95 protein-coding genes, 9 tRNA genes, 6 rRNA genes, 5 pseudogenes and 2 riboswitches (2 of these 117 running past the window's edge) are annotated in these 115,343 nt (G+C 51.1%); of the genes and pseudogenes, 40 read left to right on the forward strand and 75 right to left on the reverse strand.

Annotation, left to right across the window (positions count from 1 at the left end):
• Nucleotides 1-338, reverse strand: the 5' portion of a protein-coding gene (gene ilvC, locus A7983_RS06210; protein ID WP_005969112.1) for a ketol-acid reductoisomerase. The gene continues 1,141 nt to the left of window position 1, outside the view; only the first 338 of its 1,479 coding nucleotides appear in the window; its start codon is at nt 336-338; the stop codon falls past the left edge of the window.
• A gap of 185 nt (nt 339-523) precedes the next feature.
• Between ilvC and ilvY the strand changes: the two genes are divergently transcribed.
• Both ilvY and A7983_RS06220 read left to right on the forward strand, forming a co-directional pair.
• Nucleotides 524-1,414 (forward strand): HTH-type transcriptional activator IlvY, encoded by an 891-nt coding sequence (ilvY, locus tag A7983_RS06215; RefSeq protein WP_005969111.1) that lies wholly within the window; start codon nt 524-526, stop codon nt 1,412-1,414.
• The gene (locus A7983_RS06220) at nt 1,411-2,211 is read left to right on the forward strand and encodes a lysozyme inhibitor LprI family protein (RefSeq protein ID WP_005969110.1); all 801 of its coding nucleotides are present in this window, start codon (nt 1,411-1,413) and stop codon (nt 2,209-2,211) included. The genes ilvY and A7983_RS06220 overlap by 4 nt, the downstream gene beginning before the upstream one ends.
• A gap of 24 nt (nt 2,212-2,235) precedes the next feature.
• Here A7983_RS06220 and A7983_RS06225 read toward each other — a convergent pair whose 3' ends face one another.
• The 7 genes from A7983_RS06225 to ilvL form a co-directional block, all read right to left on the reverse strand.
• Nucleotides 2,236-2,979, reverse strand: coding sequence for a DUF2461 domain-containing protein (locus A7983_RS06225; RefSeq protein ID WP_005969109.1), 744 nt, complete (start codon nt 2,977-2,979; stop codon nt 2,236-2,238).
• 91 nt (nt 2,980-3,070) lie between these two features.
• On the reverse strand, nt 3,071-4,615 hold the full coding sequence (gene ilvA / locus A7983_RS06230) for a threonine ammonia-lyase, biosynthetic (protein WP_005969108.1): 1,545 nt from the start codon (nt 4,613-4,615) through the stop codon (nt 3,071-3,073).
• 5 nt (nt 4,616-4,620) lie between these two features.
• Nucleotides 4,621-6,471: a dihydroxy-acid dehydratase gene (ilvD, locus tag A7983_RS06235; RefSeq protein ID WP_005969107.1), complete on the reverse strand. Its 1,851-nt coding sequence runs from the start codon at nt 6,469-6,471 to the stop codon at nt 4,621-4,623.
• Between the two features lie 74 nt (nt 6,472-6,545).
• Complete coding sequence (locus tag A7983_RS06240) at nt 6,546-7,472, reverse strand: branched-chain amino acid transaminase (protein WP_005969105.1); 927 nt, start codon at nt 7,470-7,472, stop codon at nt 6,546-6,548.
• A 25-nt stretch (nt 7,473-7,497) separates the two neighbouring features.
• Nucleotides 7,498-7,758, reverse strand: coding sequence for an acetolactate synthase 2 small subunit (gene ilvM / locus A7983_RS06245; protein ID WP_005969103.1), 261 nt, complete (start codon nt 7,756-7,758; stop codon nt 7,498-7,500).
• Between the two features lie 57 nt (nt 7,759-7,815).
• Nucleotides 7,816-9,462 (reverse strand): acetolactate synthase 2 catalytic subunit, encoded by a 1,647-nt coding sequence (gene ilvG, locus A7983_RS06250; RefSeq protein WP_005969100.1) that lies wholly within the window; start codon nt 9,460-9,462, stop codon nt 7,816-7,818.
• A 140-nt stretch (nt 9,463-9,602) separates the two neighbouring features.
• Nucleotides 9,603-9,701 (reverse strand): ilv operon leader peptide, encoded by a 99-nt coding sequence (gene ilvL / locus A7983_RS23130; protein ID WP_071531109.1) that lies wholly within the window; start codon nt 9,699-9,701, stop codon nt 9,603-9,605.
• A gap of 407 nt (nt 9,702-10,108) precedes the next feature.
• Between ilvL and A7983_RS06255 the strand changes: the two genes are divergently transcribed.
• Nucleotides 10,109-11,635 carry a YifB family Mg chelatase-like AAA ATPase gene (locus A7983_RS06255; protein ID WP_005969098.1) on the forward strand — a complete coding sequence of 509 codons (1,527 nt, stop codon included), beginning with the start codon at nt 10,109-10,111 and terminating at the stop codon, nt 11,633-11,635.
• 57 nt (nt 11,636-11,692) lie between these two features.
• Here the strand turns inward: A7983_RS06255 and A7983_RS06260 are convergent, their stop codons facing one another.
• Nucleotides 11,693-12,031, reverse strand: a complete 339-nt coding sequence (locus A7983_RS06260) for a DUF413 domain-containing protein (protein WP_005969096.1) — start codon at nt 12,029-12,031, stop codon at nt 11,693-11,695.
• A 120-nt stretch (nt 12,032-12,151) separates the two neighbouring features.
• On the opposite strand from A7983_RS06260, the gene hdfR reads away from it, so the two are divergent.
• The gene (hdfR, locus tag A7983_RS06265; RefSeq protein ID WP_005969094.1) at nt 12,152-12,979 is read left to right on the forward strand and encodes an HTH-type transcriptional regulator HdfR; all 828 of its coding nucleotides are present in this window, start codon (nt 12,152-12,154) and stop codon (nt 12,977-12,979) included.
• A gap of 21 nt (nt 12,980-13,000) precedes the next feature.
• Here hdfR and yjfF read toward each other — a convergent pair whose 3' ends face one another.
• From yjfF to A7983_RS06320, 11 genes are all read right to left on the reverse strand, one after another.
• Nucleotides 13,001-13,963, reverse strand: coding sequence for a galactofuranose ABC transporter, permease protein YjfF (gene yjfF, locus A7983_RS06270; protein WP_005969092.1), 963 nt, complete (start codon nt 13,961-13,963; stop codon nt 13,001-13,003).
• On the reverse strand, nt 13,963-14,973 hold the full coding sequence (gene ytfT / locus A7983_RS06275; protein WP_005969090.1) for a galactofuranose ABC transporter, ATP-binding protein YtfT: 1,011 nt from the start codon (nt 14,971-14,973) through the stop codon (nt 13,963-13,965). Before ytfT ends, yjfF begins: the two co-directional genes overlap by 1 nt.
• A complete protein-coding gene (ytfR, locus tag A7983_RS06280) occupies nt 14,960-16,480 on the reverse strand; it encodes a galactofuranose ABC transporter, ATP-binding protein YtfR (RefSeq protein WP_005969088.1) in 1,521 nt (506 codons plus the stop codon). The genes ytfT and ytfR overlap by 14 nt, the downstream gene beginning before the upstream one ends.
• Nucleotides 16,481-16,670: 190 nt before the next feature.
• Nucleotides 16,671-17,627 (reverse strand): galactofuranose ABC transporter, galactofuranose-binding protein YtfQ, encoded by a 957-nt coding sequence (gene ytfQ / locus A7983_RS06285; RefSeq protein ID WP_005969086.1) that lies wholly within the window; start codon nt 17,625-17,627, stop codon nt 16,671-16,673.
• A gap of 440 nt (nt 17,628-18,067) precedes the next feature.
• Nucleotides 18,068-18,143: transfer RNA gene (locus tag A7983_RS06290), tRNA-Trp, on the reverse strand.
• 54 nt (nt 18,144-18,197) lie between these two features.
• Nucleotides 18,198-18,274: transfer RNA gene (locus tag A7983_RS06295), tRNA-Asp, on the reverse strand.
• Between the two features lie 52 nt (nt 18,275-18,326).
• Nucleotides 18,327-18,442 (reverse strand): 5S ribosomal RNA (rrf, locus tag A7983_RS06300).
• A 131-nt stretch (nt 18,443-18,573) separates the two neighbouring features.
• Nucleotides 18,574-21,481: ribosomal RNA gene (locus tag A7983_RS06305) — 23S ribosomal RNA — on the reverse strand.
• 216 nt (nt 21,482-21,697) lie between these two features.
• A tRNA-Ala gene (locus A7983_RS06310) sits at nt 21,698-21,773 on the reverse strand.
• Between the two features lie 42 nt (nt 21,774-21,815).
• A tRNA-Ile gene (locus A7983_RS06315) sits at nt 21,816-21,892 on the reverse strand.
• Between the two features lie 73 nt (nt 21,893-21,965).
• Nucleotides 21,966-23,508: ribosomal RNA gene (locus A7983_RS06320) — 16S ribosomal RNA — on the reverse strand.
• The 16S, 23S and 5S rRNA genes sit together here with 4 tRNA genes alongside, the layout of an rRNA operon.
• Before the next feature lie 604 nt (nt 23,509-24,112).
• Between A7983_RS06320 and purH the strand changes: the two genes are divergently transcribed.
• Together purH and purD are read left to right on the forward strand one after the other, a co-directional pair.
• Nucleotides 24,113-25,702: a bifunctional phosphoribosylaminoimidazolecarboxamide formyltransferase/IMP cyclohydrolase gene (purH, locus tag A7983_RS06325; RefSeq protein ID WP_005970299.1), complete on the forward strand. Its 1,590-nt coding sequence runs from the start codon at nt 24,113-24,115 to the stop codon at nt 25,700-25,702.
• 17 nt (nt 25,703-25,719) lie between these two features.
• Nucleotides 25,720-27,006, forward strand: coding sequence for a phosphoribosylamine--glycine ligase (gene purD, locus A7983_RS06330; RefSeq protein WP_005970300.1), 1,287 nt, complete (start codon nt 25,720-25,722; stop codon nt 27,004-27,006).
• A 206-nt stretch (nt 27,007-27,212) separates the two neighbouring features.
• Here the strand turns inward: purD and A7983_RS06335 are convergent, their stop codons facing one another.
• From A7983_RS06335 to nudC, 6 genes are all read right to left on the reverse strand, one after another.
• Nucleotides 27,213-27,896: a DUF1481 domain-containing protein gene (locus A7983_RS06335; protein WP_005970301.1), complete on the reverse strand. Its 684-nt coding sequence runs from the start codon at nt 27,894-27,896 to the stop codon at nt 27,213-27,215.
• A gap of 4 nt (nt 27,897-27,900) precedes the next feature.
• Nucleotides 27,901-28,173, reverse strand: a complete 273-nt coding sequence (hupA, locus tag A7983_RS06340) for a nucleoid-associated protein HU-alpha (RefSeq protein ID WP_005970302.1) — start codon at nt 28,171-28,173, stop codon at nt 27,901-27,903.
• A gap of 204 nt (nt 28,174-28,377) precedes the next feature.
• The gene (locus A7983_RS06345) at nt 28,378-28,968 is read right to left on the reverse strand and encodes a YjaG family protein (RefSeq protein ID WP_005970303.1); all 591 of its coding nucleotides are present in this window, start codon (nt 28,966-28,968) and stop codon (nt 28,378-28,380) included.
• Between the two features lie 77 nt (nt 28,969-29,045).
• Nucleotides 29,046-29,735, reverse strand: coding sequence for a deoxyribonuclease V (nfi, locus tag A7983_RS06350; protein WP_005970304.1), 690 nt, complete (start codon nt 29,733-29,735; stop codon nt 29,046-29,048).
• 15 nt (nt 29,736-29,750) lie between these two features.
• Nucleotides 29,751-30,815 (reverse strand): uroporphyrinogen decarboxylase, encoded by a 1,065-nt coding sequence (hemE, locus tag A7983_RS06355; RefSeq protein WP_005970305.1) that lies wholly within the window; start codon nt 30,813-30,815, stop codon nt 29,751-29,753.
• A 116-nt stretch (nt 30,816-30,931) separates the two neighbouring features.
• Nucleotides 30,932-31,714 (reverse strand): NAD(+) diphosphatase, encoded by a 783-nt coding sequence (gene nudC / locus A7983_RS06360; RefSeq protein ID WP_005970306.1) that lies wholly within the window; start codon nt 31,712-31,714, stop codon nt 30,932-30,934.
• Between the two features lie 108 nt (nt 31,715-31,822).
• Between nudC and A7983_RS06365 the strand changes: the two genes are divergently transcribed.
• The 7 genes from A7983_RS06365 (at nt 31,823) to thiH (ending at nt 38,149) form a co-directional block, all read left to right on the forward strand.
• Entirely contained in the window at nt 31,823-32,284 is a 462-nt protein-coding gene (locus tag A7983_RS06365) for an Rsd/AlgQ family anti-sigma factor (protein ID WP_005970308.1), read from the forward strand.
• A 122-nt stretch (nt 32,285-32,406) separates the two neighbouring features.
• Nucleotides 32,407-32,544: riboswitch (TPP riboswitch) on the forward strand.
• A gap of 113 nt (nt 32,545-32,657) precedes the next feature.
• Nucleotides 32,658-34,613 carry a phosphomethylpyrimidine synthase ThiC gene (thiC, locus tag A7983_RS06370; protein ID WP_005970310.1) on the forward strand — a complete coding sequence of 652 codons (1,956 nt, stop codon included), beginning with the start codon at nt 32,658-32,660 and terminating at the stop codon, nt 34,611-34,613.
• Nucleotides 34,610-35,251 carry a thiamine phosphate synthase gene (thiE, locus tag A7983_RS06375; RefSeq protein WP_005970311.1) on the forward strand — a complete coding sequence of 214 codons (642 nt, stop codon included), beginning with the start codon at nt 34,610-34,612 and terminating at the stop codon, nt 35,249-35,251. Before thiC ends, thiE begins: the two co-directional genes overlap by 4 nt.
• A gap of 1 nt (nt 35,252) precedes the next feature.
• A complete protein-coding gene (locus A7983_RS06380) occupies nt 35,253-36,032 on the forward strand; it encodes a HesA/MoeB/ThiF family protein (RefSeq protein ID WP_005970313.1) in 780 nt (259 codons plus the stop codon).
• Nucleotides 36,029-36,229, forward strand: coding sequence for a sulfur carrier protein ThiS (gene thiS, locus A7983_RS06385; protein ID WP_005970316.1), 201 nt, complete (start codon nt 36,029-36,031; stop codon nt 36,227-36,229). Before A7983_RS06380 ends, thiS begins: the two co-directional genes overlap by 4 nt.
• Before the next feature lies 1 nt (nt 36,230).
• Nucleotides 36,231-37,028 carry a thiazole synthase gene (locus tag A7983_RS06390; protein ID WP_005970317.1) on the forward strand — a complete coding sequence of 266 codons (798 nt, stop codon included), beginning with the start codon at nt 36,231-36,233 and terminating at the stop codon, nt 37,026-37,028.
• Entirely contained in the window at nt 37,028-38,149 is a 1,122-nt protein-coding gene (gene thiH / locus A7983_RS06395; protein WP_005970318.1) for a 2-iminoacetate synthase ThiH, read from the forward strand. The genes A7983_RS06390 and thiH overlap by 1 nt, the downstream gene beginning before the upstream one ends.
• Nucleotides 38,150-38,532: 383 nt before the next feature.
• Here the strand turns inward: thiH and A7983_RS06400 are convergent, their stop codons facing one another.
• Nucleotides 38,533-39,957 (reverse strand): aminotransferase-like domain-containing protein, encoded by a 1,425-nt coding sequence (locus tag A7983_RS06400; protein ID WP_005970319.1) that lies wholly within the window; start codon nt 39,955-39,957, stop codon nt 38,533-38,535.
• A gap of 230 nt (nt 39,958-40,187) precedes the next feature.
• Between A7983_RS06400 and A7983_RS23140 the strand changes: the two genes are divergently transcribed.
• Nucleotides 40,188-40,322, forward strand: coding sequence for a DUF1127 domain-containing protein (locus A7983_RS23140; RefSeq protein WP_235778066.1), 135 nt, complete (start codon nt 40,188-40,190; stop codon nt 40,320-40,322).
• 95 nt (nt 40,323-40,417) lie between these two features.
• On the opposite strand, the gene shiA is transcribed toward A7983_RS23140, so the two are convergent.
• From shiA to A7983_RS06470, 14 genes are all read right to left on the reverse strand, one after another.
• Nucleotides 40,418-41,815 (reverse strand): shikimate transporter, encoded by a 1,398-nt coding sequence (gene shiA / locus A7983_RS06405; protein ID WP_005970323.1) that lies wholly within the window; start codon nt 41,813-41,815, stop codon nt 40,418-40,420.
• Between the two features lie 105 nt (nt 41,816-41,920).
• Entirely contained in the window at nt 41,921-46,144 is a 4,224-nt protein-coding gene (gene rpoC, locus A7983_RS06410) for a DNA-directed RNA polymerase subunit beta' (RefSeq protein ID WP_005970326.1), read from the reverse strand.
• A 141-nt stretch (nt 46,145-46,285) separates the two neighbouring features.
• Nucleotides 46,286-50,314 (reverse strand): DNA-directed RNA polymerase subunit beta, encoded by a 4,029-nt coding sequence (gene rpoB / locus A7983_RS06415; RefSeq protein WP_005970328.1) that lies wholly within the window; start codon nt 50,312-50,314, stop codon nt 46,286-46,288.
• Nucleotides 50,315-50,641: 327 nt separating this feature from the next.
• The gene (rplL, locus tag A7983_RS06420; protein WP_005970331.1) at nt 50,642-51,007 is read right to left on the reverse strand and encodes a 50S ribosomal protein L7/L12; all 366 of its coding nucleotides are present in this window, start codon (nt 51,005-51,007) and stop codon (nt 50,642-50,644) included.
• Nucleotides 51,008-51,073: 66 nt separating this feature from the next.
• Nucleotides 51,074-51,571 carry a 50S ribosomal protein L10 gene (gene rplJ / locus A7983_RS06425; RefSeq protein WP_005970333.1) on the reverse strand — a complete coding sequence of 166 codons (498 nt, stop codon included), beginning with the start codon at nt 51,569-51,571 and terminating at the stop codon, nt 51,074-51,076.
• 317 nt (nt 51,572-51,888) lie between these two features.
• Nucleotides 51,889-52,593, reverse strand: a complete 705-nt coding sequence (gene rplA, locus A7983_RS06430) for a 50S ribosomal protein L1 (protein ID WP_005970335.1) — start codon at nt 52,591-52,593, stop codon at nt 51,889-51,891.
• A gap of 3 nt (nt 52,594-52,596) precedes the next feature.
• The gene (gene rplK, locus A7983_RS06435; RefSeq protein ID WP_005970337.1) at nt 52,597-53,025 is read right to left on the reverse strand and encodes a 50S ribosomal protein L11; all 429 of its coding nucleotides are present in this window, start codon (nt 53,023-53,025) and stop codon (nt 52,597-52,599) included.
• A gap of 162 nt (nt 53,026-53,187) precedes the next feature.
• Nucleotides 53,188-53,733, reverse strand: coding sequence for a transcription termination/antitermination protein NusG (gene nusG, locus A7983_RS06440; protein WP_005970339.1), 546 nt, complete (start codon nt 53,731-53,733; stop codon nt 53,188-53,190).
• A gap of 1 nt (nt 53,734) precedes the next feature.
• Nucleotides 53,735-54,118, reverse strand: a complete 384-nt coding sequence (gene secE / locus A7983_RS06445) for a preprotein translocase subunit SecE (protein WP_005970341.1) — start codon at nt 54,116-54,118, stop codon at nt 53,735-53,737.
• A gap of 237 nt (nt 54,119-54,355) precedes the next feature.
• Nucleotides 54,356-55,540 carry an elongation factor Tu gene (gene tuf / locus A7983_RS06450; protein WP_005969581.1) on the reverse strand — a complete coding sequence of 395 codons (1,185 nt, stop codon included), beginning with the start codon at nt 55,538-55,540 and terminating at the stop codon, nt 54,356-54,358.
• A 107-nt stretch (nt 55,541-55,647) separates the two neighbouring features.
• Nucleotides 55,648-55,723: transfer RNA gene (locus A7983_RS06455), tRNA-Thr, on the reverse strand.
• A 6-nt stretch (nt 55,724-55,729) separates the two neighbouring features.
• Nucleotides 55,730-55,804, reverse strand: a tRNA-Gly gene (locus A7983_RS06460).
• Between the two features lie 129 nt (nt 55,805-55,933).
• Nucleotides 55,934-56,018 (reverse strand) — tRNA-Tyr (locus tag A7983_RS06465).
• 15 nt (nt 56,019-56,033) lie between these two features.
• Nucleotides 56,034-56,109, reverse strand: a tRNA-Thr gene (locus A7983_RS06470).
• 644 nt (nt 56,110-56,753) lie between these two features.
• Here A7983_RS06470 and coaA point away from each other — a divergent pair.
• Nucleotides 56,754-57,704: a type I pantothenate kinase gene (gene coaA, locus A7983_RS06475; RefSeq protein ID WP_005974517.1), complete on the forward strand. Its 951-nt coding sequence runs from the start codon at nt 56,754-56,756 to the stop codon at nt 57,702-57,704.
• Between the two features lie 28 nt (nt 57,705-57,732).
• Here coaA and birA read toward each other — a convergent pair whose 3' ends face one another.
• The 8 genes from birA to btuB all read right to left on the reverse strand — a co-directional run bounded on the left by birA (nt 57,733) and on the right by btuB (nt 68,069).
• Complete coding sequence (gene birA, locus A7983_RS06480; protein ID WP_005974519.1) at nt 57,733-58,692, reverse strand: bifunctional biotin--[acetyl-CoA-carboxylase] ligase/biotin operon repressor BirA; 960 nt, start codon at nt 58,690-58,692, stop codon at nt 57,733-57,735.
• The gene (murB, locus tag A7983_RS06485) at nt 58,689-59,726 is read right to left on the reverse strand and encodes a UDP-N-acetylmuramate dehydrogenase (RefSeq protein WP_005974522.1); all 1,038 of its coding nucleotides are present in this window, start codon (nt 59,724-59,726) and stop codon (nt 58,689-58,691) included. Before murB ends, birA begins: the two co-directional genes overlap by 4 nt.
• A gap of 149 nt (nt 59,727-59,875) precedes the next feature.
• A 5S ribosomal RNA gene (gene rrf, locus A7983_RS06490) occupies nt 59,876-59,991 on the reverse strand.
• A 124-nt stretch (nt 59,992-60,115) separates the two neighbouring features.
• Nucleotides 60,116-63,023 (reverse strand): 23S ribosomal RNA (locus A7983_RS06495).
• A 228-nt stretch (nt 63,024-63,251) separates the two neighbouring features.
• Nucleotides 63,252-63,327, reverse strand: a tRNA-Glu gene (locus A7983_RS06500).
• A 140-nt stretch (nt 63,328-63,467) separates the two neighbouring features.
• Nucleotides 63,468-65,010 (reverse strand): 16S ribosomal RNA (locus A7983_RS06505).
• A 376-nt stretch (nt 65,011-65,386) separates the two neighbouring features.
• Nucleotides 65,387-66,247 carry a glutamate racemase gene (gene murI, locus A7983_RS06510; protein WP_005973379.1) on the reverse strand — a complete coding sequence of 287 codons (861 nt, stop codon included), beginning with the start codon at nt 66,245-66,247 and terminating at the stop codon, nt 65,387-65,389.
• Entirely contained in the window at nt 66,192-68,069 is a 1,878-nt protein-coding gene (gene btuB, locus A7983_RS06515; RefSeq protein ID WP_005973377.1) for a TonB-dependent vitamin B12 receptor BtuB, read from the reverse strand. The genes murI and btuB overlap by 56 nt, the downstream gene beginning before the upstream one ends.
• Before the next feature lie 66 nt (nt 68,070-68,135).
• Nucleotides 68,136-68,481, reverse strand: a riboswitch (cobalamin riboswitch).
• Between the two features lie 133 nt (nt 68,482-68,614).
• Between btuB and trmA the strand changes: the two genes are divergently transcribed.
• Complete coding sequence (trmA, locus tag A7983_RS06520; RefSeq protein ID WP_005973374.1) at nt 68,615-69,718, forward strand: tRNA (uridine(54)-C5)-methyltransferase TrmA; 1,104 nt, start codon at nt 68,615-68,617, stop codon at nt 69,716-69,718.
• Nucleotides 69,719-69,758: 40 nt separating this feature from the next.
• On the opposite strand, the gene A7983_RS06525 is transcribed toward trmA, so the two are convergent.
• Nucleotides 69,759-70,145 (reverse strand): YijD family membrane protein, encoded by a 387-nt coding sequence (locus tag A7983_RS06525; RefSeq protein WP_005973373.1) that lies wholly within the window; start codon nt 70,143-70,145, stop codon nt 69,759-69,761.
• 23 nt (nt 70,146-70,168) lie between these two features.
• Nucleotides 70,169-70,798, reverse strand: coding sequence for an HTH-type transcriptional repressor FabR (gene fabR / locus A7983_RS06530; protein ID WP_033072332.1), 630 nt, complete (start codon nt 70,796-70,798; stop codon nt 70,169-70,171).
• A 211-nt stretch (nt 70,799-71,009) separates the two neighbouring features.
• Between fabR and sthA the strand changes: the two genes are divergently transcribed.
• Nucleotides 71,010-72,416 carry a Si-specific NAD(P)(+) transhydrogenase gene (gene sthA, locus A7983_RS06535; protein ID WP_005973369.1) on the forward strand — a complete coding sequence of 469 codons (1,407 nt, stop codon included), beginning with the start codon at nt 71,010-71,012 and terminating at the stop codon, nt 72,414-72,416.
• Here sthA and oxyR read toward each other — a convergent pair.
• From oxyR to metB, 10 genes are all read right to left on the reverse strand, one after another.
• Nucleotides 72,408-73,316 carry a DNA-binding transcriptional regulator OxyR gene (gene oxyR / locus A7983_RS06540; protein WP_005973368.1) on the reverse strand — a complete coding sequence of 303 codons (909 nt, stop codon included), beginning with the start codon at nt 73,314-73,316 and terminating at the stop codon, nt 72,408-72,410. The genes sthA and oxyR overlap by 9 nt on opposite strands.
• 483 nt (nt 73,317-73,799) lie before the next feature.
• Entirely contained in the window at nt 73,800-74,696 is an 897-nt protein-coding gene (gene metF / locus A7983_RS06545; protein WP_039479289.1) for a methylenetetrahydrofolate reductase, read from the reverse strand.
• A 528-nt stretch (nt 74,697-75,224) separates the two neighbouring features.
• Nucleotides 75,225-75,986 carry a metallophosphoesterase gene (locus tag A7983_RS06550; protein ID WP_005973366.1) on the reverse strand — a complete coding sequence of 254 codons (762 nt, stop codon included), beginning with the start codon at nt 75,984-75,986 and terminating at the stop codon, nt 75,225-75,227.
• A gap of 48 nt (nt 75,987-76,034) precedes the next feature.
• Nucleotides 76,035-77,039, reverse strand: coding sequence for a LacI family DNA-binding transcriptional regulator (locus tag A7983_RS06555; protein WP_005973365.1), 1,005 nt, complete (start codon nt 77,037-77,039; stop codon nt 76,035-76,037).
• A complete protein-coding gene (locus tag A7983_RS06560; RefSeq protein ID WP_005973364.1) occupies nt 77,036-77,842 on the reverse strand; it encodes an ABC transporter permease in 807 nt (268 codons plus the stop codon). Before A7983_RS06560 ends, A7983_RS06555 begins: the two co-directional genes overlap by 4 nt.
• Nucleotides 77,839-78,678, reverse strand: a complete 840-nt coding sequence (locus A7983_RS06565; protein ID WP_005973363.1) for an ABC transporter permease — start codon at nt 78,676-78,678, stop codon at nt 77,839-77,841. The genes A7983_RS06560 and A7983_RS06565 overlap by 4 nt, the downstream gene beginning before the upstream one ends.
• Before the next feature lie 71 nt (nt 78,679-78,749).
• Nucleotides 78,750-79,883 (reverse strand): extracellular solute-binding protein, encoded by a 1,134-nt coding sequence (locus A7983_RS06570; RefSeq protein ID WP_005973362.1) that lies wholly within the window; start codon nt 79,881-79,883, stop codon nt 78,750-78,752.
• Nucleotides 79,884-79,905: 22 nt separating this feature from the next.
• Nucleotides 79,906-81,072 carry an ABC transporter ATP-binding protein gene (locus A7983_RS06575; RefSeq protein WP_005973361.1) on the reverse strand — a complete coding sequence of 389 codons (1,167 nt, stop codon included), beginning with the start codon at nt 81,070-81,072 and terminating at the stop codon, nt 79,906-79,908.
• A gap of 215 nt (nt 81,073-81,287) precedes the next feature.
• Nucleotides 81,288-83,723, reverse strand: coding sequence for a bifunctional aspartate kinase/homoserine dehydrogenase II (locus A7983_RS06580; RefSeq protein ID WP_005973359.1), 2,436 nt, complete (start codon nt 83,721-83,723; stop codon nt 81,288-81,290).
• A 3-nt stretch (nt 83,724-83,726) separates the two neighbouring features.
• Nucleotides 83,727-84,887 carry a cystathionine gamma-synthase gene (metB, locus tag A7983_RS06585; RefSeq protein WP_005973357.1) on the reverse strand — a complete coding sequence of 387 codons (1,161 nt, stop codon included), beginning with the start codon at nt 84,885-84,887 and terminating at the stop codon, nt 83,727-83,729.
• Between the two features lie 186 nt (nt 84,888-85,073).
• Here metB and metJ point away from each other — a divergent pair, with 186 nt between their 5' ends.
• The 6 genes from metJ (at nt 85,074) to A7983_RS06615 (ending at nt 89,098) form a co-directional block, all read left to right on the forward strand.
• Nucleotides 85,074-85,391, forward strand: a complete 318-nt coding sequence (gene metJ, locus A7983_RS06590) for a met regulon transcriptional regulator MetJ (RefSeq protein WP_005973355.1) — start codon at nt 85,074-85,076, stop codon at nt 85,389-85,391.
• 218 nt (nt 85,392-85,609) lie between these two features.
• On the forward strand, nt 85,610-86,407 hold the full coding sequence (locus tag A7983_RS06595) for an ABC transporter ATP-binding protein (protein WP_005973352.1): 798 nt from the start codon (nt 85,610-85,612) through the stop codon (nt 86,405-86,407).
• A 9-nt stretch (nt 86,408-86,416) separates the two neighbouring features.
• Entirely contained in the window at nt 86,417-87,379 is a 963-nt protein-coding gene (locus A7983_RS06600; protein ID WP_005973350.1) for an ABC transporter substrate-binding protein, read from the forward strand.
• A complete protein-coding gene (locus tag A7983_RS06605) occupies nt 87,376-88,377 on the forward strand; it encodes a FecCD family ABC transporter permease (RefSeq protein ID WP_005973348.1) in 1,002 nt (333 codons plus the stop codon). Before A7983_RS06600 ends, A7983_RS06605 begins: the two co-directional genes overlap by 4 nt.
• Nucleotides 88,378-88,483: 106 nt before the next feature.
• On the forward strand, nt 88,484-88,663 hold the full coding sequence (locus tag A7983_RS06610) for a type II toxin-antitoxin system HicA family toxin (RefSeq protein WP_005973346.1): 180 nt from the start codon (nt 88,484-88,486) through the stop codon (nt 88,661-88,663).
• 27 nt (nt 88,664-88,690) lie between these two features.
• Nucleotides 88,691-89,098 carry a type II toxin-antitoxin system HicB family antitoxin gene (locus tag A7983_RS06615; RefSeq protein WP_005973344.1) on the forward strand — a complete coding sequence of 136 codons (408 nt, stop codon included), beginning with the start codon at nt 88,691-88,693 and terminating at the stop codon, nt 89,096-89,098.
• Between the two features lie 192 nt (nt 89,099-89,290).
• On the opposite strand, the gene rpmE is transcribed toward A7983_RS06615, so the two are convergent.
• Complete coding sequence (gene rpmE / locus A7983_RS06620; protein ID WP_005973342.1) at nt 89,291-89,506, reverse strand: 50S ribosomal protein L31; 216 nt, start codon at nt 89,504-89,506, stop codon at nt 89,291-89,293.
• A 312-nt stretch (nt 89,507-89,818) separates the two neighbouring features.
• Between rpmE and priA the strand changes: the two genes are divergently transcribed.
• The 7 genes from priA to rraA all read left to right on the forward strand — a co-directional run bounded on the left by priA (nt 89,819) and on the right by rraA (nt 98,043).
• Nucleotides 89,819-92,017 (forward strand): primosomal protein N', encoded by a 2,199-nt coding sequence (gene priA / locus A7983_RS06625; RefSeq protein ID WP_005973340.1) that lies wholly within the window; start codon nt 89,819-89,821, stop codon nt 92,015-92,017.
• A gap of 270 nt (nt 92,018-92,287) precedes the next feature.
• Nucleotides 92,288-93,331 carry a DNA-binding transcriptional regulator CytR gene (gene cytR / locus A7983_RS06630; RefSeq protein WP_005973338.1) on the forward strand — a complete coding sequence of 348 codons (1,044 nt, stop codon included), beginning with the start codon at nt 92,288-92,290 and terminating at the stop codon, nt 93,329-93,331.
• Nucleotides 93,332-93,544: 213 nt separating this feature from the next.
• Nucleotides 93,545-94,420 (forward strand): cell division protein FtsN, encoded by an 876-nt coding sequence (gene ftsN, locus A7983_RS06635; protein WP_071531144.1) that lies wholly within the window; start codon nt 93,545-93,547, stop codon nt 94,418-94,420.
• Between the two features lie 83 nt (nt 94,421-94,503).
• A complete protein-coding gene (gene hslV / locus A7983_RS06640; protein ID WP_005973334.1) occupies nt 94,504-95,034 on the forward strand; it encodes an ATP-dependent protease subunit HslV in 531 nt (176 codons plus the stop codon).
• A 9-nt stretch (nt 95,035-95,043) separates the two neighbouring features.
• Entirely contained in the window at nt 95,044-96,375 is a 1,332-nt protein-coding gene (hslU, locus tag A7983_RS06645) for an HslU--HslV peptidase ATPase subunit (protein ID WP_005973332.1), read from the forward strand.
• Between the two features lie 145 nt (nt 96,376-96,520).
• Nucleotides 96,521-97,438 carry a 1,4-dihydroxy-2-naphthoate polyprenyltransferase gene (locus A7983_RS06650; protein WP_005973330.1) on the forward strand — a complete coding sequence of 306 codons (918 nt, stop codon included), beginning with the start codon at nt 96,521-96,523 and terminating at the stop codon, nt 97,436-97,438.
• A 119-nt stretch (nt 97,439-97,557) separates the two neighbouring features.
• The gene (gene rraA, locus A7983_RS06655; RefSeq protein WP_005973328.1) at nt 97,558-98,043 is read left to right on the forward strand and encodes a ribonuclease E activity regulator RraA; all 486 of its coding nucleotides are present in this window, start codon (nt 97,558-97,560) and stop codon (nt 98,041-98,043) included.
• A 183-nt stretch (nt 98,044-98,226) separates the two neighbouring features.
• Here the strand turns inward: rraA and zapB are convergent, their stop codons facing one another.
• Nucleotides 98,227-98,466: a septal ring assembly protein ZapB gene (gene zapB, locus A7983_RS06660; RefSeq protein WP_005973326.1), complete on the reverse strand. Its 240-nt coding sequence runs from the start codon at nt 98,464-98,466 to the stop codon at nt 98,227-98,229.
• 549 nt (nt 98,467-99,015) lie between these two features.
• Between zapB and A7983_RS06665 the strand changes: the two genes are divergently transcribed.
• The 4 genes from A7983_RS06665 (at nt 99,016) to fpr (ending at nt 103,601) form a co-directional block, all read left to right on the forward strand.
• Nucleotides 99,016-99,855: an MIP/aquaporin family protein gene (locus A7983_RS06665; RefSeq protein ID WP_005973324.1), complete on the forward strand. Its 840-nt coding sequence runs from the start codon at nt 99,016-99,018 to the stop codon at nt 99,853-99,855.
• 53 nt (nt 99,856-99,908) lie between these two features.
• Nucleotides 99,909-101,420 carry a glycerol kinase GlpK gene (glpK, locus tag A7983_RS06670; protein ID WP_005973322.1) on the forward strand — a complete coding sequence of 504 codons (1,512 nt, stop codon included), beginning with the start codon at nt 99,909-99,911 and terminating at the stop codon, nt 101,418-101,420.
• Nucleotides 101,421-101,546: 126 nt separating this feature from the next.
• On the forward strand, nt 101,547-102,557 hold the full coding sequence (gene glpX, locus A7983_RS06675; protein WP_005973320.1) for a class II fructose-bisphosphatase: 1,011 nt from the start codon (nt 101,547-101,549) through the stop codon (nt 102,555-102,557).
• A gap of 297 nt (nt 102,558-102,854) precedes the next feature.
• The gene (gene fpr / locus A7983_RS06680; RefSeq protein ID WP_005973318.1) at nt 102,855-103,601 is read left to right on the forward strand and encodes a ferredoxin--NADP(+) reductase; all 747 of its coding nucleotides are present in this window, start codon (nt 102,855-102,857) and stop codon (nt 103,599-103,601) included.
• 18 nt (nt 103,602-103,619) lie between these two features.
• Here the strand turns inward: fpr and A7983_RS06685 are convergent, their stop codons facing one another.
• Nucleotides 103,620-104,042: a DUF805 domain-containing protein gene (locus tag A7983_RS06685; RefSeq protein ID WP_005973316.1), complete on the reverse strand. Its 423-nt coding sequence runs from the start codon at nt 104,040-104,042 to the stop codon at nt 103,620-103,622.
• 196 nt (nt 104,043-104,238) lie between these two features.
• On the opposite strand from A7983_RS06685, the gene A7983_RS06690 reads away from it, so the two are divergent.
• Together A7983_RS06690 and tpiA are read left to right on the forward strand one after the other, a co-directional pair.
• Nucleotides 104,239-104,838 carry a YiiQ family protein gene (locus A7983_RS06690; protein WP_005973314.1) on the forward strand — a complete coding sequence of 200 codons (600 nt, stop codon included), beginning with the start codon at nt 104,239-104,241 and terminating at the stop codon, nt 104,836-104,838.
• A 160-nt stretch (nt 104,839-104,998) separates the two neighbouring features.
• Nucleotides 104,999-105,765 (forward strand): annotated as a pseudogene (tpiA, locus tag A7983_RS06695) (triose-phosphate isomerase).
• 205 nt (nt 105,766-105,970) lie between these two features.
• On the opposite strand, the gene aguA reads toward tpiA, so the two are convergent.
• Together aguA and aguB are read right to left on the reverse strand one after the other, a co-directional pair.
• Nucleotides 105,971-107,074: an agmatine deiminase gene (gene aguA, locus A7983_RS06700; RefSeq protein WP_005973311.1), complete on the reverse strand. Its 1,104-nt coding sequence runs from the start codon at nt 107,072-107,074 to the stop codon at nt 105,971-105,973.
• 3 nt (nt 107,075-107,077) lie between these two features.
• Entirely contained in the window at nt 107,078-107,962 is an 885-nt protein-coding gene (gene aguB, locus A7983_RS06705; RefSeq protein ID WP_005973309.1) for an N-carbamoylputrescine amidase, read from the reverse strand.
• Between the two features lie 625 nt (nt 107,963-108,587).
• On the opposite strand from aguB, the gene A7983_RS23145 reads away from it, so the two are divergent.
• The 3 genes from A7983_RS23145 to A7983_RS06715 all read left to right on the forward strand — a co-directional run bounded on the left by A7983_RS23145 (nt 108,588) and on the right by A7983_RS06715 (nt 110,115).
• Nucleotides 108,588-108,845, forward strand: a complete 258-nt coding sequence (locus tag A7983_RS23145; protein WP_071531143.1) for a hypothetical protein — start codon at nt 108,588-108,590, stop codon at nt 108,843-108,845.
• Between the two features lie 122 nt (nt 108,846-108,967).
• Nucleotides 108,968-109,537, forward strand: a complete 570-nt coding sequence (locus A7983_RS06710) for a hypothetical protein (protein ID WP_005973307.1) — start codon at nt 108,968-108,970, stop codon at nt 109,535-109,537.
• A 224-nt stretch (nt 109,538-109,761) separates the two neighbouring features.
• Nucleotides 109,762-110,115: a DUF7716 domain-containing protein gene (locus A7983_RS06715; RefSeq protein WP_005973305.1), complete on the forward strand. Its 354-nt coding sequence runs from the start codon at nt 109,762-109,764 to the stop codon at nt 110,113-110,115.
• A 56-nt stretch (nt 110,116-110,171) separates the two neighbouring features.
• Here the strand turns inward: A7983_RS06715 and A7983_RS06720 are convergent, their stop codons facing one another.
• The 3 genes and pseudogenes from A7983_RS06720 to A7983_RS06725 form a co-directional block, all read right to left on the reverse strand.
• Nucleotides 110,172-110,534: a hypothetical protein gene (locus tag A7983_RS06720; RefSeq protein WP_005973303.1), complete on the reverse strand. Its 363-nt coding sequence runs from the start codon at nt 110,532-110,534 to the stop codon at nt 110,172-110,174.
• A 96-nt stretch (nt 110,535-110,630) separates the two neighbouring features.
• Nucleotides 110,631-110,874: pseudogene (locus A7983_RS23150) on the reverse strand (RHS repeat domain-containing protein); the annotation flags it as partial.
• 40 nt (nt 110,875-110,914) lie between these two features.
• Complete coding sequence (locus A7983_RS06725; RefSeq protein ID WP_005973302.1) at nt 110,915-111,352, reverse strand: hypothetical protein; 438 nt, start codon at nt 111,350-111,352, stop codon at nt 110,915-110,917.
• Nucleotides 111,353-111,926: 574 nt separating this feature from the next.
• Here A7983_RS06725 and A7983_RS23155 point away from each other — a divergent pair.
• Nucleotides 111,927-112,128 (forward strand): annotated as a pseudogene (locus A7983_RS23155) (SymE family type I addiction module toxin).
• Nucleotides 112,129-112,194: 66 nt separating this feature from the next.
• Here A7983_RS23155 and A7983_RS06730 read toward each other — a convergent pair.
• From A7983_RS06730 to A7983_RS23850, 6 genes and pseudogenes are all read right to left on the reverse strand, one after another.
• Nucleotides 112,195-112,497 carry a hypothetical protein gene (locus A7983_RS06730; protein ID WP_005973298.1) on the reverse strand — a complete coding sequence of 101 codons (303 nt, stop codon included), beginning with the start codon at nt 112,495-112,497 and terminating at the stop codon, nt 112,195-112,197.
• A 42-nt stretch (nt 112,498-112,539) separates the two neighbouring features.
• Nucleotides 112,540-112,767 carry a hypothetical protein gene (locus tag A7983_RS23845; RefSeq protein ID WP_156781735.1) on the reverse strand — a complete coding sequence of 76 codons (228 nt, stop codon included), beginning with the start codon at nt 112,765-112,767 and terminating at the stop codon, nt 112,540-112,542.
• Nucleotides 112,768-112,919: 152 nt separating this feature from the next.
• Entirely contained in the window at nt 112,920-113,351 is a 432-nt protein-coding gene (locus tag A7983_RS06735; RefSeq protein ID WP_005973296.1) for a hypothetical protein, read from the reverse strand.
• A gap of 168 nt (nt 113,352-113,519) precedes the next feature.
• A pseudogene (locus A7983_RS24705) lies at nt 113,520-113,839 on the reverse strand (RHS repeat-associated core domain-containing protein); the annotation flags it as partial.
• Between the two features lie 186 nt (nt 113,840-114,025).
• Complete coding sequence (locus tag A7983_RS06745; RefSeq protein ID WP_005973292.1) at nt 114,026-114,559, reverse strand: hypothetical protein; 534 nt, start codon at nt 114,557-114,559, stop codon at nt 114,026-114,028.
• A gap of 299 nt (nt 114,560-114,858) precedes the next feature.
• Nucleotides 114,859-115,343, reverse strand: a pseudogene (locus A7983_RS23850) (RHS repeat-associated core domain-containing protein); its annotated part runs 200 nt beyond the window's last position; the annotation flags it as partial.

Genomic DNA, 115,343 nt, shown 5'->3' on the forward strand with positions numbered 1-115,343 from the left:
GCGGAGTGCTGTTTGTCCGGCGTCAAGTTAACGATCAGGTCAGCCTGCGGGATCAGATCTTCGTATGTGCCAACAGTGAAACCGTTTTCGGTCGCTTTGCGCCATGATGCACGTTTTTCCGCAATGGCTTCAGCACGCAGGGCATAAGCGATATCCAGACCAGAATCGCGCATGTTCAGACCTTGGTTCAGACCCTGAGCACCACAACCGACGATCACCACTTTTTTCCCTTTCAGGTAGCTCGCCTCATCGGCAAATTCATCACGCCCCATAAAGCGGCACTTGCCCAATTGATCCAGCTGCTGACGCAGGTTTAATGTGTTGAAATAGTTAGCCATGTCGTGCTCCGTATACGGTTCTGTTTATCAGTTATTCGAGAAAGGATTCCCGTCAGACGGGAATTCACTATGACCCCATCATATGACAGGAAATGCGTTGCTTAAATTGATATATTAGCAACGTCATATTGCACTATTTGCAAGATAAAAAACGGCAGCAAGATAAAAAATGGGGCCTGCATCGCATGGATTTACGTGATCTCAAATTATTCCTGCATCTGGCAGAAAACCGACACTTTGGCCGTACCGCCAAGGCGATGCACATCAGTCCGTCTACGCTGTCACGGCAAATTCAGCGACTGGAAGAGGATTTAGGACAGACGCTGTTTCTGCGCGATAACCGTACCGTGCAGCTCACTGATGCCGGAGAACACTTGAAGCTCTTCGCTCAACAAACGCTGCTGCAATACCAACAACTGCGTCACACGATAGACCAGCGAGGACCGTCATTAAGCGGTGAACTAAAGATCTTCTGCTCCGTCACTGCCGCCTACAGCCACCTGCCGCCGATTCTGGATCGTTTTCGGGCGCTGCACCCGCTGGTTGAAATTAAACTGACAACCGGCGATGCCGCCGATGCTGTTGAGAAAATTCAGTCGATTGATGGAGATTTGGGGATTGCCGGACGCCCAGAAGCGCTGCCTGCAAGCGTTGACTTCATGCCGCTCGATAAACTGCCTCTGGCGCTGATTATTCCAGCACTTCCCTGCCCGGTACAGGCACTGGTGCGCCAACCCGATCCAGACTGGTCGCGGATTCCCTTCATCCTGCCGGAGCACGGCCCGGTGCGTAAACGCATCGATCTGTGGTTCAGACGCAACCATATCGCCAACCCACAGATTTACGCCACGATATCCGGCCATGAAGCGATGGTATCGATGGTGGCGCTAGGCTGCGGTATCGCTCTGCTCCCTAATATCGTGCTGGAAAACAGCCCAGAACCGGTACGCAACCGCGTCTCTGTCTTGGTCGAACAGGTAATGGAGCCGCTTGAACTCGGCGTCTGCGTACAGAAAAAACGGCTCAGCGAACCGCTGATTGCCGCCTTTTGGGACATATTACAGGACACACCATGAAGATAGCCTTCACTGCCATCGCCGCCGCAGGGGTGACGCTCGCGTCCTTCAGCCACCCTGCGCAAGCCGCCAGTTTTCCCTGCGAAAAAGCCGCCTCGACGCAGGAAAAGCTGATTTGTGCCAGCCCGTTGCTCGGGCAGCTAGATGAAGAACTGGCACAGGCATGGAAAACATCCCGCGCGTTTCTGACAGCGTACGGCAGCAGCGCACCGTGGGAGAAAACGCTCAACCAGTTTCAGCGCAATTGGCTTGCCACACGCGATCAGTGCAAAGACGAGGACTGCCTGCGCCAGCGTTATCAGCAGCAGTTAAACCGGCTGCGCTACCTAAATGACATCGCGCAGCACGCCCTACCTTCACCGATTACCTCCGTAAAAAACACGTCCTGCTTCCACGGTTCCTTCAGCTATGAATACGTGATGTCAGGGCTTTCTGCCGAGGAGTACCGCAATCTGGGTGATTATTTTCGGGAAATGTATGACCAGAAAGCGCCCTACCACGCCGTCAGCCTGACCATGACCAATCAACGTGGCAAGATTGAAGGCGGTGCTTCTATTGCCTTCCGTTACGGTAACAAGCTGGATGATTCCGGCTTCACCGCCCGTCAGATGAGCGATATGCAAGCCATTGGCAAAAGTGAAAGCAGCTTCGGTCAGCAGGTGAAAATACTGCTCACCTGCATTGACGATGATCATCTGCAAATCGCCACCTTCGGTAGTAATCAGGAAGAAGGTTACCTGTTTAACTATTTGCTGGAGCGCGATAAAACCCCATTAGAGCAACAGAAAACGCCGTAGCGCTAGCTAGCTCTAGCTCTAGCTCTAGCGCTCAAACCACTTATCCGCCGAAAATGCCCGCGTATCGGACTCTGCTTCCTGCGCGGCTTTCTTCATGGTTTCGATATTCATCAGATAATGATAAAGCGGCTCAAGCTGGATAAATCCCTGAGACAGAACCGTCACTAGGTCACCGGAAAACAGCGCTTCCATATCCTGCCGGGTACATATCGCGGCAAACGATTTGCGGTTATACCAGTTAGCCAGTTCCGGTTCCTGATCTTTAATCAGCGGGCGTTTGTAGCTGTCCCCTTCCAGCGCAAAGGTATTCCCCAGACAGCTCGCCACCTCAAGAAACTGCGGTGAATTACCGCGCAACGTCTGGCGGAACAAATCCATCGTATTACGCGTCGCACTGTAATAGCCCAGCCCGTAGCGCCAGGTATCGGGCGTGATTTCAAAGAAATACACCGGCGCATCCGTCCAGTCTTTGCGGGTACGCTTGAAGGTCAGCCACATATGGCTGCGGTAGCGTGATTTATCGTGGGAAAAGCGCGTATCACGATGAATGCGGGAGAGGGTCTTGCCGATTGCAGGGCGAGTTTCAAAGTGGTCGTCAATCTGCAACATAGTCAAACTGAGCTCATCCACCAGCGTGCGGAATGGTGCCACCAATTGCTCATCGTAAATTGATCGATGCTCGTCAAACCACGCTTTATCGTTGTTCTGCCGCACCTGCTGAAGAAACGTCAAACCCGCTTGAGAAAAACCCGTGAATTGCGTTGTCATGGAGAAATGCCATCCCTGTTGCTGTCAGATGACATAAAGATAACGCCGTCGACGGTGAAACACCATCGGCGGCGTTAGGGGCGCTCAGCAATTAACCCGCGAGAAAGAAGCGGAATGCCGGATTATTGGTTTCGTCATGGCATTCATATCCCAATGCCTGCAAGTGCTGCTCAAATTCACGATCGCCTGCCTCTAGCTCGAACCCGGCCAGTACGCGGCCAAAATCCGTGCCGTGGCTGCGGTAATGGAACAGCGAGATATTCCAGTGCGTCCCTAGCGTATGCAGGAACTTCAGTAACGCGCCCGGTGACTCAGGGAATTCAAAGCTGTACAGCCGTTCCTGTAGTGGTTTGGAAGGCCGTCCACCGACCATATAGCGAACGTGCAGCTTCGCCATTTCATCATCGGACAAATCCACTACTTCATAACCATCTGCGGAAAGCTCAGCGATGATCTCCTGCCGTTCTGCATAGCCGCGCGTCAGACGCACACCGACAAAAATGCAGGCGTCTTTGGCATCCGCGTAGCGATAGTTGAACTCCGTGACGGAGCGACCCCCCAGTAGTTGGCAAAACTTCAGGAAGCTTCCCTGTTTTTCGGGGATCGTCACCGCCAGCAAGGCTTCGCGTTGCTCACCCAGTTCGCAGCGTTCGGAAACGTAGCGTAATCCGTGGAAGTTGACGTTCGCACCGGACAGAATATGCGCCAGACGCTCCCCCTGAATCTGATGCTGCTGGATGTATTTCTTCATCCCTGCTAACGCCAGCGCGCCAGACGGCTCCGCAATCGCACGGACATCTTCGAACAGATCTTTCACTGCCGCACAGATGGCATCGCTATCGACGGTAATTACATCATCCAGATATTCCCGACACAGGCGGAACGTTTCATCGCCGATGCGCTTCACCGCCACGCCTTCGGCAAACAGCCCAACACGCGGCAGATCGACCGGTTGCCCAGCGTCCAGCGCCGCGCGCAGACAGGCGGAATCTTCCGCTTCCACGCCGATCACCTGAATCTGTGGCATCAGTTGCTTAATCAGCACGGCAACGCCTGCTGCCAAGCCGCCACCACCAACAGGTACAAATACGCGATCCAGATGCGCATCCTGCTGTAGCAACTCCAGCGCCAGTGTACCTTGTCCGGCAATCACCGCTGGGTGATCAAACGGCGGCAGAAAAGTCATATGCTGCTGCTCTGACAGCTCAATCGCCTTGGCCTTGGCTTCATCAAAGTTAGCGCCGTGTAACAGCACTTCCCCGCCAAAACCACGCACCGCATCCACCTTGATGTCGGCCGTCGCCACCGGCATCACAATCAGCGATTTAATTCCCAGCTTGCTGGAGGAGAGCGCGACCCCTTGCGCATGGTTACCGGCTGACGCCGTCACCACACCGTGGGATTTTTGTTCATCGCTCAGACCCGCCATCATCGCGTAAGCGCCACGCAGCTTAAAACTGTGCACCGCGTGTCTGTCTTCACGTTTTACCAGTATGACATTACCCAGCCGCGAAGAGATCTTATCCATCTTCTCCAGCGGTGTGACCTGCGTGATTTCATACACTGGCGACCGCAAGATCGCCCGCAGGTACTCCGCGCCCCCCGGCGCGGCAGGAAGAGGTTGTGATACAGCCATCAGCATTAGCCTCCCAGCTTGCTTTTATCCCGCACAGCGCCTTTATCTGCGCTGGTTGCCAGGCTGGCATACGCACGCAGCGCAAAAGAAACCTGACGTTGACGATTATGTGGCGTCCAGGCCTGTTCCCCTCTCGCCTCTTCCGCTTCGCGACGGCTTGCCAATTCATTTTCCGCCACGTCCAGCACAATGCTGCGGCTGGGGATATCAATGGCAATCATATCGCCGTCCTGTACCAAGCCAATCGTGCCACCATTCGCGGCTTCAGGAGACGCGTGGCCGATGGACAGACCAGATGTCCCACCGGAGAAACGGCCGTCAGTGATCAGCGCACAGCTTTTACCCAGCCCCATTGATTTCAAGTAGGTGGTCGGATACAGCATTTCCTGCATGCCCGGCCCGCCTTTCGGCCCTTCATAACGGATGACAACCACATCACCCGCCACCACTTTACCGCCCAGAATCGCGTCTACCGCGTCATCCTGGCTTTCATAGACTTTTGCTGGGCCGCGGAAAATCAGGCTATCTTTATCAACACCTGCTGTTTTGACGATACAACCATCTAGCGCGATGTTGCCGTATAGCACGGCCAGCCCGCCGTCCTGACTGTAAGCATATTCACGCGAACGGATGCAGCCTTCCTGACGATCGGTATCCAGTGAATCCCAGCGACAATCCTGAGAAAACGCTTTGGTCGTGCGAATACCTGCCGGACCAGCGGAATACATACGCTTCACGCTTTCATCTTTCGTCAGCATAACGTCGTAGGCTTCTAGCGTTTCCGGCAGCGTTTTACCCAAAATATTGCTGACTTCACGGTTCAACAGACCGGCTCTGTCCAGCTCGCCCAGAATACCGATGACCCCACCAGCACGGTGTACGTCTTCCATGTGGTATTTCTGACCGCTTGGCGCGACCTTGCACAGGTGTGGCACCTTACGTGAGAGGCGGTCGATATCCGACATGGTGAAATCAATTTCACCTTCCTGCGCTGCGGCCAGCAGGTGCAATACCGTATTGGTGGAACCGCCCATCGCGATATCCAGTATCATGGCGTTTTCAAATGCAGCTTTATTGGCGATATTGCGCGGCAATACGCTTGCATCATCCTGCTCGTAATAACGTTTCGCCAGACCCACGATACGCGTGCCTGCATTCAGGAACAGATCTTTACGATCGGCATGCGTCGCGAGTAATGAACCATTAGCCGGCTGAGAAAGCCCCAAGGCTTCGGTCAGGCAGTTCATAGAGTTTGCGGTGAACATCCCCGAACAGGAGCCACAGGTCGGACAGGCGGAACGCTCAATTTGCTCACTATCGGCATCGCTGACGTTAGGGTTCGCCCCCTGGATCATGGCATCGATGAGATCGAGCTTGATAATTTGGTTAGAGAGCTTGGTTTTCCCTGCTTCCATCGGGCCGCCGGACACGAAAATCACCGGAATATTCAGACGCAGCGACGCCATTAACATTCCTGGGGTGATTTTGTCGCAGTTGGAAATACACACCATCGCATCCGCACAGTGGGCATTGACCATGTATTCCACGGAGTCGGCAATCAGTTCACGGGAAGGCAGAGAATAGAGCATACCGCCGTGTCCCATGGCGATACCGTCGTCAACCGCAATGGTGTTAAATTCTTTCGCAACGCCGCCGGAGGCTTCGATCTGCTCGGCAACCAGTTTCCCCAGATCGCGCAAGTGCACATGGCCGGGCACGAATTGGGTGAAGGAGTTGACCACCGCGATAATCGGTTTACCAAAATCGTCGTCGGTCATCCCGGTGGCGCGCCACAAGGCTCGGGCACCGGCCATATTACGGCCGTGTGTGGTTGTGGCTGAACGGTACTTAGGCATGCTCTGTTACTCCAAAAATTACGAATTTGGCGATGACGGAACGTGTCACCGCCTGACTGTCTGTCTTAACTAATTTAATGATTTATCGGATCCAACCAGCCCCATTTATCTTCGGTTTCACCCGTGAAGAGGCCAAAAAACGCATCCTGTAAGGCTTTGGTGACCGGGCCGCGTTTGCCAATGCCAACCTGAATGCCGTCTACGCTGCGTACCGGCGTAATTTCCGCCGCCGTGCCGGACATAAACACTTCATCCGCCAGATACAGCGACTCACGGGACAGCACCTGCTCACGCACTTCATACCCGGCGTCCTTCGCCAACTTGATGATGGCGTCGCGCGTGATGCCCGGCAGCGCTGAAGAGGTAAACGGCGGCGTGAAGATAATGCCGTCTTTCACTTCAAACAGGTTCTCGCCAGCCCCTTCAGAAACATAGCCGTGAACATCCAGCGCGATCCCTTCCTGATAGCCATGACGACGAGCTTCGCTGCCCACCAGCAGGGAGGACAGATAGTTACCGCCCGCTTTAGCAGCGGTCGGAATGGTATTCGCCGCGACACGGTTCCAGGACGACACCATCGCATCAATACCGGCTTCCAGCGCTTCCTCACCCAGATACGCGCCCCATGGGAAAGCCGCGATGATCACATCAGTTTGATAACCGTCTGGCGGGTTAACGCCCATACCCACATCACCAATAAACACCAGTGGACGAATATAGGCGCTGGTCAGGTTATTTTTGCGCAGCGTTTCACGACAGGCTTCCATCAACTCATCCACACTTTGCGCAACCGGCATACGGTAAATTTTTGCCGAATCACGCAGGCGCTGCATGTGCTCACGGTGACGGAAAACCACTGGGCCCTTATGTGAATTGTAGCAACGAACGCCTTCAAAGACGGAGGTGCCATAGTGCAGGGCATGCGACATCACGTGTACTTTTGCTTCAGCCCAAGGAACCATCTCGCCATTGAACCAAATGTAGTCCGCTTTTTTTGTCATTCTTCTTTTTCCTTACTCTTTTGCGTTAGGCGCTAATCTGCTGTGATGTCGTCATCGGTTGAATGTCAACGCAGGCAATATCCAACAGCTTGCTCAATTGTGTTGACAATAAATCCACCGAACGATGGCTGGCAACGGTCAGTTCAATATTAATGTGATCGGTATTAGTAGTTTGCACCATATTCATAGCGCAAACTTTGAAGCCGCGATGACGGGTAACACGTAATACACGCTCCAGAACCTCGGGACGAAAGCGCGCCTGAATCGAAAGTTGATGGTGTGTCATTCTGTTGTCTCCAGCACTTATTCTGTGTAAGTCAGCCATTAGTGGGTTTCGTCGAGCTTATTTGGTTTTATCGAGCATCGTTTCATTACCCGCACCCGGCGGAACCAGAGGCCAGACGTTTTCGTATTCATCGATCGATACATGCAGTAAATAGGGCCCTTCGCTGTTAAATAGGGCATCCAGCGCGGCATCAATTTGATCTTTACGGGTGATGCGCTGGCCGGGGATATCAAATGCGCTTGCCAGCGTCAGGAAATCAGGGTTATCGGAGAGGTCGGTTTCACTATAGCGTTCATCAAAGAATAACTGCTGCCACTGGCGTACCATGCCTAACCGCTGGTTATCCAACAGCACGATCTTCAACGGCAGCCGTTTTCGTTTGATGGTACCCAGTTCCTGAACGTTCATCATGAAAGAACCGTCACCGGAAATGCAGATAACCATGTCGTCTGGGCGTGCTACCTGTGCGCCTACCGCAGCCGGTACGCCAAAGCCCATCGTACCGAGCCCGCTGGAGGTAATGAAATTCTCAGGACGACTGAACGTCATATGCTGCGCAGCCCACATTTGGTGCTGGCCCACATCGGTCGTCACCACGGTATCCGCATCCATCCGTTCGGAGATCGTCTTCAGCAGCGCGGGGGCATAAATCGCCTGACCGGGATGATCGTAACGCCACGGGTATTCCGCCTTCATCAGTGTAGCCTGCTGACGCCACGCGCTGATGTTCAGCGGTTGTTGCAGGGCCGGTAATATCGCCTTCAGATCGCCTTGCAGCGCCACATTGGCATGGCGCAATTTGCTCAGTTCCGCCGGGTCGATGTCCATGTGAATGACGCTAGCATGAGGGGCGAAGGCGTTCAGCTTGCCAGTCACGCGGTCATCAAAACGCGCTCCGACCGCAATTAACAGATCGCATTCCTGCACAATCAGGTTCGCCGCCTTCGTGCCATGCATACCAATCATACCGAGATAATAGGGATGATTGGCATCCACAGCACCTAGCCCTTTCAGCGTAGAAACCGAAGGGATATCCGCCACACTCAGGAATTCACGCAGTGCAGGAACCGCATTCGCCATACCGACCCCGCCGCCAACGTACAGCACCGGTTTCTGCGCTTTCGCCAGCAGAGCGTGCGCCTGCGCGATATCTTGTTCAGGGAAATCAACATCATTAGCAACGGGCGCAAAGTTCGGCGTGAAATCGCCGACAGCTAACTGAATATCTTTAGGAATATCGACCAGTACAGGGCCAGGGCGACCGCTGCTAGCAATCTCGAACGCTTCTGCCATCACTTCCGGCAATGATTCGAGAGACTCAACCAGAAAACTATGTTTCGTACAGGCCAGTGACAGACCCAACACGTCTATCTCCTGAAAAGCATCGGTACCAATCAGCGCCGACCCAACCTGTCCGGTGATCGCTACCACAGGCACAGAATCCAGCAGCGCATCAGCCAAACCGGTGATCAGGTTGGTAGCACCCGGGCCAGATGTCGCTATACAGACACCCACCTTGCCCGTCGCGCGGGCATAGCCAAGCGCTGCCATTGCCGCGCCTTGCTCATGGCGACACAGCAGGTGTTTAACGCCGCCGTCATAAAGTGCATCATAGACTGGCATTATCGCCCCACCCGGATAACCAAAAACGGTATCCACTCCCTGTGCTCGCAACGCTTGCACCACCCACTGTGCTCCATTCATAGTTATTTCCCCGACATCGTATGGGAATAACAGAATTTTATGCTGATGTTCATTTTCTGTTCCTTTCTGTTATAGATTACGCCCAACAAAAAACCCCCGACCTTTCGGTGCGGGGGTTTTCTTGAATCAGGCCTTGATTTCTAAGCCATTCTTCGTCCAAGTGCAGCCCCGCACGGTGGGATAATAATCACCACCACGCTAATCACGACTAGGCTAATCACTAGGGATAGGGCTTTCATAATAGGTTGTTCATTAATCTTCTGTCGAACGAATGCCTACAGAGTTATCACAGTCAGACATGCCATGACAACAATTTTTTTTCATTGTCACCGGTAAGGATTACCTATAATGCGGGAAAAAATACAACGTAATCATAAGGTAGAAGTGTGCGAAATTATTTTCGTCCATTGACGTAAAAATGAGCATCACATGGGGATACGGGGCAATGAAAACATGTGTTACCGCTCGTCAGATAATGTTAAGAGAACCGTTCGCCCTAAATAATTGCGGTGCCACACGCACAAATTTTATCCATTACTGAAACAGCAGATTATTTTATGACACCGCCGCGCAGGTTAGCGACGACAGTCTCTACTTTTTCCCCTTTGCAGCACATGATGCATGCCATCATCAAAGGGGAAATAGCATGTCATTGGCAGTTACCTATACTCGGGCAATGATTGGTGTACAAGCGCCGGACGTTTACATCGAAGTTCACATCAGCAGTGGATTACCCGCATTAACGCTGGTGGGGTTACCAGAAACCACCGTGAAGGAAGCGCGCGATCGCGTGCGCAGCGCACTCATCAATTGCGGATTTACGTTTCCAGCAAAGCGTATCACGGTCAATCTTGCTCCCGCAGACCTGCCAAAAGAGGGAGGACGCTACGATTTGCCGATTGCTCTGGCGATTCTAGCGGCATCAGAACAAATCGATGGAGAAAAGCTAAGCCGCTATGAGTTTCTCGGCGAGCTCGGCCTGTCTGGCACGTTACGTGGCGTCAATGGCGCGATACCGGCCGCATTGGAAGCCATAAGATCAGGCCGCCAGCTTATCCTGCCGGATGACAATAAACGGGAGATGACGCTGATACCACAAGGCGAGGCGTTGATGGCCGGGCATCTGTTACAGGTATGTGCCTTTCTCAGTGGAGAAGAGGAGTTGCTCAGTTGTTCCAATACCACGCCCGTTCCACACATAGGAGAAGATACGCTCGACCTGAAGGATATTATCGGTCAGGAGCAAGCTAAACGTGCGTTGGAAATCGCGGCAGCAGGCGGTCACAATCTGCTACTGCTAGGGCCACCGGGAACAGGGAAGACCATGCTGGCGAGTCGGCTAGGCAATCTAATGCCTCCATTGAGCGATGAAGAAGCGTTAGAAAGCGCCGCTATCAATAGCCTCGTCAACATTGATGCCACCATGACGCGCTGGCGGGCCAGGCCCTTCAGAGCGCCTCATCATAGCTCTTCAATGGCTGCACTCGTGGGCGGAGGCTCGCTGCCCAAACCCGGAGAAATCTCACTCGCCCACAACGGCGTGCTGTTTCTGGATGAATTACCGGAGTTTGAGCGGCGCGTCTTGGACTCACTGCGAGAACCGCTGGAATCTGGTGAAATTATCATTTCCCGCACCCGCGCCAAAGTGTGCTATCCGGCACGCGTTCAGCTCGTCGCCGCGATGAACCCCAGCCCGTCAGGGCATTATCAAGGTATTCATAACCGATTACCGGCCCAACAGATACTGCGCTATCTCAGTAAGCTCTCCGGTCCCTTCTTGGATCGCTTTGACCTTTCGATCGAAGTTCCTTTGCTGCCACCTGGGGTGTTATCTCAACAACATTATCAAGGGGAAAGTAGCGCGACAATTCGCGAGCGTGTGCTGATCGCCCGGCAGATACAGTTGAAGCGAGCAAATAAGATCAACGCACGGCTAACTTCACGTGAAATAGAAAAACACTGCGCGCTAGAGATACCTGACGCGGCTTACCTTGAAGAGGTGATGAACAAACTTGGTTTATCTGTACGAGCCTGGCACAGAATATTGAAAGTCGCACGCACGATCGCTGACCTCGGCGATCGGGACAACATTGAGAGAAAGCATCTTGCCGAAGCACTGAGCTACCGTTGTATGGATCGATTACTCATTCAGCTCCACAAAAGCCTTGAATAGCGGGAATTCGGTAATTACTTACCTCAAAAGGAAATGGGGCTAACGCCCCATTCTTAATTAATCATCGCTTTCAGTGTATTCTTCCACCGCGTCCATTTGCGGTTTACCACCGGACAACGTATGGAAGCGTTTAGGACGACGGACACGTTCCAGATATTTGGACCAGATTTTTTCCAGTTCCGTTTCCGCTTTACGTTCGCCGCGACACATTGCAACAAACGCGGTCTCTTCCTCTGTCACTGGTTCACGTTTGCCCAAATCCAGCTCGTTAAACGCGTAACCGTGGCGTTCCAACAGTTGTGCTTCTTTAATAGTAAAGTCGCCATGTCGGGAAAAACCACGCGGGTAGAACTTGTTATCAAAAAAACGATGAGTGGTAGAGAAGCTTTCTGCCATCTTACACGCTCCTAATTCTTCTATGGTCGTGTTGTTTATGGCGCGGAGTATTAGATAGGCTTGACATTGTGTAAAACAAAACATTTAAATCATCACGACAAATTTTTTTTGGAGATGGGCGTGGATACCGAATTACTAAAAACCTTTCTGGAAGTCAGCAGGACAAGACACTTTGGCCGTGCCGCCGAATCCCTGTATCTGACGCAATCAGCGGTGAGTTTTCGGATTCGCCAACTAGAGACGCAACTTGGTGCCAACCTGTTCACACGTCATCGGAACAATATACGTCTGACCCCCGCCGGCGAACGGCTTCTACCCTATGCGGAAAGCCTTATCGGCACCTGGCAGATCGCCAAAAAAGAGGTCGCACGCTCGCAACAGCACAGCCTGCTTTCGGTAGGGGCTACCGCCTCATTATGGGAGGCGTATCTGACACCCTGGTTACAATCGCTGTACCAACAGCGCCCGTTGCTCCAGCTAGAAGCGAGGATCGCCTTACGCCACTCGCTGGTAAAACAACTCCATGAGCGTCAGTTAGATCTGTTGATTACGACCGAACCACCCAAAATGGAAGAATTGGCGAGCCAGCTATTGGGTAATTTTTCCCTTTCGCTGTTCGCAGCAGAAGCGCATCCACCCGGGCAGGAACTACCCTACATAAAACTTGAGTGGGGAGCAGATTTTCATCAGCAGGAACATCGCCTGTTAGCCAGCGAGCAACTTCCTGTCTTGACAACAACATCGGCCCATTTAACACGTCAGTTGCTTGAAACAACCGGCGGTTGCGCGTTTTTACCTAGCCATTGGTTACAAACATACACCAATCTGCGGATAGTCGGCGACAGCCAACCCGTCGTGCGCCCGTTTTATGCCGTTTGGTTGCAAAATAGCGATCAGCAGACAATGATTCGCCAGTTGCTGAAAACGCCTATTTTGATTAATCCATGACCTATCACGGTTCATGGCCCGCTAAGCACGTCTGGCTAACCAGAATGTGCTTAGCGCTTTCTGTAAACCAATGAAAGCAAACAGCAGGAAACCAATGACGATTTTTGTCCACCATGAACTCAAGGTTCCATCAAACGTGATATACGTTTGAATTAGGCCCTGAATCAGTACACCAAACAGGGTTCCCAGTACGGTTCCAACACCACCGGTCAGTAGCGTACCGCCGATCACGACAGCAGCGATGGCATCCAACTCCACGCCGCCTGCCGCCAGAGCATAGCCCGCCGAGGTATAGAGAGAAAAAACAATACCTGACAGCACCGCTAACGTACTGGAAAGCATGTATATATGAATCGTCGTCCGCCTAACGGGCACCCCCATCAGCTCCGCAGAATAGCTATTACCACCAATCGCATAAACACGGTTACCGAAACGGGTTCGATGCGCCATCACAATCCCTACCAGCACCACAATCAACATAACTAATGCCAGGAAGGTAAAACGTCCCCCATCAGGCATTCGCCATGCTAAACCCGCCAGTTGGCTATAAACCGGATGATCGATGGGAATCGACTCCTGTGAGACAATAAAACTCATCCCTCGAACAAAGAACATACCGGCCAGCGTGATAATAAATGCAGGCAATTTCAGCGTATCGATAATCCATCCCATCAATCCGCCAAACATGGCTCCCATCACCAGCGCAATTGCGAACGCAAAGAAAGGATCAATGCCATACGTGCCGATCAATTTGGCCAATAACACACCGGTAAATGCAATAACGGATCCCACAGAGAGATCGATCCCGCCAGACAGAATAACAAACGTCATCCCAACCGCCACGATCCCTAAAAAAGCGTTATCGGTCAGTAAATCAAAGAAAACTCGCGTCGAAGCAAAACCGGGAAACTGGCTGAGACAGAATAAATAACCCGCAATAAATACCAGAATCGTCATCAACAGGGGGAAGTGGCGCTTCAACATTATACTTTCCTCCTAAACAGGTGATGTAGCGAAATGCGTGGAGATTGCATAACCAAAACCAGCAGAACGACGAGTGCCTTCAGAACCAGGTTAAATTCCGGTCGATAGCCAGATAGCAGGATTCCGGTATTCATACTTTGAATAATCAAGGCACCGACGACAGAGAGCAGTAGATTAAAACGTCCTCCGAGTAGAGAACCGCCACCGATCACCACGGCCAGAATCGCATCTAATTCCAGCCAGAGGCCTGCATTGTTCGCATCCGCACCGCGGATATCCGCCGTTACGATAACGCCTGCCACGGCGGCGCATACGCCGCATATGACATAAGCCGCGACTAATACCAGCTTCGTACTCACGCCAGCGTTGCGAGCTGAGCGCAGATTAATACCAACTGATTCGATAAATAGCCCAAGCGCCGTTTTACGCGTCAGCGCCCACAGGGACAGCAACATCACGCAGGCAATAATCACTGGCATCGGCAGATAGAACAGCGTTCCGCTGCCTAGCGTAGCCAGCCCAGCATTATCAAACGTGATAATTTGGCCTTCAGTAATCAGTTGAGCGATTCCCCGCCCTGCAACCATCAGCATTAACGTCGCAACAATCGGCTGAATCTGCAACACGGCAACCAGAAAGCCATTCCATAGCCCACACAGTGCGCCAACCAATAATGCGGTCAGTAATACGGAAGGAAGTGGATGACCCGCAGCCGTAAGCGTTGCGGCTGTTGCACCAGCAATCGCCATAACCGCACCAACTGATAAGTCGATGCCGCCCGTTGCAATAACCAACGTCATACCTAATGCCAGTAGCGCAACGGGCGCACCGCGATTAAGGATGTCGATAAGGCTACCGAACAAGCGCCCATCCTGAATGTGAAGGGAGAAGAAGTTTGGTGCGACCATGCTGTCAATCAACAAGATAGCGACCAGCGCCAGAAGCTGTGGCACGCCCTTGGTGAATGTTAGACGCACTTTTTTGGCAGGTTTGATGTTATTGTCTGGCATCAGTCGCTCCCGTTTGTACTGCGATTGCCTGCATCACTGCGGCTACCGAGATCTCGCTATGTTCGAGATGCGCAACGTGTTGCCTGTCACGCAACACAATGATGCGATCGGCATAGCCAGTCAGCTCTTCCAGTTCAGAAGAGATCACGAGTAACGCCATCCCCTGCTCACACAGTTTTTCGATAAAGCGAATGATTTCAGCATGCGCGCCAACATCAATCCCCCTCGTTGGCTCATCCAGAATCAAGAAACGCGGCTCTGTGGCCAGCCAGCGCGATAGCAATACTTTTTGCTGATTCCCTCCCGATAGATACTGAATTTCCTGTTCAGCACTGGGCGTGCGAATCCCTAACAGGCTGATAAACTTTTCAGCGATACGGGTTTGCTCGCGTAAAGAAATCGGCTTCAGCCAGCCGCGCTGAGCTTGGAGTGCCAGAATAATGTTCTCTCGTACCGTTGCTGCGCCAACGATGCCGTCAGTTTTGCGATCCTCTGGGCAATAGCCAAAACCCAGCTTTCCTGCTGCACGCGGCGTGCGAATGTTGATTCGTTTACCATCAACCCACGCTTCACCGGCATCAGGCACGTTGATGCCAAATATCAGTTGCGCGGTTTCTGTCCTGCCGGACCCTAATAGACCAGCCAGACCAACAATTTCTCCCGGACGCACGGAAAGCTCGAAGTCGTTAATCGAGCCACGTCGACCATAGTGTTTAAATTGCACAATAGGTTCACCCGAGGCGTCACTGTGTTTACCACGTTTAAGTAACGTTTCATCAAAACTGTGTCCCAACATCATCTGAACTAATTCAATACGCGGCAATTCTGCAGCAGGTGATGTCCCGACTAGTCGCCCATTACGTAAAACAGTAATTCTGTCGCTAATGCGGTAAACCTGATCCAGAAAATGCGTGACAAATATCATGCCGATTCCGCGATCGCGCAGCTTCCGCAATATATCCAGCAGCATATCGACTTCTTTTGCATCAAGGCTGGCGGTGGGTTCATCAAGAATCAAAACTTTAGCGGAGAGATCGATAGCTCTGGCAATCGCTACTATTTGCTGGACCGCAATAGAATAATTACCAAGTGGATGGCTAACATCAATCATCAGTCCATAACTTAATAAGAGCGCCTCGGCCTGATGTAGGATTCTCTGTTGATCAACAATGCCCCACCGAGTGGGTTCTCGTCCAATAAATAAATTCGCTGCAACAGATAGGTTCGGTAATAGATTAACTTCTTGATATACCGTACCGATACCCAATGATTGGGCATGGGCCGTATTAACAGGATTAATCGCTATGCCATCAAGGATAATGTCACCCGATGAGCGGTGGTAAACACCGGTCAGCGCCTTAATTAGCGTTGATTTACCTGCACCGTTCTCCCCCAATAGTGCCACTATCTCGCCGCGATTAAGCGTGAAATCCACACTATCTAATGCTTTCACTCCTGGAAACTCAACGCTCATACCCTGAATATCTAACAACCGTGTCGTTTCCATCAGCATCACCTATGCGACAACTTAACAAGGCTACGTCACACCTGAGCAATATTATGGTAAGTAGGCTGACAATATTCACTGCCCTTTTATTTAAAAGGGCAGAAAACAGGGTAAACCCACTTTTCCATATTTATATTTCCGCTAGGTATTTAGCAAAATTTATATAAATAATAAGCCCACAATATAAATATCAATAACCAAGATCTTTTTTGGTTTCATATTCCTGTTTTGCCGTATCAGACAATAATAAACGAGACTCTGTCTGAATAAACTTTTCTGGCTGCTTCCCGTCCTTCTTCATCGCTAATAAAGCATCAAAAGCAGGTCCAGCCATATTGGGTGTTAACTCAACGGTGGCATTAGCTTCACCATTCATCATAGCCTTGAAAATATCGGGGACACCATCAATAGAAACAACTTTTATTTGTGAACCAGGTTTTAGACCCGCTTCTTTAATTGCCTGAATAGCACCTATAGCCATATCATCATTATGTGCATAAACCGCACAGATATTTTTTCCATTCTGTTCAGCTTTAATAAAGCTTTCCATGACTTCTTTACCCTTACTACGAGTGAAGTCTCCCGATTGTGAACGGATAATTTTTATCTGCGGATCTGAAGCAATGCCTTCAGCAAACCCTTTCTTGCGGTTTATCGCTACGCTAGCCCCAACCGTTCCCTGCAATTCGACAACATTACACGGTTTCCCAGCGGCCTCTTTCACAAGCCATTCCCCTGCCACTTTTCCTTCATAGACACTGTCGGAGGCAATAGCAGCGGTGTATAGCGATGGATCGCTAACTTCAATCGTTCTATCAAGTAGGAAAACCGGGATTTTTGCTTCTTTGGCTTCTTGTAAGACTGGAGCCCAACCAGTGGCAACGACCGGTGCGATAAATATGGCATCTACGCCCTGAGCAATGAATGACCGCACAGCCTTAATCTGATTCTCTTGTTTCTGCTGAGCATCAGCGATCTTCAACGTTATTCCCCGTTTCTCGGCTTCCTGTTTTGACACTTTAGTCTCCGCAGAGCGCCATCCTGATTCTGAACCAATCTGGGAAAACCCAACAGTTAAGGGTTTTGCCTGTACGGCACCGCATAATGCCGTACTTACAGCAACAGCTACCAGTAAACGTCTGTACATACTTAAACTCCTTCTGTGTAGTCTTACAGCTACTTAGTCAGATTTCAGGTACAGCATAGCGCTACGAATTTATGCTATAGCGCTACCGATGTGATGTTGGCAGGTATAACTAACAAGTGAATGCAACCTGAAGGATCGCTATGAAAAACGATTTATCCTCACTCAGGTTGTAGATAGTTTTAGTTCAAATATCGAACAAGGTAGATGAGCAAGTTCACAACCTGGTATTACGGTGATTTTGTGCATATTTACAGCTAAATCAGCACGATCTGTCAGAAGCACATCAAAATTTTTTATCTATTAAATAACAACGCGTTAGATTAATTAGGTATCTGGAGGAGATAAATAATGGAGAAATTAGGAAGAGAGGTACAAGGCAGGATCGAGCATAAAGTTCAGACCAAAAAAAAACCCTTCACAATAACGTGAAGGGTTTTATTTGGCAGGGGCGGAGAGACTCGAACTCGCGACACCCGGTTTTGGAGACCGGTGCTCTACCAACTGAGCTACGCCCCTAAATTACGCTTAACATTATGCCTGCTAAAGTTAGCAGGCATAATTTTTAATAAGTGGCGGAACGGACGGGGCTCGAACCCGCGACCCCCTGCGTGACAGGCAGGTATTCTAACCAACTGAACTACCGCTCCACCGAATTTCTCTACAACCACCAGATTGCTCCGGCTTACTGCTTAATTTGATGCCTGGCAGTTCCCTACTCTCACATGGGGAAGCCCCACACTACCATCGGCGCTACGGCGTTTCACTTCTGAGTTCGGCATGGGGTCAGGTGGGACCACCGCGCTATCGCCGCCAGGCAAATTCTGTTTCATCCTAACCGTTATGCTCTACTTTCTTTGTATCGCACAACCATCAGAACCAATCTTTGAACAAGCTGAATATCGTTTTATATGAGTCTTTCATCACACCAAAACACCTTCGGTGTTGTAAGGTTAAGCCTCTCGGGTCATTAGTACTGGTTAGCTCAACGTATCGCTACGCTTACACACCCAGCCTATCTACGTCGTCGTCTTCAACGGCCCTTCAGGGGCATCTAGTGCCCAGGGAAGACTCATCTCGAGGCAAGTTTCCCGCTTAGATGCTTTCAGCGGTTATCTCTTCCGCACTTAGCTACCGGGCAATGCAATTGGCATCACAACCCGTACACCAGTGGTGCGTTCACTCCGGTCCTCTCGTACTAGGAGCAACCCCTCTCAATCTTCCAACGCCCACGGCAGATAGGGACCGAACTGTCTCACGACGTTCTAAACCCAGCTCGCGTACCACTTTAAATGGCGAACAGCCATACCCTTGGGACCTACTTCAGCCCCAGGATGTGATGAGCCGACATCGAGGTGCCAAACACCGCCGTCGATATGAACTCTTGGGCGGTATCAGCCTGTTATCCCCGGAGTACCTTTTATCCGTTGAGCGATGGCCCTTCCATTCAGAACCACCGGATCACTAAGACCTGCTTTCGCACCTGCTCGAGCTGTCACTCTCGCAGTCAAGCTAGCTTATGCCTTTGCACTAACCTCCTGATGTCCGACCAGGATTAGCTAACCTTCGTGCTCCTCCGTTACGCTTTGGGAGGAGACCGCCCCAGTCAAACTACCCACCAGACACTGTCCGCAACCCGGATTACGGGCCTACGTTAGAACATCAAACATTAAAGGGTGGTATTTCAAGGTTGGCTCCATGCAGACTGGCGTCCACACTTCAAAGCCTCCCACCTATCCTACACATCAAGGCTCAAGGTTCAGTGTCAAGCTATAGTAAAGGTTCACGGGGTCTTTCCGTCTTGCCGCGGGTACACTGCATCTTCACAGCGAGTTCAATTTCACTGAGTCTCGGGTGGAGACAGCCTGGCCATCATTACGCCATTCGTGCAGGTCGGAACTTACCCGACAAGGAATTTCGCTACCTTAGGACCGTTATAGTTACGGCCGCCGTTTACCGGGGCTTCGATCAAGAGCTTCGCCTTGCGGCTGACCCCATCAATTAACCTTCCGGCACCGGGCAGGCGTCACACCGTATACGTCCACTTTCGTGTTTGCACAGTGCTGTGTTTTTATTAAACAGTTGCAGCCAGCTGGTATCTGCGACTGGCTTCAGCTCCATCCGCAAGGGACTTCACCTACACGCCAGCGTGCCTTCTCCCGAAGTTACGGCACCATTTTGCCTAGTTCCTTCACCCGAGTTCTCTCAAGCGCCTGAGTATTCTCTACCTGACCACCTGTGTCGGTTTGGGGTACGATTTGATGTTACCTGGAGCTTAGAGGCTTTTCCTGGAAGCGTAGCATTGGTTACTTCATCACCGTAGTGACTCGTCATCACGCCTCAGTGTTAACGATGACCCGGATTTACCTAAGTCACCCACCTTCACGCTTAAACCGGGACAACCGTCGCCCGGATAACCTAGCTTTCTCCGTCCCCCCTTCGCAGTAACACCGAGTACAGGAATATTAACCTGTTTCCCATCGACTACGCTTTTCAGCCTCGCCTTAGGGGTCGACTCACCCTGCCCCGATTAACGTTGGACAGGAACCCTTGGTCTTCCGGCGTGCGGGTTTTTCACCCGCATTATCGTTACTTATGTCAGCATTCGCACTTCTGATACCTCCAGCAACCCTCACAGGCCACCTTCAACGGCTTACAGAACGCTCCCCTACCCAACAACACCTAAGTGTCGCTGCCGCAGCTTCGGTGCATGGTTTAGCCCCGTTACATCTTCCGCGCAGGCCGACTCGACCAGTGAGCTATTACGCTTTCTTTAAATGATGGCTGCTTCTAAGCCAACATCCTGGCTGTCTATGCCTTCCCACATCGTTTCCCACTTAACCATGACTTTGGGACCTTAGCTGGCGGTCTGGGTTGTTTCCCTCTTCACGACGAACGTTAGCACCCGCCGTGTGTCTCCCGTGATAACATTCTTCGGTATTCGTAGTTTGCATCGGGTTGGTAAGTCGGGATGACCCCCTAGCCGAAACAGTGCTCTACCCCCGAAGATGAGTTCACGAGGCGCTACCTAAATAGCTTTCGGGGAGAACCAGCTATCTCCCGGTTTGATTGGCCTTTCACCCCCAGCCACAAGTCATCCGCTAATTTTTCAACATTAGTCGGTTCGGTCCTCCAGTTAGTGTTACCCAACCTTCAACCTGCCCATGGCTAGATCACCGGGTTTCGGGTCTATACCCTGCAACTTAACGCCCAGTTAAGACTCGGTTTCCCTGCGGCTCCCCTATACGGTTAACCTTGCTACAGAATATAAGTCGCTGACCCATTATACAAAAGGTACGCAGTCACCTAACAAGTAGGCTCCCACTGCTTGTACGTACACGGTTTCAGGTTCTATTTCACTCCCCTCGCCGGGGTTCTTTTCGCCTTTCCCTCACGGTACTGGTTCACTATCGGTCAGTCAGGAGTATTTAGCCTTGGAGGATGGTCCCCCCATATTCAGACAGGATGTCACGTGTCCCGCCCTACTCATCGAACTCACAACTTGTGCATTTTTGTGTACGGGACTATCACCCTTTACTGTGCGACTTTCCAGACGCTTCCACTAACACACAAACTGATTCAGGTTCTGGGCTCCTCCCCGTTCGCTCGCCGCTACTAGGGGAATCTCGGTTGATTTCTTTTCCTCGGGGTACTGAGATGTTTCAGTTCCCCCGGTTCGCCTCATGACACTATGTATTCATGTCATGATAATGTGTCGAAACACATTGGGTTTCCCCATTCGGGTATCGTCGGGTATAACGCTTCATATCAGCTTACCGACGCTTATCGCAGATTAGCACGCCCTTCATCGCCTCTGACTGCCTAGGCATCCACCGTGTACGCTTAGTCGCTTAACCTCACAACCCGAAGATGTTTCTTTCGATTCATCATCGCATTGCGATTATTTGAGAGACTCATTGACAGACTGACGCATCACGACCTACCCGAAGGCAGTCATGCGTGTTCAGCCGTCATGTTTCAATTTTCAGCTTGTTCCAGATTGTTAAAGAGCAAAACATCGCAGTGCACCCAAACAGGTACACTCTGATGTTTTTTATCATAACGAGTAGTGATGGTGGAGCTATGCGGGATCGAACCGCAGACCTCCTGCGTGCAAGGCAGGCGCTCTCCCAGCTGAGCTATAACCCCGTCTCTACTTACAGTTACCTTAGATACCACTCATGGAGGAGTTGGTAGGCCTGAGTGGACTTGAACCACCGACCTCACCCTTATCAGGGGTGCGCTCTAACCACCTGAGCTACAAGCCTATTAAGGTATTTCTGCTCGTTATTTTCATCAGACAATCTGTGTGAGCACTTCACTCAACACACATCTTTTTGGTAAGGAGGTGATCCAACCGCAGGTTCCCCTACGGTTACCTTGTTACGACTTCACCCCAGTCATGAATCACAAAGTGGTAAGCGCCCTCCCGAAGGTTAAGCTACCTACTTCTTTTGCAACCCACTCCCATGGTGTGACGGGCGGTGTGTACAAGGCCCGGGAACGTATTCACCGTAGCATTCTGATCTACGATTACTAGCGATTCCGACTTCATGGAGTCGAGTTGCAGACTCCAATCCGGACTACGACGTACTTTATGAGGTCCGCTTGCTCTCGCGAGGTCGCTTCTCTTTGTATACGCCATTGTAGCACGTGTGTAGCCCTACTCGTAAGGGCCATGATGACTTGACGTCATCCCCACCTTCCTCCGGTTTATCACCGGCAGTCTCCTTTGAGTTCCCGACATTACTCGCTGGCAACAAAGGATAAGGGTTGCGCTCGTTGCGGGACTTAACCCAACATTTCACAACACGAGCTGACGACAGCCATGCAGCACCTGTCTCACAGTTCCCGAAGGCACTAAGGTATCTCTACCAAATTCTGTGGATGTCAAGAGTAGGTAAGGTTCTTCGCGTTGCATCGAATTAAACCACATGCTCCACCGCTTGTGCGGGCCCCCGTCAATTCATTTGAGTTTTAACCTTGCGGCCGTACTCCCCAGGCGGTCGACTTAACGCGTTAGCTCCGGAAGCCACGCCTCAAGGGCACAACCTCCAAGTCGACATCGTTTACAGCGTGGACTACCAGGGTATCTAATCCTGTTTGCTCCCCACGCTTTCGCACCTGAGCGTCAGTCTTTGTCCAGGGGGCCGCCTTCGCCACCGGTATTCCTCCAGATCTCTACGCATTTCACCGCTACACCTGGAATTCTACCCCCCTCTACAAGACTCTAGCCTGTCAGTTTTGAATGCAGTTCCCAGGTTAAGCCCGGGGATTTCACATCCAACTTAACAGACCGCCTGCGTGCGCTTTACGCCCAGTCATTCCGATTAACGCTTGCACCCTCCGTATTACCGCGGCTGCTGGCACGGAGTTAGCCGGTGCTTCTTCTGCGGGTAACGTCAATCAGCAAGGTTATTAACCTTACTGCCTTCCTCCCCGCTGAAAGTGCTTTACAACCCGAAGGCCTTCTTCACACACGCGGCATGGCTGCATCAGGCTTGCGCCCATTGTGCAATATTCCCCACTGCTGCCTCCCGTAGGAGTCTGGACCGTGTCTCAGTTCCAGTGTGGCTGGTCATCCTCTCAGACCAGCTAGGGATCGTCGCCTAGGTGAGCCATTACCTCACCTACTAGCTAATCCCATCTGGGCACATCCGATGGCAAGAGGCCCGAAGGTCCCCCTCTTTGGTCCGAAGACGTTATGCGGTATTAGCTACCGTTTCCAGTAGTTATCCCCCTCCATCAGGCAGTTTCCCAGACATTACTCACCCGTCCGCCGCTCGTCACCCAGAGAGCAAGCTCTCCTGTGCTACCGCTCGACTTGCATGTGTTAGGCCTGCCGCCAGCGTTCAATCTGAGCCATGATCAAACTCTTCAATTTAAGATTTGTTTGATTTGCTGAACTCGTCAGCGATGCTCAAAGAATTAGTTACTGTTCATTCGTAATGAATTTACTGTTGTTCACTCTTCAAGACTTTTTATATCGTTAAGATACGGTCTTGTGAGTGCCCACACAGATTGTCTGATTATATTGTTAAAGAGCAGTGCGTTGCGGTGTTATCCGCTTCGCGAGGTGGCGTATGTTACGCTCATCACCTTCAGAGTCAACGTTTATTTTAAAGCGTTTTCTCTTTCTTTATCGACCCGGTTGTGAGTCACAGCGCCGTGTCGATGGAGGCGCATTATAGGGACTTCTCGACCTGCCGCAATAGGTATTTTAAAGAAAAATGACTGTTTGCTGCATTCCACAGCAAAACCCCGCTTTATACCTATTTTTGCACAAACTTATCCACAGAAAGCATTCAACTCAAAAATTGACGAGCATCACGCAAACGTTTTCGCTACAATTCACCGCGTTCAAAATCGTCGTGTTTTGGCGAACGCTAACTGAATATTTCTCTTTATTCCGCAATTATTGCTCTAACAAAGACGATATTCACATACCGTTCTTTACTGACTACCCAAATCCAGGGGATAACATCATCATGCAACAACGTCGTCCAATTCGCCGCGCTCTGCTCAGCGTTTCTGACAAAGCAGGTATTGTCGAATTTGCTCAAGCTCTGTCCCACCGTGGCGTTGAGCTCCTTTCTACTGGTGGAACCGCCCGTTTGCTGGCCGATGCTGGCTTAGCGGTGACAGAAGTCTCTGACTACACCGGTTTCCCGGAAATGATGGATGGGCGTGTAAAGACTCTGCACCCGAAAGTACATGGCGGCATTCTGGGACGGCGCGATCAAGATGATGCGATCATGGCGCAGCACGACATCAAACCGATTGATATCGTCGTTGTGAATTTGTATCCGTTCGCTCAGACCGTCGCCCGTGAGAACTGCTCATTAGAAGATGCCGTTGAGAACATCGATATCGGTGGCCCAACGATGGTACGCTCCGCCGCCAAGAACCATAAAGATGTGGCTATCGTGGTCAAGAGCAGCGACTACACCACTATCATTAATGAGATCGACGCCAACGAAGGTTCATTAACCTACAAAACCCGTTTCGATTTAGCCATTAAAGCATTCGAGCACACCGCCGCTTACGACAGTATGATTGCCAACTACTTTGGTGCACTGGTTCCGCCTTATCACGGTGATACCGATAAACCATCTGGCCACTTCCCACGTACGCTGAACCTGAACTACATCAAAAAGCAGGACATGCGCTACGGCGAGAACAGCCATCAGCAAGCTGCCTTCTATATAGAAGAGAATATTCACGAGGCCTCTGTCGCCACCTCTATACAGTTACAAGGCAAAGCGCTGTCTTATAACAACATCGCCGATACCGATGCTGCGCTGGAGTGTGTGAAAGAATTTGCCGAACCAGCCTGCGTCATCGTTAAACACGCGAACCCGTGTGGCGTGGCGATTGGTGGTTCAATTCTTGATGCCTACGAGCGCGCCTACAAAACTGACCCAACATCCGCATTCGGCGGCATTATCGCCTTCAACCGCGAACTGGATGAAGAAACGGCACAGGCCATCATCAGCCGTCAGTTTGTCGAAGTCATTATTGTGCCATCCGCTAGTGATGCCGCATTGAAGGTGACCGCAGCCAAACAAAACGTACGCGTTCTGACCAGTGGTAGCTGGCAGCAACGCATTCCGGCCTTGGACTTCAAACGCGTCAATGGCGGTTTGTTGGTACAGGATCGCGATTTGGGTATGGTCGATGCGTCTCAACTGCGTGTCGTGACCGAACGCCAGCCGAGCGAGCAGGAATTACGCGATGCGCTCTTCTGCTGGAAAGTGGCTAAATTCGTTAAGTCCAATGCGATTGTGTACGCACGCGACAATATGACCATCGGGATAGGTGCGGGTCAGATGAGCCGCGTTTACTCAGCGAAAATCGCTGGTATCAAAGCAGGCGATGAAGGGCTGGAAGTAAAAGGTTCCGCCATGGCCTCTGATGCATTCTTCCCATTCCGTGATGGTATTGATGCTGCCGCAGCCGTTGGCATTACTTGTGTGATCCAACCGGGCGGGTCTATTCGTGATGATGAAGTTATTGCTGCCGCCAACGAACACGGCATTGCGATGATCTTTACCGACATGCGCCACTTCCGTCATTAATTCTGGAGCTGACCGAAATGAACATTTTAGTAATTGGTAATGGCGGACGCGAACACGCGCTGGCTTGGAAAGCGTCACAGTCACCACTGGCGAAACAGGTTTATGTGGCTCCAGGAAACGCGGGCACCGCACTTGAGCCAGCACTGACCAACGCTGATATCTCCGCAACCGATGTTCCAGCGTTAGTCGCCTTTGCTCAGGAAAATCACATCGATTTAACTATCGTTGGCCCAGAAACACCGTTAGTTATCGGTGTTGTGGATGCGTTTCAGAGTGTAGGTCTAAAAATCTTTGGCCCGTCGCAGGCCGCCGCGCAATTAGAAGGCTCTAAAGCCTTTACTAAAGATTTTCTGGCTCGCCATAACATCCCGTCGGCGGAATACCAGAATTTCACCGAAGTGGAACCCGCACTGGCCTATGTACGCAGCAAAGGTGCACCGATCGTCATCAAGGCGGATGGGCTAGCCGCGGGTAAAGGCGTGATCGTCGCGATGACGTTGCCGGAAGCGGAAAACGCCATTCAGGATATGCTGGCAGGTAATGCATTCGGCGATGCTGGACACCGTATCGTGGTGGAAGAGTTCCTCGATGGTGAAGAAGCAAGCTTCATCGTTATGGTGGACGGCAAGAACGTGCTGCCGATGGCAACCAGTCAGGATCATAAACGCGTTGGGGATAAAGATACGGGCCCGAATACCGGTGGTATGGGCGCTTATTCGCCAGCGCCGGTCGTGACCGATGAAATCCACCAGCGTGTGATGGATCAGGTGATTTGGCCGACCGTGAACGGCATGGCAGCCGAGGGAAATACCTACGTTGGTTTCCTGTATGCTGGCCTGATGATTTCTGCCGATGGCCAACCAAAAGTGATCGAGTTCAACTGCCGCTTTGGCGATCCAGAAACACAGCCAATTATGCTACGCCTGCGTTCCGATCTGGTGGAACTGTGTCTGGCAGCCTGCGACGGGACGCTGGATCAAAAAGATTCAGTCTGGGATGAACGTCCCTCTCTGGGCGTGGTATTGGCCGCAGGCGGTTATCCGGCTGACTACAATACGGGCGATGTGATTTCTGGTTTACCGCAGCAGGATGCCGAAGATGGCAAAGTCTTCCATGCTGGCACCAAGCTGAATGGGATTAATGTCGTCACCAACGGCGGGCGAGTACTGTGCGTCACTGCATTGGGTAATACCGTGGCTGAAGCGCAACAACGCGCGTATGAAATAGCAGCAGGTATTCAGTGGCAAGGGGTATTCTGTCGCAAAGACATCGGCTACCGTGCTATCGAGCGCGAGCAAGCCTGATAAACGATGGTCCGATAACGATTATCTGATAAATACTGAAGCCCGGAGAAATCCGGGTTTTTTTTATAGTCAGTTTTATATACCCTAAATAATTCGAGTTTCAGGAAGGCGGCAAGAGAGGGAATCCCGATGAGCTTACTCAAGTAAGTGATTCGGGTGAGTGAACACAGCCAACGCACATGCAACTTGAAATATGACGGGTATAGCTATGGCTGCCACTGGCAGACATCATCTTCCACCACCAGCAATAACTGCGTTCCTTCGGGTGCTTCCAACCACGCTACGTTTAGCGGACGTGTGGCATGCGTTTTTTGCTGCGCGATCCATTCACGCGAGTCGTTGTCAAAATCAGGACGAACGACCGTACCGTCACAAGACTGAACCTGCCCTTCCAGCCATTTCCCTTGCTTTAGTATTACCTTGCCTGCACGTAGTACATCGCTCAATTCCAGCATGCGCTTAGCATCAAACTGGTAGAGCGCGACATCATCATCGGAAACCGATTCACGTCTTTCAGCAAGTTGTCGCTGCATAAAGCTGACGGTTCCCTCTTCGGTAAAACGCAAGCGTATATCTTCTTGTTGCGCACCGAGCTGGTTACGCTGTATCTCGCGTAGCTTATCCTGCTGGAATGTATAGCGAGTCACCACCAGAGCATTACCCTGAAGTGGGTTATACACGGTAGTCAGCGCCGTCGTATTTTGCGCATCATCCTTACGCCAGATACGCACGATGCCACGATCGGCAACATAACCGCTGGAGAAAACGTCCGGCGGTGCAGTGCGGCTACTGCAGGCCACCACTGAAATAAGTACGAGGCCTGCGCCACATAAACGTCGTAAAAGCAAAAGGGGCGAAAACGCCCCTCTGCTTAAACCTTTAACCAGCATGGGCTTATTTAACAGCGTCTTTCAGAGCCTTGCCAGAAACAAACGCTGGCACGTTGGCAGCAGCAATTTTGATTTCTTTACCGGTTTGTGGGTTGCGGCCAGTGCGCTCATTACGATGGTTGACTTTAAACGTACCAAAACCAACTAATTGTACTGCATCACCTTCTTTCAGAGACTCGGTAATTGCCGCCAGAGTTGATTCCAGAGCTGCTTTAGCCTGTGCCTTTGACAGATCAGCTTTGTCCGCAATTACATCAATCAGTTGAGTCTTATTCATAAGTTATCCTTACAGTGTGTTTATCGCTTGCTAAGCATCGAGTGCGACGGATATGCCCTTTCCCGTTTTTGGGTGTAGTAGCACTCTCCTGCATACACGCACCGACAGCCACTTTTTTTACGCCCCCCAAATGTAGACCAGACAGGGTGCGAATGTGAAGCCTAAAGACAGGCCATTTCAGGCCTTAAATCACGTTTTATCGCGTTATTGATGCAAATTTATCCCGATGTTACTACTTCCGGCCTCGCGCAGATCGGAACGGAGCCCTTTGATCAGCTCAATGTCGCGTTCTTCACAGGCCGCCAACAGGCGAAAAATCTCCCATTGGATGTCCCATTCTTCTTCAATCGCAGGTAAAACCTTTAGCTCGTCGTCGGTCATTTCTTTGCCAGCCTGCGTCATTTCCAACATAGCAACGGTACGGATAGACGCTTCGCTGATGGCTATCGCATGCTCCAGTGTTTCACCGCTTAAACGCGAATGAATCAGCTCACCCAATGCGATGCAGGCATCAATAGCCGGATAAACACCGTAAAGATCGTAATCTTCCGCGGCGGGAACCGCTTCTTCCAGCTTTTCCAACTGGTTATCGAAATTGACCTTCGCATCTTTAACAACCAATGTTTCCCATACCAAATCGAGAATACGGCGGTAAACCATCGCGTCTCCGAATTCTGTTTGACGACAAAACTCGTGGTAATTTGGATACATACGTTCACAAAGACATGCCATGAAAGTGACATGTTGCCAGCTCGCCAGCTTTTCCAGACGTAAATGAATGGGGTTACGTAACATTTTTATGCTCATTAACGGCGACGGACGGCAGTGTACCTGAAATCACAGTGACGCCCTATGCCTGAATTCCTAAAGTTTTACAACAATACGCTAGCCGCTTGCAGCCGTTGCCAACGCACAAATGCGGGACGATTCGATGCGACAGCATCAGCCCAGCGGGTCGGCTCCGGTAAACGGTAGCCGCGCATACAACATTGTACCCAGTGCAATGCGCTATCCTGACTGACTCGATGCCCCGTCGCCACAAATAGCGGATTACAGCGCACTTTACTGCGCCATACCCAACCAATTTGCTCACCCTTATCCAACAACGGCTGCTGGCTGCCGACGCTCTCCGCCAACGGCTCAAACCGGCCACAAAGTCGACTTTTCGCCACGCCAATTGTGGGAACGTCAACGAGCAGACCAAAATGGCTGGCAACGCCGAGACGGCGTGGGTGGGTAATCCCATGCCCATCGACAAACAACAGATCCGGCTTTTGCTCAAGCAACGCCCATGCAGCTAACAGACCGGGGCATTCACGAAATGAAAGAAAACCGGGGATATAAGGCATCGTCGTGCTGATACGCGCAATCTTGTATTCTACCAGCTCCAACGAAGGATAGCGCATTACCGCAATCGCCGCGCGAGTTACCGAGCCTTCTTGCTCAAAGCCAACATCCGCACCCGCGATAAACGCGGGCTGCTCAAAAGGTAAATCGTCGTGCCGAATCACATCAGAAGCGCGAGCCAACTGTTCGGCCCGCAGCCGTTGTGTATCAATCACATCACCTCCTGTGAATCATCCGTGATAAGGGCGGGACAACCGATGCACCGCCTCAACAAAAACGCCTGCATGTTCCGGTGGCACGTCCTGATGAATACCGTGTCCCAGATTGAAAACATGCCCATCTCCTTGCCCAAACCCAGCGAGGATCGACGCCACTTCCTGTTCGATCCGTGCCGGATCGGCATACAGCATTGAGGGATCCATATTCCCCTGTAGTGCCACTTTATCGCCTACGCGACGACGCGCATCGGCAATGTCACTTGTCCAGTCCAGTCCCAGCGCGTCACAGCCTGTTTCTGCCATCGCCTCCAGCCACTGTCCTCCACCTTTAGTAAAGAGCGTCACGGGCACACGGCGGCCTTCATTCTCTCGCTGTAAACCATCAACAATCTTATGCATGTAACGCAGGGAGAACTCTTTGTAGTCACGCCCGCTCAATGCGCCGCCCCAGGTATCGAATACCATCACGGCCTGCGCACCCGCGCGAATCTGCGCGTTAAGATAAAGAATGACGCTATCAGCCAGCTTATCCAGCAACAGGTGCAGCGTTTTAGGTTCAGCAAACATCATTTTCTTGATGACGGTAAACGCTTTGCTGCTACCGCCCTCCACCATATAGGTTGCCAGCGTCCACGGGCTACCCGAGAAGCCAATCAGCGGCACTTCCCCGGCAAGATTTTTACGGATCGTCCGCACCGCGTTCATCACATAGCCGAGCTCCTGTTCTGGATCGGGAATCGGCAGCTTAACCACATCGGCATGAGACGTGATGGGAGAGTGAAAGCGCGGACCTTCCCCTGCTTCAAAGTAGAGCCCTAAGCCCATGGCATCAGGGATCGTGAGGATATCGGAGAACAGGATTGCCGCATCCAGCGCATAACGCCGCAAAGGCTGTAACGTGACTTCACACGCCAACTCTGCATTTTTGCACAGTGACATAAAATCCCCCGCCTGCGCACGCGTTGCCTTATATTCTGGTAGATAACGCCCCGCCTGACGCATCATCCACACTGGGGTGACATCAACAGGTTGGCGCAATAACGCCCGCAAATAGCGATCGTTTTTCAGGTCGGTCATGTTCTCTTCCTTTCAGCCTCACGGCGGTTCTACACCAGATAGATGTGATGAAGCGGATGCGTTATAAAACGAACGTGTTATGAAACCAATACGTTAATGGTGCAAATAGTACCACGTCAGCCTTCGTTCTCGTGATAAGCGCGGCACAACACCACCGTATCCTCGATAAGTCGACGAGCTACGGTGCCCAGCGGAGGCAACTGTGGGAGTTGGTCATAGCGGAACCAGCCCGCGTCACGCAACTCTTTCGGGTCGTGCTTGATTTCGCCACCCGCATAATCCGCCATAAACGCCATCATCAGTGAATGAGGAAATGGCCAAGGCTGCGAACTTACGTAACGCAGGTTTTTTATCTGAATTTGGCTCTCTTCCATCACCTCACGCACGACCGTTTGCTCTAGCGTTTCGCCCACTTCTACAAATCCAGCCAGCACGGTGTACATGTTTCCGCGATGCCGATTATGCTGCGCCAGCAAAATTTCCTTGCCACGGCGAATCGCGACAATGATGCAGGGCGCGATCTGCGGATAATAACGTTCTTTGCAGTGACCACATAAGCACGCCAACTCCGTCTTGCTATGTACCATTTCATGGCCACAGTAACCGCAAAAACGATGGGAGCGATAGAACTCGGCCAACTGCACGCCTCGCCCCGCCAGTTGGAATAAGCCCACGTCTTGATCGAGCAATTGGCGAACGGATGCCATACCCGTATCCCGCCCCTGGCATACCAGCCAGGCGGGCTGCCCTTGCCATTCGCCAATCTGGCGAGCCACTTTCCCTTGCAACGACCACTCTATCGCCGTTCCGCACGGCAATTCCCCTTGAGGCAGCCAGATTTGTATTGCATCGCTAACTATCCACCAGCCGGTTTCATCACCTTTTAGCGTCTGTTCCATATCTTTTTATTGCTCCATTGCCACTTCACTGGCATTTTACATTCAGAGTGATTACATAAGTTTTATAACTGGGATTTCAGTTATTTCTTACCGTTCACGGAGTCAACAATGCTAAACCAGCTACAAAGTCTGACTGAATACGTTGGTGGCAATAATGCGTTAATCGACCAATGGCTACAAGCGCGTAAGCAGCTTCTGGTGGCTTACTATCATCTGGTTGGCATCAAGCCGAACAAGGAAGCGCTTTCTCTTTTGGATGAAGAAGCATTGGATCATTTTTGCCAGAATCTGGTGGACTATCTTTCTACCGGCCACTTTCATTTATACGAAAAGATGCTGCATGAAGCAGCGACCCACAGCGAACAGGTATTAGCGCTTTCCACCCAACTCGACCTCGCCCTGCAAAACAATACGCAGCAAATCATGACGTTTTACGATAGCCATCTGGCAGCCGCTATCGATGATGATAACTGTTTCGAATTCCAGCAGGCACTTTCCAGCGTCGGCGAGGCATTGGAAGAGCGTTTTACATTAGAAGACAACATGATCAAGCAGGTTTACGATAACTAGCCGTCATTTGGCGTTATTTAAGAACATCATCACACGCTGCACAGGTAAAAGCGGCACGCTTTGACATCCGCGTTTTGCCGTCATACAGTGTGGGGGTTTTATTGACCCGTTTAACTGACGGGCAAATCTTGTCGGAGTGCCTAGCGTGCTTGTGTTTCGTTTTTACGGAACCTATAAGTGCACAGGCTGAGACCGTTAATTCGGGATCCGCGGAACCTGATCGGGTTAATACCTGCGAAGGGAACAAGAGTAATGCACTTCATTAAGCTCATGGCTGCGTATTCCTATATACCTGCTCTGATGCTCAATATCATTATTACTCCCTCCGGCTCCAGACAAGCAATCTTCCCTTTACGTATTACAGGAACTTGCTATGTCTACAGAACCCTTGTCTATAGAAACAGTGTTGTCAAAATCGGGTCGCCGTGAACAGCGTGCCGCTGCCCAACAGTTTATTGAAACCTTACAGGGAACCGCCTTTCCCAATTCCAAACGCATTTACCTTGCAGGTTCGCGCGGCGACATCGCCGTACCGATGCGGGAAATCCAGCTCAGCCCGACGCTACTCGGTGGTAACAAAGACAATCCCCAATACGAACCCAATGAGGCGATCCCGGTTTACGATACGTCAGGGCCGTATGGCGATCCCGCAGCACAACCCGATGTCCGCGTTGGGTTAGCGAAGCTGCGCGCCAGTTGGATTGCAGAACGTCACGACACCGAGGCGCTATCCGGCGTCAGTTCCGATTTCACCCAGCAGCGTCTGGCGGATGCCGGTCTGGATCATCTGCGTTTTGAGCATTTGCCACGACCACAGCGTGCCAAAGCAGGCAAATGTGTCACTCAACTCCACTATGCGCGGCAGGGGATAATTACCCCGGAAATGGAATTTATCGCCATTCGCGAAAATATGGGACGCGAACGCATTCGTGGTGAAGTACTGCGCCAGCAGCATCCTGGACAAAGTTTCGGTGCTCTCCTGCCGGAAAACATCACGCCGGAGTTTGTCCGTCAGGAAGTCGCCGCCGGGCGTGCCATTATTCCTTCCAACATCAATCACCCAGAATCGGAGCCGATGATTATCGGGCGCAATTTTCTGGTGAAGGTTAACGCCAATATCGGTAACTCCGCCGTGACATCCTCCATCGAAGAAGAGGTGGAAAAGCTGGTCTGGTCTACCCGTTGGGGCGCGGATACGGTGATGGATCTCTCGACCGGCCGCTATATTCACGAAACTCGCGAGTGGATCCTGCGTAACAGCCCCGTGCCAATCGGAACCGTGCCGATCTATCAGGCGCTGGAGAAAGTGAACGGCGTGGCAGAAAACCTGAACTGGGAAATGTTCCGCGATACGCTACTGGAACAAGCGGAACAAGGGGTGGATTATTTCACTATCCATGCCGGTGTGCTGTTGCGCTACGTGCCGATGACGGCCAAACGCCTGACCGGCATCGTTTCACGCGGCGGTTCCATTATGGCGAAATGGTGTCTGTCGCATCACAAAGAGAGCTTCCTGTACGAACACTTCCGTGAAATCTGTGAAATCTGCGCCGCCTATGACGTCGCGCTGTCGCTGGGTGACGGCTTGCGCCCCGGTTCCATTCAGGATGCCAACGACGAAGCCCAGTTCGCCGAACTGCATACGCTGGGTGAACTAACCAAAATTGCCTGGGAATACGACGTACAGGTGATGATCGAAGGCCCCGGCCACGTGCCGATGCAAATGATCCGCCGCAATATGACTGAAGAGCTGGAGCACTGTCACGAAGCGCCGTTCTATACGCTCGGCCCATTAACCACCGATATCGCACCGGGTTACGATCACTTCACCTCCGGCATCGGTGCCGCCATGATCGGCTGGTTCGGCTGCGCGATGCTCTGCTACGTGACGCCGAAGGAACATCTTGGCTTGCCGAACAAAGAAGACGTTAAACAGGGATTGATTACCTATAAGATCGCCGCCCACGCCGCCGATTTGGCGAAAGGCCATCCCGGCGCACAGATCCGTGATAACGCCATGTCGAAAGCGCGTTTCGAATTCCGCTGGGAAGACCAGTTCAATCTGGCGCTCGATCCCCAAACGGCACGTGCCTACCACGATGAAACCCTGCCACAAGAATCCGGTAAAGTCGCCCACTTCTGTTCCATGTGCGGCCCGAAATTCTGCTCGATGAAAATCTCGCAGGAAGTACGCGATTACGCCGCCAAACAGGAAGCCGAAGCCAAACCGATTGAAATCGGCATGGCTGAGATGTCGCAGGAATTCCGCTCTCGCGGCAGCGAGCTTTATCACAGCGCCACCAGCCTGCAAGCCGAGGAAAGCAAATGACGGACTCGACGCCTTTTGCCCCGACGGCACAGCGGCTGGGGCTCTATCCCGTTGTCGATAGCGTGGAGTGGATCGAACGTCTGCTCGGTGTCGGAGTGAAAACGATCCAGCTAAGAATCAAAGATCGGTCCGATGAACAGGCCGAAGCCGATGTGATCCAAGCGATCGCATTAGGTCGTCGCTATCAGGCACAGCTCTTCATCAATGACTACTGGAAATTGGCAGTAAAACATCAGGCGTATGGCGTACATCTGGGTCAGGAAGATCTGGATACCGCCGATCTGAGCGCGATTAAACAAGCGGGCCTGCGCTTAGGTCTCTCCACGCACGACGATCGTGAACTGGCGCGAGCGGTGGCAGTCAACCCGTCCTACATCGCCTTAGGGCATATTTTCCCCACGCAAACCAAAGACATGCCTTCCGCGCCGCAGGGGCTAGCCGAACTGACTCGGCACATCGCCGATCTACAAGGCCGTTTTCCCACCGTGGCGATTGGCGGGATCGGCATCGACAAAGTACCTGCGGTGCTGGAAACGGGCGTCGGCAGCATTGCCGTCGTCAGCGCTATTACGCAAGCACCTGACTGGCAGCAGGCCACTGCGACGCTGCTCAAGATAATTGAAGGACGGGAGGCATAACATGGTAACGACTTGCCCTCCAACGCCTGCGGGACTGAGCGATAGCGAGTTTATGCGCTACAGCCGTCAACTGATGCTGGAAGATATTGGTCCTGAAGGTCAGGAGAAACTCAAAGCCGCCCGCGTTCTACTGGTAGGGCTCGGTGGGTTGGGCTCCCCCGCCTCACTCTATCTGGCCGCCGCAGGGGTCGGCACGCTACTGCTCGCCGACGATGACTCACTGCACATCAGCAACCTGCAACGCCAGATTCTGTATCGCACCAGCGACACCGACAAGCCCAAAGCGGTGTTGGCACAGCGTCAACTACGGGCATTAAATCCGTACTCAGAAGTAATAGCACTCACCGAAAGGCTAAGCGGTGACGCGTTACACAGCGCCGTCAGCCGTGTCGATCTGGTACTGGATTGCAGCGACAACATGACAACCCGTCATGCGGTTAACGCCGCCTGCGTGGGTGCAGGCAAACCGTTGATCAGCGGTAGCGCCGTCGGTTTCAGCGGCCAGCTCGCAGTCTTCATGCCACCTTATCAGTCTGGCTGCTACGCCTGCCTGTACCCTGATACCGCCGAACCGCAGCGCAACTGTCGCACTGCGGGCGTACTTGGCCCAGTAGTCGGCGTGATTGGCACACTTCAGGCGTTGGAAGCAATCAAACTGCTGGCGGGGATGCCGTCCGCGCTGGACGGCAAGCTGAGAATGTTCAATGGCAAACAGCAGAGCTGGAACACACTCCAACTGACGCGTTCACCTCATTGCCCGGTATGCGGGGGCGTGGCATGAAAATCACGCTGAATGATGAACCCTTTGAATGTCCAGAGGCTATTACGGTTGAGACGCTGCTGAACCAGATAAATCGATTTCAGCCCGGCACCGCGTTAGCCATCAACCAAACCATTATCCCGCGCGCCACCTGGTCACAGCATCAGGTGCAAGACGGTGATGACATTTTGCTTTTTCAAGCCATCGCGGGAGGATGACATGCTACACATTGCCGATACGATATTAACTTCGCGGCTGCTAACCGGCACTGGCAAATTCGCTACGCCAGAACTGATGCTGGCGGCACTTGAGGCTTCCGGTTCGCAGTTAGTCACCATGGCGATGAAACGTGTAGATCTGAATAGCGGAAATGATGCCATTCTCGCCCCGCTACGCCAGCTCGGTATTAAGCTGCTGCCAAATACGTCAGGAGCCAAAACCGCAGACGAAGCTATTTTTGCCGCCCGTCTGGCGCGTGAAGCGCTGGGCACTCGCTGGTTGAAATTGGAAATTCACCCCGACGTGAAATACCTGCTGCCCGACCCTATCGAAACGCTAAAGGCCGCCGAACAGTTAGTAAAAGAGGGCTTCACGGTGCTGCCCTACTGCGGTGCCGACCCGGTGTTGTGCAAACGGCTGGAAGAAGTTGGCTGCGCGGCGGTGATGCCGCTGGGCGCGCCAATCGGCTCTAATCAAGGGCTGCAAACACGTGATTTCCTCCGCATTATCATCGAGCAAGCACGCATTCCGGTAATTGTCGATGCGGGCATCGGTGCGCCCAGTCATGCGGCCGATGCGCTGGAAATGGGAGCCGACGCGGTACTGGTAAACACGGCAATCGCTGTTGCCCGCGATCCTGTGGCGATGGCGCACGCATTTCGGCTGGCCGTCGATGCCGGTCGGCTTGCTCGTCAGGCCGGGCTGGGAAATAAGCAGTTTGTCGCCAGCGCCACCAGCCCGCTCACCGGTTTTCTTAATCGACAAACGGAAGATCGGCAAACGGAAGGGACAAAGTGATGAGCGTCGATTTTCAAACCGTCTGGGAACAACTCGATTGGGATGACCTGACGCTGCGCATCAACAGTAAAACCGCACAGGATGTTGAACGAGCGCTCACCGCACCACACCTGACGCGTGACGATTTTATGGCGCTCATTTCACCTGCCGCCAGCGCTTATCTGGAACCGCTAGCCCAGCGGGCACAGCAACTCACCCGCCAGCGGTTTGGCAATACGGTGAGCTTTTATGTACCGCTATATCTGTCCAACTTGTGCTCTAACGACTGCACCTACTGCGGCTTTTCGATGAGTAATCACATCAAACGAAAAACGCTGGATGACGCGGAAATCCTGCGTGAATGCGCCGCTATCAAGGATCTCGGGTTCGAGCATCTGCTACTCGTAACCGGAGAACACCAGCGTAAAGTGGGGATGGATTATTTTCGTCGCGTCTTTCCGCTGATTCGACCGCTCTTCAGCTCGCTAATGATTGAAGTCCAGCCGCTGTCGCAGGACGAGTATGCCGAGTTGAAAACGCTAGGGTTGGATGGCGTGATGGTCTATCAGGAAACCTATCATCCAGCGACTTACCAGTTGCACCATCTAAAAGGACAAAAACAGGATTTCCACTGGCGGCTCGCCACGCCGGATCGACTTGGTCGTGCGGGGATCGACAAGATCGGACTGGGGGCGTTAATCGGCCTGTCCAATAGCTGGCGAACCGATTGCTACATGGTGGCAGAACACCTGCTGCACCTACAGCAAAGCTACTGGCAGAGCCGTTACTCTATCTCGTTTCCTCGTCTGCGCCCCTGTGCGGGCGGTATTGAGCCGGCATCGCTAATGGATGAAGCACAACTCATGCAGGTGATTTGTGCATTTCGGTTGTTGTCACCAGATATTGAGTTATCGCTCTCCACGCGTGAATCGCCTTTCTTTCGCGATCATGCCATTCCCATTGCGATTAATAACGTCAGCGCGTTTTCCAAAACTCAGCCGGGCGGATATGCCGACAACCACCCCGAGCTGGAACAGTTCTCGCCGCATGATTCACGGCGTCCTGAAGACGTGGCGCAGGCCATCATGCGCGCTGGTCTCCAGCCAGTTTGGAAAGACTGGGACGGCTATTTGGGCAGATAAGGCGGCGATGATCACTTAAGCGTGAAGTAAGAGGGAAACACGGTGATGAGATTCCCGCAGGGACGCCTCGCACCGTGGTAGCCTTCGTATCTCGGATCTTAAGCAATCGATATGAGTGATAGGCATGATTTGCGAAGTGGCTCGCAGGCAGAAATGGGAATTACACGTAAGGCAATATTCTCAGGATAGCGCTGCGCAACACGACATTCGGCCTATCGTCACGGCCTGCTATGAAGAATACAGTAGCGTCGTTGGCAGGACTGAGTTACTCAACCTGTTGACCGGAACCGTTTGCCACTTATCGGTTCTGCACATCAACCCGCCGATACGGGGCTTATCCTTACCCGTATCGGCCCTTCCTTAAAAAATCATCAAGGGGCGTTCTAGTCAGGAAGCGTATGCATCATTTTAGCAACCTCGCTGCCCACAATGCGCAGCCCTTCCCTCATCTCTTCTGTGAAACGATTGGCATAATTGAGTCGAATACAATTGCGATATTTCCCTGAAGCGGAGAATAGCGACCCCGCGGCTATCTGTATGCCCGCTTTCCTGACTTCACGGGTGAGCTTGAGCGAATCAAAATATTCAGGCAGTTCAATCCACACCAAGAATCCACCTTGCGGACGGCTGACACAAATATTGGACGGAAAATACTCGCGTACCCAGCAGGTGAAGGTGCTTAGGTTGGCTTTGTACTGAGCGCGCATACGGCGCAAGTGGGGCTGATAGTGTCCCTGTCGAATAAATTCCGCCACGGCAAGCTGGGGCTGTACCACCGTCGAGCCCGTGCTGATGTATTTTGTGTGAATCACTCGCTCCAGATAGCGCCCTGGGGCGATCCAGCCAACGCGCAAGCCGGGAGCCAGATTCTTCGAGAACGAACTGCACAACAGCACACGCCCGTCTTCATCAAAGGATTTGATCGCTCGAGGACGCGGATACTCATAGGCCAACTCGCCATAAGCATCATCTTCAATAATCGCAATATCAAAATGCTGCGCCAGAGTCACCAGCGATTTCTTACGGGCATCCGGCATGATGAATCCAAGCGGATTGTTACAGCTTGGCACCAAAAGTACGGCTTTGACCGGCCATTGATCCAGCGCCAGCCGCAATGCTTCCAGGCTGATCCCCGTCACTGAATCGGTTGGGATCTCGATCGCTTTAATGTCCAGCCCACGGAGGATCTGCATCGTGCCCGGAAACGCGGGGGATTCGACGGCCACAATGTCGCCGGGCTGACAAACCGCGCGCACAGCAACAAACAAGGCTTCCTGACAGCCAGTGGTGATCACAATATCATCTTGCGTCAACTGGCAGCCGCAATCGACGGTAAGGCGGGCGACCTGCTCACGTAACGCTGGCACACCATATACGCTGTCATATTGTAAAATTCGAGGATCCTGATACTGGCAAAGACGAGCCATCTCCTTCCACAGCGGTTTGATGGTCGGTTGGGTCACGTCCGGCATTCCGCTACCAAACTTCAGCACATTGGTTTCCAGACGCACGTTCACCAGCTCCAGTACCGATTCCCACTGCGTGATCTCAACCGGACGTTGAGCGGGACGTGTCAGCGCCGGTACAGGCGGCGTTGCCTTACGCGGAGTGACAAAATATCCCGAACGCGGCTGCGGCATAATCAACTGTCGGGTTTCCAGCAGATGATAGGCCTGCTGTACGGTACTGATGCTTACACCATGCTCTGTACTGAGTGCTCGAACGGAAGGCAGGCGTTCTCCGCCTTGATACAGTCCTTGTTCAATACGCTTTTCTAACAGCTCAGCCAGGTGTTGATAACGCGTCATCAGTATCATTCCTTATCACAATTAACCGCAGTAACCAGTACAGATTCACATGAAAATCGCCATTCAGATGTGATATCACACAATCTGTATGATGAAAATATCAATTTTTTGCATCTGTATTGAAAATGCCTTTCACCTCATCATTGCAATCATTCACTGGCGAGGGGGAAAATATGGAATTTCATGAGAATCGATCACAAAAACCGTTCCGCGAGTCACCATTTTGGCTAATGCTTATTTTGCCGTACCGCTTATGGAAGGCCTGGCGAGCAAGGGCGCACACGCTAAAGATACTGCGGAATCTGAGCGATGCTGGACTGAAAGATATCGGACTGAAGAGAAGCGATCTCGATCGATTCAGATAACACCGCCGCAAAAAACAATAAACAGTAGAAAAGTGCCGGTACAAACGCTGCATCTTGCATCTGTATCGGCATTTTAGATTAGAGAGATAAAGAAGTTAGTGAGGTACCGTATCGTCTGCGGGTGCTTTCATCCGCATCCCGACAACTGCTGACAGTAAGCAACCGATGGCAAGATAGGCCGCCACCGCGTGCCATGAACCATCCATAAACTGCACCAGCAAAACAGCGATAAAAGGCGTAAACCCGCCGCCGACCACGCTGGCAACCTGATAGCCCACGCCAGCCCCGCTATAGCGATACGCCGTACCAAATAGCTCGGTAAACATCGGCTGCTGTACGCTAACGATCATATCGTGAGCAGCATTCGCCAGCATGATGGCAAAGAACAGAATCAGCAGCGTGTTGTGACTTTCCAACGCCATGAAGAATGGCACTGCACTCACCGCGCCAATCAACGCACCAGTCACATAGATACGACGACGGCCAAAGCTATCTGCCAGATAAGCAAAGAAAGGAATAGACACACAACTGATCGCCCCCACCAGCAGCCCGATGTTCAGAAAGATATCGCGCGATAACCCAAGATGGGTGGTGGAGTAATTGAGTGCAAATGCGGTGACGATATACATCGTCAACAGTTCACCAAGCCGTAACGCAATAATCAGCAGAAAGGCTTTAGGGTGCTGGCGCAGTGCTTCCATAATCGGGAATGAACGCAGTTTGTTTGCTCTTTCACCTAGCGTTTTATTCGCCTCAAACTCCTGAGACTCATCCATCCCGTTACGTACCCACCAGGCAATAGCAACCAGAATCAGGCTGAATAAGAACGGCAGACGCCATCCCCAAGTAGTAAATTCCTCATTAGTGGTCAAATTGCTCACTACCGATACCGATCCGGTTGCCAGCAACAGCCCGACGCCGAAGCCTACCTGTACGCCACTGCTGTAAAAAGCTTTCTTTTTCTTCGGCGCACTCTCTACCGCCAACAGTGCCGCCCCACCCCATTCGCCGCCGACCGCGAATCCCTGAATGGCCCTCAGCGTAACCAACAGCACCGGAGCCCACCAGCCAATAGAGTCAAATGACGGCAACAGTCCAATCAGCGCAGTAGAAATGCCCATCATCCAGACTGTAATCATCAACATCCGTTTACGGCCCAGCTTGTCGCCGAAATGACCAAACACCATGCCGCCTAACGGGCGAAACAGGAAACCAACACCGAACGTACCAAATGCCGCCAGCGTCCCCATCGTCGGGCTGATCTGCGGAAAAAATTCTGCATTAAATACAAGGGCGGCAACAATTCCGTACAGTAGGAAATCGTACCAATCGACAACAGCCCCCACAAAACTGCCCCATGCTGCGCGTTTTGCTCGATGTTGAGAATGGCTTACTGACTGTGTTTGTAGGGTTTTATCAGAAGAGAGTGAATCATTCTGATGAGGTAATGAGTCGCCAGGCTGTGAGAGAGTTGGCGTAGTTGAGGTGTCCATGTCGGTTCCGTTCTAATTACTTTACACTACTGTACAACAAAAAACCCCGACCATGATAGCCGGGGTTTTTGTTATTTACCGCATGATAGTGCAGCGTAAAGAGACTTACTCGTCGTCGCTGCTACCAAAGCCTGCATTCAGCAGCTCGGCCAAGTTAGCAGAAGCTTCATCGGCACTCACCTGAGGCACAACAGGCGCTTCACCCGCCTGACGGCGGCGCATACGATCCTGATGGTACGCATAACCCGTACCCGCTGGGATCAGACGACCTACGATAACGTTCTCTTTCAGGCCACGCAGTTCATCACGTTTACCTGCAACAGCCGCTTCGGTAAGTACGCGAGTGGTTTCCTGGAACGATGCCGCAGAAATGAAGGACTCGGTCGCCAGAGATGCTTTGGTGATACCCAGCAGATCGCGGCTGTACGTTGCCGTGATCTTGCCATCCGCTTCCAACTGACGGTTAGCAATCTTGATGCGAGACACTTCTGCCTGTTCGCCTTCCAGGAATTCCGTACTACCCGCGCTAACGATGGTGCCTTTACGCAACATCTGACGAACGATAACTTCGATGTGTTTATCGTTAATCTTAACGCCTTGCAGACGGTAAACTTCCTGAACTTCGTTGGTGATATAACGCGTTACTGCATGTACGCCACGCAGACGCAGGATATCGTGCGGAGACTCTGGGCCGTCGGAAACAACGTCACCACGTTCCACAACTTCACCTTCGAACACGTTGAGCTGACGCCATTTCGGAATCATCTCTTCGTAAGCATCGCTGCCATCCAACGGAGAAATTACCAGACGGCGCTTGCCTTTGGTTTCTTTACCGAAGGAAATGATGCCGCTGATCTCTGCCAGAATTGCCGGCTCTTTCGGACGACGGGCTTCGAACAGATCGGCTACGCGTGGCAGACCACCGGTAATATCCTTGGTACCACTGGATTCCTGAGGGAGACGCGCCAATGTATCACCGGCACCAATCTGCACCCCATCTTCCAACTGAACAATCGTTTTACCCGGCAGGAAGTATTGAGCAGGCATATCAGTACCTGGGATCAGTACATCTTCACCTTTGCCGTCAACGATTTTCAGTGCTGGACGCAAGTCTTTACCGCTACCGGTACGTTCTGCACTATCCAGAACCACGATAGAAGACAAACCAGTCAGTTCGTCGGTCTGGCGAGTAATGGTCTGACCGTCAATCATGTCAGCAAAGCGGATGAAACCGCTCACTTCGGTCACCACTGGCATGGTATGCGGGTCCCAGTTTGCGACGGTTTCGCCACCGCTAACGTCTGAACCATCACCCTTCGCCATCACCGCACCGTAAGGCACTTTATAGCTTTCTTTAGTACGTCCGAATTCGTCGATCAGTTTCAGTTCGGTATTACGTGAAGTAATAACCAATTTACCGTTGCTGTTCATAACGAACTTCACGTTGCTCAGTTTCAGGCTACCTTTGTTTTTCACCTGAATGCTGGACTCAGCAGCCGCACGCGATGCCGCACCACCGATGTGGAACGTACGCATGGTTAACTGTGTACCTGGCTCACCGATGGACTGTGCCGCGATAACCCCGATAGCCTCACCTTTGTTGATGATATGACCACGAGCCAGATCGCGACCGTAGCAATTGGCGCACACGCCAAAGTCGGTTTCGCAGCTTACCACTGAACGTACTTTAACGGCGTCAACGGAGTTCTCTTCCAACATGTCACACCACTGCTCGTTCAGCAGCGTGTTACGTGGAACCAGAATATCCGCGGTGCCCGGTTTGATCACGTCTTCAGCCGTTACACGGCCCAGTACGCGCTCACGCAGTGGTTCTTTAACATCACCACCCTCGATAACCGGCGTCATCATGATACCTTCATGGGTACCACAGTCGTCCTCGGTCACAACCAGATCCTGCGCAACGTCAACCAGACGACGCGTCAAGTAACCGGAGTTTGCCGTTTTCAGTGCGGTATCCGCCAAACCTTTACGCGCACCGTGCGTCGAGATGAAGTACTGGAGTACGTTCAAACCTTCACGGAAGTTTGCGGTGATTGGTGTCTCGATGATGGAACCATCTGGTTTCGCCATCAGACCACGCATACCCGCCAACTGACGAATCTGTGCCGCAGAACCACGCGCACCGGAGTCGGCCATCATAAAGATGCTGTTGAAAGAAACCTGCTGCTCAACCACGCCATCACGGTTAACCACATCCTCAACGGACAGGTTTTCCATCATCGCTTTCGCAACACGCTCGTTCGCCGCAGCCCAGATATCGATCACTTTGTTGTAGCGTTCGCCCGCGGTAACCAGACCAGACTGGAACTGCTCCTGAATCTCGGCAACTTCGGTTTCTGCTTCTTCGATAATCTCGGCTTTTTTCTCCGGGATAACCATGTCATCGATACCTACGGAAGCACCAGAGCGCGCCGCGTAAGCAAAACCGGTGTACATAGTCTGGTCAGCGAAGATAACTGTCGGTTTCAGACCCAAAATGCGGTAACAAGTGTTCAGCATTTTGGAGATCGCTTTCTTGCCCAGAGGCTGGTTAACGATCGAGTACGGCAGACCTTTCGGTACGATCATCCACAGGATGGCGCGGCCGATAGTCGTGTCAATAATCGACGTCTGATGCGTAACATCGCCTTCGATGCTTTTGATCTCTTCCGTGATACGCACTTTAACGCGCGCATGCAGAGAGGCCAGACCAGCACGATAAACACGCTCAGCTTCTTTAGGACCCGTGAGCACCATGCCTTCGCCTTTGGCGTTAACACAGTCACGCGTCATGTAATACAGACCCAATACCACGTCCTGAGAAGGAACGATGATTGGCTCACCATTCGCAGGGGACAGGATGTTGTTGGTCGACATCATCAACGCACGCGCTTCTAACTGGGCTTCCAGCGTCAGCGGTACGTGTACAGCCATCTGGTCACCATCGAAGTCGGCGTTATATGCCGCACAAACCAGCGGGTGCAGCTGGATCGCTTTACCTTCGATCAGTACCGGTTCAAATGCCTGGATACCCAAACGGTGCAGTGTTGGTGCACGGTTCAGCAGTACCGGGTGTTCGCGGATGACTTCGTCCAGGATATCCCATACGACGGCTTCTTCACGCTCAACCATTTTCTTGGCAGCTTTAATGGTGGTCGCAAGACCACGCAGTTCCAGCTTGCCGTAGATGAACGGTTTAAACAGTTCCAGTGCCATTTTCTTCGGCAGGCCACATTGGTGCAGACGCAGGTATGGACCAACGGTGATGACGGAACGACCGGAGTAGTCAACACGCTTACCGAGCAAGTTCTGACGGAAACGACCCTGCTTACCTTTGATCATATCGGCCAAAGATTTCAGAGGACGTTTGTTAGAACCGGTGATCGCACGACCGCGACGGCCGTTATCCAGCAAGGCATCAACCGCTTCCTGCAACATACGTTTTTCGTTACGTACGATGATATCTGGCGCAGCCAGATCCAGCAGACGTTTCAGACGGTTGTTACGGTTGATCACGCGACGGTACAGATCGTTCAGGTCGGAAGTCGCAAAACGACCGCCATCCAGCGGAACCAACGGACGCAGATCTGGCGGCAGTACCGGCAGAACGGTCAGGATCATCCACTCTGGTTTGTTACCAGACTGTACGAACGCTTCCAGCAGCTTAATACGCTTGGTCAGCTTTTTACGTTTGGTTTCGGAGTTGGTTTCGGTCAGCTCTTCACGCAACTGCTCGCATTCCTGCTCCAGATCCATGTTCTTCAGCAGAGCCTGGATCGCTTCGGCACCCATTTTCGCGTCGAATTCATCACCAAACTCTTCCAGCGCATCCAGATACTGCTCTTCAGTCAGGATCTGACGGCGCTCAAGGTTGGTCATGCCGCCTTCAACCACGACATAAGATTCAAAATAAAGCACACGCTCAATATCACGCAGCGGCATATCTAACAGCAAACCGATACGGGAAGGCAGTGACTTCAGGAACCAGATGTGCGCAGTCGGAGAAGCCAGCTCGATGTGACCCATACGCTCACGACGTACTTTAGTTTGGGTCACTTCAACGCCGCACTTCTCACAAATAACACCGCGGTGTTTCAGGCGCTTATACTTACCGCACAAGCACTCATAATCTTTCACTGGCCCAAAGATACGGGCGCAGAAAAGGCCGTCACGCTCAGGCTTGAACGTACGGTAGTTAATGGTTTCTGGCTTTTTAACTTCACCAAAAGACCACGAACGGATCATGTCTGGCGAGGCCAGAGCAATTTTGATCGCATCAAACTCTTCGGTCTTAGTTTGCGCTTTCAGAAACTTTAATAAGTCTTTCACGGATTGGCTCCTGTCGGAGTTAGACCTGATAGACACCTGAACTATGCCGTTAAAGCAGCCATGCTGTTAAAAACAACATGGCCGTTAAAAACAGCGTTCAGGTGTCCCTATGACGAATGCCAGCGATACAACGAGCTGGTATTACTTTTCTTCCAGCTCGATGTTGATACCCAGCGAACGGATTTCTTTCAACAATACGTTGAAGGATTCCGGCATGCCTGGTTCCATCTGATGATTGCCATCCACGATGTTCTTGTACATCTTGGTACGGCCGTTCACGTCATCAGACTTAACGGTCAACATTTCTTGCAGGGTATAAGCTGCACCATAAGCTTCCAGCGCCCACACTTCCATCTCACCGAAGCGTTGACCACCGAACTGCGCCTTACCACCCAGCGGCTGCTGAGTAACCAGGCTATAAGAACCGGTGGAACGGGCATGCATCTTATCGTCAACCAAGTGGTTCAGTTTCAGCATGTACATGTAGCCCACTGTAACCTGACGCTCAAATTGCTCACCGGTACGTCCATCGTACAGGGTAATCTGACCGGAGGTAGGGATACCGCCCATCTGCAACAGTTCCTTGATTTCTTTCTCTTTTGCACCGTCGAATACTGGCGTTGCAATTGGCATACCTTTCTTCAGGTTTTCAGCCAGACGCATAACTTCTTCGTCTGAGAAAGTACTCAGGTCGACTTTTTGACGCACATCGTCGCCCAGATCATAGGCTCTCTGGATAAACTCACGCAGTTTGGTCACTTCTTCGTGCTGTTTAAGCATGGCGTTGATTTTCTCGCCAATACCTTTTGCAGCCATACCCAAGTGGGTTTCCAGAATCTGACCGATGTTCATACGTGAAGGTACGCCCAGCGGGTTCAGTACGATATCGACCGGCGTACCGTTCTCATCGTAAGGCATATCTTCGATCGGGTTGATCTTGGAGATAACACCTTTGTTCCCGTGACGACCTGCCATCTTGTCACCCGGTTGAATCTGACGCTTAACAGCCAGATAAACCTTAACGATTTTCAGCACGCCTGGTGCCAGATCATCGCCTTGGGTGATTTTACGGCGCTTAGCTTCGAGTTTTTTCTCAAACTCGTGCTTCAGCTCATCATACTGTTCTGCAAGCTGTTCCAACTGATTCTGCTTATCTTCATCAGTCAGACCCAGTTCCAACCAGCGCTCGCGCGGCAGTTTGTCCAGTTTGTCAGCTTCTACGCCGCCAGAAACCAGCACGGCGTGAATACGCCCAAACAGGCCCGCTTCCAGAATCTGCAACTCTTCAGTCAGGTCTTTCTTCGCCTGCTTCAGTTGCATTTCTTCGATTTCCAACGCACGTTTGTCTTTTTCCACGCCGTCGCGGGTAAAGACCTGTACATCGATGATCGTACCGGAAACACCGTTTGGTACACGCAGAGAAGAGTCTTTAACGTCAGACGCTTTCTCACCGAAGATCGCACGCAGCAGTTTTTCTTCTGGCGTCAGCTGGGTTTCACCTTTCGGCGTTACCTTACCAACCAGAATGTCACCACCGGTCACTTCCGCACCGATATAAACGATGCCGGACTCATCCAGTTTGGAAAGTGCTGCTTCACCCACGTTCGGGATGTCCGCAGTAATTTCTTCAGGCCCTAACTTGGTGTCACGAGACACACAGGCCAATTCCTGAATGTGGATGGTCGTAAAGCGATCTTCCTGAACCACACGCTCGGAAACGAGGATGGAGTCTTCGAAGTTGTAACCATTCCATGGCATGAATGCCACGCGCATGTTCTGACCCAGTGCCAGTTCGCCCAGATCGGTGGACGGACCATCTGCCAGAACATCACCACGTTCTACCGGCTCACCCAGAGACACACACGGCATCTGGCTGATGCAGGTGTTCTGGTTAGAACGGGTATATTTGGTCAGGTTATAAATGTCGATCCCGGCTTCGCCCGGATACATTTCATCGTCATTAACGCGGATTACAATACGGGATGCATCTACGTACTGTACTGTACCACCACGTTTGGCTACGGCAGTTACACCAGAGTCAACCGCAACAGCACGTTCCATACCCGTACCAACCAGCGGCTTATCAGCGCGTAAGGTCGGAACGGCCTGACGTTGCATGTTCGCACCCATCAGGGCACGGTTGGCGTCATCGTGTTCCAGGAACGGAATCAGGGATGCACCGACGGAAACCACCTGCTGTGTGGAAACGTCCATGTATTCAACCTGATCGCGGCTGAACAAGCTGGACTCACCTTTATTACGACAGGTAACCAGTTCGTCGATGAAGCGGCCTTCTTCGTCCAAATTGGTGTTTGCCTGTGCGATAACGAAGTTACCTTCTTCAATCGCAGACAGGTAATGGATCTCATCCGTAACCACGTTTTCACGCACGCGACGATACGGGGTTTCAAGGAAACCGTATTCGTTAGTTTGCGCATAAACGGACAAGGAGTTGATCAGACCGATGTTCGGACCTTCCGGCGTTTCGATAGGACAAACACGACCGTAGTGAGTCGGGTGTACGTCACGAACTTCAAAGCCAGCACGTTCACGCGTCAGACCACCTGGTCCCAATGCAGAGATACGGCGTTTGTGCGTAATCTCAGACAGTGGGTTGTTCTGGTCCATAAACTGTGACAACTGGCTCGAGCCGAAGAATTCTTTCACGGCAGCCGAAATCGGCTTGGCGTTAATCATGTCTTGTGGCATCAGCGTATCGAGGTCGCCCAGAGACAGACGCTCTTTTACAGCACGTTCTACACGCACCAGACCAACGCGGAATTGGTTTTCTGCCATTTCGCCGACGGAACGGATGCGACGGTTGCCGAGGTGGTCGATATCATCCACTTCGCCTTTACCGTTACGGATATCAATGAGCTTCTTCATCACTTCGATGATGTCATCTTTGCTCAGGATACCGGAACCTTCGATCTCGTCACGCAACAAAGAACGGTTGAACTTCATACGGCCAACCGCAGACAGATCGTAGCGGTCTTCAGAGAAGAACAGGTTCTCGAACAGCGTTTCTGCTGCTTCACGCGTTGGTGGTTCACCAGGACGCATCATGCGATAGATTTCAACCAGCGCGCTCAGACGATCGCTTGACGGATCGACGCGCACGGTTTCAGACATGTATGCACCGTGATCAAGATCGTTGGTGAACAGGGTCTCAATACGCTTGTGACCAGACTGACTCAGTTTAGCCAGCAGATCCAGCGACAGTTCCATGTTGGCTGCACCGATCAGTTCGCCGGTGCTCTCGTCGATATAATCTTTGGACAGTACTTTGCCAGCGATATATTCAACAGGCACTTCAATGCGCTCAATGCCGTCTTTCTCTAGCTGACGGATATGACGTGCAGTGATACGGCGGCCTTTTTCGATATAAACTTTACCGTTCGCTTCGATATCAAACGATGCAGTTTCACCACGCAGGCGCTCAGGAACCAGATCCATCTGCAATTTATTGCCATTGATTTCATAGACAATTTTATCGAAGAAAAGATCGAGAATCTGTTCGGTGGAGTAACCTAGCGCGCGCAGGATAATGGTCGCAGGCAATTTGCGGCGACGGTCGATACGGACAAACAGGTTATCCTTCGGATCAAATTCGAAATCCAGCCAGGAACCACGGTAAGGAATAATACGTGCGTTATACAGCACCTTACCTGAAGAGTGGGTTTTACCTTTGTCGCTATCGAAGAACACACCTGGACTACGGTGCAACTGAGACACGATTACACGCTCAGTACCGTTGATCACGAAGGTACCGTTATCAGTCATGAGCGGAATTTCGCCCATGTAAACTTCTTGTTCTTTGATGTCTTTAACGGTGCCTTCAGGCGCTTCGCGCTCGTAGATCACCAGGCGCAGTTTAACGCGTAGCGGCGCAGAGAACGTCACACCGCGGATCTGACATTCTTTAACGTCAAATACTGGCTCGCCTAAGCGATAGCTAACGTATTGCAGCTCTGAATTACCGCTATAGCTTTTTATTGGGAAAACAGAACGGAATGCAGCTTCCAAACCGTGCTGGCCTTCCGGGTCTTGCTCGATAAACTTCTGGAACGAGTCAAGTTGGATAGAAAGGAGATAAGGTATGTCCAAAACTTGTGGACGTTTACCAAAATCCTTACGAATACGTTTTTTCTCGGTATAGGAGTAAACCATAGGGTTCCTCAGCTAGCTGACAAGTCGAACCACTCTGTCTGCCCTAACAAGGACAGTTCATGCAACACTATTTATGTTGGTCGGAAAATAGAGAACTTTCCGTAATACGTCTTTCTATTACTCTTAAACCATTTCGTTGCTTCTGCTTAGGCAAGGAGCCTATGCTGGAAAGCAGTATATTAAGTCGTCAATAGAAAAAAATATTGGGAGAAATCAATGGCTAAACAGTGTGAAATCCCATTGATATCCTACAGCGCAAAAAGGCTGGTGACTAAAAAGTCACCAGCCATCAGCCTAATAAATCAGGCTGCAACCTGAAAGGTTGGCTTATTTAACTTCAACTTCTGCGCCAGCTTCTTCCAGAGATTTCTTCAGTGCTTCAGCGTCATCTTTGCTCACGCCTTCTTTCATCACTGCTGGAGCAGATTCAACCAGATCTTTGGCTTCTTTCAGGCCCAGACCAGTTGCGCCGCGAACAGCTTTGATTACAGCAACTTTGTTAGCGCCGATAGCTTTCAGCACAACGTCGAACTCAGTTTTTTCTTCAGCAACTTCAGCTGGGCCAGCAGCTACAGCTACAGCAGCAGCAGCAGAAACACCGAATTTTTCTTCCATAGCGGAAACCAGTTCAACAACATCCATTACAGACATAGCTGCTACTGCTTCCAGAATTTGATCTTTAGTGATAGACATAACAATAGTTCCTAAGAATCAGAAATAGTTTATACGTTAGCAAGTGCGTTAAAAAAGAAAGTGCTATTACGCCGCTTCTTTTGCATCGCGAACAGCAGCCAGAGTGCGGACCAGTTTGCCGGCAGCGGCTTCTTTCATGGTCGACATCAGACGTGCCAGTGCTTCTTCGTAAGTCGGCAGCGTTGCCAGACGGTCAATTTGAGCCGCCGGGATCAGCTCACCTTCAAAGGCTGCAGCTTTGACCTCAAATTTTGCATTCGCTTTTGCGAACTCTTTGAACAAACGAGCAGCAGCGCCCGGGTGTTCCAAAGAATATGCAATCAGGGTCGGACCAACAAACGTGTCTTTCAGGCATTCAAATTGAGTACCTTCAACGACGCGGCGCAGCAGGGTGTTACGAACAACACGCATGTAAACGCCAGCTTCACGACCTGCTTTACGCAGTTCGGTCATTTTATCAACGGTAACGCCACGAGAATCCGCAACAACCGCAGACAGCGCACCTTTGGCTACTTCGCTGACTTCAGCAACAATTGCTTGTTTGTCTTGAAGATTTAATGCCATTAGCTTTTGCTCCTGGATTTAGCCGGAGAAACTCTCCGGAACTCACTTCACCTATCGCCAAAATTAGAGATAAGCGTTGAAACACGGTGAGCAGAATCCAGTAAAAAATTATTCTTTATAAAAAAGAAAAACGTTATTTAGGCTCTGTCACCGTCTACGCAGGAAAATTAAGTTTCTTACGAAACACCTGCGGTCTTGGACGGAGGCCTGGATAGGCCAGGCTCCAACCGAAAAATTCTTGCGTCATTCCACTTAAGGAACAACGGGCGTAAAATTATAGGTAAATCTCACACCCGAGTAAAGCGGAACAAAAGCTATTAGTTAGCAACAGCGTTCAGACCGCTCTGGTCGATGGCAACGCCAGCGCCCATAGTGGTAGACAAGCTAACTTTCTTGATGTACACGCCTTTCGCCTGAGATGGTTTTGCTTTTTTCAGCGCAATCAACAAAGACTCTAGGTTTTCTTTCAATTTGTTAGAATCGAAATCAACCTTACCGATAGTGGTATGGATAATGCCGTTCTTGTCGTTACGGTAACGAACCTGACCAGCTTTAGCATTATTAACTGCTTCAGCAACGTTAGGGGTTACAGTACCCACTTTCGGGTTTGGCATCAGGCCGCGTGGACCCAGAACCTGGCCCAATTGGCCAACAACGCGCATTGCATCTGGGGATGCAATAACAACGTCAAAGCCCATTTCGCCTTTTTTGATCTGATCAGCCAGATCTTCCATGCCCACAAATTCAGCGCCAGCAGCTTTAGCAGCTTCAGCGTTTGCACCTTGGGTGAAGACAGCTACGCGAACAGAACGACCGGTACCATGAGGCAGAACGGTTGCACCACGAACGTTTTGGTCAGATTTACGTGCATCGATGCCGAGGTTAACGGCTACGTCTACACTTTCTACGAACTTAGCAGTGGCCAGCTCTTTGAGCAGAGCAACAGCTTCGTTGATGTCATACTGTTTAGTTACATCAACTTTGTCACGGATCACGCGCATGCGCTTGGTCAGCTTAGCCATTTATTAATCCTCCACTACCAGGCCCATGGAACGAGCAGTACCTGCGATAGAGCGCGCCATGGCGTCTACATCAGAACCAGTCATGTCCGCAGCTTTAGTTTCTGCGATTTCACGAACCTGAGCGCTCGTTACTTTACCTACTTTGTCTTTGTTCGGCTTGCCAGAACCAGACTTGATACCAGCCGCTTTCTTCAGCAGAACTGCTGCTGGAGGCGTTTTGGTAACGAAGGTGAAAGAACGGTCAGAATAAACGGTAATAACAACTGGAGTCGGTAGACCCTTCTCAAGGCTTTCCGTTTTAGCGTTGAACGCCTTACAGAATTCCATGATGTTAACACCTTGTTGACCCAGAGCCGGACCTACTGGTGGGCTCGGGTTAGCCATACCAGCTGCAACTTGCAGCTTGACATAGGCTTGTACTTTCTTGGCCATTTAGCTTTCCTCGATTGGGTAATAGCGCCTAGTAAAAGGCTCCCCGTGGTTTGTATTACGTTTCAGCCGCCGTTAGGGCAACCGAAAAACAAAAGGCGCGAAATTGTAGGTTAATTTCGCGCCATAGGCAAGTAGCTATTTTCAGCAAATTCTGTCAGGCCATTAACCTTTTTCGACTTGGGCAAAGTCCAGTTCAACAGGCGTTGCACGACCAAATATAGAAACAGACACCTTCAGGCGGCTCTTCTCATAGTCCACTTCTTCAACAACACCGTTAAAGTCAGCAAATGGGCCATCGTTAACGCGGACCATTTCACCTGGTTCAAACAGCGTTTTCGGACGAGGTTTGTCACCAACTTGCTGGAGGCGATTCATAATCGCATCAACTTCTTTGTCACTAATTGGCGCAGGACGGTCGGATGTACCACCAATGAACCCCATAACACGAGGCACACTACGTACAAGATGCCAACTCGCATCTTCCATCACCATCTGTACCAAAACATAGCCAGGGAAAAATTTGCGCTCGCTCTTGCGGCGCTGACCACCACGGATCTCAACGACTTCTTCAGTGGGGACCATGACTTCGCCAAACAGTTCTTCCATGTTATGGAGTTTGATGTGCTCACGCAGCGATTGCGCTACGCGGCCTTCAAAACCAGAAAACGCCTGAACGACGTACCAACGTTTTTTTGGAGCTTCAGACATCTTAGAACCTCAGGCCAGTGATAAACGATACCAAACGGACCAGAATACCATCCAGCCCCCACAAAATCAGTGACATCACGGCGGTCACCGCGGCAACGATTAACGTGGTGTGTAACGTTTCCTGACGAGTCGGCCAAATTACTTTGCGCACTTCAGTACGTGCTTCGCGAGCAAACGCTACGGTTGCTTTGCCTTTCGTGGTCAGCAGAGCCACACCACCGGCTGCGGCGATCAGGATAACAACGGCCAATGCACGCAGAGGAAGACTAAATTCGCGGTAATAAGAATTACCGCCAATCGCAACGACCAGCAAGGCACCGACTACTAGCCATTTAATCACTTCCAGGCCACGCCCACTATTCTGAGCTTCGGTATTCGCACTCATAAACCAACCTGTCACAATGATTCAGACAAATAACTTTGCCCCGCAACCACGGGGCAACCAAACCGAAAGATGTTCTGTAGAACGAATAATTCGGTATTTACGCCGTATCTACAGAGCCTATCTCACCAATGATTATACCGCACAATCGCTGATGAGATAGGTTCTACCATGACAGCGTAGAAAAAGGGCATCAAATGATGCCCTTTTATCGCGTGTCGCGTCAAACGTTATCAGCGATTAAGCGATAACTTTAGCAACAACGCCCGCGCCTACAGTACGGCCGCCTTCACGGATTGCAAAACGCAAACCGTCATCCATCGCGATTGGGTGGATCAGGGTAACAACCATTTTGATGTTGTCGCCCGGCATTACCATCTCTACGCCTTCTGGCAGTTCGATGGTACCCGTTACGTCAGTGGTACGGAAGTAGAACTGAGGACGGTAGCCTTTGAAGAACGGAGTATGACGACCGCCTTCATCCTTGCTCAGGATATACACTTCTGATTCGAACTGGGTGTGCGGCTTGATTGAACCTGGCTTAGCCAGTACTTGGCCACGCTCGATTTCTTCACGCTTGATACCACGCAGCAGAACACCAACGTTCTCGCCTGCACGACCTTCGTCCAGCAGTTTGCGGAACATTTCTACGCCAGTACAGGTCGATTTCGCAGTATCTTTGATACCAACGATTTCAACTTCTTCACCGACTTTAACGATACCGCGCTCTACACGACCGGTAACAACAGTACCACGGCCGGAGATAGAGAATACGTCTTCGATTGGCAGCAGGAACGGCTTGTCAATTGCACGCTCTGGTTCTGGGATATAAGAATCCAGGTAGCCAGCCAGTTCGACGATTTTCGCTTCCCACTCGGCTTCGCCTTCCAGCGCTTTCAGAGCAGAGCCACGAATTACTGGCGTGTCGTCGCCAGGGAAATCGTACTGAGACAGCAGCTCACGCACTTCCATCTCAACCAGTTCCAGCAGCTCTTCGTCATCAACCATGTCACATTTGTTCAGGAACACGATGATGAAAGGAACGCCAACCTGACGACCCAGCAGGATGTGCTCACGAGTCTGAGGCATCGGGCCGTCAGTTGCAGCAACAACCAGGATCGCGCCATCCATCTGGGCAGCACCGGTGATCATGTTTTTCACATAGTCGGCGTGTCCTGGGCAGTCAACGTGCGCGTAGTGGCGAGACGGGGTATCGTATTCAACGTGAGACGTGTTGATAGTGATACCGCGTGCTTTTTCTTCTGGTGCGTTATCGATCTGGTCGAATGCACGTGCGTTACCACCGTAGGTTTTAGCCAAAACGGTAGTGATTGCAGCGGTCAGCGTTGTTTTACCATGGTCAACGTGGCCGATAGTACCGACGTTAACGTGCGGTTTTGTACGTTCAAATTTTTCTTTAGACATCGATTGTCCCTCTAAGACACGGATAAATCGGTGGTATCACCACATCAACCAAGCGATAGCTTGCTGAATTTATTCACAGAAAGAAAATCAGGAGGAGGAAAAGGAAGTGGTGCTGATAGGCAGATTCGAACTGCCGACCTCACCCTTACCAAGGGTGCGCTCTACCAACTGAGCTATATCAGCACATCTTGGAGCGGGCAGTGGGAATCGAACCCACATCATCAGCTTGGAAGGCTGAGGTAATAGCCATTATACGATGCCCGCATCCTGGAACTCGGCTACCTAATTTTTCTGTAGATTTTGAAATTGGGGAATAAAAATTATAGACCCCGCCTTCGTCGATCCGGTCTAGTCTGACTACCGTATCGAGTATCCTGTTATCAGGATTGAATTTGGTGGTGGGGGAAGGATTCGAACCTTCGAAGTCTGTGACGGCAGATTTACAGTCTGCTCCCTTTGGCCGCTCGGGAACCCCACCTGGTTGTGTACTTGATGGTGCCGGCTACCGGAATCGAACTGGTGACCTACTGATTACAAGTCAGTTGCTCTACCTACTGAGCTAAGCCGGCATCAAGTGCTGCGCATTCTAGGTAGACAGAACGCTCGATGCAACAAAAAAATTGCGTAAAACGCGCTATCGCTTAGATTTTATCCAAACCACCCCATAAATCTAGAGTAGCAGCAAAAATTTGCACAAAGAACCACCAGAATCACCCAACAAAATGAGGGTGTCATCATCAAACTTGCTTCTATTCCTCTGCACCAAAAAACACATTTTTCCCTATTAGAAGAGCAGACTCTGCATTTACAGATGCTATTTTGTTCGCTTTCTGAAGCGAATAGATTTGAAATACATGTTGTTTAGTTAGAGATAAATTGAGGGAGCTATCCAATTTAGATACTCAAGTAAGCTTCCTTGCAAAGGCCTTGGCCATTACCGCCCGACATCCATCATCAACGTATCTTTGTTGTGAATGGTTTAGGTAAAGTAACTGTCAGCTAGTGGCCCTCGCTGTACAAATGCAGAAGCATCCGCCACAGAACCGATTTTCTCTTCTTATTTCTATCAGCAAAGTGTTAACCTGCCCATTATCAAAAATTTATTACACAAGAGAAGGTGCAGCGATCATTGCGTTGGCTAAGCTAGCAGCCCGCTTTCTTCGCTAGGCTAAAAGTTCCTTTTCTTACCTGTTAAGCAGGCAGAACACGACTTATGAGCAATAGAGAGCAATCTTTGGCCACGCCATACCTACAGTTTAACCGCAGCCAATGGGCCGCCTTGCGCGATTCAGTCCCGTTAACGCTGACAGAAGAAGAGATCATTAAGCTAAAAGGAATTAATGAAGATCTTTCATTAGATGAAGTCGCAGAAATTTATCTGCCATTATCTCGCCTGCTCAATTTTTATATCAGCTCTAACTTACGTCGCCAGGCTGTACTTGAGCAGTTCTTAGGGACTGATGGCCAAAAAATACCTTATATAATCGGCATTGCAGGCAGTGTTGCAGTCGGAAAAAGTACCACTGCCCGTGTACTCCAAGCACTATTAAGTCGCTGGCCAGAACATCGCAGTGTAGAATTAATTACAACAGATGGATTTCTTCATCCAAATAAAGTGCTCAAAGAACGTGATTTGATGAAGAAAAAAGGCTTTCCACAATCATATGATATGCATAGCTTGGTGAAATTTGTTTCTGATATAAAATCAGGAACACATCAAGTCACGGCCCCAACATATTCTCACCTAGCATATGATATTGTCCCTAACAATCATAAAATATTGGAACAGCCTGATATTTTAATATTGGAAGGCTTAAACGTCTTACAAAGTGGGATGGACTATCCACATGATCCACATAGAGTTTTTGTTTCAGACTTCGTGGATTTTTCTATCTATGTCGATGCACCTGAAACACTACTTCAAACATGGTATATAAATCGCTTTCTGAAATTTAGGCAAGGCGCATTCTCAAATCCAAATTCATATTTCCATAATTATGCGAAACTAACGGAAGAAGAAGCTGTTGGCATTGCATCTCAATTATGGAAAGAAATCAACGGACTTAATTTAAAAGAAAACATCCTACCTACTCGGGAAAGAGCTAGCCTTATTATGACTAAAAGTGCTAACCACGCCGTTGAGTGTGTTCGGTTAAGAAAATAGATATGAGAAAAGGGGGGCTCCCCCTTTTTTATGCACCACGCAGCGAAATTTCACCGCCAATATATGGCGTGACTAGGCCATCACGTTCTAACAACAATGCGCCTTGGCGATCTATTCCACGATCAATTCCGTATATTTCTCGATTACCGATAATCAAACGAATTGGACGATTAAAATAGTTATCCAATTTTTCCCATCTGGAAATGAATGGCTCAAGACCTTGTAGCTCAAAGATAGCCAAAGCCCCTCTCAACTCAGAAATGAGAGTTGAAGCAAGTGTATTACGATTAATGTCTATACCTGCTTCTTGTAAATTTATCCAGCCTTGATTAATGGTATCTGGAGCGGGTTCTCTCATTTGCAAATTAATGCCTGCACCAATCACCAAATTAGCCGCATCACCCGTTTTTCCGGTCAATTCAACAAGAATGCCAGCTAATTTTCGATCCTTTAGATATAAATCATTGGGCCATTTGACTCGCACACCATCAGCACCAAGCTTATGTAGTACTTCAGCCATGACGATACCGATAACCAAACTAACCCCAACAGCGGCGGCAGGTCCCTGTTCTAGGCGCCAATATAAGGACAGATATAAATTCGCCCCAAAGGGTGAAAACCATTGCCGACCCCGACGGCCACGGCCAGATTGCTGATATTCAGCAAGGCACGCGTCACCGGAGAATAATGTGTCCAATCGTTCTAAAATATACTGGTTAGTAGAATCAACGACAGAGAGGACAGTTACTCCCCCCTCTGGTAGATTTTTGAGGATGGCTTCTTTATCTAATAACTGCATAGGTACCGGTAAAGAATAACCTTTACCTGTTACAGTAAAAACGTCAATTCCCCAGTCACGTATAGTTTGAATATGTTTATTAATAGCAGCTCTACTCATCCCCATCATTTCACCCAGTACTTCACCAGAGTAAAATTCACCATCAGAGAGAATCTTAATTAATTTAAGAGGAACTGTAATATCTTTCATGATAATACCTCGCTAGCGTTAACCTCACCATACGCAGCAATAAAGCGAACCTCTGGTTCCAGCCGTATAGAGAACTTTGCATCGACTTGATTACGAACATAACGAGCTAACTCGACAATGTCTGAGCTTTTTGCATCATCTTTATTGATCAGAACTAATGCCTGTTGCTCGTGAACAGCCGCACCACCGAGTTGAAATCCTTTAAGCTTACACTGATCGATTAACCACCCTGCTGCCAATTTAACGTTGCCATCAGCTTGTAAATACTGGGGTGCATGTGGATATTCTCGTAAGATATCTTTAGCGTGCTGTTGTGTAACTATCGGATTCTTGAAGAAGCTGCCTGCATTGCCTGTCACTATTGGATCAGGGAGTTTGCTTCGACGCATATGGCATACAGAATCAAAGACCTGCTGTGGCGTGACAGTCTCAGGATTCAGTTTTGCCAAATCACCGTAACTCAGTATTGGATTCCACTCTTTCTTTAAAAAAAGTCCTACTGCAGTAATTGCAAACCCAGAGCGATATTGATGCTTAAATATACTTTCACGGTAACCGAATTGGCATGCCTCAGCAGTAAGACGCCTCGTTTTACCTTCTTTTAGATCCAATAATTCAACGTAGTCGCAGACATGTTGTAATTCGATGCCATATGCACCAATATTCTGTATAGGTGCAGATCCCACACATCCGGGAATTAACGCTAAATTTTCTAACCCAGCCATGCCATATTTAAGCGTATATTCAACTAATTGATGCCAATTTTCACCCGCACCGACATGAAGATACCAGCCATCGCTTTCTTCGCGAACATCTATACCTTTGAGCCGATTTAACAGAATTGTGCCTAAAAAATCTTCCAGAAAAAGAACATTACTTCCTTCTCCTAGTAATAAAACTGGCTCTTGTGATGCACTGGCGGCGCGCCACTCTTCAATCAATTTATCCTTAGTATCCGCAATCATAAGACAAGATGCAGAAACAGATAATGAGAAAGAGTTATGAGACTTCAATGAAATAACGCTTGGCGCCATGATAGAAATACCTACTAATTTAGATATCACATAGTCTACCTTATCTACGTAAGATACTGACGACCTTTTGCCAACCGGAATGTGTAATATCCAAATTTCCCATAGCAAAAAGCCCCTGTCTTTCGACAGGGGCTTTCCACGTAGTTGATGCCTGGCAGTTCCCTACTCTCACATGGGGAAGCCCCACACTACCATCGGCGCTACGGCGTTTCACTTCTGAGTTCGGCATGGGGTCAGGTGGGACCACCGCGCTATCGCCGCCAGGCAAATTCTGTTTCATTCTAACCGTTATGCTTTACTCTTTTGTATCGCACAACCATCAGAACCAATCTTTGAACAAGCTGAATATCGTTCTTATGAGTCATCTCACAAAACACCTTCGGTGTTGTAAGGTTAAGCCTCTCGGGTCATTAGTACTGGTTAGCTCAACGTATCGCTACGCTTACACACCCAGCCTATCTACGTCGTCGTCTTCAACGGCCCTTCAGGGACATCTAGTGTCCAGGGAAGACTCATCTCGAGGCAAGTTTCCCGCTTAGATGCTTTCAGCGGTTATCTCTTCCGCACTTAGCTACCGGGCAATGCAATTGGCATCACAACCCGTACACCAGTGGTGCGTTCACTCCGGTCCTCTCGTACTAGGAGCAACCCCTCTCAATCTTCCAACGCCCACGGCAGATAGGGACCGAACTGTCTCACGACGTTCTAAACCCAGCTCGCGTACCACTTTAAATGGCGAACAGCCATACCCTTGGGACCTACTTCAGCCCCAGGATGTGATGAGCCGACATCGAGGTGCCAAACACCGCCGTCGATATGAACTCTTGGGCGGTATCAGCCTGTTATCCCCGGAGTACCTTTTATCCGTTGAGCGATGGCCCTTCCATTCAGAACCACCGGATCACTAAGACCTGCTTTCGCACCTGCTCGAGCTGTCACTCTCGCAGTCAAGCTAGCTTATGCCTTTGCACTAACCTCCTGATGTCCGACCAGGATTAGCTAACCTTCGTGCTCCTCCGTTACGCTTTGGGAGGAGACCGCCCCAGTCAAACTACCCACCAGACACTGTCCGCAACCCGGATTACGGGCCTACGTTAGAACATCAAACATTAAAGGGTGGTATTTCAAGGTTGGCTCCATGCAGACTGGCGTCCACACTTCAAAGCCTCCCACCTATCCTACACATCAAGGCTCAAGGTTCAGTGTCAAGCTATAGTAAAGGTTCACGGGGTCTTTCCGTCTTGCCGCGGGTACACTGCATCTTCACAGCGAGTTCAATTTCACTGAGTCTCGGGTGGAGACAGCCTGGCCATCATTACGCCATTCGTGCAGGTCGGAACTTACCCGACAAGGAATTTCGCTACCTTAGGACCGTTATAGTTACGGCCGCCGTTTACCGGGGCTTCGATCAAGAGCTTCGCCTTGCGGCTGACCCCATCAATTAACCTTCCGGCACCGGGCAGGCGTCACACCGTATACGTCCACTTTCGTGTTTGCACAGTGCTGTGTTTTTATTAAACAGTTGCAGCCAGCTGGTATCTGCGACTGGCTTCAGCTCCATCCGCAAGGGACTTCACCTACGCGCCAGCGTGCCTTCTCCCGAAGTTACGGCACCATTTTGCCTAGTTCCTTCACCCGAGTTCTCTCAAGCGCCTGAGTATTCTCTACCTGACCACCTGTGTCGGTTTGGGGTACGATTTGATGTTACCTGGAGCTTAGAGGCTTTTCCTGGAAGCGTAGCATTGGTTACTTCATCACCGTAGTGACTCGTCATCACGCCTCAGTGTTAACGATGACCCGGATTTACCTAAGTCACCCACCTTCACGCTTAAACCGGGACAACCGTCGCCCGGATAACCTAGCTTTCTCCGTCCCCCCTTCGCAGTAACACCGAGTACAGGAATATTAACCTGTTTCCCATCGACTACGCTTTTCAGCCTCGCCTTAGGGGTCGACTCACCCTGCCCCGATTAACGTTGGACAGGAACCCTTGGTCTTCCGGCGTGCGGGTTTTTCACCCGCATTATCGTTACTTATGTCAGCATTCGCACTTCTGATACCTCCAGCAACCCTCACAGGCCACCTTCAACGGCTTACAGAACGCTCCCCTACCCAACAACACCTAAGTGTCGCTGCCGCAGCTTCGGTGCATGGTTTAGCCCCGTTACATCTTCCGCGCAGGCCGACTCGACCAGTGAGCTATTACGCTTTCTTTAAATGATGGCTGCTTCTAAGCCAACATCCTGGCTGTCTATGCCTTCCCACATCGTTTCCCACTTAACCATGACTTTGGGACCTTAGCTGGCGGTCTGGGTTGTTTCCCTCTTCACGACGAACGTTAGCACCCGCCGTGTGTCTCCCGTGATAACATTCTTCGGTATTCGTAGTTTGCATCGGGTTGGTAAGTCGGGATGACCCCCTAGCCGAAACAGTGCTCTACCCCCGAAGATGAGTTCACGAGGCGCTACCTAAATAGCTTTCGGGGAGAACCAGCTATCTCCCGGTTTGATTGGCCTTTCACCCCCAGCCACAAGTCATCCGCTAATTTTTCAACATTAGTCGGTTCGGTCCTCCAGTTAGTGTTACCCAACCTTCAACCTGCCCATGGCTAGATCACCGGGTTTCGGGTCTATACCCTGCAACTTAACGCCCAGTTAAGACTCGGTTTCCCTGCGGCTCCCCTATACGGTTAACCTTGCTACAGAATATAAGTCGCTGACCCATTATACAAAAGGTACGCAGTCACCTAACTAGTAGGCTCCCACTGCTTGTACGTACACGGTTTCAGGTTCTATTTCACTCCCCTCGCCGGGGTTCTTTTCGCCTTTCCCTCACGGTACTGGTTCACTATCGGTCAGTCAGGAGTATTTAGCCTTGGAGGATGGTCCCCCCATATTCAGACAGGATGTCACGTGTCCCGCCCTACTCATCGAACTCACAATCTGTGCATTTTTGTGTACGGGACTATCACCCTTTACTGTGCGACTTTCCAGACGCTTCCACTAACACACAAACTGATTCAGGTTCTGGGCTCCTCCCCGTTCGCTCGCCGCTACTAGGGGAATCTCGGTTGATTTCTTTTCCTCGGGGTACTGAGATGTTTCAGTTCCCCCGGTTCGCCTCATGACACTATGTATTCATGTCATGATAATGTGTCGAAACACATTGGGTTTCCCCATTCGGGTATCGTCGGGTATAACGCTTCATATCAGCTTACCGACGCTTATCGCAGATTAGCACGCCCTTCATCGCCTCTGACTGCCTAGGCATCCACCGTGTACGCTTAGTCGCTTAACCTCACAACCCGAAGATGTTTCTTTCGATTCACCATCGCGCTGCGATTATTTGAGAGACTCATTGACAGACTGACGCATCACGACCTACCCGAAGGCAGTCCTGCATGTTCAGCTGTCATGTTTCAATTTTCAGCTTGTTCCAGATTGTTAAAGAGCAATATCGTAAACATGACTCCGAAGAATCATCTTTAAGATATTCGGTGATAATGTCTTTCACTCATTATCGGATTGGCGTCCCCAAGGGGATTCGAACCCCTGTTACAGCCGTGAAAGGGCAGTGTCCTAGGCCTCTAGACGATGGGGACACGATAAATCCGTACCGAATCAGAAATCCGGTACTATCGCGTCAGCATGAGTCTACACTCATGACATCAACAGGTGCGCTTGCTCAGTATTTTCATCAGACAATCTGTGTGAGCACTTCACTCAACACACATCTTTTTGGTAAGGAGGTGATCCAACCGCAGGTTCCCCTACGGTTACCTTGTTACGACTTCACCCCAGTCATGAATCACAAAGTGGTAAGCGCCCTCCCGAAGGTTAAGCTACCTACTTCTTTTGCAACCCACTCCCATGGTGTGACGGGCGGTGTGTACAAGGCCCGGGAACGTATTCACCGTAGCATTCTGATCTACGATTACTAGCGATTCCGACTTCATGGAGTCGAGTTGCAGACTCCAATCCGGACTACGACGTACTTTATGAGGTCCGCTTGCTCTCGCGAGGTCGCTTCTCTTTGTATACGCCATTGTAGCACGTGTGTAGCCCTACTCGTAAGGGCCATGATGACTTGACGTCATCCCCACCTTCCTCCGGTTTATCACCGGCAGTCTCCTTTGAGTTCCCGACATTACTCGCTGGCAACAAAGGATAAGGGTTGCGCTCGTTGCGGGACTTAACCCAACATTTCACAACACGAGCTGACGACAGCCATGCAGCACCTGTCTCACAGTTCCCGAAGGCACTAAGGTATCTCTACCGAATTCTGTGGATGTCAAGAGTAGGTAAGGTTCTTCGCGTTGCATCGAATTAAACCACATGCTCCACCGCTTGTGCGGGCCCCCGTCAATTCATTTGAGTTTTAACCTTGCGGCCGTACTCCCCAGGCGGTCGACTTAACGCGTTAGCTCCGGAAGCCACGCCTCAAGGGCACAACCTCCAAGTCGACATCGTTTACAGCGTGGACTACCAGGGTATCTAATCCTGTTTGCTCCCCACGCTTTCGCACCTGAGCGTCAGTCTTTGTCCAGGGGGCCGCCTTCGCCACCGGTATTCCTCCAGATCTCTACGCATTTCACCGCTACACCTGGAATTCTACCCCCCTCTACAAGACTCTAGCCTGTCAGTTTTGAATGCAGTTCCCAGGTTAAGCCCGGGGATTTCACATCCAACTTAACAGACTGCCTGCGTGCGCTTTACGCCCAGTCATTCCGATTAACGCTTGCACCCTCCGTATTACCGCGGCTGCTGGCACGGAGTTAGCCGGTGCTTCTTCTGCGGGTAACGTCAATCAGCAAGGTTATTAACCTTACTGCCTTCCTCCCCGCTGAAAGTGCTTTACAACCCGAAGGCCTTCTTCACACACGCGGCATGGCTGCATCAGGCTTGCGCCCATTGTGCAATATTCCCCACTGCTGCCTCCCGTAGGAGTCTGGACCGTGTCTCAGTTCCAGTGTGGCTGGTCATCCTCTCAGACCAGCTAGGGATCGTCGCCTAGGTGAGCCATTACCTCACCTACTAGCTAATCCCATCTGGGCACATCCGATGGCAAGAGGCCCGAAGGTCCCCCTCTTTGGTCCGAAGACGTTATGCGGTATTAGCTACCGTTTCCAGTAGTTATCCCCCTCCATCAGGCAGTTTCCCAGACATTACTCACCCGTCCGCCGCTCGTCACCCAGAGAGCAAGCTCTCCTGTGCTACCGCTCGACTTGCATGTGTTAGGCCTGCCGCCAGCGTTCAATCTGAGCCATGATCAAACTCTTCAATTTAAGATTTGTTTGATTTGCTGAACTCGTCAGCGATGCTCAAAGAATTAGTTACTGTTCATTCGTAATGAATTTACTGTTGTTCACTCTTCAAGACTTTTTATATCGTTAAGATACGGTCTTGTGAGTGCCCACACAGATTGTCTGATTATATTGTTAAAGAGCAGTGCCACTTCTTCGGTGGCGCGGGCTGCATATACTATGCTAATCCGCTTTAAAGTCAAGTCATTACTGACCGCCTTTAGTAAATCTTTTTCCTGTCACCACAACCGCGTGTCGCTGTTGCCGTGTCAGTGGAGGCGCATTATAGGGACTTCTCGGCGGCTGACAAGCGCTAAATGCAAAATAATTATCGTTTGTCTACTATTCACCCATAACACTAGTAAAGTGGTAGTTTTTCCAGCGAATCGAAGCCATAGCGCTGCAATATTGGCCACAGCGTAGCGACTTTAGGCGTAACCGTCAGGCAATAAACCAGATTTTTATCTGTAGAAAGTGGAGGATTATCCAGATTAGCAATCAGCCATGCCGTTCTTTTGGCTATAGCAGCACCAGAATCCACAAGACGAGTCCCCTCTGGCAATGCCGCCTTCAGTTCTTCTGCCAACAATGGGAAATGCGTACACCCGAGCACAACTGTATCTGGTGGCTCCGGAAGGCGTAGCCAAGGACGTAGAATTTTTTGCAGTTCCGGAATTGAGATCGCCTCCCCCTGCAATTTAGCCTCTGCCAACTCAACCAGTTCTGATGACCCCAGCGACAAAATCTGGCAATCCGTAGCAAAACGGGCAATCAGCTCGTGCGTGTACGGGCGTTGAACCGTTGCTCGCGTCGCGAGTAGGCCAACAACACCGTTACGTGTCAGCTTAGCCGCGGGTTTAACCGCTGGGACGACACCCACGACAGGGAAAGTAAAACGTTCACGCAAAGCAGGAAGGGAAATCGTACTCGCCGTATTACAAGCAATCACAACCAGTGCGAGCTGATGACGTTGTTGGAGTGCGCTAACAATCTCAACCACGCGCTCGATAATAAATTGCTGTGATTTCTCACCATAGGGAAACGCTTCATTATCGAATGCGTATATATAGTGAAGATCCGGCAGGAGTTGCCGGATCTCATCATAAACAGACAGCCCGCCTACGCCGGAGTCGAACACCAGAATCGTAGGGCGGGATGGCAGGTTAGAAGGTATAGCTTCCTGTGAGATAGTATTCTCGTCCTGCCGTGCGGTAGCCATATGCCGTCTCATACTCTTTATCAAACAGGTTGGCGATTCTACCACGAACTGTCAGATGTGAGGTGACGGGATATGATGCGGCGAGATCCCAGAGGCTTACGCCACCTAATTTCACAGGCTGGAACGTGTTGTAATCCGTGTCATAACGTTGGCCTAGATACTGATAAGTCACCGACCAATCGATATTGGCTACTGCCCAATCTAACTGATATTTGACCTGCTGCTTGGCGCGACGTAATAACACTTTATTCGTCTGGCTATTACGAGGGTCGAGGTAATCAAAAGAAACCGTATGGGCCAGAGGGCCAGTATCGAAAGATGCCGTTGCTTCAGCACCCTTGATTCGCGCTTTTTGGATATTGCTGTAACGATTTGTTGAGTCAAAATTGATGAGGTTATCAATATCATTGCGATAGCCAGATAATCTCCAGTTAACTAGCCCCGTCAAACCTTCGAAGCCGCCTTCCCACTGTTTGCTTTCTTCTGGCTTAAGATTGAGGTTACCGTATTTTTCGCTGTAGACCTGATTCAGATTCGGTGCTTTATATGCAGTGCCATAAGAGGCAAAGATACTGTACCCCTCAATAAACTCCCACGCAGCACTTGATTGCCAAGTGTTATGCCAGCCAAAAACATTATTGTCATCGCCTCTAACAGCCCCTTCTAGCGTCACGCTGCTTATTTTTTGTTGGGCAGTGGCATAGACACCAGTGTTACGCTGTTCATGTCCGGCCATGACGCGATTTGTACCTGGCTGTGATGTCTGTTTTTGCCAATCCACACCGGCACTCACACTCCCAGCTCCAACAGCAAGCGTATTTCCCCATTGCAGGTTATATTGTTTCACATCATCCAATGTTGATGCTGGGCTATAACGCCCCTTAGCAGGATCAAAATTTAGATCCTTAGTATGGCTATAACTAGCGACTAACTGGCTTGAATAGATATCCCGATTAAATTGAACCCCTGTATCCCACGTTTGACTATAGAGTTGTCGAATATTTGGTGTACCCAGTACAGCCCACGTTACGTCCTCAAGGGCGTCATAGCCATCATAATCGGTTCGATTATCGAAACCGTAGCCACGCAGAAAACCACTAAATTCGTCGTTAAACTGCTGCTTTACTGCACCATAAATGGATTTACTCATGAATCCATCACGATCTGGCTGGCGTGGAGCATCAGCGGCTGCAATGTCAAACCCTTTAGTGTAGGCGTAGTTACCCGCTAACGTGACCGTTGTGCCACTATCCGAAGTCTGTTGTGTTGCCAAATCATAGGTTTGGTAACCTTTTGAACCAACGCCTGCAGCCAATGTGGTGCCATTCTTTTCTCTAGTAGTGATGATGTTTACCACACCACCAATAGCGTCAGAACCATAGACCGCAGAACGTGCGCCACGGATATATTCTATTTTTTGAACCAAAGATAAGGGAATCTGGCTGAGGTCAGAAGAACCGCTAATACCTGCCTGATTCAAACGAATACCATCCATTAGAATAAGAACATGTCTGCTCTCAGAGCCTCTGATACGTAGTGCGCTCTGTTGTCCCAATCCACCACTTTGTTCAATATCCACACCTGGCAAGCGGCGCATAACATCAGTCAGATTTTTTGCCTGCCAACGGTCGATCTCTTCCCTTGTTACTACCGTAGTAGGCGCCAGCACTGAAGAAACGGGCTGGGCGAAACGATTTGCTGTTACCACCACATCATCAGCATTTTTTTCCGATGACGAGTTTTGAGATGAACTATTTTCCTGCGCCCAGCCAGAAAATGCCGTGACAGAAAGCGCCGTCAGCAGCGAAATTTTTTTAATCATTGTTAAAGCATCCGAGAAATAATAAGGATGCCGCAGGTTCTGTTAATAGCACGCGATATGCAGAACCAATTGCGACGTATTCCGGCAGGTCTTCGGGCTTGGGTGCCGTTGTTACCACAGACCGTCAACAACGGTAGGGGATACAACGAAAGCGATGACTTCCCATCTATACCCGTCATACTTCAAGTTGCATGTGCGTTGGCTACGTTCAGTCACCCGAATCACTTACTCAAGTAAGCTCATCGGGACTCCTTCTCTTGCCGCCTGCCTGAAACTCGAATTATTTAGGGTAGATAACAGTGTCTGCATAATAATGCTATCGCTCGGGCATTCCTTACCGCTGCGCGTCAGCTCCAGATTTACACTGGATTCCCTTTTGACTTGTGAAACAAGGCCAGACGCTCATCCTACAATCGCAAATTGCGGAAGTCTAGACTTCTATTTCACCACCAGATAATAACGTAACAAAACTGGACTTCCTGGCCGGATTCCCTACAATTCCCGGCCAATAACACCCTTTTAGACGTAGTTCAGACGAGAAAACCATGACGCCAGAAATCCTGCCTATCGAAGATTATGACGACCAGCTTGCAGAGAAAACCGAGCGTCTGCGCGGAATGATGGCGCCTTTCAACGCACCTGAACCTGCCGTCTTCCGTTCTCCCGTCAGTCACTATCGGATGCGTGCCGAATTCCGTATCTGGCACGAGGGTGACGAGCTTTATCACATCATGTTTGACCAGCAGACCAAACAACGCATCCGAGTCGATCGATTCCCAGCGGCCAGTGAACTGATTAACCGCCTGATGCCGGAGCTGCTTGCCGCCATCCAGCCTGACCCCGTACTGCGCCGTAAGCTGTTCCAGATAGATTATCTGTCGACCCTAAGCGGCGAAATGATCGTTTCTCTGCTGTATCACCGCGCGCTAAACGAAGAATGGCAGGAACACGCCCGCGCACTGCGCGATAGCCTGGCGGCACAAGGGTTCAACCTACAGTTGATCGGTCGCGCGACGAAAACCAAAATCTGCCTCGATCGCGATTATGTCGATGAATGCCTGCCGGTTGCAGGTCGGGATATGATTTACCGACAGGTAGAAAACAGCTTCACGCAGCCGAATGCCGCAGTAAATATTAAGATGCTGGAATGGGCGTTGGATGCAACAGCAGGCTCGAAGGGAGATTTGCTGGAGCTATATTGCGGTAATGGCAATTTTTCTCTCGCGCTGGCAAGAAACTTCGAGCGCGTGCTGGCGACGGAAATCGCTAAGCCATCCGTCGCAGCAGCACAGTATAATATCGCCGCGAATAAGATAGAAAACGTGCAGATTATCCGCATGGCGGCAGAAGAATTTACGCAGGCCATGCAGGGTGTACGTCAGTTTAACCGCTTACAGGGTATCGATCTAACGAGCTACCAGTGCGAGACTATTTTTGTTGATCCACCGCGCAGCGGGCTGGATGACGAAACGGTGAAACTGGTGCAGGCGTATCCGCGTATTCTTTATATTTCCTGCAACCCGGAAACGTTGAGCAATAACCTGCAAACACTATCGGAAACCCACGACATTCGCCGTCTGGCGCTGTTCGATCAATTCCCTTACACCCATCATATGGAGTGTGGCGTACTGTTGGAAAAACGTCAGTGACGTACACATTCTGGCGGGCCACCCCGCCAGAATACACCCGCTACAGTGTTTCACTCTCTTCTGCTGATACTGACTCCGAGGCTTTTCTGCGACGCAGTCTCAAACCAATCCAGAAAACCAATGCCACACTCAGAATTGAAGGAATAAAGTTCGATCCAATGGCGGGATATTCAACGCGCACGATAGCACTGTAAATCAATAAGCCCAGCAGAAAGCTGGCCGCCGCCAACATCGGAATGCCTTCCGGCATACTGTGGTGCAAATAACGTTGATGCAGGCAGTAAATGGACAATACCAGCGCAATCAGAGGAAAAATCGAGAACGGAACAATACTGCTGAACAAGGCGGCGAATGCGCCGTTGACGGAAAGGCCCGCAATCAGCGCCAATACCAGCGTACCTTTTTCTTGGTGAGGTTTTTCTGTCATGGTTTCTCCCTTCTCATGTTGATTTATGGCACAGTAAAGCTACTGTCGTGCTCTTTTCTGTACCAGTAATAAGCCCCTTTGGCGATCATCCGCAGTTGCAGCACCAGCCGCTCTTCCAACTGTTTGCGCTGTTCCAGGGAAACATCTAAGGCTTCCGCTCCCGCACTGAAAACAATGGTCACCATCGCTTCCGACTGCGCTTCCGCGAAGCTGCGGGGAATGTGATTTTCTACCTCAAGATAATCCGCCAGTTCAGCGATAAAATGCTGAATCTCCCGCGCTACTGCCGCACGGAAAGCCGCCGACGTCCCTGAGCGCTCGCGCAGCAATAGCCGGAACGCATTAGGATTATTACCGATAAATTCCATGAAGGTAGAAACCGACGTTCTGATAATGCTGCCCGTTCTGGCGATACGCTGCCGAGCCTGACGCATTAACTGGCGCAACATCAGCCCGCTTTCATCGACCATTGTCAGCCCCAGTTCATCCACGTCACGAAAATGACGATAGAAAGATGTCGGCGCAATACCCGCTTCGCGAGCGACTTCACGCAGGCTCAGGCTGGTAAAGCTGCGTTCAGCGCTTAACTGGCTAAATGCAGCTTCGATAAGGGAACGACGAGTCCGTTCTTTTTGTTGTGCTCTGACACCCATTATGCTGCCCAAATGATCTCTCCCCTTTCCAGAGGGGCACTATAGCAAACTTTATTGTCCGCAGAATGAGACAAAGTTTGCCATATTAAGAATGTGAGAATCTGTTTCCATAGTAAAGGCAGGGATGATTGGGTTCTGCCGCAGTCGATGCTACAATCGCACAATGTTACAGTCGCGTTATTAATTTGTATAAAAACAGGTTTAACCTACCATGACTCTAGAACATCAATTCGATTATGATGCCATCGTTATTGGTTCCGGTCCCGGCGGTGAAGGTGCAGCAATGGGATTAGCCAAGCACGGAGCCAAAATTGCAGTGATTGAACGCCACTACAATGTCGGTGGCGGCTGTACCCACTGGGGGACGATTCCTTCCAAAGCCCTCCGCCACGCCGTCAGCCGTATTATCGAGTTCAACCAAAACCCCCTCTACAGTGACAACTCCCGTATTATTCGATCCTCATTTTCCGACATCCTACGCCATGCCGACAGCGTCATTGGTCAGCAAACCCGTATGCGGCAAGGGTTTTATGAGCGTAACCAGTGCGAGCTGTTCTCCGGTGAAGCCAGCTTCATCGACGCCCATACGATCGCCGTTCACTACCCAGACAATACCCATGAAACGCTAACTGCTGCTCATATTATTATCGCGACCGGTTCACGTCCGTATCATCCGGCAGAAGTCGACTTCAACCACCCACGCATTTACGACAGCGACTCCATTTTGCAACTCGACCACGAGCCCCAGCACGTCATCATTTACGGCGCGGGCGTGATCGGCTGCGAATATGCCTCTATCTTTCGCGGCCTGAGCGTTAAGGTCGATTTAATCAATACTCGCGATAGGCTATTGGCCTTTCTCGATCAGGAAATGTCGGATGCGCTGTCCTATCATTTCTGGAACAACGGCGTAGTTATCCGCCACAACGAAGAGTTCGAAAGTATTGAAGGGCTGCCTGACGGCGTCATCGTCAACCTGAAATCAGGTAAAAAGATGAAGGCAGACTGCCTGCTCTATGCCAACGGACGCACGGGGAACACGGAAACGCTGGGGTTGGAAAATATCGGCCTGAGCACCGACAGTCGCGGCCAGCTCAAGGTCAACAGCATGTACCAGACTGCGCTGGCACATATTTATGCCATCGGTGATGTCATCGGCTATCCCAGCCTGGCATCCGCCGCTTACGATCAGGGTCGGCTCGCCGCGCAGGCAATCATTAAAGGCGATGCCAGCGCGCATCTGATCGAAGATATTCCGACTGGCATTTATACCATCCCGGAAATCAGCTCCGTGGGGAAAACCGAGCAAGAACTTACTGCGATGAAAGTGCCTTATGAAGTCGGACGGGCACAGTTCAAACATCTGGCACGGGCGCAGATTGTTGGGATGAATGTGGGGAGTTTGAAGATTCTGTTTCACCGTGAAACCAAACAGATCCTGGGTATTCACTGCTTTGGTGAACGCGCCGCTGAGATTATCCACATCGGGCAGGCCATCATGGAACAGAAAGGTGAAGGTAATACTATCGAATATTTCGTTAATACCACCTTCAACTATCCAACCATGGCAGAGGCTTACCGCGTGGCAGCCCTGAACGGGCTTAACCGCTTATTTTGACAGGTTTTCCATATAGCCCTGCATGTGCTCGCGGATGGTATCAGCAAGCTGCTCGTAGCGTCCGCGTAGCGGGGAACCGGGGCGATAAACCAGCGCGATAGTGCGCTTAGGCTCCGGCTTATAACACGGCAAATAACAGACGCCATCGCGCTCACGCTCACGCGGAACCGATAGCGACGGCAGTAGAGTAATACCGCTTCCGGCCGCGACCATGTTGCGCAGCGTCTCCAGGCTGGTCGCTCGGAAATGCGTATCTTCATCCGCTCCAGCCTGAAAACAGAAGCCCATCGCCTGATCGCGCAGACAGTGGCCGTCTTCCAGCATCAATAGCTTTTCGCCCGCCAGATCGGACATCGCTACGCGTTCACGGTTCGCCCAAGGATGATCCTGATAAATCGCCAGCTTCATCGGCTCGTCGAAAAGGGGAACTTCAATAAAGGCTTCGGACTCTTTCACCATCGCCAGAATAGCGCAGTCCAGTTTACCGCTGTCCAATTGCGCGAGCAGTTGATGGGTTTGTGCTTCGTGCAGGTACATTTCGAGTTTGGGGAATGTGCGGTGCAGCATCGGAATGATTTGCGGCAACAGATAAGGCCCCACAGTAGGGATCAGGCCGATATGCAGCGGCCCCGACATACTTTCCCCCTGCTGGCTCGCCATCTCTTTTAATACCTTAACCTCACGTAATACCGTGCGTGCCTGCTCGACCAACAGCAACCCAGCTTGGGTAAACAACACTTTGCGGCTGGTCCTCTCCAACAACATCACGCCCAACTCATCTTCCAGTTTACGAATCTGTCCACTGAGCGTGGGTTGACTCACATGGCAGGAATCTGCTGCGCGCCGAAAGTGACGATGCTCTGCCAGCGCGACAAGATACTCTAAATCCCGAATGTTCATTATAATTCTCCTTATCATGATAGCTAACAGCGATAGATAGGATACCAACGAACGATAATCCCTATCAACATCCAAAATGAATAATATATCCCTCAAAGCGCGCCTGCTTATTGCACGCTATACCGAGCAGGCTAATATATTCAAGTGATTTGACGATGACAGCATTTTGTGTTCTTCGGTCAAACAAAGAGGCGTGGTGGAGTCTGAGAAATACGGCACGCAGGCCGATCGATGAACAACGTGAAATAATGACAGAGGAAACAGGGGAGAATGATTAGCAAGAGCTTGCCAAGAGTAGTCAAAGGAGCAAGAGAAAAAATTATTCAGTCCGCTACAGTACATCGAAGCATATGAATAGGAATCTCATCCCTGAGACTCCTCCCTTTCCAGGCTCCCACAAGCGGTAGATTTAGGTATTCCAATCCCTGCACCTATCGCAACGGCGTGACAGCCTTTTTTCTTCCTGAAATCTTGCGCGTTACCTTAGCGTGCTACTTCAGGGCGCACGCCCAACGTATGGCAAATGGCGTAGCTCAACTCCGCGCGGTTCAACGTATAAAAATGGAAATCTTTTACCCCTTCGCGGCTCAGGATTTTCACCATGTCCATGGCGATAGACGCGCCCACCATTTTGCGGGTTTCCGGGTCGTTATCCAGGCCGTCAAACACGCTTGTCATCCAGTTCGGCACACGCACGTTTGTCATTGTGGCAAAGCGCTGTAGCTGTTTGAAGTTTGATACCGGCAAGATCCCCGGTACGATCTCTACGTCGATGCCCGTTGCTACGCAGCGGTCACGGAACCGCAGATAGCTTTCTACGTCGAAAAAGAACTGTGTGATAGCGCGATTCGCACCCGCATCAATTTTGTGCTTCAGGTTAATCAGATCAGCCTGCGCACTTTTGGCTTCAGGATGCACTTCAGGATAAGCGGCAACCGAAATGTCGAAGTCGCCAACCTCTTTCAGCAGGGAAACCAGATCCGCCGCGTACATTTCCGGCTTGCCTCCTTCTGGAGGCAAGTCACCGCGCAGCGCGACAATATGGCGGATACCGCTCTGCCAGTAATCCTGCGCGATTTCTCGCAGTTGTTCGCGTGAAGCGTCAATACAGGTCAGGTGAGGCGCGGCTTCCAGACCGGTACGTTCTTTAATGGTTTTGATAATGCTGTGAGTGCGGTCGCGCTCGCCAGAATTCGCCCCGTAGGTCACAGAAACAAACTTGGGCTTCAGGCTGCTCAGCCGATCAATCGAGTTCCACAGGGTTTCTTCCATATCGCTGGTACGTGGCGGGAAAAATTCGAATGACACATTAATTCTTCCCTGTAATTCCGCCAGACTTTGATTCAGCGCTTCCCGCTGGTTTGCGTGAAAAAAGCTCATACCTGCTACCCCGTTGACCGTGACTGTTATTATCATTCTCTACACGTCTATACGTTTAGACGTCTATATAGAAAATGACGTAATCTGCTTAAAGAGTCAACGTTTTTCAGCCCGGCAGGTGGTGATGATTGCTCACGGTAAATGAAAAAATTTCATGATGGATTTCTCACAAAAGTACTGTCTCTTCGTCGCATGGTTATGTCAACGCGGAGACAGTTTCGTGCGTTACAATATTGCTATTCCATGCTACTTCGTCGCACACGCCCGACACGGGACGGCTCAAACGCCGCTCGCCCCGTGACCCCTGGCTTTCGGCGAGAATTATGCCGCTACGCGGTGCCTTCGTCGGTATCTGGCTTAACGGACCGCTTGCGACACGTTCCCGACGTGGCGCAAGCTCTCGCCGCGTCCTGCGGCTCATCCTAAGCCCGCTATCTCCTCAGCATAATTTTTTACGCCGGGTAACAGCAAAATCTACAGAGTTCTGCATTATTTATGTGCAATCACGATAACCTGAGAAATACGCAGTCAGCCACAGGGGAAATCGTGAAAATGTACGGTGTGCCCGTCTTCCGTCGTCAGAAAAATAGCGTACTGCGGAGCTTCCAGACTAACTTCAAATCCCGGAGCGAAACGCAAGGCAGACTGATGATTGGTACCGCGTATCGTGCTGAACGATATTCCTCTCCAGACACCGCTAGCAGGCCGATGCACGTGCCCCGCCGAAATATGCCGCACATTCCCAAACCGGTGGCATATTTGAGACAGCGCATCTGCCGCCTCGGGTGCTAACCTAACACTATCAAGCGCTGGCAGCCCGATGGACATCGGTGGATGGTGCAGGAACAGGAAGACATTCTTTTCTTCCGCAGCCTGGAGCTGCTGCTCAAGCCATGCCAACCGTGCTGAGCACAACGTTCCAGCGACCTCACCGACATGCAGCGAATCCAGCAGAATGACGTAATCATCACCGACTGCCGTCACGTTCTGTACAAATCCATCTTCATCCGCCAGCGTCGGAAATTGAGCCAAAAACACGTCCCGATCGTCGTGATTCCCCATCGTCACACGCCAGGGAACCTGTAGTTCAGCCAGTGCCAATGCCAGAAACGCATAGGATGCCGCACTGCCGTCATCGGACAGATCGCCGGAGATCACCACCAGATCGGCATCGCGATGATGGGCATTGATATCGGCAATCGCCGCTTTCAATTGCTGCGCTGGATCGCGACCGTGTAAATTGCCGCCCAGTGCGGTCAAATGAAGGTCGGAAAGCTGAATCAGTTTCATCGTTATCCTCGTTTTTTACTGTCTACGCGCTATCACCCGCCAATGCCGTTACGCCGATTGGCGGCGGATTAACGGGGCAGCCACTTTCGCTCGGCACACCGGTTCTTGTACCTGAGACTGGCGTCGGTCAAGCAACGCCAACGCCTGTGCCGCCATCGTTGCCGGATCCTGACGAAATGTTGTCAACGCATAGGCGTCCCATCCTGCGGCAGGAATATCATCAAACCCGATAACCATGAGATCCTGCGGCACGACAAGCCCATACTGCTTTGCGCGATCGATCACACCAAACGCCACTAAATCGTTAACGCAGAACACCGCATCCGGTCTGGCGGCTTCCGGGAGCGAGAACAACGTCTGCCCCACCATCAGCCCGTCGTCATAATCCGTATCACCACCGCGCACCACGGTCACAGGCAGCCCTAGCCTCTGCGCCTCATCACAAAACGCCTGTTCACGTTCCATGATATTGGGCGTTGCCGAAGCCGCGCCAGCCAGAGCCAGACGCGTTCTGCCCGTAGAGGCGAACAGCCGTGCTGCCATCCTTGCAGCGGTATCATTATCAATATGTACGCTGTCACACGCTGGTTCATGCCGCCCGATGACAATCAGCGGCTGGCCGTTTAGCTGCGCCAGCTCGACAAATTCTTTAGGCGGCGAGCCGGAAAGTACAATCGTCGCTTCTGCCCGATGGCCGAATAGAATAGAACGCGCAGCAACCATCGCTTCTCGCACATGGCTGGTGTTGATAAGGACAGGAATCGAGCCACGTTGAATTAACGCCTGCGACAGCTCCGCAACCAAATTGGCACGAAACCCGACCTCAGGATGCGTCACCACCAGCCCCACCAGACGGCTACTGTTCGTCAGCAGACCACGCGCCAAATCGTTAACCTGATACCCTAGCTCCTGTGCCGCGGTCATTACCTTGGCATAGGTGGCAGCAGACACGCTTGCACCGGGGGTAAAACTACGGGACACCGCCGAGCGCGATACGCCAGCCCGACGTGCAACATCCTGTGCGCTAACGTAACCCGGTTTACCCACCGTCATTTCCCTATCCTTGCCATGACGTCAGCCTTCAAAAAACGCTCCACGACCAGCATGAATAGAACGGAAGGAATCAGCAGCACCAGTGCGGTAATAGAAGCAATCTGATAGTTACCGCCCGCCCCTGCGGTATAGAGCAGCAACGGCATCATTTGTACATCCGGCGCACCCACGAAATAGCTGCCGGTAAATTCATCCAGCGATTCGAGGAAGACGAAAATAGCGGACGCCATCAAACCGGGCATAGCCAGCGGCAGGGTAATATCGACAAAGGCACGCCACGGCCCGGCACCAATCGACCGTGCCGCCTGTTCCATTTCACGCCCCACTGCCGAGAATGCCGCCGAGGCAATCCAGACGGCGAACACCAATCCGTGAACCGTGTGAACCAGCACGACCCCCAGTAACGTGCCGTTTAGCCCCCACTGATAAAACAGTCGGGCAATATTGACGTACACCGTCAGGTTCGGAAACGCCTGTGGGATAAGAAATACCAACAGTATCAAGCCACGGGCAGGCAGCGGCAAACGCGCCAGTGCATATCCAGCCGGAATCGCCAACGATAGCGAAGCCAGCACCGTGAGCACCGCCACCAGCACGCTATTCCCCAACGCTTCCCAGGCCACACCACGCGGTGAAAACACCCTCTTCCAGAAGGCAAAACCCCAGTCATTAGGCAACAGGTGAGGATAGAACCATTTTTCCGCTACCGACCACAGCAGGAGGTTAGCCAATGGCCCAAAGATCAAGAAGATCAGCGCCCCCAGAATCAGCATTCTCGGAATCCACCACAGTACGTTCTTCATGCCTTTTCTCTCATGTTCAGTCGGAGATAAATCACGGCAAACAGGCCGGTCATCAGTAATGAAATCACCCCCAACGCATTCGCTACGCCATAATCGCCGTAGGCGTTAATGCGGAAGGCTATATTGGCGGTGAGCATCGTCGGCGACTGGGCATTGATCATCATCGGCACGGACAGTACCGACATCATGGTGACGAAAGAGAGAATGAGTCCGGTGAGCAGCGTTTGCCCAACCTGCGGCACCACAATTTCACACAAAATACGCAGTCGCGATGCGCCTAAGTTACGGGCGGACTCGATCATTGTGCGATCCAGCGACGCCATCGCACCCGCAACCAGCAGCGCCACAAACGGCGTCTGTTTCCAGACGAAGGCAAATACGATGCCACGCCAGTCCAGCCAATTACTGGCGCTGGCCATATCGACGATACCGAGCATATCCAGCGCGCCATTCAGCCAGCCGTTTTTGGCCAGAAACGTGCGTAAAATTTGCCCCGTCACGATAAAGGGGATAAACAGCGGCCAGCGATAGACCCAGCGCAACAGCGCGACCATACGCGGGCTTTCCCCCAGCGTCAGGTAACCGCCAATCAGAACGGACAACAGGCCGATCAGTAACGTAGCGAGGCCCACAATCATCAAGGTAAACAGGATATCGGGAAGATACAGCGTCAATGCCGTAACAAAATTATCAATGCCCACGCCATTCTGACTGACGAAAGCGCCCCCAACCGACAGCCCCAGCGGTACGATAAAACAGACAGCCACCACCGCCAGTGCCGGTAGCACAAGCGCGATCCCCGCTAGTCGGGAAGAGAATTGGGATACTTGCAACATGAAGGTCTCCGCGCTCTGGCTTCATCCCGCCAGAGCGCCTGTGGTACTAAAGGGTATATACCGCGAGTAGGTTACTTCGCCATCGCCTGCTCATAGGCGTTCAAAATCGCGGTGTGATAAGGCGCAATAGGGAACGTCTTGCCTTTGCTCGCCAACTCATCAGGCGTCACATCGGTGAACAGGCGTTGCCATACGGCGGGCTTCAGCTCGGCCTGAACGTACTTGGCATCGATACCCGGATACCAGTTAAAACGCTCCACAATCCCTTCAGCCTGTACTTTGGCGCTGGTTGCCAGCTCAACAAACTGTTTAGCCAATTCACGATTCGGTGCCTGTGCGGGGATAACATAGTGCATCGGTTGTCCCGGCATACCGGGCGCAGGAAGCAGCAATTTGAAATTGTCTGGCAGTTGTCCACTTGCTTTCCAGGAATAGAACATATCGACCCATACCGGTCCCATGGCGATTTCGCCACGGCTCAACATATCGAGCGTGCCCGCATTGCCCGGCGTCAGCGTCACGTTCTTGTTAAAGGCTTTCAGGCGTTCAAACGCTGGCTGCCATTTTTTCGCTTCCGCTTCATCAAACGGTCCGTTCATCAGCTTCTGTGCATCACCGCCGTAAGCGTAAATCCAGCCCATCACAAAACTGACGCCCGATGCACCGCCCTTAATCCCGTTGTAACCGAACATCTTCGGATTCGCGGCAGCCCACTGCTGGATCTCGTCATAGCTTTTAGGCGGATTCGCTACCATGCTGGGGTTATAGGCCAGCGCCGTCTGGCTGCTGAACATCGGCATGACGTAGCCTTTCACGTCTGTGCCCATTGCCTTATCCGCAGCGGCCATGCTGACCAGCTTGCCGCTGGCGATATCATCGCGATATTTCAGCAGGTCGCCCTTTTGCACCATCGGGCCGACAAATTTTTCATGCACCACCGCCACATCGGTGTCCCATACTTTGGCACCGGCGGCCTGCTGCGCATTGAAGCGTTCAAGAATCTTCTGCGACCCGGCATCGCCCGGTCCGGTGCCGACAGCGCGCACTTTTACGCCGGGATGCTGCTTTTCAAACAACGGCCCCAGATATTCATTTACATAGTCGACCATATTCTGGTCACCCGCCGTCAACACGGTTAATTCCTGTGCCTGCACGGCAGCCAGCGGCGTACTCATCATCAGCGTTGCGGCAAAAATGCGTTTCATCTCATTTGTCTCCAATTCAGGGTCAGGCTGTCAGGCCGGGAAGCAGGGAATAACGTGAAGTCGTATTGGGTTCCGCCGTCAGCGACGTAGGCTCTTCTGCCAGCGGGAAAAGAAACAGCGCCTCAGCGGGGATCTGCACGGCAACCCGCTGTCCAATGGCATAAGGATGAGTGGCATGAACCTGTATCTGCCACGATCCACTGGCAATCGTATGCATCCAGTATCCGCCGGGGTAACTTTGCGCCAGCACCGTGCCGTAGCGCATCAACATGCCAGGCTGGATGAGCGGGACGTCTGCCGAATCGTAAAGCTGGGCAGCTTCTGCCCGAAAACGTGCCTCTATCGGACCAGGCTGTAGCGACGTGTTCGCTGGCATCAGTGAGTGGCTTTCTGCATCACCGGGAATCATCAGCGTGTCGCCGTCATAGCGCGCTTCCAGCACGAGCCGATTTTCCGCGCCCATAAACGCCGCGACAAACGAGCTGGTCGGATGGTGATACACCTCTTGCGGGCTACCCACCTGCATGATGCGACCCTGATTCAAAATCACGATGCGATCGGCCATCACCATCGCTTCTTCCCTATCGTGCGTAACGTGGATCGCAGTCAACCCCAGCCGCTGTTGCAGCGCCCGGATTTCATCACGCAGTTGTAGACGAATACGGGTATCCAGATTGGAGAGCGGTTCATCCAGCAGCAGAATATCGGGCCGTACCGCCAGTGCGCGGCCTAAGGCGACGCGCTGGCGCTGTCCACCGGACAGTTCCGCGGGCTTACGGGCGCTCAGTCCCGTCAAGCCCAGCATCGTTTCCAGTTCCGTTACACGACTGGCAATTTCCGCACGCGGTACACGGCGCAAGCGCAGCCCGTATGCAATATGCTGCGCCACTGTCATATGTGGCCACAGCGCATAGCTCTGAAACACCAGCGCCATGCCGCGCTTCTCTGGCGGCGCTTGTGTCATATCCTGCCCGTTAACACGAATCGCCCCCGCGCGCGGTGACGAGAACCCCGCGACCGTGCGTAATAACGTCGTCTTGCCACAGCCCGACGAGCCAAGTAACGCAACGAATTCGCCCTGTGTAATCTCCAGATAGATATCGTTCAAGACGGCTGTCGTGCCGTATCCAACATGCAGATGATCAATAACAATGTGCGGTACTACCGCAGAGGAAGTGGTTTTTTGCACAGGTGTGCATTCCGCGATAATCAAACAATGCGCCGATTGTGCGGTGAGTTCGTGTCAGTGGCGTGTTGTCACCGTGACACTTCAATGACAGGACTACGGGGAATAACGGCGGAAAACGTTTGGCGGGTAGAAAAATGAGGGAACGAATCCCTTGATTGTTGACCGCCCCCAATGTACGGAGACGGCCAACGATGACGCAGCGCTTACAACAGGCTCTACAACAACTGCGCCAAACGACTGAGGTCAGATTGAAGCGCCCCCGCCGTGACATCGCGCCCCGCCCCCGGTCCACGGATAACCAGCGGATTATCGCGATACCAGCGGCTTTCAATCGCAAACACGTTGTCACCCGGCAATAGCGAAGCCAGAGGATGCTCGGGACGAACAGCTTCAACGCCAACGCGCGCTTTACCGTTGCTGTCGAAGCGGGCAACATGACGCAAAACCAAGCCCATTTCTTGTGCAGCTTCCAGACGTTGCAGCATCTGCTCGTTCAGAGAATCACCGTTCTCGAAGAAGTAATCGACAGACCCCTGTTCACAGCCTGGCGGCACCAGCGACTCAACCCGAACCTGGCTGGGCTCGATGTCATACCCCGCCTCACGCGCCAGGATCACCAGCTTGCGCATGACGTCCTGACCGGAGAGGTCAACGCGCGGATCCGGCTCCGTTAGCCCCTGCTGGCACGCTTGATCAACCAGTTCGGTGAACGGCACAGTGCCATCAAACTGCAAAAACAGCCAGGAGAGCGTGCCGGAGAAAATCCCGCTAATCGATAGAATACTGTCACCACTTTCCCGCAAATCGCGCACGGCAAAGTTGACCGGTAAACCTGCGCCGACGGTCGCGTTATACAACCAGTGGCGATCCGTCTTGGCGAAAGCATCACGGATCTGGCGATAGTTATTGCCACCGGATGCACCCGCCAGTTTGTTGGCGCTGATGACGTGGAAACCGTAGCTGGCAAAATCCAGATACAGATCGGCAACCGACTCGCTAGCGGTAACATCCAACACCACCAGATCATCAAAGGGGTGTGCACGCATCCACAGGAACAGATCTTCACCATCCCGCTCTTGCGCTTCATTTTCGAAGAAGGCCAGTGCACGACTGGCATCCAATCCATCATAGTTCAGCAGGCTGCGCGTACTGTCCACCACGCCAGCCAGTACAAACTCAAAGCCTGTGCGGGCAGACAGGTTGCTCTGCTCACGCGCAAACAGCTCCAGCCAGCGTGAACCAATATTTCCCTTACCGAACAGCACCAGACCGATGCGTTTTTCCGCGCGGAACAGCGAATGGTGCAAGCCGCGAATCACATGCTCCGTCGGACCAACGCGCAGAACGGCCACCAGACTGATGCCATCATCGGTCTGGCAGACAAATTCAATCGGCTGATCTTTCAACTGCTGATAGAAACGGTGGCTATGCAGCGGGTTTTTACCCACCCCTGCCCCTACCATCGCCACCATCGCTAGCCCATCACGCTCGCTGAGCTCAACGGGCAACGCGGCCTGCGCCAGCAACTGCAACGCGCTTTCCACCACTTCAGAGGTGTAGCATAGTTGCAGCAGGCTACGATCCTGATGAACGCCAATCGCCAGCGGTTTCAACTGCGCACGGTTCAGAAGCTGTTCGACTTCTTTTTGCAGCAGCACGAAATCGTGTTCGGAAGGAACCTGAACTTCAATCAGGCACACATCATCATGGCTGGTAACAATTTTTGCCCCCGTACCCGAGGCCAGCACGCGTTCGATACGCGTCGAACCCTGTTCAGGCTGATAGCTGCAACGCAGTTGCAGGTCGATATCGCTGCCGGAAACGGGCTGCAAAGTACGTGTATGCAGCACCGGAGCTGCCAGACGTGCCAGCTCGCTGGCTTCATCCAACCGCAGCAGTGGCAGCAGGCAGGCATCTTTCACTTTGCGCGGGTCAGCGCTATAAACGCCAGCAACGTCGCTCCAGATGGTCACCCGCTCAACCCCTGCCAGCGCACCAATTTGCGTCGCAGAGTAGTCACTCCCGTTGCGCCCCAGCAGTACCGTTTCACCCGCGTCATTACGACAGATAAAACCCGTTACGACTAAACGCTGCCCAGAATGTTGCGTCAGATACTGCTGCAACAGCGGCCAGGAACGGCCTTCATCCACCTGCGGCTGCGCGGCACGTTCCGCACAGAGAAAATCACGCGCATCCAGCCAGGCGGCATTCATATCTCGATGATTCAGCACGGCGGACATCAAACGCGCCGACCAGATTTCACCATGTCCAACGACTTCGGCGTAGACAGCATCCGTAATCTTGCCATCCAGCAGCGCAGCCAAACGCTCCAGATCGCGAATAAACTGGGCTGTCAGCGCCTCTGCATCTTGCGCGGGCAGAAGCCCGGCAATCAATTCGCTGTGATAACGGCGTAATGCCTGCTGAACCTGATGCGCCGACAGGCGATCGCTCTGACTGAGTTTCAACCAGCTAATTAGTTGGTTTGTGGTACTGCCTGCGGCAGACACCACCATCAAATCTCCGGGGTGGCTATATTCCGCCATAATACCGGCTACACGCAGGTAACACTTCACATCGGCCAGGCTGCTACCGCCAAACTTATGCAGTTGTCGGCCTGTTACCGATGGCGCTACTCCTAATGCACTCATTACTTACCTCTTGGCTGCGGCTTGAAACGCACGATCCAGATCGGCAACCAGATCATCGCCGTCTTCAATACCGGTGGAAATACGCAGTAATGTTTCAGAGATACCCGCTGCGGCACGCGCTTCTGGCGCCATACCCGCATGCGTCATCGTTGCGGCATGAGAGATGAGGCTCTCGACTCCACCCAGCGATTCCGCCAGCGTAAACAGCTCCAACGACGCCAGAAAACGCCGCAGAGTGTCTTCATCCCCATCCAGCTCAAAACTTAGCATAGCGCCAAAGCCAGATTGTTGACGGCGGGCAATATCATGGCCGGGATTGTTTGGCAGTGAAGGATGATATAGCGCTTTCACCAGCGGCTGTGTCTGTAAGAATTCAACCACTTGTTGCGCGTTACGCTGCGCGGCCGCCATACGCGGCGATAAGGTACGCAGACCACGGAGCAGCAGATAGCTATCAAACGCCGCCCCCGTCACACCGATATTGTTCGCCCACCAGGCCAGTTCAGTAATGGTGTCGACATCTTTAGCAATCACAGCACCCGCGACCACATCAGAGTGACCATTCAGGTACTTGGTACATGAATGCACCACCAGATCGGCGCCCAGTTCCAGCGGCTTCTGCAACGCCGGGCTCAGGAAGGTGTTATCCACCACGCTGACCGCACCCGCTTCCCGCGCGGCCTGACAAATCGCGGCAATATCCACGACGCGCAGCAGCGGATTGCTCGGGCTTTCCACCAGCACGAGCTTTGGCTTTTCTGCCAACGCCGCATTGAGCGCATGAGTATCACCTTGATCGACAAATTTCACGCGAAACGCGCCGCGCTTGCTCAGGCTGTCAAACAAACGATAGCTGCCACCGTAGCAGTCATGCGGAGCCACCAGCAGATCGCCGGGGCGCAGGAACACCGTGCAAACCAACATAATCGCCGACATCCCGCTGCTCGTCATTACCGCACCCGCACCACCTTCCAGTTCAGCAAGCGCACGCTGCACCACATCGCGCGTGGGGTTACCGCGACGCGAATAGTCGTGGGCGCGTGGCTGGTTGAATCCGGTAAAGTTATACGTGCTAGAAAGGTGGATGGGGGGGACAACGCAGCCATACTGCTCGTCATCATTTAACCCACTGCGGACTGCGATCGTTGCCTGTTTACGCGTCATCGGCTCTTTTCCTGGCTGGAGGCTGAAAAATAGGAACTTAAGAGTAAACGCAGTTTTAATGGACGTCAACACATCTAGACATCTAAACTTCTTTGCGTATAGATTGAGCATAAGCATAATAACCGTTAGAATTGTGGCATTTCATGACAGATGCTGTCTTCATTAGATTAATTTTTAAGGTATCCCATGGCTGAGTGGAACGGCGAGTATGTCAGCCCTTACGCTGAACACGGTAAAAAAAGCGAGCAAGTCAAGAAGATAACAGTATCTATCCCATTGAAAGTACTGAAGATACTGACCGACGAACGTACACGTCGCCAGGTGAATAACCTGCGCCATGCCACCAACAGCGAGCTGTTGTGCGAAGCATTTCTGCATGCGTTCACAGGCCAACCGTTACCGAATGATGAAGATCTGCGTAAAGAACGCAGCGATGAAATTCCTGAAGCGGCGAAAATCATCATGCGTGAAATGGGCATCGATCCGGATACGTGGGAATACTGATAACGCTTGCGCTGTCTATTTTCTAGCTAACCCCGCCTTTCCCGGCGGGGTTTTGCTATGTAGAGAATCCCCATTCGTCCTCTCCCGCCTCATTAACGCCCGCCGCCTTCTCTTCTTTCAACCGTTTCCTTTTCCGCTCATGTTGTGAATCGGGATTGCATTTAATTTGTTATGTTATAACATATCACTTTAACCTATAACGGTGATATGCCCGCACCATGACAGAGCCTCTCTCCAACAGCCCTATGCTGCTACAGCTTCACCATGTTTCCGTTGCCGACACTAATCGGGCTCCAAGGCTCCGTGATATTTCGCTGTCCATGCACGCAGGCGAGCGTTTGGCACTGGTTGGGCCCAACGGCAGCGGCAAATCCACACTGTTACGCGTGCTGACCAGCGAACTTAACGCAACAGCAGGGTATGTCCATTTGAACGGCCAACCGCTGAATGCCCTCAGCCGCCATGAGCGGGCAAAGCGCATCGCGATTCTGGCGCAGAATGACGCCCCAGACCTGCGCCTGCGGGTTGTGGAGTACGTCGCTCTAGGGCGAATCCCGCACCATGGGTTCAGCACGCCAGCGCACGATCGCCAACTCATCGAAGAAGCGCTGGACGATACCGGATTATTACCGCTGCGCCACCGCCTGCTGGGTACGCTCTCTGGCGGGGAACGTCAGCGCGCTGCGTTGGCGCGTGCGTTTGCACAAACGCCACAGCTCCTGCTGCTGGATGAACCGACCAACCATCTCGACCCGTTGGCGCGCGCACAGCTACTGTCTCTGGTGCGAAAACGCGGTATTTCAACGCTGGCAGTGCTGCACGATCTGCCACTGATTACGCCCTTTGCCGACCGCGTTGCCGTTTTGCAACAGGGCACGCTACTCCGCTGGGGAACGCCTACGCATGCGCTGAACCCTGCTTGTGTGAAATCGGTATTTGGGATGGAGAGCTTTACAGTGCCGCATCCGCTAAACGGTTCACCCATTCGCATCTTTGAAGCCCCTGAACTGCACTAAGGAACCCTGATGAAAATAACGCTTCTGTCTGGACTGCTGGCATTGACGTCGTGCTGGGTGCATGCCTCGGGTTTTCCGGTCACGGTCAACAACTGTGGGCAACCGCTAACCTTTACCCAGCCGCCGCAGCGTGCCGTGATCCATGACCTGAATATGGCAGAAATGGCGTTTGCTCTGGGCTTACAAAAAAATATCGTTGGGCTAACTGGGATCACGGGCTGGTATAAGGCACCCCCAGATTTTATCAAACAGCAGGGCACGATCCCTGAACTGGCAGCAAAATACCCAACGTTGGAAAACCTGCTGGCCGTACACCCAGATTTCTTCTTTGCTGGGTGGAACTACGGCATGAAAGTCGGCGGAGAAATCACACCGCAATCACTGAAAAAGTATGGCATTCAAACGCTGGTGCTCAGCGAAAGCTGTGTGTTCACCGAGCAGCAACAACAGCGTCCGCAAGCCAGCATGGAGCTGCTCTACGGCGACCTGCTGAAACTGGGGAAAATCTTCGGCAAGCAGGAACAGGCTCAGGAACAGATAGACGGCTGGAAACAACACCTTGCCACCCTGCAAACCCGCATCGGCAATCGGCCAAAGCAGACGGTTTTTCTGTATGACTCGGGCGAAGATAAACCTTTTACCAGCGGGAAATTCGCCATGCCAACGGCCATCATTGAGGCTGCGGGCGGCAAGAACGTCATGGACGATATGGAAACGAGCTGGGCCTCCACATCGTGGGAAAGCGTGGCGGCACGCGAGCCGGATTTTATCATTTTGCTGGATTATCAAACGGGCAATGGCGCAGAGACGTTAAGGAAATTTTTGGAATCACACCCATTGATGAAATTTACCCCTGCTGTACAACAACATCGTTATCTGAAGCTGCAATATGCAGAGCTGACACCGGGGCCAGCCAACATTACGGCCATTGATAAACTGGCTCACGCCCTTTACCCGGACACCTTTAAGTGAGCCCAACGTCTTCACGTTATGCAGTGACCTTAATCATAGCGATGCTGATACTGGTTGGGCTGATGCTGGTGAATATTGCCACAGGCAGTACGACGATTCCGCTGACGCAGGTCGCCAGCGTATTGGGGTTATCGTCAGCAGACGTCTCGCCGATGACCTCACGCATCATTCTGGAGCTGCGCATTCCCCGCAGCCTGTTGGCAGCGTTGTGCGGTGCAGGTTTAGCGATGGTCGGCGCCTTTCTGCAAACAGCGACTCGTAACGATCTGGCCGATCCTTTTCTGTTCGGCCTGTCTGCCGGAGCCTCGGCGGGGGCGGTAGCGGTCATCACCCGTTTTGGTGAGCAACTCGGTGACTGGGCGCTGCCGATGGCGGCCTTCTGTGGCGGACTCTTATCGGCCGTCGCCGTGACCGTACTGTTTCTTCTGCAACAGGCGCGTGGCGCTGAACGCTTGATCATCTGCGGATTGGCCATCTCTTTTCTCTTCGGCGCACTGACGAACTATCTGGTGTTTTCCGGCGATCAACGCGCTGCCAGCTCGATTCTTTTTTGGTCACTGGGCGGACTGGGCCTTGCCCGTTGGGATACCTTACCTTTCGCGGTGTTCAGCGTCCTGCTGCTATTTGGCCTCACCGCCCTGCGCTGGCGAGCGCTCGATGCGCTGTTAGCTGGCGGGCAAACTGCAGCTTCAATGGGGGTAAATCTGTCTCGCGTTCGAGTGGAAATCTTCATCTGTTGCGCGTTCGCCACCTCGCTGTTGGTCGCGCTGACCGGCGTGATCGGGTTTATTGGACTGATGATTCCCCATCTGGCTCGCCCATTGAGTGGCGTGTTGCACAAGAGGCTTCTGCCGCTGACCGCGGTACTCGGTGCGATACTGCTGTGCGGTGGCGATTGGCTCAGCCGCCAGCTACTCGCGCCGCAGGAATTACCTATCGGGATTATTACGGCAGGATTAGGCGGCATCTTCGTTCTGGGGCTACTGGTGAAACGTTAGCAGGAGTGAAAGACATAGGTTTAACATAACGCCAATAACCCTAAAATGTTGCCTATTGGGGTTATTGGGGTTATTGTCATTTTATAAAAGGGAGGCAGGTGCAGGGATGGATAGCAGGACGCTAATCGCAGAAATCAAGGCCGATGGGTGGGAACTGATAAGAGTTAACGGAAGCCACCACCATTTCACTCATCCCAGCAAACCGGGATTAGTCACCATTCCCCACCCTAAGAAGGATTTGCCGATAGGTACGGTAAAAAGCATCAGGAAACAGGCAGGAATATGATCATCGCTGACTCGAAGAGGCTTAATTATGTTTTATCCGATTGCAATTGAAGCAGGCGACGATACTCACGCATACGGCGTAACAGTGCCAGATCTGCCAGGCTGTTTTTCTGCGGGCGAGACGCTAGACGATGCCATCGCGAATGCTAAAGAAGCGATTACCGGGCATATCGAACTACTGGTCGAGATGGGTCAGGATATTCCCACCGTGTCAACAGTAGGGCAGTTGGCAAAAGGCGCAGAATACACTGGGTACACCTGGGCGGTTGTTGATATCGATGTGACTCGCTTAATGGGCGGTTCAGAAAAAATTAACGTCACATTACCTAAGTCACTGATTGACCGAATTGATCGTTGCGTAGCCAGTAACCCAGAATTTAAAAGTCGTTCGGGTTTTCTCGCGCAGGCTGCATTAGAGCGTATATACCCCAAATAATTCGAGTTGCAGGACAAAACGTTAACGTTTTGAACAACGTGAAGCGTTGGCACTTTAGAGCGATGCTCAGTGATGAGCAGCGTAACGCGGCAAGGGAAGGAATCCCGATGAGCGGCACTAATACTCCAGAAACAACAAAGGCACCTGTCGGTGCCTTTGTCGAAAGTTACTGTGCCAATTGGCCAGTAAAACTTATTTTTTAGCGCCTGGTACGGAGAAACGCTTGTTGAAGCGGTCAACACGGCCACCGCTTGCAACATCACGTTGCTTACCGGTGTAGAACGGGTGGCATTCGCCACAGACATCCAGGTTCAGGTCACGACCCACAGTAGACTGGGTTTTGATCACGTTACCGCAAGAGCAAGTTACAGTAACTTCAGAATAATTCGGGTGAATACCTTTTTTCATGGGAAACCTCTGTTAAGGCCGTGTCGCTATCCAGCCCTGTTCCGCCAGACACCACACGAAAGTTGAGTAAGTAAGTTCATTATGCGAACGAAATCATCATTTGCGCGAGCAACACGATCATTTCTTCTAACGACACAATGGCGGCGGATCATACAGAATCCGCTACCCCGATGCAATCGTATCCACACATTATCCCTCGCAGCATGTACACTAGCGCCTTGCATTCTTTTCTACCCGCGTCGCACAGGATATAGACCACTCGGTTATGTCATTGATCGCCACGCAAATCACCTCGACTACCACGGAGAAGTTATGTCTGTCGCTCAGGTCGCTTTGCCCGTGCCGCTGGCACGTACATTCGATTATTTGCTACCCGCAGGAGGAATGACTCCACAGGTCGGCACACGCGTCAGCGTCTCTTTTGGCAACCGTAAAGCCATCGGTATCATTACCGCACTGAGCGACACCAGCGCACTTCCACTTGAGCAATTAAAACCCGTGCATGACCTGCTGGACGAACAGCCGCTGTTTCCCCCCAGCCTGTGGCGTATTTTGCTGTGGGCCGTCGAGTACTATCACTACCCGATTGGCGAAGTGCTATTCCATGCGTTGCCGATCTTGCTGCGTCAGGGGAAACCCGCACACCGCGCACCGCTCTGGCAATGGTTTGCCACTGAACAAGGCCGGGCGACACCGCTCAGCACGCTCAAACGCGCCGCTAAGCAGCAGCAGGCGCTGGCGGCGTTACTTCAGTCGCCAGTTTATCGCCATCAGGTGAGCGAAATCGGGCTGACAGAGACGGCATTACAGGCGCTGCGTAGCAAAGGGTTGTGCGAGTTAAAAGCCGCAGAACAAACACCTCATGACTGGCGTCAAAGCTTTAGTATGGCCACCGAGCGCCTGCGCCTGAATACGGAACAGGCCACCGCCGTCGGCGCTATCCGCAGCGAAGATAACCACTTTGCCGCCTGGCTACTCGCGGGTATCACGGGTTCAGGTAAAACCGAAGTCTATCTCAGCGTGTTGGAAAACGTGCTGGCACAGGGTAAACAGGCGCTGGTATTAGTGCCGGAAATTGGCCTGACGCCGCAGACCATCGCCCGCTTCCGCGAACGTTTTAACGCCCCAGTAGACGTGCTGCACTCGGCACTCAACGACAGTGAACGCCTTGCTGTTTGGCTGCGCGCCCGCAGCGGCGAAGCGGCGATCGTCATCGGGACGCGCTCGGCACTATTTACCCCCTTTGCACGTTTGGGGCTGATTGTGATCGATGAAGAACACGACAGTTCCTATAAACAGCAAGAAGGCTGGCGCTATCACGCCCGTGATTTGGCCGTCTTCCGCGCCAGAGAGGAAGACATTCCGATCGTAATGGGAACGGCGACGCCCGCGCTGGAAACGCTCTATAACGTCCAAAACGGCAAGTATCGCCGATTAAACCTGACCAAAAGAGCGGGCAACGCCGCACTGGCCAAACAGCATGTTATCGATCTGAAAAGCCTGCCGCTGACGGCAGGATTATCCCAGCCGCTGATTACCCGTATCCGCCACCATCTAACGAACGATAATCAGGTTATTTTGTTTCTCAATCGGCGCGGGTTCGCTCCCGTGGTGATGTGCCATGAGTGCGGCTGGATTGCCGAATGTCAGCGCTGCGATCACTATTATACCTACCACCAGAACCAGAAGATGTTGCGCTGCCACCACTGCGATAGCCAGCGTCCGGTACCACAACAGTGCCCCGGCTGCGGCTCGACCAATATGGTGCCCGTCGGCCTGGGCACCGAGCAGTTGGAGCAAAGCCTTGCCCCGATCTTTCCAGATGTCCCGATCACCCGCATCGACCGTGATACCACCAGCCGTAAAGGCGCGCTTGAGCAGCAGCTCTCGCAGGTCAGGCAGGGAGGTGCACGTCTTCTTATCGGTACACAAATGTTGGCAAAAGGTCACCATTTCCCTGACGTAACGCTGGTGGCCTTGCTGGATGTTGACGGTTCGTTGTTCTCCGCCGACTTCCGCGCAGCCGAACGTTTTGCCCAGCTCTACACTCAGGTAGCGGGTCGTGCGGGGCGTGCAGGCAAAGCTGGCGAGGTGGCGCTGCAAACTCACCATCCGGATCATCCACTATTGCAAACGCTGCTGCATCAGGGCTATGACGCCTTTGCCAGCCAGGCACTTACCGAACGAAAAAGTGTTTTTCTGCCACCGTTTACCAGCCATATCCTCTTCCGTGCTGACGATCACGATAATCAGCAGGCCGCCTTATTCCTCCAGCAATTGCGCAATTTACTGGAAGCCAGTCCCCTACGAGATGAATCACTCTGGCTGCTGGGTCCGGTGCCCGCTTTACAGCCAAAACGTGCAGGGCGCTTCCGCTGGCAACTCCTGCTACAGCACCCCTCCAGAGCGTTGCTACAGAAACTGGTCAGAACATCGTTGACGCTAATCGGTACACTACCGCAGGCACGTAAGGTGAAATGGGTGCTGGATGTTGACCCCACGGACGGTTAGCGTTTCCTATTAAACAATGTCGGGTTTCTCGCCACGCATTTTTGCGAGCGGCATCGAGAACACGATATTCATCACACTTTCTGTGCAAATTAAGCAACAAAACCTGCGTTCAATCTGTTATCACTGTCTGCGCAGGCAGTATGCTGAGGCGCGGCACCATTCTCTTAGCATGCGTGCTTAATAGCGTTACCCGTAATCATAGAGCGTCAGCAGACAGGAACGTTCTGCTGGCAGTCAGCGCCAGTTAACGCTGACGCAAGGAGAAAAGCGTTGAAGCAGAAGAAAGTCGTTACCACGGCGACGATGAAAGACGTGGCGGATGAGGCTGGCGTTTCCACCGCCACCGTATCCCGAACGTTGATGAACCCAGAGAAAGTCTCTGCGACCACCCGTAGGAAGGTCGAGCAGGCTGTCATCGCCGTTGGCTATTCGCCTCACGCACTCAACCGAAACCTCAAACGTAACGAATCACGCACGATCCTGACGATCGTGCCAGACATCTGCGATCCCTATTTCTCGGAAATATTTCGTGGGATCGAGGAAACCGCTGCCGAACACGGTTATCTGGTGTTGATTGGCGACTGCGCTCACCAGCATCAAAAGGAAAAAACCTTCGTCGATCTGATTATCACCAAACAGATCGACGGCATGGTGTTGCTCGGCTCCAATCTGCCATTTGACGCAGGCCAGGAAGAGCAGCGTAATCTGCCACCGATGGTGATGGCGAATGAGTTCTCACCGGATCTGGCATTGCCAACCGTGCATATCGATAACCTGACCGCCGCCTTTGAAGCCGTACATTATCTGCATCAGGCAGGCCACCAGCGCATCGCCTGCATTGCCGGCCCGGAGCACATGCATCTGAGCCAATATCGCTTGCAGGGATACATTCAGGCCCTGCGTCGCAATGGCATTCTTATCGATAACCAATACATCTTTCAGGGTGATTTCACCTACGAAACGGGGATCAACGGCTTGATTGCGCTGATGCAGCATCCGCAACCGCCCAGCGCCATCTTCTGTCATAGCGATCTTATGGCGCTGGGCGTGCTGGCGCAGGCCAGAAAAATGGGGCTGGACATCCCGCGCGATCTCTCCGTTATTGGTTTCGACGATATCGAGCAGGCGCAGTACTGCTGGCCTCCTCTCACTTCTGTCGCCCAACCGCGCTATCAGATCGGACGCGAGGCAATGCTGCTACTCTTAGAGCAGTTGCAAGGTAATACGGTACAAAGCGGCTCCCGTCTGTTGTCCAGCGAACTGGTCATACGCGACAGTGTCGCCACACCGAATTACGCCCGTAACAGGCTTTAAGACTTCAGGTGCTGGTCAAATATTTGAGTGTTCAGTAACATGACCCCCTAATTATGTTATCCCCTAAATAATTCGAGTTTCAGGAAGGCGGCAAGGGAAGGAATCCCGATGAGCTTACTCAGGTAAGTGATTCGGGTGAGTGAACGCAGCCAACGCACATGCAACTTGAAGTATGACGGGTACATTTACCTATCAATTCACAGCGAAACGACAGTGGCACAAAGAGACTACGTGAGCCGGGGACGTTCATCAGGAACGCGTCGGAAAACGACAAATAGCCGAAAAAAAGGCAACGCTTCAGGTGCATCCAAAATCATGGTTGCGCTCGCGGTTGCCGTTTTGGTCACCTTCGCGGGCGGTCTGTACTTTATCGCCCATAATAAACCAGACGAGTCCCCCGTCCTGCCGCATCAGAACGCGGGCAAAGGTAACGGGTTGCCACCCAAACCGGAAGAACGTTGGCGCTATATTAAAGAGCTGGAAAATCGTCAGTTGGGCGTCACGACGCCAACGGAGCCTTCTGCGGGCGGCGAGATTCAGTCACCCGTGCAGTTGACGAATGAACAGCGCCAACTGTTAGAACAAATGCAGTCTGATATGCGTCGTCAGCCCACACAGCTTTCCGAAGTGCCGTATAACGACCAAACGCAAGTTCCGCGCTCGCAGGTGACGATTAAGCCACCAACGCAATCGATGCAGCAGCCACCTGTTGTGACGACACAACCCGCAACGCGTGCGCCAGCGGTCACCCAAACAGCGCCTGTCGTTCCAAGGCAAGAAGCGCCAAGGCAAGAAACAGCAAGACAGGAAGCGCCGAAACAGCAGCCGGTCAAACAGCCTGAAGCGCCAAAAGTCGAAAAAACCCAACGCTGGGCGATTCAGTGCGGCTCCTTCAAAACGATGGACCCTGCCGAATCCGTGAGAGCACAGTTGGCGTTTGCCGGTATCGAAAGCCGCATCACGTCTAACGGCGGCTGGAACCGTATTGTGCTAGGGCCTTATAACAACCGGGCTGCCGCAGACAGCATGCTCCAACGTCTTAAAGGCGCGGGCGCATCAAACTGTATTCCTCTTGCCAGTGGGGGTTGAAAACCCCCACGCCTTCCCCCATCTATAACATCAATCTGCCCCGTATGAGTTCGGGGCCTTTTTCTTAAAACGGGGACTGACTCGTGACAACAATTGTAAGCGTACGCCGCAATGGCCAGGTGGTCATTGGCGGTGATGGACAGGCGACTCTGGGCAACACCGTGATGAAAGGCAACGTGCGTAAGGTGCGCCGTCTCTATCATGACCGCGTCATCGCTGGTTTCGCAGGCGGCACAGCGGATGCCTTCACCCTTTTTGAGCTTTTTGAGCGCAAGCTGGAATTACATCAGGGCCATCTGGTGAAAGCCGCTGTCGAGTTGGCGAAAGACTGGCGTACTGACCGTATGCTACGCAAGCTGGAAGCCCTGCTGGCCGTCGCAGACGAAAATGCCTCACTGATCATTACCGGTAATGGTGATGTCGTACAGCCTGAAAACGATCTGATCGCCATTGGCTCCGGCGGTCCTTACGCGCAAGCCGCCGCGCGCGCTTTACTGGAAAATACCGAACTGGGTGCCCGCGATATCGTCGAGAAATCTCTGGGGATTGCTGGCGACATCTGTATCTATACCAACCAGTTCCACACGATAGAAGAATTAGCCTCCAAGGCGTAAGGATCAACTATGTCTGAAATGACCCCGCGCGAGATAGTCAGCGAACTCGACAGCTATATCATCGGCCAGAATAAAGCCAAGCGTGCCGTTTCCATCGCACTGCGTAACCGCTGGCGTCGTATGCAGTTGGACGAAGCACTCCGCCATGAAGTGACGCCGAAAAATATTCTGATGATTGGCCCGACCGGCGTAGGTAAAACCGAAATCGCTCGCCGTCTGGCGAAGCTTGCCAATGCGCCGTTCATCAAAGTGGAAGCAACCAAATTCACCGAAGTTGGCTATGTGGGTAAGGAAGTCGATTCCATCATCCGCGATCTGACGGATTCTGCGATAAAAATGGTGCGCCACCAGTCCATCGAAAAAAATCGCTTCCGTGCGGAAGAACTGGCAGAAGACCGCATTTTAGACGTGCTGATCCCTCCGGCGAAAAACAACTGGGGACAGGCAGAAGGCACGCAGGAGCCCTCAGCAACGCGTCAGGCATTCCGCAAGAAACTGCGTGAAGGCCAGTTGGACGACAAAGAGATCGAGATCGATCTGGCTGCCGCCCCGGTTGGCGTAGAGATCATGGCACCGCCGGGCATGGAAGAGATGACCAACCAGCTACAGTCCATGTTCCAGAATCTGGCAGGCCAGAAGCAGAAAGCCCGCAAGGTAAAAATCAAAGACGCTTTCAAGCTGCTGATAGAAGAAGAAGCCGCCAAGCTGGTGAACCCGGAAGAGTTGAAGCAACAGGCGATTGAAGCCGTTGAGCAGCACGGTATTGTGTTCATCGACGAGATCGACAAAATCTGTAAGCGTGGCGAAAGCTCCGGCCCGGATGTTTCCCGTGAAGGTGTTCAGCGCGACCTGCTGCCGCTGGTTGAAGGTTGCACCGTATCGACCAAGCACGGCATGGTCAAAACCGACCATATCCTGTTTATCGCGTCTGGTGCGTTCCAGGTTGCCAGCCCGTCCGATCTGATTCCAGAGTTGCAGGGTCGCCTGCCGATTCGTGTGGAATTGCAGGCGCTGACGACGGAAGACTTCGAGCGTATTCTGACAGAGCCGAGCGCCTCGTTGACCGAACAGTACAAAGCGCTGATGGCGACGGAAGGCGTGGATATTTCATTCACCGCCGATGGTATCCGTCGCATTGCCGAAGCGGCCTGGCAGGTAAACGAAAGCACCGAGAATATCGGCGCGCGCCGTCTGCATACCGTGATGGAGCGTCTGATCGAAGATGTTTCTTACGACGCCAGCGAAATGAACGGTCAAAGCGTTACCATTGACGCAGATTATGTACGTAATCATCTCGATGAATTAGTAGCAGATGAAGATCTGAGTCGATTTATCTTATAATCCATTTTCGCGGATCGCACGATTAACGATAAAGTGGGAGGCGTTGGCCTCCCACTTTTGTTTCTGACGCCGCCATCACTGACTTTTTTTGTTTATAAACGGATGATTCACGCAATTGGATCGTCAATAAAAATTGAAGCACACCATGACCTTATTGACCCATAGCAGCAAAACCAAAGCCTGGCTGGATAGTCTTCGTCCAAAAACGTTGCCATTAGCTTTTGCATCCATCGTCACCGGCTCAGCAATTGCGAGCTGGCACAGCAACTTTAAACCGGGCGTAGCATTACTGGCATTATTGACCGCCGGGCTACTGCAAATCCTTTCCAACCTGGCAAACGACTATGGGGATGCGATAAAAGGCAGCGATACAGAGGAACGCATCGGGCCGCTACGCGGTATCCAGACCGGTGCTATTACGCTGTCGCAGTTGCGCAATGCGCTCATCGTGACCGTGGCCCTCACGATCATTTCCGGCGTGAGCCTGGTGATTCTGGCGTGTGAAAAACCAGCGGATATCTTTGGCTTCCTGATTCTGGGGCTGTTAGCGATTTTCGCCGCGATCACCTATACCGTCGGCAACAAACCCTATGGCTATATCGGGCTTGGTGATATCTCGGTGCTGATCTTTTTCGGCTGGCTCAGCGTAGCAGGGTCGTATTATCTGCAAACTGGCCATTTCGATAGCGTCGTGATGCTGCCTGCAACGGCCTGCGGCCTGCTGGCGACAGCAGTACTGAATATCAACAACCTGCGCGATATCGACAACGATCGCATTAGCGGAAAAAATACGCTGGCGGTGCGTCTCGGGGCGGAAAAAGCACGCTTCTACCACACGATGCTGCTGCTACTGGCACCGGTTTGTCTTGGACTGTTCGCGGCATTTTATCTGCACAGTCTGGCCGGCTGGCTGTTTATTCTGGCGCTCCCACTGCTGATTAAGCAGGCGCGCTATGTACTGCGTGAAACCAGCGCATTCAGTATGCGTCCGATGCTGGAAAAAACGGTAAAAGGTGCGCTGCTGACCAACATTCTGTTCGCCGTAGGTGTGATACTGAGCTAAGCGTAGGCGAAAACGATGCGCATTTACTGATGCGCATCAAGTTAACATTTGATGATTTTGCCAACAGCCGCCAGAAAGGGATATACTCATGATCCCGGCGGCAACCTGACGTTAATCCTATGAAATACGATACTTCTGAACTGTGCGATATCTACCACGAAGAGGTGAATGTTGTTGAGCCTCTGTTCTCCAACTTTGGCGGGCGTACTTCATTTGGTGGCAAAATCACCACGGTGAAATGTTTTGAGGATAACGGCCTGCTTTTCGATCTTCTTGAAGAAAACGGCCTCGGGCGCGTGCTTCTTATCGATGGTGGGGGCTCAGTGCGCCGCGCGTTGATCAATGCGGAAATCGCCCGATTGGCGACGCAGAACGAGTGGGAAGGTATTGTCGTTTATGGCGCAGTGCGTCAGGTCGACGATTTAGCGGAACTGGATATCGGTATTCAGGCGATGGCAGCCATTCCAGTCGGTGCAGGTAGCGAAGGCATTGGCGAAAGCGATATTCGCGTCAACTTCGGCGGCGTAACCTTCTTCTCCGGTGACCATCTGTATGCCGATAATACAGGCATCATTCTGTCGGAAGATCCGCTGGATATTGAATAATATCGTTGAATTGTCAGGGGTTGATGGCGTCGAGCGATGATAATGGGTAGATCGTAAAGACGCGGTAAATACGTCCCTGTACGCTCGAGCCGCGCCATCCCTGGCGCGGACGCTTTACTCTTCTATCCCATTATCACCGTTCTACTTCAGTGAAACAGGCTTCTCAGGCTGTCAAAAGTCCTATTAGACTTCTTCCATTTTGCCTAACAGCGCGCGCAGGCGCTCTTGCCATACCACTTGCTCTTCTTTCAACTGCTCGTTCTCGCGCACCAGCGCTTCACGTGAACCCGCTGCCGCCTGAACATCCTGCGACAGTGTGTTGTTCTGTTCTTTCAGCTCTTCAATTTCCATTTGCAACAGCGTGATGGTATCAATCGCCTGCTGAACTTTCGCTTCCAGCTTTTCAAACACTTCAAATGACATTCTTCAAACCCCTTTTAATCGCAACAAGGCAAAGATCGGTTAACGCTGGCTTTCGGACTCTGTAACCAACACTCACGGTGTCGCGTCATCCGCCCACAAACATAATCCTGACCGCGGGACGGCTGGCAAGACAGACCATAGCGAAATTGTATGTAGCCAATGGTGCTCTGTCTAGCGCACATCCCCCACTACGCGAGTGTCGCAGCTTTTCTTACTTAACACTATCAGTACAAACTGAAAAATCAGCAATACAAACTGAAAAACGAGCGGCTCAAACTGAAAACTACCCCATTCGCTTCTCCATTACTCCTATTGTGTTAAGAAATTTAACTAATGCGTTAACACGCGCCGTGTATGGAAAACCATGGCGAGTCATTTTATAAGCGAATACGCTCATTTTTTTGACGAACAACACACATTTCAATTTCGATATTTCTCGTTTTCGAGCATTAACGATAAATTCACATCATAAATACATTTAAAACAGGGGATGCCACCAACGGTATCCTTAGACCTACCACTCTGTACGTTACCCAGCAGGAAAAAAATATGAGCCAAGCAGAACGTTCAACGCTAAAAGGCCAGTGCATCGCCGAATTTCTCGGCACTGGCCTGCTGATTTTCTTCGGTGTCGGCTGCGTCGCCGCGTTAAAACTGGCGGGTGCCAGCTTCGGACAGTGGGAGATCAGCATCATTTGGGGTCTGGGGGTTGCGATGGCAATCTACCTGACCGCCGCTATTTCCGGCGCTCACCTCAACCCGGCCGTCACTATCGCCCTGTGGCTGTTTGCCTGTTTCGATGGGCGTAAGGTCGTGCCTTACATTGTGGCGCAGATTGCAGGGGCATTTTGTGCCGCCGCACTGGTCTATGGTCTGTATTACAACCTGTTTGTGGATTTTGAACAAACCAACAACATGGTACGCGGCAGCACAGAAAGCCTAAATTTAGCAGGCATTTTCTCAACCTATCCGAACCCGCACATTTCCGTAATGCAGGCGCTGCTGGTTGAAACCGTCATCACCGCGATTCTGATGTGCCTGATTCTGGCGCTGACTGACGATGGTAACGGCATTCCGCGTGGGCCGCTCGCTCCTCTGCTGATCGGTATTCTGATTGCTGTCATCGGTGCGTCTATGGGGCCGTTGACCGGCTTTGCCCTCAACCCGGCGCGTGACTTTGGTCCTAAGCTGTTTGCGTTCCTGGCGGGCTGGGGCGACGTCGCCTTTACTGGCGCACGCGAAATTCCTTACTTCCTGGTTCCTATTTTTGGCCCCATCATCGGTGCCTGTCTGGGTGCCTTCGGCTATCGCGCACTGATTGGCCGTAATCTGCCATGCGATGTGTGCGAACCCGAGGCAGAAGCTACCACGCGTCGTGAAAGCCGTTAAACTTAACGCCACGACCATCCTATTTCACGGTTAATCATTACAGGATTGGATTTATGAACCCGGAAAAAAAATACATTGTTGCTATCGATCAGGGCACAACCAGCTCCCGCGCCGTCGTACTGGATCACGATGCGAATATCGTTAGCGTTTCACAGCGTGAATTCACCCAGATCTACCCAAAAGCGGGCTGGGTAGAGCACGACCCGATGGAAATTTGGGCCACACAAAGCTCGACGCTAGTCGAAGTGCTGGCTAAAGCCGACATCAGCGCGGATGAAGTCGCAGGTATTGGTATCACCAACCAGCGTGAAACCACCGTCGTGTGGGAAAAAGAGAGCGGCAAGCCGATTTATAACGCTATCGTCTGGCAGTGTCGCCGTACCGCTGAAATTTGCGAGAAGCTGAAAAAAGACGGTCTGGAAGAGTACGTTCGTAACACCACCGGACTGGTGGTCGATCCCTACTTCTCCGGCACCAAGGTGAAATGGATTCTGGATCACGTTGAAGGCTCCCGTGAACGCGCCAAACGCGGCGAACTGCTGTTTGGTACGATTGATACCTGGCTGATTTGGAAAATGACACAAGGGCGTGTTCACGTCACAGATTACACCAACGCTTCCCGTACCATGCTGTTTAACATTCATACGCTGGAATGGGATACCCGCATGCTGGAAGCGCTGGATATCCCACGCGAAATGCTGCCGGAAGTGCGCGCATCTTCAGAAGTCTACGGCCAGACCAACATTGGCGGTAAGGGCGGCACGCGTATTCCTATCGCCGGTATCGCGGGTGACCAGCAGGCGGCGCTGTACGGCCAGCTTTGCGTCAATCCTGGGCAGGCAAAAAATACCTACGGCACCGGCTGCTTCCTGTTGATGAATACCGGCAAAGAAGCCGTGCTGTCCAAACACGGCCTGCTGACCACCATCGCCTGCGGCCCGCGCGGCGAAGTGAACTACGCGCTGGAAGGTTCCGTGTTCGTTGGCGGTGCCTCTATTCAGTGGTTACGTGACGAGTTGAAACTGATCGGCGACTCAATGGATTCCGAATACTTCGCGACGAAAGTGAAAGACACCAACGGCGTTTACGTCGTCCCTGCCTTCACCGGTTTGGGCGCTCCCTACTGGGACCCGTATGCCCGTGGCGCGATCTTCGGTCTGACCCGTGGCGTGAACGCTAACCACATCATCCGTGCAACGCTAGAATCCATCGCCTTCCAGACCCGTGACGTGCTGGATGCGATGCAGGCAGATGCCGGTACGCGTCTGAAATCACTGCGTGTTGACGGCGGCGCCGTCGCCAACAACTTCCTGATGCAGTTCCAATCCGATATCCTCGGCACGCTCGTGGAACGTCCAGAAGTACGTGAATCCACCGCGCTGGGTGCTGCTTTCCTGGCTGGCCTTGCCACGGGATTCTGGAACGATCTGGATGAAGTGAAGAGCAAAGCGACGATTGAGCGTGAATTCCGCCCTAGCATCGAAACGGTGGAGCGTAACGTGCGCTACAGTGGCTGGCAGAAAGCCGTGGCTCGTGCCCGTAACTGGGAAGATCACGACGCCTAGTCTCGCCACATAGGGCGCGCCTGTCGCGCCCGTTTTTTCCATCTCGCTTAACCGCCGCCCTTCCCCGTTGTGATAAAATCCTCGCCCACATCTCTTCCTTTCCCTATCGACAATAGACAGGTATTTATGAAACGTGAATTAGCCATTGAGTTCTCGCGCGTCACCGAAGCAGCCGCGCTGGCAGGCTATAAGTGGTTAGGTCGTGGCGACAAGAATTCCGCCGACAATGCCGCCGTACAGGCAATGCGAATCATGCTGAATCAGGTCAATATCAACGGTCAGATTGTCATCGGCGAAGGGGAAATTGACGAAGCGCCCATGCTATTCATCGGTGAGCAGGTCGGTACCGGCCAAGGCGATGCCGTGGACATTGCCGTCGATCCGATTGAAGGCACGCGGATGACGGCAATGGGTCAGGCGAATGCGCTCGCAGTGCTAGCCGTCGGCGAAAAAGGGGCGTTTCTGCACGCACCAGACATGTACATGGAAAAGCTGATCGTCGGGCCCGAGGCAAAGGGTGCGATTGACCTCACTCTGCCGCTGGCGGACAACCTGCGAAATATCGCGCTGAAGCTAGGTAAACCGCTCAGCCAGTTAACCGTCACTACGCTGGCTAAACCGCGCCATGATGCCTGCATCGCAGAAATGCAGCAGTTGGGCGTGAAAGTGTTCGCTATTCCAGACGGCGACGTCGCCGCCTCAATCCTCACCTGCATGCCGGATAGCGAAGTTGACGTGCTGTACGGCATCGGCGGTGCTCCAGAAGGCGTAATCTCGGCAGCCGTTATCCGTGCGCTTGATGGCGACATGCAAGGACGCTTACTGGCACGTCATGAGGTCAAAGGCGATAGCGCTGAAAACCGCCGTATCGGTGAAGACGAGCTGGCACGCTGCCGACAAATGGGCATTGAAGCCAGTGTCGTCCTCAAACTCGACGACATGGCGCGCAACGACAACGTGATTTTCTCCGCAACGGGCATCACCAAAGGTGACTTGCTGGATGGGATCGCGCGTAAAGGCAACATGGCTACCACGGAAACGCTGCTGATCCGCGGTAAGTCTCGCACGATCCGCCGGATTAAATCGACGCACTATCTGGATCGTAAGGATCGCAAGCTGCACGAATTCCTGCTGTAGCAGACCACTGACTGATTGTTTCACAGTTGTTAATAAATGGCGTATCTTAGACACACGATTTACATGCACGAATAGTGGCGTCGATACCCTAGATAATTCGAGTTGCAGGCAGGCGGCAATCGCGCAGGTCCCCAGGAGCTTACTCAAGTAAGTGACTGGGGTGAGCAAGAACAAATTGGCTTAGCCAATTTGAACGCCGCTTGCGACGGCCCCTCAGGGCGAGGCTCAGAGATGAGTCGAGTATTGCCAACGCACATGTAGCTTGAAGTATGACGGGTACAACAGGAGCAGAAAAATATGGCTGAGTGGGTAACTGGCAAAGTGATTCAGGTGGAAAACTGGACAGAAAATCTGTTTAGCATTCGGGTTCATGCACCCGCCGATTCATTCACTGCCGGGCAGTATGGCAAGCTCGCGCTGGAGATTGAGGGTGAAAAAGTACAGCGCGCGTATTCCTATGTGAACGCGCCCAGCGATCCTACGCTTGAGTTCTATCTGGTGACCGTGCCGGAAGGCAAACTTAGCCCTCATCTGCATACGTTGCAGCCCGGTTCAGAACTCTTGATCGTCAAAGAGGCCGCTGGCTTTTTCGTGCTGGAAGAGATTCCCGATTGTGAAACGCTGTGGATGCTGGCAACAGGTACGGGTATCGGCCCTTATCTGTCGATCCTTCAAGAAGGAAAGGATTTGGAACGCTTTAAGAACATCGTACTGGTTCACGCCGCCCGGTTCTCACGCGATCTGAGCTATCTGCCGCTGATGCAGCAATTACAGCAGCGCTACCACGGCAAGCTGCATATTCAAACGGTAGTTAGCCGGGAAGAGGAAGCAGGCTCGCTGACAGGCCGTATTCCTACGTTGATCAGCAACGGCACGCTGGAAGCCGCAGTGGGCTTGCCGATGGATACCGCCACCAGCCATGTCATGCTGTGCGGTAACCCACAAATGGTACGTGATACTCAGCTATTGCTGAAAGAAGAGCGACAAATGACCAAGCACCTGCGTCGCAGACCCGGTCATATGACCGCCGAAAACTATTGGTAAACAGCAAATTATTCCCAATCAGCGGCGGAAGCGGAATGGCTCCGCCTCTGCTCCAAACCGGTTTTCCCCTTTTGTTCCCAGAAAAACACCGCAGTCGAGCAACGTCATCACCACAATCAGGATCGGCAAGAAGCGGCCAATGCCCCACTGCCAGATGGCGGAGAACATGTACCAATTGCCTGAGGCCAGTACCCACGCCACCACTAGCAGCAGCGCCCACCAGCCGCTTTTGTTACGGTCGTGCAGCCGCTTCACCATCATCGCCGCCGTCGGCCACAGCAAAGCCACTAAACCAAACGCCGTCAATTGCGTATCCAGCCAGCTTTGACCAGAAAGCGTAAACAATACCGCCATCAGCGCCACCCAAATACCCATCCAGAGCCAGAAATCACGACGACCAATACGTCCTTTAAACGAGAAGCACCATTGCTGTAATGTCATTAACGATAACGCCCTGAATTGTTAGCCTGTCTGGCCGAATCAATCTTGATTTATTGTGGGTGATTTTACCTCAACCAAGATGTTTACCTGCAATCTTTACGCGATTTTTGACAACGGCATACAAATGCCGCTTTAATCGAACGTATTCTGCCGTTATCGGCCTGTACATCTTCTGAAGTGGCTGACCTGAACCCCTATGACACGAAAACGCATCGCTTCACTGTTGGTTTTATCATCGCTGGTGCTGTACCAGACTCACGCGGGAGCCGATCCGACGTTTCCGCCCAAGGCATCAGCCAATGCGCCGTACCTGCTAGCCGGTGCCCCAACCTTCGATCAAACCATCACACAATTCCGTTCCCGCTACAACCTGAGCAACCCAACGCTGCCGATCGGTGAATTTCGAGTTGTCGATACCGGCAACATCACCAGCATGTTGACGCGGGCCGCCAGTCGAATCAACGGCCACCTCTATGCCTCAACCGCACTGGAGAAAGGCACAGGGAAAATCAAAACGCTGCAAATCACCTGGCTATCGCAGCCGCAGAACGAACAAGAAACCGCAGCGCGTCGTAAACAGGCTATCGACTATATGGCAGCACTGGCACGCACGTTCGTCCCGTCGCTGACGGAAGAACAGAGTGTGAAAAAAGTCACCGAACTGCTGGAAAAGGGCAAAGGGAAGCGCTTTTATCAGCAAACAGAAGGGGCCTTGCGCTATGTAGTTGCAGATGACGGCGAAAAAGGGCTAACTTTTGCTGTTGAACCGATTAAGCTAACGCTATCTGAACCGTGATCAACACGGTAATTCATGACGAAAAACAGAGCCACGGTCACATTTCGTCTCTATACTGTGGGCAAGTTATATTGCCTGATGGGCAGTACTATTTACGTCATTAATGCGTTTTATTCATTAACACATTGATTCATTCGCGATTCCGGCTGGAGGAAAAAAGATGCGACATCCATTAGTTATGGGTAACTGGAAGCTGAACGGCAGCACTCACATGGTCAACGAACTGATCGCGGGCCTGCGTAAAGAACTCAGCACCGTTGACGGCTGTGGCGTAGCCATTGCCCCCCTGCTATCTACCTCGATCAGGCTAATCACCAACTGGCAGGCAGCCGTATTGCACTAGGCGCACAGAACGTTGACGTGAATCTTTCTGGTGCCTTCACGGGTGAAACTTCTGCTGAGATGCTGAAAGATATCGGTGCGAAATACATCATCATCGGCCACTCTGAGCGCCGCACCTACCATAAAGAAAGCGATGAATTCATTGCCAAGAAATTCGGCGTGCTGAAAGACGCGGGCCTGATTCCAGTGCTGTGCATTGGCGAAACGGAAGCAGAAAACGAAGCAGGCCAGACGGAAGCCGTATGTGCTCGTCAACTGGATGCTGTGCTGAATACGCTGGGCGCGCAAGCATTTGAAAACACCGTAGTTGCCTACGAACCAGTATGGGCCATCGGCACCGGCAAATCAGCAACCCCAGCGCAGGCTCAGGCTGTTCACAAATTCATCCGTGACCACATCGCCAAGCAAGATACTGCCGTTGCCGAACAAGTAATCATCCAGTACGGCGGTTCAGTTAATGCTGCAAATGCGGCAGAGCTGTTTACCCAACCGGACATCGACGGCGCACTGGTTGGCGGAGCATCACTGAAAGCCGATGCCTTTGCAGTCATCGTGAAAGCCGCAGCCGACGCTAAACGCGGCTAAGCTTTTATCGAAAACAGACGGAAGTTCGTCTGATAAAAAAGCCGGTTCACGCTATTGCGCCAACCGGCTTTTTTTATGACGGACATCCCTCTCCGTCACCCTTCGGGCCGTTGCTTACGCAACGTTGAAAAACGCTCCCGGCGTTTTTTATGCGAACAGGACACTCGCTCCCCTTCTTTTCAGCCGTCTGTTAACGGCTCAACGGTTACTTCACCGTAGGGATTTGCTGCGTAATGCAGTGAATATTTCCCCCGCCCAGCAGGATTTCCCGCGCTGGCACGCCGCTAATCACGTAGCCAGGGAACATCTGTCGCAGCAGATCGCGTGCAACGTCATCCGTCCTCTCATCCAGCAGTGGAAAAACAATCTGCTGATTGCTGATCAGGAAGTTCACATAAGACCCCGCCAGACGAGAACCAGCAAGACGTTCAACCGCATCACCACTGTCCACGCCCTGCGCTTCCTCTTTAGTCGCATAGAGCGGGCCGGGAGCAGGTAGTTTCCAGATTTTCAGCTCACGCCCTTGTGCATCCCGCGCTGTCGAAAGAACCTCATAGGCCGCGACAGAGCGTGCATACTGTGGATCGTTTTCATCATCGGTCCAGTGCAGTGCCACTTCACCGGGACGCACGAAACAGCACATGTTATCGATATGACCGTCGGTTTCGTCGTTGTACACGCCCTCTTCCAGCCAGATAATCGTCGAAATGCTGAGGTAATCACGCATTAGCTGTTCGATTTCCGCCTTACCCAGATGCGGGTTACGATTCGGATTGAGCAAGCATTCTGCCGTGGTCAGCAGCGTGCCTTCACCATCGACATGGATCGAGCCGCCCTCCAAAATCAGCGGTACGGCATAGCGCGCAGCCTGATGATAATCCAGCACCTGCGCCGCGACGTTTTCATCCTGACGCCAGTCTTCATACAAACCGCCCAGCTCGCCGCCCCAGGCGTTGAACTGCCAGTCGATACCCCGACGCTCACCAGCCTGATTCAGCACGATGGTTGGGCCAGTGTCGCGCATCCAGGCATCGTCGCTTTCTATTTCCAGCAGCGTAACATTCACCGGCATCACTTTTTGCGCATCCGCCATGTAGCGTGCAGGCACGCCCATAATAACAGGCGTGTTTTGGGCGATAGCTTCCGCCACGCGCGCGAACGTTTTCTGCGCCGGAACGCCCTGCTCGCGCCAGTTGTCGGTACGATATGGCCAGAGCATCCACACGGCATCATGCGGAGCCCACTCGGCGGGCATCGCAAAACCATCCTGGTGTGGCGTGGTGAGATGAGGAGTTGCTAACTGTGACATCACTTATCTCCGAGTCTTGCCGTCTGAGCTGGCAATGGTGCCGTACATTTCCGGGCGACGGTCGCGAAACAGGCCCCATGAGGCACGCTGTGCAGCAATAGCGTCTAAATCGAACTCATGCACCAGAATGGCTTCATCCGTCTTATTGGCCTGTGCCAGTAGCGCACCGGTTTGATCGGCAATAAAGGACGAGCCGTAGAACGTCATATCCAGACCGTCGATATATTTGCTGGCTTCCGTACCGATACGGTTGGAGGCGATCACCGGCACCAGATTCGCGGCAGCATGACCTTGCTGAACGCGAGTCCAGTGCGGCTGGCTGTCGATATCCGGGTAAGCCGGTTCGGAACCAATGGCGGTCGGATAGAAAATCAGCTCTGCGCCCTGCAATGCCAGGCTACGTGCGGTTTCTGGAAACCACTGATCCCAGCAAATACCCACGCCGATTTTCGCGTAGCGCGTCTGCCAGACTTTAAAGCCCGTGTCGCCCGGAATGAAGAATTGCTTCTCCTGATACGCCGGGCCGTTCGGAATGTGGGTTTTGCGGTAAACATCCAACACGGAACCATCCGCATCAATCATCACCAGCGAGTTGTAATAGGCGTTATTCGCACGCTCAAAGAAGCTCAGCGGCAGCACCACATTCAACTCCGCCGCCAGTGCGGAAAAATGCTTAATCAGCGGGCTGGTTTCCAACTCCTGCGCCAGCGCATAGTGCTCCGGGCTCTGATCGATACAAAAATACGGTGCGGCAAACAGTTCCTGAATCAGGATAACCTGTGCGCCTTTTGCATGCGCTTGTCGCACCAGTTTTTCAGCGTTTTCGATATTCTTGGGCAGCTCCCAGGAACACGCCATTTGTGTTGCGGCAACGGTAACTTTTTTCATGCGAAAACCTCAATAATAACGATATATACCCGCCCTTTCTCACCGGCAGGTATCGGCAATAAGCATTTCTCTCGGTCACAATTATTCATCGGCGCTTTCCCGCGCGGCCTTAACGAGTGTAGAACAGCACGCCAGCGCATGCCCAATAGGCGTATCCCGTTAAGATATTGACCGAGGATGACATGCGCATTATGCCAGTTAATGACGGCACGTCACTACGTCGAAGAATGATCTCGCCTGACAGGCTCACAGGATAAAGAAGAGAACCGATAACCAACAGTACAGGATTACAGTTCACCATGAAGGTCGGCGCGTTGCTGGTATTGTCACGGGCGACTGGACAGCGTCTGACTGGATGAATCGACCTGTCTGGTGCACTATACCTACAATACGCAAAGTCAGGTGACTACCGTCACCGGGCAGGGCGGTAGCGTGCACCGCCGTTTTACCTGGCACGATCGCCAGCGAACGGCCTGCTTAGCGAATTAATATTTATGAGGTTGCCAAGCCGATTACCGTTGATGTCAAGGACTGGTTCGGTATGAGGGTGGCGTGACGCAATATAAATCACCGACAGCATAATAAAATTAGCAAATAATCAATCGTTAAAGAGATTGTGATATTTATGAATAAAAATGAGCTAAGAGATAGACTTATCAAAGAAAAAATATCGAGATCTTTATATTCTTTAGATGGGAGTTTACCGGATGAGAAATTATGTCTCGATCGCGAAAATGGCTATTGGGTTGTTTATTATTCAGAAAGAGGAATAAAAACTGGAATGATAAGTTTCTCAACCGAGAATGAAGCATGCCAATATATATACAATCAGATTAATGCAATTGCTATTGATAAAACAAATAATAACCGAAAGCGGTCTTAACGCATCTTAAGGTTAATCGCTGAAGACAGGTTGGACTTGTCATAGCAGTAAAACTGCTACTGGTGGTCGATTGATTGCCGAGAAGCGGCGCTGGGAATGCGAAACAAAAAAAAGAAAATAAAATGAATATAGATGAAAGCATATGTGAGTTAGTTAGTTTTTTCAAAATTAACAAAAGTAATATGGGGCGGATGGATTATCAAGTTGAGGGGATTCCAAACTTTCGGTGCGAAATGCCTTTAAATGGAGAAATCCTTCATTTCTATACACATGTGTTGCTTGAGGACAAACCAACTTTTCATGGAGGTGCTTACTTACAAATCATTGAAATTGATGAACTACCGAATATCCTGTTAGGATGGCGTTCATCTGAGGAAAATGATGCTTGGAATGATGATTTTATAATATTTGCTGAACGTAATGGCGATGTTCTTTATTGCGATTCATCAGATATTACGTCGCCGGTATATGGAAGTATCCAGAAAAGGAACTTTCAGATTTCAAATACGCTAAGTGAATTCATTGAAATTTACACAAAAGTTTTAAAAATAGAGATTGAAGATTTTTATTGTGATGTTACTGATGATGACTTTCATTTCAAACCGGAATATTTATTAGCTGTGGAAAATGAGTTGAGGAAAGTGCTTTCTGCTGAATTTGTTGCTAATTACATGCTATTTTTCTATGAATGATATTAGATGCTATGATTCGGACAGCGGGAAATATATCTAATAAGTCCTTCTTGAATACGTGGCATAATCACGAGGATATAAATAGACTCGTTTCATACTCGCCATACCTCAAGTTGCATGTGTGTTGGTTACGTGACTCGCATAGGCTTAGTCCTGCTAGAGTATAGTTGATCATTGGACTCATTCTGCAAACCACGATTTTTATCATCCAACAGGAAAAATAAATGCAAATAATAAAAAAAGAGAAAGTAAAATTATCCGACTTTATCGTCCTTGCTAAAAAGGACATTAAAATAATAAAGGAAGATTTTTGCTTATATTGTGAAAACTCTGATAAACCACTCTCTCAAGACATGTGGTGTTATGTTGATGAATATCCTACCGGAGATGACAATGGAAATGATGTTTTCTCTGATTTTGTTGTGAATAATGATTTGGAATTACTCTATTATGGTGAACAGTTCATTGATGTTATAAATAATGTATTAATGCAAGAAGATGAACCTGATATTTATATCATAATTGAGGCGCTTAATTATTATATGGAAAATGATAATTTTTTGGATTTTGATCAGTGATTTGAAATTTAATAAATGGAAGGATATTTACGACCGACTTCGACTATATTTTAAGTCTAGGCACGTAAGTTATAAATATCTTTAGATTCTTCATCCATATCTAAACTACCAAGAGCGCCAAGATCTAAGCTATAAATTCTATCATCATTATCACTCAGATAAATAAAATATCCTACATCACCATCTTGGCCAATTAAAAAACAATCAGGTTCAACATCCTGTATTGTATAAATTTCGTTTCTTTCAAGCACATCGCGATAGTTGAAAATATAAATAAAACCTCCCTGAGAATTTTTTATTTCATAACATTCGTTTTCGACAACTTCTTCAGATAAAAAACACTTATATTTTTTAGGCAGATTTTTATCTAAAATTTTTTCTATATCAGCTAATTTTTCCATCACTGAATTCTTATTCAAAAAAACCTCGCATTCATTAAATATTAAAAAATTGATTTCCGATATTACTCCCCTCATCCATCAAAATATTCATATGCATCACCAATGGCTTTCTTAGCCCAACAATCCTATTAATTCAGGTGAGATATAGCAACCACCGTTCGGATCATAATACCTAAAACGGTTATAGCATAAACTACTTTCGTCGTCACGGTATTGCCCGTAAAAGTCCCGGATCGGTTTTTTCAGCGTTCTCCATATAACACTGGCACCATAAGTTAGCGTGGGGGTCCTGCCAACGAGGTTCACCTTGCTGATTAAAAATGGCCTGCGGTTCACCATTATGGTCGCTGGTTACGAAATAATAAAGTCAATGCTATTTGATATTTATTACAGAAAATTCAATTCTTAGATTTTTCATTAAAATAAAAATCAAGATATTTTTTAGGTCGTTCCTGAAAAGCTCTTTTCTTTCCATATCCATACGCATCATGAAAATATTTATAAGCCATATCATATTCTTTTAACTCATAACAGATCATCCCGAGATCAATTAACGGAGCTGTATCTATATCTGAACCTCTGGTTTGCAACGCAATCTCTGCCCATTTTTTAGCCTCATAGAAATTCCCTATATCGAAATTGACACTATATATACATGCAGAAACCCAACTGGAAATCTCCCACTCTAGTTTTGGTTCAGGGAGTAATCTCCAAGCTTCATTATATTCTTCTAATGCCCGTTCATAAGATTTTTCATCATGGAGGTGATTACCCTTTTCAACCACAGAGACTATTAATGCCTCTAGCTCTTGATTTACATCAGAAAGAATCTTCATCGATCATCTCTTTAGTCATTGAAAGTATTGATAAATTTCCGACAACCCAATAAAATTACTTGGGTTTCTATATCTATCAGGCAGGTTTTCACCTTGAGAACAGTTATGTCAAAAATACTCTAACTCATAGTTCTTGGGGTCCCGCATAAAAGCTCTAGCTTCTTTAAATTTTGCCCCATAATATCCGCCCTCTTGATTACAATATCTAACATAATCAGTCAGATGAACCATATCAGCATCCTGAATACAATCCATTACTATCAGTTAAATTTTTAAATTGCATCCTATCACCCGAACCACGAATGCAACCTTCTCCATACATTCGCTCAATAACAGATCGTCCTGTTTTAGCCTTTTTGCCTGGCGTTCTTTCCCTATAAGTAAGATGGCAAGATGCCAACCCAAATGGATCAACCAGCACTGGACGTAAGTGTAATTACTTTCCCAGCCATCAGGTGTACAACCTAAGCGTCTGGCTATTCGTAATATCTACTTCAGCCGTAAGTGACTTTCATCCAGTCGCCATAATGTGAGAAATCGCTCATGCTACCCCCCATCCACAAGGTAGTTAATCATGGCTAAGGTACATTCAAAGTCAGTTAATAAAACAACCAAAACAGAGCGTTACTACACGGTGGGATACGCTTCGCATAACGGCATCAGCGATTAACCTTAAAGGGCACTGGCTGGAAGAGTCAGGCTTTATGGCTGGGATGCCGATAACCGTTACCGTTGAGCGGGGAAGGCTGATTATTGAGACCAAGATTAATTTCTGACGCCGCATCGATAAATAGTAGATAAAATAACCCGGAAGGATTGTTGGGATCGCTTTCGAATTATTATTAGCTTAAACAATCAATGACCAATGCATCTAATTCAATCCACGCATCTTCTAATCTAAATTCGATTTCAGGATTATTTTCTTTTCCATCAAAACTCACATATGCATTTCGTATCATTTGTGGAATGGTATATAAATAAAGCGCCAACTCTTTATCAACGAAATCACTACCTTTCAATATATTAGATAACTCGCCCAAAGACGATATTAACCCCATATAGGCATCTTCATTGAACGCCATATTGGTTCTAATTTCATCAACGAAACTATTTTTTATGATCTTTTCTTTTATTTCTTCCAACATATTATTAACCTATAAAAATCCAATTATCGCTTCCGACGGTATTTATCCAAAGGCTAATACTTCTTGGTGAGCTACTGCTACATTTCGGCTGAATGGAGTTTTCAAATGTTCCGCAGCCTTTTGAGCGTTTGATACATCTAAAATCTTATCGCTCGGAATTTTAGACAGATCTATCTTAACAATTGGATTTGCTGCTTGGGTTCCACCATGAGTAGCAAAGTATTCTGCTGTTGATTGACTTCTAAATAGCTTCGCACATTGATGCTTCACTTCTCATCGTACGAGGCCAAAGCTGACAGGAGATCGCACATTTCCAAATGTAGCGCTATTACGCAAAGCTATTTAACCTCTGACGATCCATACGATAAACAGCAGATAAAATAAAGACGGAAGGATCGTTAAGATTTATTCCGGATTTTCATTTATAAAACATCACTAATAGATATTATATATTTTCTTGCTTTCACTGACAAAAACAAATCATGCCCAATAAAAACATATCCTAAAAACTCATTATTCTCATTGATTTCCTCACAAAAACCAGAACTAAGCTCAGAACCATTAGAGTATTTAGATAGACCTGAAATTTTATCAGTACAATAAAAAAAATCAAAAGATTTAAAATCAAAGTTAGCCATTTTATACCCAGCATTGTTATATTTATCATCTGGCATATCTGATTCGTCATGCAAAAAATTACGTAAAAGGTAGTTGTTAATATCTTTCTTCCTTTCCTCAATGCCTAAAAAAACCATAAAGTACACATTTAAACAACTTCCAGAATAAGAAAAAAATGGTTCAGCTACATTTTCCATAACCCACGGAAATTCAATTTTCCTTAGTAATTGACTCATTAACCCAGCCTTATAATATCAAGTATAGCACTCAGGTAATTGGTCTGAACGTAAAGTACCACTTTTCAAGTCACCAGCGATATTACAAATACTTCGTCCTCGAATATAATCAGGTGCATCAGAATCAACATCCCTGAATGTGTCACTAATTCTTTTTTGACCAAGTAGTACATCACAACCAGCCAATCCCAGCGGATCTATCCAGCAAAGAGAGTTTTGGACATAGCCGTAATTACTTTCCCCGCCCAGCCCCCTATCGGGTCAGGTGAAATGTAGCATCCACCGTTCGGATCATAGTACCGAAAACGGTTATAACATAGCCCGCTTTCGGTGTCACGATACTGTCCAGCAAAGGCAAGTCCCAGGTCGGCAGGGTCTTCAACGGAGCCCCGTCTTTGTCCCCAGAGGGTGCTTTTCGGTGCTTGCCAGCGCAGGATACCGTCGGGTTTGTACAGAGCCTGGGGTTCACCGTTTTGGCCGCTGGTGACATCGTTCTGCGTCTGCTTACAGCGTTTGCCAGTATATGGTCCAAATTGATCATAGCTATAACGAAAAAACTGCACTCGGTAGTCCGGTTTTGTCGTACTAACCATACCGAGTCAACCCTTCCCACCATAATTCGATCTATCGATTACTATCTACCCTTAGATAAACCTATGTAACACTCTAATAGATTATCCCGCATCAATTATATTCCAACCGGATTCATAAATATTTTTTTGGTATACGAAAAATTTTAAACCTCCAAACTGGAGGAAATTATTTTTCAATATTTTTATCAATCCGTCCTCTTTGCAATTTTCATAAACATATATCTCATCATTTGAAAAAACGATAAAAACAGACGATGAAAAATCTGGGGAAGATAAAAATATAGAGATAACTTCATTATATGAAGGATGAAAAAAAACCTTCACATGTTCAATTTTAAAAGGATGTGAAATATTCGATTTTTTCTCATGCAAAATTTCATATGATGCATGCAAATTAAAATCATCAAACTCATTAATATTATTTCTAGTAACAAAAGGGTTTGGACCATTAATGTAAAAACCGACTACACCATCAGCTCCAATCTCCAAGAAAATCACATTATCAATGATTTCATCATCTTCATCAACTATATAAACAATGCCAGATATAACTACCCCATTAAATAAATATGATGTTTTTTTCAAAAATGATTCATGGTAACTAGTCGGCATCATTTAATTACCTCTTGTAAGTATGATGACAATCTCCCTTTGTGAAGAAAAGTTAGCGCTTCATTCGTAGCATTATTAACTAAAACCACAGCTTCGCCTTTAACATATGCACTAGTAGATTCGATAGTATTCCATATAAAATTCGAATTAACTAAGTTGATCTTATCGTTAACTATAGAAAGAACAAAATCTTTCATCCCTTCTTTATCCCCCTTTGCAACTGGCACACCTAATTTTCTCGATGTTTCATATATATCCTGAGCATGTTTTTTTAATTTTACATTGAAGTTACCGCTAAGTGTTATCTCGCACCCAGCCAACTCAAACGGATCAACCCACGTATTGGGATTCGGCACATACCCGTAATTACTCTCTCCCCCCAATACACCTATCGGGTCGGGTGAGATATAACAACCACCGCTCGGATCATAATACCTAAAACGGTTATAGCATAAGCCACTTTCGTCGTCATGGTATTGCCCGGCAAAGGCCAGACCTGGATCGCGTTTTTCAGCCTTGTCCGTATAGCGCTGGCCCCATAAGTTAGCGCGCGGGGCCTGCCAGCGCAGTTCACCAGTCTGGTTGAAAATAGCCTGCGGTTCGCCGTTATGGCCGCTGGTGACAAAGTCAGTTTCCCAGCTTGCGTCGGTCCGTTGTGCACCCAGTGGCGGCGGCTGACAGGTTCACCGTCGCGGTAGTACCGCACTTCGGCTGTCTGGTCGTAGCGTTTGCCAATACGCCGCCCGAACGGGCCGTGGCGGTAAACCAGCGTTCACCGTTTGGGGTA

Source organism: Pectobacterium wasabiae CFBP 3304, from assembly GCF_001742185.1.
Classification (GTDB): domain Bacteria; phylum Pseudomonadota; class Gammaproteobacteria; order Enterobacterales; family Enterobacteriaceae; genus Pectobacterium; species Pectobacterium wasabiae.

Coding starts and splice junctions, on each gene's coding strand:
- ilvY (WP_005969111.1), top strand. CDS start 524: ATGGATTTACGTGATCTCAAATTATTCCTGCATCTGGCAGAAAACCGA.
- A7983_RS06220 (WP_005969110.1), top strand. CDS start 1,411: ATGAAGATAGCCTTCACTGCCATCGCCGCCGCAGGGGTGACGCTCGCG.
- A7983_RS06225 (WP_005969109.1), bottom strand. CDS start 2,979: ATGACAACGCAATTCACGGGTTTTTCTCAAGCGGGTTTGACGTTTCTT.
- ilvA (WP_005969108.1), bottom strand. CDS start 4,615: ATGGCTGTATCACAACCTCTTCCTGCCGCGCCGGGGGGCGCGGAGTAC.
- ilvD (WP_005969107.1), bottom strand. CDS start 6,471: ATGCCTAAGTACCGTTCAGCCACAACCACACACGGCCGTAATATGGCC.
- A7983_RS06240 (WP_005969105.1), bottom strand. CDS start 7,472: ATGACAAAAAAAGCGGACTACATTTGGTTCAATGGCGAGATGGTTCCT.
- ilvM (WP_005969103.1), bottom strand. CDS start 7,758: ATGACACACCATCAACTTTCGATTCAGGCGCGCTTTCGTCCCGAGGTT.
- ilvG (WP_005969100.1), bottom strand. CDS start 9,462: ATGAATGGAGCACAGTGGGTGGTGCAAGCGTTGCGAGCACAGGGAGTG.
- ilvL (WP_071531109.1), bottom strand. CDS start 9,701: ATGAAAGCCCTATCCCTAGTGATTAGCCTAGTCGTGATTAGCGTGGTG.
- A7983_RS06255 (WP_005969098.1), top strand. CDS start 10,109: ATGTCATTGGCAGTTACCTATACTCGGGCAATGATTGGTGTACAAGCG.
- A7983_RS06260 (WP_005969096.1), bottom strand. CDS start 12,031: ATGGCAGAAAGCTTCTCTACCACTCATCGTTTTTTTGATAACAAGTTC.
- yjfF (WP_005969092.1), bottom strand. CDS start 13,963: ATGTTGAAGCGCCACTTCCCCCTGTTGATGACGATTCTGGTATTTATT.
- ytfT (WP_005969090.1), bottom strand. CDS start 14,973: ATGCCAGACAATAACATCAAACCTGCCAAAAAAGTGCGTCTAACATTC.
- ytfR (WP_005969088.1), bottom strand. CDS start 16,480: ATGGAAACGACACGGTTGTTAGATATTCAGGGTATGAGCGTTGAGTTT.
- ytfQ (WP_005969086.1), bottom strand. CDS start 17,627: ATGTACAGACGTTTACTGGTAGCTGTTGCTGTAAGTACGGCATTATGC.
- purH (WP_005970299.1), top strand. CDS start 24,113: ATGCAACAACGTCGTCCAATTCGCCGCGCTCTGCTCAGCGTTTCTGAC.
- purD (WP_005970300.1), top strand. CDS start 25,720: ATGAACATTTTAGTAATTGGTAATGGCGGACGCGAACACGCGCTGGCT.
- A7983_RS06335 (WP_005970301.1), bottom strand. CDS start 27,896: ATGCTGGTTAAAGGTTTAAGCAGAGGGGCGTTTTCGCCCCTTTTGCTT.
- hupA (WP_005970302.1), bottom strand. CDS start 28,173: ATGAATAAGACTCAACTGATTGATGTAATTGCGGACAAAGCTGATCTG.
- A7983_RS06345 (WP_005970303.1), bottom strand. CDS start 28,968: ATGTTACGTAACCCCATTCATTTACGTCTGGAAAAGCTGGCGAGCTGG.
- hemE (WP_005970305.1), bottom strand. CDS start 30,815: ATGACCGACCTGAAAAACGATCGCTATTTGCGGGCGTTATTGCGCCAA.
- nudC (WP_005970306.1), bottom strand. CDS start 31,714: ATGGAACAGACGCTAAAAGGTGATGAAACCGGCTGGTGGATAGTTAGC.
- A7983_RS06365 (WP_005970308.1), top strand. CDS start 31,823: ATGCTAAACCAGCTACAAAGTCTGACTGAATACGTTGGTGGCAATAAT.
- thiC (WP_005970310.1), top strand. CDS start 32,658: ATGTCTACAGAACCCTTGTCTATAGAAACAGTGTTGTCAAAATCGGGT.
- thiE (WP_005970311.1), top strand. CDS start 34,610: ATGACGGACTCGACGCCTTTTGCCCCGACGGCACAGCGGCTGGGGCTC.
- A7983_RS06380 (WP_005970313.1), top strand. CDS start 35,253: ATGGTAACGACTTGCCCTCCAACGCCTGCGGGACTGAGCGATAGCGAG.
- thiS (WP_005970316.1), top strand. CDS start 36,029: ATGAAAATCACGCTGAATGATGAACCCTTTGAATGTCCAGAGGCTATT.
- A7983_RS06390 (WP_005970317.1), top strand. CDS start 36,231: ATGCTACACATTGCCGATACGATATTAACTTCGCGGCTGCTAACCGGC.
- thiH (WP_005970318.1), top strand. CDS start 37,028: ATGAGCGTCGATTTTCAAACCGTCTGGGAACAACTCGATTGGGATGAC.
- A7983_RS06400 (WP_005970319.1), bottom strand. CDS start 39,957: ATGACGCGTTATCAACACCTGGCTGAGCTGTTAGAAAAGCGTATTGAA.
- A7983_RS23140 (WP_235778066.1), top strand. CDS start 40,188: ATGCTTATTTTGCCGTACCGCTTATGGAAGGCCTGGCGAGCAAGGGCG.
- shiA (WP_005970323.1), bottom strand. CDS start 41,815: ATGGACACCTCAACTACGCCAACTCTCTCACAGCCTGGCGACTCATTA.
- rpoB (WP_005970328.1), bottom strand. CDS start 50,314: ATGGTTTACTCCTATACCGAGAAAAAACGTATTCGTAAGGATTTTGGT.
- rplL (WP_005970331.1), bottom strand. CDS start 51,007: ATGTCTATCACTAAAGATCAAATTCTGGAAGCAGTAGCAGCTATGTCT.
- rplJ (WP_005970333.1), bottom strand. CDS start 51,571: ATGGCATTAAATCTTCAAGACAAACAAGCAATTGTTGCTGAAGTCAGC.
- rplA (WP_005970335.1), bottom strand. CDS start 52,593: ATGGCTAAGCTGACCAAGCGCATGCGCGTGATCCGTGACAAAGTTGAT.
- rplK (WP_005970337.1), bottom strand. CDS start 53,025: ATGGCCAAGAAAGTACAAGCCTATGTCAAGCTGCAAGTTGCAGCTGGT.
- nusG (WP_005970339.1), bottom strand. CDS start 53,733: ATGTCTGAAGCTCCAAAAAAACGTTGGTACGTCGTTCAGGCGTTTTCT.
- secE (WP_005970341.1), bottom strand. CDS start 54,118: ATGAGTGCGAATACCGAAGCTCAGAATAGTGGGCGTGGCCTGGAAGTG.
- tuf (WP_005969581.1), bottom strand. CDS start 55,540: ATGTCTAAAGAAAAATTTGAACGTACAAAACCGCACGTTAACGTCGGT.
- coaA (WP_005974517.1), top strand. CDS start 56,754: ATGAGCAATAGAGAGCAATCTTTGGCCACGCCATACCTACAGTTTAAC.
- birA (WP_005974519.1), bottom strand. CDS start 58,692: ATGAAAGATATTACAGTTCCTCTTAAATTAATTAAGATTCTCTCTGAT.
- murB (WP_005974522.1), bottom strand. CDS start 59,726: ATGGCGCCAAGCGTTATTTCATTGAAGTCTCATAACTCTTTCTCATTA.
- murI (WP_005973379.1), bottom strand. CDS start 66,247: ATGGCTACCGCACGGCAGGACGAGAATACTATCTCACAGGAAGCTATA.
- btuB (WP_005973377.1), bottom strand. CDS start 68,069: ATGATTAAAAAAATTTCGCTGCTGACGGCGCTTTCTGTCACGGCATTT.
- trmA (WP_005973374.1), top strand. CDS start 68,615: ATGACGCCAGAAATCCTGCCTATCGAAGATTATGACGACCAGCTTGCA.
- A7983_RS06525 (WP_005973373.1), bottom strand. CDS start 70,145: ATGACAGAAAAACCTCACCAAGAAAAAGGTACGCTGGTATTGGCGCTG.
- fabR (WP_033072332.1), bottom strand. CDS start 70,798: ATGGGTGTCAGAGCACAACAAAAAGAACGGACTCGTCGTTCCCTTATC.
- sthA (WP_005973369.1), top strand. CDS start 71,010: ATGACTCTAGAACATCAATTCGATTATGATGCCATCGTTATTGGTTCC.
- oxyR (WP_005973368.1), bottom strand. CDS start 73,316: ATGAACATTCGGGATTTAGAGTATCTTGTCGCGCTGGCAGAGCATCGT.
- metF (WP_039479289.1), bottom strand. CDS start 74,696: ATGAGCTTTTTTCACGCAAACCAGCGGGAAGCGCTGAATCAAAGTCTG.
- A7983_RS06550 (WP_005973366.1), bottom strand. CDS start 75,986: ATGAAACTGATTCAGCTTTCCGACCTTCATTTGACCGCACTGGGCGGC.
- A7983_RS06555 (WP_005973365.1), bottom strand. CDS start 77,039: ATGACGGTGGGTAAACCGGGTTACGTTAGCGCACAGGATGTTGCACGT.
- A7983_RS06560 (WP_005973364.1), bottom strand. CDS start 77,842: ATGAAGAACGTACTGTGGTGGATTCCGAGAATGCTGATTCTGGGGGCG.
- A7983_RS06565 (WP_005973363.1), bottom strand. CDS start 78,678: ATGTTGCAAGTATCCCAATTCTCTTCCCGACTAGCGGGGATCGCGCTT.
- A7983_RS06570 (WP_005973362.1), bottom strand. CDS start 79,883: ATGAAACGCATTTTTGCCGCAACGCTGATGATGAGTACGCCGCTGGCT.
- A7983_RS06580 (WP_005973359.1), bottom strand. CDS start 83,723: ATGAGTGCATTAGGAGTAGCGCCATCGGTAACAGGCCGACAACTGCAT.
- metB (WP_005973357.1), bottom strand. CDS start 84,887: ATGACGCGTAAACAGGCAACGATCGCAGTCCGCAGTGGGTTAAATGAT.
- metJ (WP_005973355.1), top strand. CDS start 85,074: ATGGCTGAGTGGAACGGCGAGTATGTCAGCCCTTACGCTGAACACGGT.
- A7983_RS06595 (WP_005973352.1), top strand. CDS start 85,610: ATGACAGAGCCTCTCTCCAACAGCCCTATGCTGCTACAGCTTCACCAT.
- A7983_RS06600 (WP_005973350.1), top strand. CDS start 86,417: ATGAAAATAACGCTTCTGTCTGGACTGCTGGCATTGACGTCGTGCTGG.
- A7983_RS06610 (WP_005973346.1), top strand. CDS start 88,484: ATGGATAGCAGGACGCTAATCGCAGAAATCAAGGCCGATGGGTGGGAA.
- A7983_RS06615 (WP_005973344.1), top strand. CDS start 88,691: ATGTTTTATCCGATTGCAATTGAAGCAGGCGACGATACTCACGCATAC.
- rpmE (WP_005973342.1), bottom strand. CDS start 89,506: ATGAAAAAAGGTATTCACCCGAATTATTCTGAAGTTACTGTAACTTGC.
- priA (WP_005973340.1), top strand. CDS start 89,819: ATGTCTGTCGCTCAGGTCGCTTTGCCCGTGCCGCTGGCACGTACATTC.
- hslU (WP_005973332.1), top strand. CDS start 95,044: ATGTCTGAAATGACCCCGCGCGAGATAGTCAGCGAACTCGACAGCTAT.
- A7983_RS06650 (WP_005973330.1), top strand. CDS start 96,521: ATGACCTTATTGACCCATAGCAGCAAAACCAAAGCCTGGCTGGATAGT.
- rraA (WP_005973328.1), top strand. CDS start 97,558: ATGAAATACGATACTTCTGAACTGTGCGATATCTACCACGAAGAGGTG.
- zapB (WP_005973326.1), bottom strand. CDS start 98,466: ATGTCATTTGAAGTGTTTGAAAAGCTGGAAGCGAAAGTTCAGCAGGCG.
- A7983_RS06665 (WP_005973324.1), top strand. CDS start 99,016: ATGAGCCAAGCAGAACGTTCAACGCTAAAAGGCCAGTGCATCGCCGAA.
- glpK (WP_005973322.1), top strand. CDS start 99,909: ATGAACCCGGAAAAAAAATACATTGTTGCTATCGATCAGGGCACAACC.
- glpX (WP_005973320.1), top strand. CDS start 101,547: ATGAAACGTGAATTAGCCATTGAGTTCTCGCGCGTCACCGAAGCAGCC.
- fpr (WP_005973318.1), top strand. CDS start 102,855: ATGGCTGAGTGGGTAACTGGCAAAGTGATTCAGGTGGAAAACTGGACA.
- A7983_RS06685 (WP_005973316.1), bottom strand. CDS start 104,042: ATGACATTACAGCAATGGTGCTTCTCGTTTAAAGGACGTATTGGTCGT.
- A7983_RS06690 (WP_005973314.1), top strand. CDS start 104,239: ATGACACGAAAACGCATCGCTTCACTGTTGGTTTTATCATCGCTGGTG.
- aguA (WP_005973311.1), bottom strand. CDS start 107,074: ATGTCACAGTTAGCAACTCCTCATCTCACCACGCCACACCAGGATGGT.
- aguB (WP_005973309.1), bottom strand. CDS start 107,962: ATGAAAAAAGTTACCGTTGCCGCAACACAAATGGCGTGTTCCTGGGAG.
- A7983_RS23145 (WP_071531143.1), top strand. CDS start 108,588: ATGAATAAAAATGAGCTAAGAGATAGACTTATCAAAGAAAAAATATCG.
- A7983_RS06710 (WP_005973307.1), top strand. CDS start 108,968: ATGAATATAGATGAAAGCATATGTGAGTTAGTTAGTTTTTTCAAAATT.
- A7983_RS06715 (WP_005973305.1), top strand. CDS start 109,762: ATGCAAATAATAAAAAAAGAGAAAGTAAAATTATCCGACTTTATCGTC.
- A7983_RS06725 (WP_005973302.1), bottom strand. CDS start 111,352: ATGAAGATTCTTTCTGATGTAAATCAAGAGCTAGAGGCATTAATAGTC.
- A7983_RS06730 (WP_005973298.1), bottom strand. CDS start 112,497: ATGTTGGAAGAAATAAAAGAAAAGATCATAAAAAATAGTTTCGTTGAT.
- A7983_RS06735 (WP_005973296.1), bottom strand. CDS start 113,351: ATGAGTCAATTACTAAGGAAAATTGAATTTCCGTGGGTTATGGAAAAT.
- A7983_RS06745 (WP_005973292.1), bottom strand. CDS start 114,559: ATGATGCCGACTAGTTACCATGAATCATTTTTGAAAAAAACATCATAT.